Below are 106,992 nucleotides of genomic sequence, written 5' to 3'. Positions count from 1 at the left end.
CACTCTCCCACTCTCCCACTCTCCCACTCTCCCACTCTCCCCAGTCGCCGCAACCGACCAATTTATGCAGGCAGCAGCTTATGATAAATGAAGGGACAAATTCGATCGACCCATGTCTGGGAGAAACTTAAGGTGAATCACAAGCTGGCAAAAATTATCGGATTATTCTTCGCAGCCGCCACCGTCTTCGGATTCATGGGTTACACGCTTCAAAATGCCAATTCGGTCAGTAACAGTGCGATATCGTCGATGGGCTTTCCCAATCTTACCATCGCGGCCATTCGGGCGATCGACAACAAACGATCCCAAATCTATCTCAACGGAAAGTGGCAATTTGTCCCCGCAGTTGGCAACCTCCAAACCCCCCCCGCCTCCCCAAGCTGGGGATCCATCTGGGTGCCCGGAGACTGGCAAAAAGAAAACAAGCAATCCGTACCCGGAATTATCACTCGCGGCAGTGGCAAAGATTGGGAAAACTTCAACCGCGAACAACTATCAAAAGCTTGGTACCAACAAACAGCCAACATTCCCGACAACTGGAAAAACCGCCGAATTTTTATTGACTTAGCCAGAGTCAGCACCGATGCAGTAATCTTTGTCAACGGCATTAATTGCGGTCAAATCGAATGGCCTTACGGTACTGTTGAGATTACAAAAGCAGTCAAACCAGGTGACAACACCCTATCTATTTTAGTCGCGGCAGTCTCCGAAGAAAAAGACAAAGCCGTGATTATGAGTCCCACAGAAATCTATACAACAAAATCTAAGCTACAATCGCGGGGAATCATCGGCGAAGTGCGACTCCTCAGCGTTCCCCCAGGCCCGCTAGTCAGCGACGTATTCGTCCAAACATCCACCCGAAAAAAGCAAGTTAAATTAGATATAGAACTCAAAGATGTTTCCCAAAATGGGCAAGTTCAACTAATCGCCCAAATGCTCGATGAACAAGGCAAAGTAGAACAAAAATTTATAGGCAGCGCCACCGTCAAAGCCAAACCAATTCAAACAGTAAAAGTACAGTGGGACTGGCAAAATCCCCGTCTTTGGGATCTAGAAAAACCCAACCTTTACACCCTGCAATTAGAAGTAAAAGGCAGTGGCATCGACACCCAATACAACCAACCTTTCGGCTTCCGCGAATTTTGGATAGAAGGGCGCAAATTTTTCTTCAACGGCACAGAGTTTCGCCTCCGCCCAATCTTGCACTCAGACGGTTCTTGGGAAAGCGGCATAGTAGAAGTTGCTGACAAATTAATTGAAAGCTACATGAAAGCAGGTTTTAACATAGCAGAAACCTGGCCTTGGAATCACGACGAACGGGGTCGGTGGCACTTTCGAGAACTGTTATCAGAAAGAGCAGACCTCAAAGGTTTTCCCATTATGGTGCCGGCCTTAGACGTTAGTCCGATCGCTTGGAACGGCAAGTGGAAAAACCCCCTGTATAGAGACCGCTGGAAAGCGCGAATGATGACAGAAATGCGCCGTTACCGCAATCATCCATCAGTATTAATGTGGGCAACAAGTCCTAATTATTTTGGCAACAGTGAAGACCAAAATCCCCGCCAAATCGGAAAAAGCAAAATAGAAGGAGCTCTCAGGAAATGGGACAGAGATCCCATGCCAATCAAGACTCTCTTCGGCAATGATGCTTTAGCTGCTATTAAATCAGCCGACCCTACCAGACCCGTTATGGTACACCAAGGAGCAAACTTTGGCGATGTTTATGCACTGAATTCTTATTTAAATATGATTCCCCTGCAAGAGAGAGAAGAGTGGATTTCCGAATGGAGCAAAACCGGAGAAATGCCCTACATGGTAGTGGAATTTGGCACACCGTTGCACGTCACCATGATGCGAAATCGCCAAGGCTTTAGTCAGGCCATTCTCAGCGAACCTTGGATGACTGAGTTTGCCGCAATTTATTTGGGCAACCAGGCTTACGAGTTGGAAAGTACGGCTTATAAAGCTAAAATTACCGAGCAATTTGTCAAAGGTCAAAAGTATAAAAGCTGGCATTTTAACAATGATTTAGATTTTGCACCAGCTTTTCAAAAGTTGCAGGAGTTATTCAGCACAAATACTTGGCGGAGTTGGCGGACTTTTGGAATGTCTGGAGGGATGATTCCTTGGAATGACGGACACGGTTGGGAACTTTCTGATGCTGGCAGAAATAAGGTGGATATGGGGGCATTTCAAGCGGGGCAGCGAGGAGTTTATTTGAAGCAAGTCTCGAATAATTATTTGAATTACTTGCAGCCAGAAGCTTACACTATTCATCCGGGCGGCGAGGCAATTATGAATAACAATAGCTCGACTTTGGCTTGGATAGCTGGTGCTAATCCGGTATTTACTGCCAAAGACCATAACTTTTTTGTAGGCGGAAAACTTGCCAAGCAAGTAGTGTTAATTAACGATACCAGGACACCGCAAGAATTTGCATTTGATTGGCGGGTTTTGGTGGGAGGTAACGAAGTAAAAAAAGGCGAAAAGAAAGGAGTTATTCAGCCAGCAGCCACGCTATTCTTCCCAATAGATGTAAAATTGCCAAATACTGTTTACAGCAAGACTGACGGCGAAATTCGCTTGACTGCGCGAGTGGGCGATCGCCCGCATTCCGATAAATTCGCTTTCCGGGTGTTTACCAATGGAAGCAAAATCAAAGATGAGGTGGCAATTTTCGATCCAGTCGGCAAAACATCGGCAATGTTAAAACAGCTAGGTCATCAGCTTGTGCCGTGGAACGGTAATGCAGGGGCAACCACGGGGGGATTGCCCCTACTAATTATCGGTAGGGAAGCGTTTTCTAGCGGGGAAAAATTGCCTGGAAGTTTAGAAAATTTTGTACGCAATGGCGGCAAAGCAATTGTATTTCCCCAAGGGCCAGAATGGCTGGAAAACATGGGTTTTCGGGTTGCACCCCACGTCAGCCGCCGCGCTTATCCAGTTGATAGCAACCATCCCGCAGTTATCGGTTTAGACGGTGAAGATTTGCGCGATTGGACTGGGGAAAGCACGCTGCTTGAAGCCTATCCAGATATGATGGAAACAAGCGTAAAAATTAGTCCGGCACGTATGCCTTGGTACGGCTGGCATTGGGGAAATCGCGGCGGTGTCAGCAGCGCTGCTATTGAGAAGCCGCACCGCAGCGGTTGGCGGCCTATTTTGGAATCTGAGTTTGATTTAGCTTATTCGCCGCTGATGGAATTGGATTACGGTAAAGGGCGGTTGATTTTAAACGAGTTGGATTTGGAAGATCATTATTCTGTAGATGGTGGGGCGGCGCAGTTAGTGCAACAAATTATGAGTTACGGGATGACTTCTCCGGTGCTTGGAAAGCCGGATCAAGTTGTTTTAATTGGGGGAGACAAGGATGCCCAAAAGCTGGACAGTTTGGGGGTATTTTATCAGCGGGCTAATGCGCTTTCTCAGGATGTGGGTTTGGCAATTGTGGGGGCCGAAGCGAATATGAAAGATGCCGACTTGCGCGGTTATTTGAATGCTGGCGGGAAGGCGTTTTTCTTGCCGCGTCAAGTGCCTGTGGCGGCGTTGGGCGTGGGTTTGCAGCAGGCGAAGGATTTCGGTGGTTCGCTGGCGGTTCCGGGTTGGGATGAGGTGAAGGGGCTTAGCAGTTCAGATTTGCGATCGCGCTCTTTTTATGATACTTGGTTGATTAAGTCTGGGGGAGAAATCGGTGGTGACGGTTTGTTAAGTCGGGTACAAGTTGGTAAGGGTGTGGCGATTTTCTCTCAAATTGACCCGGACAGTTTGAATGCGGATGATAAGACTTATTTGCGTTTTACTCGCTGGCGGCAAACTCGGGCAAATGCTCAGATTTTGGCTAATTTAGGGGCTAGTTTTAAGGCGGATGGATCTGTGTTTAACGGGTCGAGTCGGGAGTTTTATCACTGGGATTATAAGGCGGATTTTGAGAATGGGGACGATCCTTATCGGTATTATAGATGGTAGGATTTTTTAACCGCAGAGGGCGCAGAGGACACAGAGAAAGAGAAGAGAGAATTGATCGCAGTAGGGAAACGGCACTGCCGTGTCCTCTATCTCTGCTAGTACCTACTTACCTGAAAAATGCTGTATCACAGGTCAAAGTGTCGCCGGAAGCGCGGGTCTAGTTTGTCGGTTTTCCTTTGGTTGCAGGGGCGGCAGAGGGTTTGCAGGTTGCTGATGTCGTTGCTGCCGCCGCGCCCTAGGGGGATGATATGATCGATCGTCAGTTCTGCTTCTAGTTTGGTTTGGCCGCAGCTTTGGCACTGATATTTGTTGCGAGTAAATACGTATTTTCTGACTTCGGGTGGAATGGGGATTCTTGGGGTTTTAGTCATGAATTGTGCGGTTGATTTTCCGAGTTTAGTAGTTGGCGGCGCAAATCGTCAAGGGGTGATTCTGGAGGGCTAATTTCTAATTGATTGTTTTCTGGTGTTTCTTCAACTTTTGGTTCATCTGGACAAAATTCTATAGTGACATTGAGTTTGAGCTTAATTTTTCCTTTCTTCCAGCCCTGAGCACCCACTCTGAGAATTTCACAATCTATACCTTCACCAAACCATTTTTCATAGAAATAACGTGTTAGGTCAGTAGTTAAACCGACATTAATATCTAGTTTCTGTTTGCTTAACGAACTATTTAGTGTCTGTCCCAACCCATTTTCAGGCAAAACTTCATTTACTGTTTCCTTGAGTTTTTCTACTTTAAGCATTGCGTTACCGAAAGATAAAGCATCCTCATTACCGCAGTTGTGAAAATCAAATTTATCTTCCATATTCTTGCCACCCTCGTGTAAGTCCTATTTAATCTACTATTTCTAATTCCAAAGCTACCATTAAACAGCGATTAACGTGGTTTATAGCCTCAGTTGAAAGAGAACCCAGTTGGCGAGTAATCATTGATTTATTTAGGGTAAAAATGGACTCGCATCTAACTACAGACTCCACTCTAATACCAGCTAATGCAATTTCATCTCCTGTTATCAAATATTGAGCCACCCTCAAAGGGCGAGTTGTCTTAGAGGTACAAGGTACAACCATCACATCGTCAAGAATTTGGTTGAGATTATCTGCCGAAATTATCACAGCCGGACGCAGTTTAAACTGTGTTAGCTGACTAGAAGGCATTGGCACTTGAGCCAACACTACATCACCGCGCCGTAAGTTCATCGGCAAATATTTCGTCATAAATGTCATTTTCCGCACTCAGCCAATCTTGATAAGCTTGAGATTCAAGCATCGGTTGAACAGATTCTTTCCCTCTTGTCAAAAACAGCGCGAGGTTGAGAAGTATTGCCAACTTATCATCTGGAAGTTGCTCGATTATTGTTAGAAGTTTTTGGCGAATGTTCATAGAATTAAAGTCGCTCTTTGCTGGCAATTATAGCACAATTAGTCAAAATCCACCGCAACGCTATTGTTTTCTACAATTACAGGCAACAAATGCTCGTGCAACTTCATCGCCCGCAAACAATCATTAATCCCAGAAACCGCCCGATCGTACTTTTCGATCTTTTCTTCATTCTCCCCTTGCAGCCGCAGATTCTTGGCAATTTTCTCCTCAGCTTCCTGTGCTAAAGTTTGTTCCAAATAATCGCGGGCTTGACTGTATTTCTGCAAAATATCATCAGCTTGCTGTTCCGCCATCGGTAACAAATGCTCTTTCAGCGTTTGGTTGACAGTTTGGCGGAAAGTTTGCCGAATAGTTCTAGATACTTTTGGCTCAAAATCTAGCCGCAACAATTGCCGAATAGCCGGTTGCGCGTCCACCATGTTTTCGCAATCGTAACCTTGAGATGTTTGCTGTAATGTTTCCCGGAATTGGTAAATCGAAAACGTTCCTTCGTCGTAAAAACGGGGACTTTCTCGTACGTAGCGATCGCACTCGACACCCGCTGCATTCACCAAAGCATTAGAAACCCGCTGCGATAACTCCTCTAACTGCTGTTCAATTCCCCCATCATTCCCCAACAACCGATAAAGCAATCGATAGTATTCCGACTTGCGAACGCTGTCTTTCAGATACTGGAAATAATTATCAATCAGTGACTTAGTAGCCTCTACTAAAATATCTTCCAACTGATTCGCTAAATAATAAAGCGCTTCCACTAAAACAGCAATTAAAGGTGCTGTAGCATTGCGGGGATGAGTCATCAAAGTGCGTCCGTAAGCCGCCTCTACCGAAAATCCGTCTAACAATTCATCCAAGCGGCGGATCATCCGAGATTGCAGTTGTCGAAAATCAATGTCAAAAATATCGCATTTATTCATAATCATTTCATTGATTTCTTTGGCGATATGTTCCCGAAAGTCTTGTCCTACTTGCTGCAATTCTTGATTTAAGCGCAAAAGTTCTTGGGCTTTCATCGCTTCAATTTCGCGGGGCTGGCTGTCCAAACTCCGCTGGATTGTTTGGTACTGTTTCCGCAGTTGAATGCACAAATCTTCTAAATCGTCAGCGAGATTTTTGAACAGTTGCGGGCGCTTTTCTTTGGTGAGATAATCAGTGATGGCTGTGCGAAAATCTTCGATACCGCTATCTTGAATTAATTGCTGGATTAACGGTTGACCTTGTTCTGCAAGAATCCGCACGTAGTTTTGATTTGGGGTTTCGTAGCTATTAACTGAAATCCGAAATCTGCTGGGAGATAGTTTACCAGAATTCGCACAGTAGCGGTTAAATTCGCTGACAAATTGCGGTGTGTCTTGACTATTTTCGCTGTTGTTACCCGAATTCGTGTCTGCATCAAGGCGATCGCGACTTTCGGCAAATATTGTATCCAAACCAAAGCGATCGCGCCCGGTTGTCCCTCTAATTAAACTCCCGTAAAATCCCAGCAATCCGCTGGTTTTATAGACTCTGGTAGTGTCGCGAAAGTCGGAATTAATCAGATTTTCTAAGCGCTGGATCAGTTGCGTGTTGTACCAAGTTTCGTCAATGCGGTTGAAAATGTAAAACAGCCGATCGCGAATTCCCGGATTCGATCGCGTTTTCTCCATCAACTCCGTCTCTTCCGTCGTCATTTCCCCAGACGACGCAGCCTTCAACACGCAAACAACCGCCGAAGTATCAGGGCTTTCAATCTTATCGTAGGTCAATTCCGCATCCTGTTTAACAGGCGCATCAATTCCCGGCGTATCGATAATAATATTACCATCTTTCAGCAGTGGATGGCAACAATAATATTCAACTCGTTTCAGCACAGCACTGTTGCTACCGCGCCGCGCATAACTAGCAGCTTCCTTGAGATTGGAAAAGTTAAACTGTTCCATAGAATAAGTAGCGTTATCGACAGTTTGGATGCGCTCGCGATTAGCTTCAAAACCTTCTAGCAACAGTATCAAAGCCTTAGCTTGTTTGGCTAGCTCCGATTTATTTTCTCCGCCTTCCTTTTCGATGATTATCAAACATCCCTGAGATAAAATCTTTACTACATCTATTTGATTAATATTGATTTCAGTAGTTAAATTCAACTGCTCGCACAGAGCATAAACTTGAGCGCGAATCTCAACTTCGCTCGAAAAAGTTAGAACAACGCGCTCTTTTTGGGCCGATTCAGCATAGGCGATGTAACACTCAGTACCAGTTGCGTGTCCTTCAGCACTGTAGAGCAATTCTCGCTCTAACAAAGCATTAATCAACATCGATTTTCCTGCACTAAAAGCGCCCGCAAACACAATTTCAAATTCAGGAGAAATTGCCTTTTTTAGAGACGCTTGTACCGCCGTAATATCTTGTTGTCGCAAAGACGGTTCTTGACGCAGCAGTTGCAGTAAAGTGTCAACTTGCTCTTGCAGATTATTGCATTGGGGCGGCATTTGAGTCATGGCGGCAGACTTCTCCTGATTGTCGAAAAATTACTTTAGTTAATCCTGGACGCACGGGGGTTCAGAAACCGGGTTTTTTGGTCAAATATTCAGTTTTAGCCGACAGATTGAGTAAAAATTCCGGTTTCTTGGTCGGAGTGGATATAGGATTACTTGTTGTTAATTTTCGGCTAATTCAGAAATAATTGCAACAGTAATTTTACTTAGGTTATCGAGGATTGCTCAATACAATTAGTAGTAAGGAACGAAAATTAAATAAGTTAAACATCTCGCACACTCCTCTGTTTCCCTAAGCAGCGAGGTCAAAAGAGGCTCTTCCTCGCCCCAGAAGCATTACCAGGCAGAGCCTGGTAACGAGTCCTTGTCATTTTTAAGGTACCCATTGCGCGCACTACAGAATTAAACCGACAAATCTTGACGCGGTTTAAAAGTTTCAATCTGCCGCAATTTTTCGTATAATTCCCGTTCTTCTTCACTAATTTCCTTGGGAATTAACACCTGAATTTCTACTAGCTGATCGCCCCGATCGCCATTTCCAGTCGGATAGCCTTTATTTGCCATCCGCAACCGCTTTCCAGAGGTGACTCCCGGCGGTAGTTTCATCTTCACCGGGCCATCCAGCGTCGGCACTTCCACATCTCCACCAAGCACCGCTTCGCAGGGTGTCAGCAGCAATTGGCAGCAAATATCCGACATTTCTAAGCTAAAAAATGGATGGGGAGAAACTGTGATTTTTAAGTACAAATCGCCGCCGCCAATACCTTGATTTCGCAGGCGAATTTGCTGGCCCGATACCATCGCTGCAGGCATATTTACCTCGATCCACCGCCCGTCATCCAAACGAATGCGCTCGGTACCGCCGGAATAAGCTCTTTCCAAAGGCAGAGTCAGCCTGGCCTCGATGTCTCTTCTGATTTCGCGATCTTCTATTTCTCTAGTTTCGCGTCGCATTTCGCGATCGTCAAAATCCCTTCTATCTTCCCGATAATTAGCAACATAACTTGTTTTCTTAGAAGCCGTACTCCAGGGTTCCGAGGCGGGAACTCGCGGTGCATCATTCGCCGTCGCCATCCTCACTTCCCGTCGCCTTCCAAGCACTTGATCGAGAAATTTATTAAAATCCGAGTAATCGCTAAAATCGATATCTTCGGCTGGTTTTTGGCGGCTAGCTTTGTTATTTCCCCAAGTTTTGAAGTTGGGAAGTTTTACGCCTTGTTTCCCTTGAAATCCTTTTTGTTTCCAGAATTTACTAAACTGATCGTATTGAGCTCGCTTTTCGATGTCGGAAAGAATATCGTAAGCTTCATTAATATCCTTAAAGTTATCTTCAGCAAATTTGTCACCCGGATTCACGTCTGGGTGTAACTGTCTCGCCAGTCGGCGATAGGCTTTTTTGATCTCATCAGCCGTAGCGTCTCTGGGAACTCCGAGTATTTGATAGTAATTACGAAAATTTTGCATAATTGAAGAAGGAAGAAGGAAGAGGGAAGAGGGAAGAAGGAAGAAGGAAGAGGGAAGAAGGAAGAGGGAAGAAGGAAGAGGGAAGAGGGAAGAGGGAAGAGGGCTATAACGGCTTCGCAAGCGGGTAAAAAGAGGGAAGAGGGAAGAAGGAAGAAGGAATAATTTTGGAGATGGAAGAGGGCTATAACGGCTTCGCGAGCGGGTGAAAAGAGGGAAGAAGGAAGAGGGAAGAATTAAAGAGGTCTTATTCGGATTGAAGTTTATTGATAGTGCTGACAATTAGTCGTGTGACTTCATCCACTTCTTTAACAACAGGTGATATTTGCTCGTGTGTTCCTAACCCCACTTTTTCATAAATCACTAAATGAGTATCCAGTTCTCGCAGTGAACCAAGAGCTATTTGTAAGAATCGAATATACTCTTTCGTGCTAACACGTCCATATCCCTCAGCAATATTAGCTGGTACTGATACAGATGCACGGCGAATTTGACTGGTAAGACCATATAGTTCAGATAGAAGAAAAGATTTGGTTAATTCGTAGCAAAGTTGACAAAGATAAATACCCCGCTGCCAAATGTATTGCTCTCTATGACTCATAAAATATACTTTTCTCCCTACCTGTGATAGTAACTCCAATTTAATTCAAAGAATCTTAGTCCTAGGTATAGGGAATAAAAAGCTTTGAGAAGTTGCAGGAAAAAAGCTGTCATATATTCTGAGAATTAAGACCTGCTCTTTTCCTTCTTCCTTCTTCCTTCTTCCTTCTTCCTTCTTCCTTCTTCCTTCAATTAGAGCCAATCGTCGTCATCATCCCAATCGTCGCTTTGATTTTGATAAGGGCGACTGGGGCGATTGGTGCTGCTTCTGCGATCGTATGAACGATCGCGATCGTCCGGGCGATCGTAGGAGCGATCGTAGGAGCGATCGTAGGAGCGATCGTAGGGGCGATCGGGAATTGGATCGACAGTCGATCGCCTGTACGGCTTAGCATTGGTATAATAGCTGCTGTCATCGCTGCGGCGCTTAGTACCGTCGCCCGTAAAAGTGCGCTTCACAGACTCAAAGAAATCATCATCATCGTCATCCATCGCAAACGCTGCAACTTCGCGGTTCAAATCGTAAAGAGCATCTTGCAAATCCGAACCAACTTGGTCAACTCCCCGCTCGTCGTTGCGTTCCAAACTGTCTCGCAACTCCCGAATTAAGGTTTCAATTCGCTGGCGGCTTCTTTGAGCAAACTGCATTCCGCGATCGAGCGCCACCTCTCGCAACTGTCGCTCAGCTTGATAAGCCAAAGCTTCAGCACGATTGCGTTTTTCGACTTTTTCCCGCTGCAATTTATCAGCTTGAGCAAACTGTTCCGCATCGCGAATCATTTGATTCACTTCCTGCTGAGAAAGCGTCGAAGCACCTTGCACAGTAATGCTTTGTTCCCTGCCGGTAGTTTTGTCCAAAGCAGTCACCAACAGCATCCCGTTAGCATCAATATCAAAAGCTACTTGTACCTGCGGAATCCCTCGCGGTGCCGGCGGAATTCCACTTAGTTTGAACCGTCCCAAAGACTTATTATCTCTACCTAATTCCCGTTCCCCTTGGATGATGTGAACTTCTACCACAGTTTGGTTATTTTCGGCCGTGGAAAAAACGTCCGATCGCCTAACAGGAATAGTAGTATTCCGAGGAATCAGTTTTTTCATCACCCCGCCGATAGTTTCCAAACCCAGAGAAAGCGGCGTCACGTCCAACAGCAGCACATCGCGGACATCCCCCGCCAAAATTCCCGCCTGAATTGCCGCACCCACCGCCACAACCTCATCGGGATTCACATTTTGATTCGGTTCGCGATCGATCAAACTGCGAACAATTTCCTGCACCAGAGGAATCCGAGTCGAACCGCCGACCAACACAATTTCATCAATCCGAGAAGGATTCAAATTTGCATCAGCCAAAGCTTGTTTCACCGGACGGCGCATCCGCTGCACCAAATCGCTGCACAGCCCTTCAAATTGACCGCGAGTCAGTCGCGTTTCCAAATGCAAAGGCCCATCTTCATTCGCATCGATAAACGGCAAATTAATCTCGGTAATTCCGACTCCCGAAAGCTCAATCTTAGCTTTTTCCGCCGCTTCGATCAACCGCTGCAAAGCTTGGCGGTTTTTTCGCAAATCCACGCCTTCTTTTTCTAAAAATTGTTCGGCCAACCAATCAACAATTTTGGAGTCAAAATCATTGCCGCCCAATTGAGTATCGCCGCTAGTTGCCTTGACTTCAAATACTCCGTCTCCCACGTCTAAGATAGATACATCAAAAGTACCGCCCCCCAAATCAAAAACTAAGATTGTTTGACTTTCTCTTCTTTCCAAACCGTAGGCCAAAGAAGCCGCCGTCGGTTCATTTAAAATCCGCTTCACATCAAGTCCGGCAATTCTGCCAGCATCCCGCGTCGCCTGTCGCTGGGAGTCGTTGAAATAAGCGGGAACAGTGATTACAGCCCCCGTGACTTCTTGTCCGAGATAGCGGCTGGCTTCGTCGGCCAACTTCCGCAACACCATCGCCGCAATTTCCTCTGGGGCAAAATCTTTTTTCAGGCGAGGGCATTTGATTTTGATGTTTCCGTTGTCGTCGCGGCGAGTTGTGTAAGGGACGCGCTTTGCTTCTGGAGTCAGTTCGGTATATTTGCGTCCGATGTACCGTTTGACAGCGTAAAAGGTGTTTTGCGGGTTGAGAACAGTTTGGCGTCTGGCCATCTGTCCGACAAGGCGTTCTCCTTCTTTTGTGAAAGCAACCACCGAAGGAGTTGTCCGCATCCCTTCTGCGTTGGCAATCACAACTGGTTTGCCGCCTTCCATGACGGCTACTACTGAGTTTGTCGTTCCGAGGTCAATGCCAACTACTTTTCCCATACGTCCGTTGTCTCCTGTGGCGTTGTGTCTAGCTTTTTAAATATAAGCGCAAGTACGATCGCATTTATTGTACCTTGTCGAGCCACGGGGCTGCGGGCGGTTCTCTCACTCGTGGCTGAAACGGTTCGTAGTAGGGACTTGAGTCCGTAACAGCCGGCGGACTGAAATCCGCACTACAAACGATCGCACAGGATATAACTCCCATTCTCTAGCAAAGCCATACAATGTAAGTAATTAGCAAACTTATTCATCAAGCGGGAGCCGAAAAATATGGCTGTCAACTCGGTTGAGAATTCAGAATTCACTACAACTCATTCTGTCATTGACTCGCAGGAAACAAGCTGCTGCATAGTAGGAGGCGGGCCCGCTGGCGCTGTTTTAGCACTGCTTTTAGCGCGGCAAAACATTCCGGTGATGCTGCTAGAAAAACACAAAGATTTCGATCGAGAATTTCGCGGCGATACCCTGCATCCGTCAGTAATGGAAATTATGGATCAATTGGGAATAGCCGACAAATTACTGGAACTGCCCCATACCAAAATGCGTCGCCTCACCATCCAAGCAGGTGAAAATACTGCCGCCCTCGTAGATTTGAGCAGTCTCAAAACCAAGTACCCTTACATTACAATTCTTCCCCAAGTCAAGTTTCTGGAATTCATCACCGCCGAAGCGCAGCGCTACCCCAATTTTCAGCTAATAATGGGAGCTAACGTCCAAGAAATAATTACAGAAAATGGCGCAGTGTGCGGAATTCGCTATCGCGGACATGGGGGATGTCATGCAGTGCGATCGGCACTGACTGTCGGTGCAGACGGTCGCTTTTCCCGCCTGCGCCAATTAGCAGGTTTTGAACCGATTAAAACTTCGCCGCCGATGGATGTTCTGTGGTTCCGTTTGCCGCGCAGTCCCCACGATGTCAAAGATTCCGGTGTGGGAGGGCGAGCTGCGGGAGGTCATTTATTAGTGGTTATTGACCGCCTGGATTACTGGCAAATAGGCTATGTAATTCTCAAAGGCAGCTATCAGAAATTGCGCGATTCAGGCATAGAAAATTTGCAAAAATCTGTGGCTGAACTAGCACCGGAATTTGCAGATAGAGTCGCTCAACTCAAAGATTGGTCGCAGATTTCATTTCTGTCAGTTGAATCGAGTCGCCTTCCCCGCTGGTATCGTCCCGGTTTGCTCTTAATTGGGGATGCCGCTCACGTCATGTCGCCCGTTGGCGGTGTGGGAATTAACTATGCGATTCAAGATGCTGTCGTCGCGGCTAATGTACTCAGCGCCTCCCTGAAAAACGATCGCGTGCATCTGTGGGATTTGGCAGAGGTGCAGCGACAGCGGGAGTTACCCACACGCCTCATTCAAGCATTTCAGTCCTTTATGCAGGAGCGAATTATTAAGGGGGCATTAAATAGCGATCGACAGTTTACACCGCCACCTTTGTTGCAGTTACCAATTTTGCGAAATATTCCGGCGCGATTAATTGGTTTTGGATTAACTCGGGTTCGCGTGCAAAATTAATCAGATACACCAATCCTAAATATAGAGGTAGAATGACGCACGGGTGGTCAGAAACCGGGTTTTTTGACGAAAATCTTTCGCACTCACCCACAGATTCGGTAAAAAACCCGGTTTCTTTGGCATAGATGCGTCTAGGACTGACAAGATTGAATTTCAGTACAAACTTAAGGAGACCAGAGTTATGCAAAGTATTAAAGTTCGATCGCGCGTCGGTTCGGACGGGATGTTGCATTTGCAAGTCCCCGTTGGGATTAAAGATACAGATTTGGAAGTTATTGTAGTTTTCCAGCGCATAGCACCGGCAACTGAGGCTAAAACACCGGAAGATTTAGGCTGGCCCCCCGGTTTTTTTGAGAGAACTTTAGGATGTTTTCGGGATGAACCTTTAGTGCGGGGAGAACAAGGGGAATATGAAGAACGAGAAGAATTGCTGTAATGCCAGCGAGTACGATTCTCAACTATACTTAAGTTATTGGGATGATGTGGAATCAAAGCTAGAGTGAGTAATTACACAGTTTACATATAAATCTGAATATTTAGAGAGATAGATTGCTCATTGAGAGGAAAACGATGATGGAAAAACTTACTCCCGAACCAGAAGCGTTAATTCCAGTTTATCTAGAAAAGTGGCGAAAAATTGCTCTTTCCACTGAGCCGCTCGACCGCGAAAAAGCGACAGAAGCAGTAAGAGGTGCTTATGATATGATGGGCATGATAAAATGGCCTGAAATCCTGTTCTTTGATAGTCCTTATGCAGTTTTTAGAGCAATAGAGTGGATAGAGATTATTTGTTACCGTCTAGTGTATGAAGAACTATATACAGAAGTAAGAGGTAAGCTGTCTGAGCAACGATCGGAGAAAGTATCGCATGAAATTCACGGTTGGCTGGATTGGGGACTCTATGAGTAACTTTACGGTCCACTGCTAAACCAACTCAATCAGTTATTTGAACCTGAACTGGAACCAGAGGGAATTGTTTATTCTGGCTGTGGCTTTGATTTTTATATTTCCGTGTTAAATTGCGATTACGATCCTAAAGAATGGGCAACAATTCAGAGTTTATTCAAAGAGTGTGGCTTTATTTTAGCTAACGAAGATGTTTGCCTGGTTTGCGATCGCCCCCGCATCCTCTCCTTCGACAGCCAACACCGCCTTCACGCCGAAGGTGCACCCGCCATTCAATTTGCCGACGGATACAGCGTCTACTCCTATCATGGCGTTACCTTACCCGAAAAATATGGAAAACTGCACCCGCACGAATGGCAACCTCAATGGCTTTTAGAAGAAAAAAATGCCGAACTGCGGCGAGTGCTAATTCAAGCAATTGGTTACGATCGCATTTGCGAACAATTAGCAGCCGTTGAATTAAATACTTGGCAAGAATACACTTTATTAAAAATTGATAAAAACGTTGACGTAGAGCCGATTTATCTGTTAAAAATGACTTGTCCCAGCACCGGATTTATTCACGCTTTGCGAGTGCCGCCTGATATTAACTCAGCACGAGAAGGGATTCGCTGGGTAAATTGGGGAGTCGATCCAGAGGATTTTTCAGTACAGACTTGAATGGCATTACAGTTTTATCAACAAAAGTGCTAAACTTATTTTCCCATAACTTACGCTCTCCATCGGCTTATGAACGAATATATTGAGCAAATAACAAGCAGTGGTTTTGCGCTCGCATCCAATATTATTGACACAGATACAATCGATCGAGTCAGCCAAGAATTGGAAGCAGTCAATGCTGCTGAACCAAAAATTAAGCACGGGCCAAGTGCGGGCGGAATTAGAAATATATTAGATCTTCTACCAAACATCCGAGGATTAGCTAATGACGATCGTCTGCGAAAATTAGTTGAACCAATTTTGGGCAAACAAGCAGTCATAATACGCGGCATCTTATTTGACAAAACATCGGCAGCAAATTGGAAAGTAGCATGGCATCAAGACTTAACAATTGCAGTGCGCGCACAAATTAACGTTCCTGGGTTTAATACTTGGTCTATAAAAGCAGGTATTGTTTGCGTTCAACCGCCAATCTTCGTAAGGGAAAATATTTTAACTTTGAGGCTGCATTTAGATGACGCAAATGAAACTAATGGAACGTTAAAAGTGCTACCTAGTTCTCACCTATACGGGCAAATGAGTGCTGAAGCAATACAAATCTGGAAACAAAATAGATTAGCTATTACTTGTAATGTTTCCAAAGGTGGCGTGTTGGTCATGCGACCATTATTATTGCACTCTTCATCGGCTGCAATCGCTCCGTCTCGGCGACGAGTTATACATTTGGAATATAGTTCGCTCGATTTGCCGGAAGGATTAGAATGGTAGGGAACTTAGGAATAATTGGTAAGAAGGGACGAATTTGTCGATTTTCTAATTAGTTAACTGTTCATTTCTTATTTAACCGAAGTACAACCGCGTATATGAGCGATCCCCTTCTAAGCCAGATTGCCAACATTCAACTCACCGAGGCGCTTCAAAATACTCAGCACACTGTACAAATCGTTCCCCGGATTGAAAAGGTAAAACTTCCGAGAAAAAGCGTACTGCGGTGTTTGTCGCTTAACTAATTTGACAAATAGAAAATCTGCCCCATTCATTAACAATCCGTAAGTAGGTCGATCGGCACTGAGATTAGCTAACATATAAGCTAGTAACTGCGGAATCCCGACCTCCAAAGAAAACGCAGCTTTCTTGGACTCGATCGCCACTACCCAAAACTCCTGAAACAAAGCCACAACATCCAACTGTCCCCTGACAATCATTCCTTCATCTTCGTCAATAATTTCTACAGATTTTTCTGAAGTAACATGAAAAGGAACAAGATAGAAATCAGCTAAATCCAAAAACGGAGACAGCACCACCATTTTCACTGTATTTTCGAGGAGTGGGGGATGTTCTAGCAAATTATTGTAGCTTGCTTTCACTCTATCCAGGCGCTGTTTTTCAGCATCAGTTATTTCTGGCAGATCGTCTTGCCACTCGCGAAAGAATTGGTCATCCTCAACCCACTCAATTTTGAATTGAGCTTCCAAATCATTTAGTGCAAAATTTCTAGCTTGAATTGTTTGTGCCATGAATTTAACTTTTTTAACCAATTGTTTTGATAATTTATGATAGCAAAACTTAATAAGAAGAGAAGAGGAGACGGCAGTGCTCGCCGTTGGTGGCCCAGAAACCGGGTTTTTTGCGAAGTTTGTGGGTGAAACCGAAAGATTGTCGGAAAAACCCGGTTTCTGATTCGTCGTTGGTGGCCCAGAAACCGGGTTTTTTGCCAAGTTTTTGGATGAAAGCGCAAGATTGTCGGAAAAACCCGGTTTCTGATTCGCCGTTGCGTGGCCGAGAAACCGGGTTTTTTGCCAAGTTTTTGGATGAAAGCGCAAGATTGTCGGAAAAACCCGGTTTCTGATTCATCGTTGCGTGGCATGGAAAATGTAACGAGTTGTAACGTATAATTAAGGCGAAGCGAACAGAGGGCAGTAGTATTAAATGCGAGTTGCGATCGCCGGAGCCGGCCTAGCAGGGTTATCCTGTGCAAAATATCTCACCGATGCGGGCCACACCCCCATCCTCCTAGAAAGTCGGGACGTACTCGGCGGCAAAGTAGCCGCTTGGAAAGATGCAGACGGCGACTGGTACGAAACCGGCCTCCACATATTTTTCGGTGCATACCCAAATATGCTCCAACTATTCAAAGAACTAGACATCGAAGACCGGCTGCAATGGAAAGAGCACTCGATGATTTTCAATCAGCCGGAAACACCCGGAACCTATTCGCGCTTTGACTTTCCGAATATTCCGGCTCCCTTCAACGGCCTTGTGGCTATCCTCAGAAACAACGATATGCTCACCTGGGCCGAAAAAATCAGTTTCGGCATCGGTTTGGTTCCGGCGATACTTCAGGGCCAGAAATACGTTGAAGAAATGGACAAATACTCCTTTTCCGAGTGGCTCAAAAAGCAAAACGTCCCCCCCAGAGTCGAGAAAGAAGTATTCATCGCCATGTCCAAGGCGCTGAATTTTATCGACCCCCACGAAATATCTGCAACCATTCTGCTGACAGCCCTCAACCGCTTCTTGCAAGAGACAAAAGGCTCGAAAATGGCTTTTTTAGACGGTTCCCCTACGGAGAGGTTGTGTCAGCCGATGGTAGACTACATAACTGAGCGCGGTGGCGAAGTCCGGTTGAATGCACCCATCGGGGAGTTTTTGCTCAATGATGACAACACGGTGCGCGGTTTCCAGATTCGGGGTGTCAAGGGGGCAGAGTCAGAAGTTCTGACGGCTGATATTTACGTTTCGGCGATGCCGGTTGACCCGCTGAAGTTGATGATGCCGAAACCTTGGGCCGAAATGGGTTATTTCAAAAAGCTCGAAGGTTTGGAGGGTGTACCGGTGATTAATGTACACTTGTGGTTCGATCGCAAGTTGACAGATATCGACCACTTGCTGTTCTCGCGATCGCCCTTGCTGAGCGTCTACGCCGACATGAGCAACACCTGCCGCGAATATGCCAACCCAGACAAATCCATGCTGGAACTGGTACTCGCACCTGCCAAAGACTGGATAGGCAAATCTGACGAAGATATCGTCGCAGCCACAATGGTCGAGTTAGAAAAACTCTTTCCCGACCAAATCCCAGAACCCGCCAAACTGCTCAAATATCACGTAGTCAAAACCCCACGTTCCGTCTACAAAGCCACTCCCGGCCGCCAAGAGTGCCGTCCCACCCAAACCACTCCCATTAGCAATTTCTATCTAACGGGGGATTATACAATGCAGCGTTATCTTGCGAGTATGGAAGGTGCTGTGCTTTCTGGTAAGCTGACAGCGCAGGCTATTTCAACGGCCAATAACCAATGAAAAATTAAGAATTTTTCATAAATACTGGGATTTGCGCGCGGGCGACGTGAAACCGGGTTTTTAGCCAAAATATTTGCTGAAAACCCTCAATCTCGGTTCAAAAACCAGGTTTCTCGGTTCGGATGCGTCATTCCTAAAGACGTAAAAGAATCTCCCGTTGTCTCAACGGGGGAATGTCAGTTCTAATCTTTAAATTTCTTATTCTCGGATGCTGCAACTGTCAAAACTCCAGTGCATGAGAACTCTGGCTTCTTTGGAAGAATCCTACGAATTGTGCCGCCAAGTCACAGCGAGTTATGCCAAAAATTTTTATTTAGGCACTCAACTCATGCCCGAAGCCAAGCGTCGGGCTATCTGGGCGATTTACGTTTGGTGCCGCCGCACCGACGAACTCGTAGACGGGCCAGGTTCTGAGGCGACAACCCCTGAAACTCTAAATCTGTGGGAAAAACGCCTAGAATCATTGTTTGCCGGCCATCCCCACGACGATTACGACGTGGCTTTGGTGGATACCTTGTCTCGTTTCCCGATCGACATTGGGCCGTTTAGAGAGATGATTGCGGGCCAGCAAATGGACTTGTACCGCAGCCGCTACGAAACTTTTGAAGAGCTCAATCTTTACTGTTATCGAGTAGCGGGTACTGTCGGGCTGATGTCGATGTCTGTAATGGGTGTAGACGAATCGAACCGGGCTGCCAACTGGAATTGGCACTGGGGAAATAAAATTCCCAAGGAAGAAGCAATCGCCCTCGGTATAGCCAAGCAGTTAACTAACATTCTGCGCGATGTCGGAGAAGACGCCCGTCGCGGCCGCATTTATCTGCCCTTAGAAGACTTAGCGCTGTTTAACTACACCGAAGAAGATTTATTCAACGGTGTGATTGACAACCGCTGGCGGGAGTTGATGAAGTTTCAAATCCAGCGAGCTCGCAAATTATACGCCAGCGCCGAGCCCGGAATCAAAGTTTTGAGTCCCGATATCCGCTGGACAGTTTGGGCTGCTACGATGTTGTACAGCAGAATCTTAAATGCGATCGAACGGAATCAGTACGATGTTTTCCAGAAGCGGGCTTATGTCAGCAATTCTCAGAAATTGCTGTGTCTCCCCGCCGCTTGGATAAAGTCAAAAGTGCTTTAGCCTCCGGCAATATTGCTTCGATATCAGTCCGCGCCGGCGGACTTTGTTATGGCGCATCAAAATTCTCTTCGGAGGGCTGATTTTTGCTTTCCAGCAATTGTTTTTCCTGCTGGAGTTTGGCTTCTAAATTTTGAATTTGTTCGCGGCGGGCTTCAAGTTCGATCGATCTGCGAGACAATTCTTGACTTTGCAAAGTGAGAGATTGGCGGCACTCTTCTGCTTTCTGGGCTTCTTGCTGCCAAAAATCGGGAGTAAAGCCTGTGGCTAAATACTTTTCAACTAATTCTAGCACCCAGTTTGTAGCTGTTTGAACCTGCAAAATGTTTCGATTTTCGCCAATATCTGCTAATACTAGCATTCCTTCATTTAACACATTTTGATTACAATTTGGCGGCACTCTCAAGACAGTTTGTTCGGGAAGAATAGCCCAAGTCTCATCAGCATTTTGACAAGCCAGTAATTGCAGACTTATTTCACCTAAAATATCCTTCTTTTGTACTTGGGCTAAATATAGCATAAAGGTTATTAGTTATTGGTTATTAGTTATTGGTTATTAGTTATTGGTTATTAGTTATTGGTTATTAGTTATTGGTTGTTTGTTATTGGTTGTTTGTTATTGGTTATTTGTTATTGGTTGTGGCCGAGACTCGATCCCCCTCGCATCCCCATTTTTAAGGGGGATTAGGGGGGATCGAGAGGATGGGGACTCAGATAGAAGACTGATACTACCTTGACTGTAGAATTTAGATGCGCCTCAACTTAGCTGTCAACTTTCAACTGTCAACAATCAACCGTTAACTATTAAAACAACTTTAGCCGATCGCGCAAAATCTCAGCTTGTTTTTCGGCTTCAGCCAAACCATCCCGCGCCACCTGAACAACTTGTGGATCGGCTTTTTCCACAAACTTCTGATTAGTCAAACGCGCCGCAGTATGCTTAATTTCCCCTTCTATCTTAGCCAACTTCTTCTCCAACTTACCGCGCAAAGCCGCCATATCAACCACCCCAGCCAGAGGAATCAATACTTGTACAGTACCGACAACCCCAGCAATTGACCCCCCCTGCCCCCCCTTGCCAAGGGGGGGATTAAGCGGAGACTCTGCATCCAAACTAGCAGTAACAGTCAGATTTTCCACCTTAGCCAAATCTTTGATGTAAACGCTTCCATCCGAGAGAATCTGGCGTTCCTTCTCGCTTTCGCTTTGCAAAATCGCCGTCACCTTCAGACTGGGTTTGATATCAGTATCAGCCCGCAAATTCCGAATAGTGCGAATTGTTCCAAATAACAACTCAAACTGCTGTTCCAACTCTGGATTTATCCTGGAGATATCCGTTTCAGGATAAGCTTGCAAAGCCAAACATTCATCTTCACCAGTTTGAGTCAAAGTGTGCCAAATTTCCTCAGTAATGTGAGGCATAAAAGGATGCAGCAATTTCAAAATTCCTTCCAACACAAAAGCAAAAGTTTGCTGCGCCACCTTCTTAGAATTCGGTTCAGCATCCGGCTGCAAGCGAGACTTGACTAACTCAATATACCAGTCACAGAAATCGCCCCAAATAAACTCGTAAAGATTCTTAGCCGCTTCTCCCAAACCGTAACTTTCCAAACAATTGCGGCTTTCTTGCACAACTTGATAATAGCGAGAAAGAATCCAGCGATCGCACAATTCCAAACTACCGCCTTCTCTCCCATCTTGAGAAAGCGAGTCTTCATCACTCCCCCCCTTAGCAAGGGAAGAGTTCTCACTCCCCCCCTCAGCAAGGGAAGAGTTCTCACTCCCCCCCTCAGCAAGGGAAGAGTTCTCACTCCCCCCCTTAGCAAGGGGGGGCTGGGGGGGGTAAGGACTTCCCAACTGCTGCGGAGTCTGTCCCTCCAGATTCATCATCACAAACCGGGCCGCATTCCACAGCTTATTTGTGAAATTCCGGGAAGCCTCGACTGATTTCGATTCATCAGTTTTGCGATCGTACTCCATGCGAATATTCTGCCCGGCCCCAATCACTTCCTTAACCAAAGTGTAGCGCAAAGCATCAGTCCCGTACTTCGCAATCAACAACAGCGGGTCAATACCATTGTTTTTACTCTTAGCCATTTTGTGGCCGTTTTCATCCAACACCAAACCGTGAATATAAACAGTCTCAAACGGCATCTTTCCCGTAAAATGTCCGGCCATCATCGTCATTCTAGCCACCCAGAAAAAGATGATATCAAAACCAGTCACCAGAGTAGTTGTCGGATAGTAAAAATCCAAATCCTTAGTTTCGTTTGGCCATCCCAAAGTTGAAAAAGGCCACAATCCCGACGAAAACCAAGTATCCAATACATCTGGATCTCTGACCAACTCAACATCTTGCCCAAATTTAGCCGCAGCTTTTTCCCTAGCCTCAGCTTCAGTTTTCGCCACCACAAAAGGAGTCGTGTCAGTAATTTCGCCGTGAGTTTCGCTAACAGCATACCAAGCCGGAATCTGGTGTCCCCACCACAATTGGCGGGAAATACACCAATCTTTCAATTTCACCAACCAATCGCGATAAACCTTTGTCCATCTGTCAGGAACAAATACAGGCGAATTACTTTTGTCCAATGCTTCTAGCGCGCGTTGAGAAAGCGGATCTATCTTCACAAACCATTGGGTTGATATCAACGGTTCGACCGGAACTTTGCCGCGTTCGCTGTACGGAACTGTATGTTTGTAATCTTCTATTTTAACCAAAAATCCGTCAGTTTCTAACCGCTTCACCACATTTTTGCGGGCAATAAATCGGTCTTGTCCTTGGAACTCTCCGGCATTTTCATTTAAAGTGCCGTCCTTGTTCATGATGTTAATAAACGGCAAATTGTGGCGCTTACCCATCTCGAAGTCATTCGGATCGTGGGCGGGAGTCACCTTGACACAGCCAGTTCCAAAAGTTGGATCGACTAATTCATCGGCAAAAATCGGAATTTCGCGATCGAGAATCGGTAAAGTGACTGTTTTACCGATAAGATGCTTGTAGCGATCGTCCTCTGGATTCACAGCAACGCCAGTATCGCCCAACATCGTCTCCGGCCGAGTCGTCGCCACCTCCAAATAACCGGAACCGTCCGTCAAAGGATAGCGGAAATGCCACAAATGCCCTTCAACTTCCTGCTGGTCAACTTCCAAATCCGACACAGCAGACTGACTCGCCGGACACCAATTCACCAAGTAATTACCGCGATAAATCAGCCCCTCATCGTACAGACGGACAAAAGCTTCTAAAACCGCAGCAGATAAGCCTTCATCCATCGTAAAGCGTTCCCGCGACCAATCGACAGACACGCCCAAACTGCGGAGTTGATTAGTAATAGTATTGCCAGATTCAGCTTTCCATTCCCAAGCCCGTTCTAAGAATTTTTCTCGCCCTAAATCGTGGCGAGTTTTGCCTTCTGCTTTGAGTTGTTTTTCGAGAATAGTTTGAACTGCGATGCTAGCATGATCCGTTCCCGGCAACCACAGGGTATTGCGTCCAGTCATGCGGTGATAGCGGACGAGGACATCAATCAGCGTCTCTTCAAAAGCGTGTCCCATGTGGAGGCTGCCCGTGACGTTGGGCGGCGGAATGACGACGCAGTAAGGTTCGCCGCCGGCTTCTGGGTCAGCTTTGAAGGTTTGATTGTCTTCCCAGTATTTTTGCCACTTGGTTTCGGTGGCTTTGGGGTCGTATTGGGGTGGTAGGTTTGCGGTCATGGTGGCTTGAGGGTTTTATCTTATTTATGATTGTGCCACAGCGGGGGGAGGGTGAGGGGTGTTTGGGGGAAAGTGCAATTTCTACTTAGTTTACTTTCTTCCCAGTAGAACATTATTTACTTCTTCCTTCTTCCTTCGTGTCCTTTGCGTCTTCGCGGTTCAATAATCCTAATTTTTGGGGTCTGAAAGTAATTGAACAAGCAAAGAAAGAGCGATCGCCCTTTTGGGGATTAAGGGCGATCGCTCTAATTCTAAACTTGTCTGAAGACTAGATTAGAGGATGATGAAATTCGCAGCCGTGAGAGAGTCTTTATGGACGATTGAAATCGTGTTCCCAGAACTGATGGTAATTCGAGAAAACTGTCCAATAACATTGCCGCTCTGATCGGTGTAATCCCCACCGAAGAAGGTTCCTGGACGCGGAACTAAAACATCGGCTCCACTGTTAAAACCAAGACCAGCAGCTATCTGTATCTTGTCATCAGCCACCACAAAATCATTGATTTGATCTTGGCCATTTGCTGCTCCAAAGAAAAACGTATCCTGACCCCCGCCACCAGAGAGCGTGTCATTGCCAGCACCTCCCGTCAGAATATCATTGCCACCTGAACCGCTGATGATGTCATTACCACCTAAACCGTTGAGAGTATCTGCCAAATCTGTGCCAATGACTTTATCGTCTCCCTCAGTTGCAGCAGTTGGCGTTGAATCTTGAACGGTAAATCCGTCAAATTTGTAGCCAACATCTGCCAAAATTGCCAAGTCAACCTTTGTGGGGATAAATGCAAATGCAGAACCACCACTTCCCATAAGGGATGATACGCCTGATGGTGTTGTGATATTGCTTAGATGAATTATGTTATTTGCACTGCTTACAGGAATTGGATTGCCTCCATTAACAATCTTGGCGTTCACACCATTAAAAGAAGTGCCATTAACTCGCGCACTGTAAATAGGTGACTGAGTAAACCCTAGTACATGAGCTATTTCATGGCTGGCAGTGATAAAAAGGCTAGCATCACTACCATTTTCACTGGCAGTATCACTATAGTCGAAGGGCGTTTTGTCAACACTATATGCAACATCAGAACCAAAGGAAATGCTTCCTAGATAAGGTTCATAATTGACTCCATTTACCCGATCGGGCAAAACATAGGAAAAACTCGTTTCATCTTTGTAGCCAGCACCAGAACTGTTTGTTACCCCAACAGCGAAGCTCCTGATAGGGCGAGCGCCGACAAATATCACCACATCGTCGATTTCCTTATCTAAAACGACCTTATCCAATTTTGAAGTTTGAGGATTTGGTACCCAAAGCTCGGTACCAGTGGCAATATTAGGAAATTCATCTTGGATGACGGATTCCCAGTAGTCTGCTGCTGCTTCCAAAGTAGCTTTGCGGTTGGGGTCATTGAAGAACCCATTAGTATCAAACCGATAGTCGAATGTAATGTTGAAAGTGCTTACCTGGGAAGGAGCGCTAGCTCGACCTTGAGCTTTACCCAAAGTCTCGTAGTGTTCCAAAGCACTTTTCACCTGACCCGTCAAAACGGCTTTGGCGACATCATAATTATTAACCAGGTAGAATTTTTCATCAAACGCTGTCGGTTTTACAGGTGTCGGAGTCGTCACAGGCGTCGGAGTCGTCACAGGAGTCGGAGTCGTCACCACAGGCGTCGGCGTTGTCACAGGCGTCGGAGTCGGTGCAGGTGTCGGAGTCGTCACCACAGGCGTCGGAGTCGGTGCAGGAGTCGGAGTCGGAGTCGTCACCACAGGCGTCGGAGTCGTCACCGCAGGCGTGGGAGTCGTCACCGCAGGCGTGGGAGTCGTCACCGCAGGCGTCGGAGTCGTCACCGCAGGAGTCGGAGTCGGTGCAGGTGTCGGAGTCGTCACCGCAGGAGTCGGAGTCGGTGCAGGTGTCGGAGTCGGAGTCGGTGCAGGTGTCGGAGTCGTTACAGATTCAGGCGTCGGAGTCGGCGTGATGGAAGGTGTCGGCGTCGAAGCGATCGAAGGTGTCGGCGTCGGAGTCGGTGCTGTTGGTAAAGGCTCGGGCTGCACGGTATTAACTCCGCTAGAATCAGCAATAGCGATACTATTCGTACCCTCCAAAACCGCTAAATATTCGTTTGTTAGCTTATCCTGAATAATCGTGTAGCCAGAATAAACGCCTTTACCCGCATAAATTTTCAGGTCATCAAACGACAGGTCGCTGTTTAACTTAATTACATCTTCACCGTCTGTATAATCAGTAATGAAGTCCGCATCCAACAACTGAGGGCCGCCGGTAGTTTTACCGATAAAGAAAGTATCATTACCATTCCCGCCAGTTAAGGTATCCGAACCCTTGTCGCCAGCAAGAAAGTCATCTCCCAAGTTGCCCAACAAGCTGTCATTACCTTTGCCGCCGTAAACTGTATCGTTGCCTTTACCACCGTTTATGGTGTCCACGCCGTCGTTTCCGTACAGCAAGTCGTCGTCAGAATCGCCAAATAGTCGATCGTCACCTTTGCCGGCATAAACAGTCTCATTACCCTTACCGCCGTACAAAGTATCATTCCCTTCATTCCCGTGCAGAGTATCAGCCCCCTGCTTCCCATAAATTAAGTCATTTCCATCGCGCCCAAACACCAAGTCAGAGCCTTGTTCCCCAAATATCACATCTGCATTAGAAGTGCCATTGAGAGTATCGTCAGCCAACGTTCCGTTAATGGTTGCCATTTTTAAGTCTCACTATTACAGCAGTCGAACAGCTAGAACCTGTCTGCTTATTTGTCAGACTCAAGCTCTTGTTTTTATGCGGAACGACGATTTTTGTAATAAAACTTCATAAAACAGGCGGCGGATTGTTCTGATATCGTGTCCGGTCAATTGACGGATCTAAAATGAATTCGTAGTGTGGAATGCGAGTCCGCAATCCCGGAGCTGACTCGCATTCCACACTACAAACTGAAGGTGTTTTATTATTTGACTTCCTTGTAATCCACGCCATAACTCGTATCTCTCCCCGACAAATACGTAGTTTTCCCGGTTAAAGCTTCCAAAGTTTCTCTGGTTTTAGCCGAAGTGATCGTATTCAGCGGCACTCCTAACTTGCTAGCCAAACCAGCGGCTACGCCCACACCTTGTCCTTGATAAATATTCACTGTCGCAATTCGCCCGACTGATACCGCCATACCGAAATAGCCCGACGATCGCCCGACGATCGCCAAATTATTCACTTTACTCGCCAAAGCGCTCTCTATTCCGAAATTATACACGGGCAGGGACGGAATTCTAGAATCCAAATTCTTGACTCCGCCCCGCAAGTCGAAATCATAGGAAAAACTGCCGATCGACTTGGAGGGTTCGGTTCCTCCTTTGATAATTTCTTTCCCCGTCAGCGGCGCTACCACATCGCGCACATTCAAAGTTTGTCTGATATAAATCTCATCCGGGATAAATAGTCTCACATCTTTACCCGACTTTTTTTGCAGCCATTCTTGCAGGTGTGACATTTCTTTAACCATTTCAGGAGTCGGTTTTCTGCCGTTAGCTTCCATCTTCATCAATTCGTCAACTTTGTATTTAAACAGAAACCCGTTCCACGACATCGAATTATTTTTATAAACGCAAATATTTGCCTTGTCAAAGAAGAATCCTTTTTCTTGAGTGAAGGGGAGATTTCTATCTACGTGATAGGCGGCTCCGATGGCTACACTTCTGATATTATATCCGTCTGCATAGGCTTGATAAATCGTACTCTCAAAGTTCTTCATCCAGAATTGTGTACTTGCAGGGTCTTTATATTTACTAATGCTAGTTTTAATCTTTTCTACTAAAGGAGTGTTGTAGAGAATGTTATCTTCTATTTTGCGTAAATCGGCGATGGTTAGCCCGGTAATTGTCGGAACTACAGATATAGCTAAGGATTCATTTTTGGATTTAATATTTTGCGATTCATATCCTGTATAATAAGATAAACCTGCTTTTCTAGCAAGTTCGGCATCTTGAGTTACATCAATAAAAGAATTAGCTTTAATTTTGACTTTAGTGTTTTTGACTTCGGCATATTCAATTTTATTATTGACTACGTGAGGAGTAAGAGTTGAGTTGGAAATAACTTTGACTCCGGCTTCTGCAAGCATCTCTTTGAGTGCTTTGTCGGCCTGTTTTGGCTCTAAGCAAGATTCGGGAACATTGGCTTTGTCTAAGAATTCCCGGAAGCATTGGGCGTAGGGTTGGCGATACCAATCGGGGATTTTATCTAAATCGACGTAACCTAAACCGCCACGGGTGAGTACGCCGCCCAAGGGATCGGTTGCGTAGTTCGATCGCACCACAGCAACTTTGCCTTTTTCACCTAAAGTTTTCTTGGCCCATATCGCGGCACATATTCCCGGTACTTCATCGCCATACACTACGATATCAAAGTTGCGATCGACTGATGTTAGAGGCGCTGCTGGGGGCTTGTTTGTGGCTGTTTGTCGCAGGTTTGGGGGGTCTAATGTGGCGCTTGCTTCGTTTCGGTGGGCGATCGAGCTTTTTGCTTCTTTGAAATAGGGGGAGTCAACTAAAACTTTTACGGCTACAAAAAAGATGGCAATGGCAGCTAATTTCTTGAAAGTAGGAGGCATTTAGTTGACTCGTTGATGAATTTGCATTACCTGAAAGTGCTGTTCAGGGTTGACGGAGTTGAATATAGCACGTTTAGGTAATTTCGACACAAGTTTAACTTTTCCGGGAAGGGTGGTAAACGAATCTTCTCAACCCAAACCTGGTGATGCTGTCCTTGGCAGCCAAAATGCTACAATTACATCGATCGCAAATTGAAATATAAAAAACATGACTTTTGAGGCGGTTTTAAATCTTGTCAAGCAGTTGTCTCTAGCCGAAAAGTTAGGGTTGATTAAGTCGATAGTTCCTGAAATAAAACGATAATTAGTTGTTGGGCCGACTCCCCGCAAATCATTGTGGGGTTTATGTGCTGACTTGGGAATTGCACCCTCTGCGGCTGATATAGATGAAGTTCGCAGGGAAGAATGGGCGAATTTCCCAAGGGAGGATTTCTAATGCTGCGTGCTCTAGCTGATACTCATGCTGTTATTTGGTATATCTATATAGCTGTGACTTCTGACTCGCACCAACAAACAGCAGTCGATCGCGATTGTTGAAAGTTACCAGAAGCTGTGCTTGATGAAGTTGTTAGGTTTTGGGAATATTTACCGTAGAAATCGCAGCTAGTAAAGTTCATGCTACTCATTCAAATTATCAATATAAAATTACTCATCAATAATCTGCCAGTTACTTCATGCTTTTGGTTCTAGCAATACTTCTTCCACACCATACTATTCATCAGCTATGTTAGGTTCAGGCTCGCTTACTCCAAATTTTTATGACTTTCTTTGAAACCATAGGTTTTTGGCTCTCTTGCATAAATAGAGAAAGTTCTTTGGAATGAAACTAAATTTTAAAATATCAAACAACAGGCATCTGAAATTGTATGAGTATTTGCCAAAGGATGATGAGGATAAATCTCCAGATTAGAATGTATCTAAATTTTTAGGTCATTACCTACAAAATAGAATTCACTAATATTACTTGCAGTGAAGTGGATCTCATCGTAAAATATTTTAACTAATACCATTTTTGAACATTTTTCATAATCTTAGCACTTGTTTAATAGAAGAGTTGGTGATTTTTTGAGAATAAAAGTCACTCGGTGATTCAAATCAGGGCAACCACGGGGAGATGGCCCCCTACATCACAAACTTTCGTCCGTCGGCGCGGACTGAAGAATGAAGGTTGTTCGTTTATCCACAAAAAAAAGAGGCGCAATTGCACCTCTCAAACCTTTCATATCAGGGTTCTAAACACTAACAGCCACTTTCGATTCCTTCGCAGTCAACTTCTCGTAAGTCGCCCGCATCTTCAATCCGACTAACACTTGGAACAAACCAGTTCCATTGTTGGAACCGGGATATTCGCGGTGCTGAAGCAACAGGTGAGTTAACTCGCCTTCATACTTCGCAGAAGTCTTGCTCAAATGGCTTTCGATGTAAATAACTTCTTCCAGATTCTCGAACTGACCGTCTACTTCCAAAATCGAGACTTCGTGGTCGTAGAAAGCGTCTGGCCCGTAGTACATCTTAATTCCGGGATAGGAACAAGTCAGTTTGCGGCCGCAAGGAACCCAGTTAATTGTTGAACCTTCGTCAAACAAATACGCTGGCTCAAAATTGGCGATGCCTTCGCGCTGGATCATCTGCACGCGCAGAACTTTCCGCTCTTTGTCATCTTTAATCAAGTTGGTCGGCAATACTTGAATTACCACATCAGCGTATTGCTTTTGGGGGTCGATGTAAGCGGTGAAATCGGGTTTGCGAGCGTTGATTGCAAACAGCACGTCTTCGTAACGGTGGCCCCGTTCCGCCATGTCGCGCTGAATTTTCCAAGCAATTTTAACTTCGTCGCTGATGTCGAGGTAGACGCTGAAGTCGATGAGATTTCTGACTCGTTCGTCGTAAAGGGGGTGCAGTCCCTCAATCACAATGATGTGATTTGGCTCTACCCGCTCGGGAGGATCGAGCAGACCGGTTTCGTGGTTGTAAATCGGTTTGTCGATCGCCTTACCTTCTTTGAGCGCTTTCATTTGCTCGGCCATCAGGTCGAAATTGTTAGCTCTGGGGTCTAGGGCGGTAATCCCTGTTTCCTTGCGCTGCTTGCGATCGAGACAATGATAGTCATCGAGGCAGATTACAGTCACGAAATCTTCCCCGAACAAATCTGTCAATCGGCGCAAAAAAGTAGATTTTCCGCACCCGGAGTCTCCGGCTACGCCAATTAAAACCACGCGATCCGGCTTACTTGTCATAGTTTCCCTCTAAAAAAATCACTGTTTACTAACTCAAGTCTAGATTCCACAAAATTTCAGGCCGCAGGTAGCGTGCCGGCTTTGTGCGATTTTGTTGCTACCCCGATCGGATCGAGCACTCACCAGCATACAGGAGTCAGTTGACTGCCTGCGAGGGAAGACCCAAGCAATCTTCAAGGCAATTGACATACTCCCGATCCCTCAAGGCATCGGGATTGTGGATTCAAACAGCTTCTGGCAAGCACAGCTTGTCCGATCTTGCCTCGCCTCTAGGTTGATGCCTCAACCTATTTGAGATTTTTTGGACTATGGAGTTGAGACGGGATTTTTACATCTGGCGAATCAACAATATATAGTTCCATCACGATTCCCGTCCGATCGGGCTTGCCCGCTCGCCTGCCTTATAGGACGGGATCGTACCCCAATTTTTTGGCTATTAATGCTAACTTTAGTGATTAATCTTACCAGAATGCGTCCGCCCACTACAAGCTCAACGTCATTTAATCAAATTGTGCTTTAATTTGTACTTCATTATTATAAGTTGTATATTTCCATGCCGTATTCCCTTTGATAAGTTAAATCCTCTCCCGATATCGGACTCTGCCTCTGCCGAATCTCCAAATCAGAAGGAGCGATCGGGGCCGATCCCGCGATCGGGTAAAATATTGGCAGTACGCAGACAACAATAGCTATAGGTCAACACCTGAACGCAGCCGGACTCTATAGCCGGCGTGATGTTCGGCTGATGGGGAACTGGAGGCGCGATCGACCAAAAAGGGACACGCCCGCCCGCAACGGCGAAGCCCAAAGATTGGCGCGGCCAATTAGTTCAGATGGCCTTAAGAAAAAAGTAAATTGAGTCTAACGTCACATTCTCTTTCTTTATAACTCTGTATCGTGAAGGACAAGCAACAAATGTACAGCCCAAGCATATCTGGTGTAGCGGCCAACTCAGAATCAGGCAGCCGCATCTTTGTATACGAAGTGGAGGGTATGCGTCAGAGCAAAGCAACTGACCAAACAAATCACCCGATTCGCCGTAGCGGTAGCGTGTTTATCTCCGTTCCCTACGATCGCATGAATCAGGAAATGCGGAGAATTGCTCGCATGGGTGGCAAAATCGTCAGCATCCGCCCATCAAACGGCGCTCCCGAAACTCATAGCAAAGTTGCACCAGAAGCAGGGCTACAGAGTCAGAAATCTGGAGAAAAAGCTAAGCCCATGACTCAAGCCAAGGAAAAAGTTCAGGTTCCTGTTAACCTCTACAAGCCGGCCAATCCCTATATTGGTAAGTGCATTTCTACAGAAGAATTGGTCAGAGAAGGCGGCGAAGGCACAGTCCGCCACGTCACCTTCGACATTTCTGGTGGCAAATTGCACTATCTCGAAGGTCAAAGTATCGGGATTATTCCCGATGGGACAGATAAAAACGGCAAACCTCACAAAATTCGGCTTTACTCGATCGCCTCTACCCGTCACGGCGACAACCTCGACGACAAAACAGTCTCCTTGTGCGTCCGTCGGCTAGAGTACAAACACCCAGAAACAGGCGAACAAGTGTTGGGCGTTTGTTCGACTTTTCTCACCGGTTTGGAAGCAGGGGATGATGTCAAAATCACCGGCCCAGTAGGCAAGGAAATGCTCTTGCCCGAAGACGAAGATGCCACCGTGATTATGATGGCTACTGGTACGGGTATTGCTCCTTTCCGCGCTTATTTGTGGCGGATGTTTAAAGAAAACAATCCCGATTACAAATTCAAAGGTTTAGCTTGGCTGTTCTTTGGAGTTGCTTACACTCCCAACATTCTTTATAAGGAAGAGTTGGAAGAATTGCAGCGCGAGTTCCCCGATAATTTCCGCTTGACTTATGCCATCAGCCGCGAGCAAAAAACTGCTGACGGCGGCAAGATGTACATTCAAAGCCGGATTAAAGAGAACGCAGACGAATTGTGGGAATTGGTTCAAAAGCCGAAAACTCACACTTACATCTGTGGTTTGAAGGGCATGGAAGGCGGAATTGACGAGGGAATGTCTGCTGCATCGAGCAAGCACGGCGTCGATTGGACAGCCTATCAGAAACAGTTGAAAAAACAGCATCGCTGGCACGTTGAAACATATTAATGTGTTGCCGGATTTAATCTGATTTGTAGGGCGGGCCTTGGCTCGCCCTACACTTTTTTTAACATTTTCACAGATGGCAAAAAACCGAATTTTTTGACGCATAAGGCTAGCCAGAAACCGGGTTTTTTACGACAATATTTTGCACTAACCCGCAGACTCGGTAAAAAACCCGGTTTCTTTGACTCCAATGCGTAATACCAATGAAATAAAGTAGCGCTAGATATTACCCCCCCAACCCCCCCCGATGCTTTGGGGGGCTAAGACTTCATCTACAGCGCATAGGTCAGAAAAATGGTATAAGTCATCAGGAAAAAAAACTGGCATTGCAGCAGTAGATTCGGCAAAAAACCAGTTTCTTTAATCTGCGTCCTGGACTGTAGGAGCTTGTTCACCCAATACAAGTGTAAAATAGACAGTAAGCTCACCGAAAAAGGGAGATAACTGACATGGTTATAACTTCTACACAAAAACTGACCTTTGAAGAATATCTGAACTATCAGGGAGAATCAGGTGTTTGTTATGAATTATATCGGGGAAATTTGATCGAAATTCCAACACCTACAGGAATTCACATTAAAATTTGTCAATTTTTTGTTTACCAGTTCCGGTGCTTCTTTGCAGCACACAACCTACCGCTAGTTGCAATTGTGACTACTGCAGTCCGAACTGAAGAAGACTCTTCCCGCATTCCTGATGTTGTGATTTGCACTCGGAGTTTGTGGGAACAAGTCTGCGCGCAACCTGGTTCTGCGGTACTGGACTTTGCAGAAAAACCGCTGTTAGTTATCGAAGTTACGAGTCAAAATTGGCGGGACGACTACATCCGCAAGCGGGCAGAATACGATCTAATTGACATCCCCGAATATTGGATTGTAGACCCAAATCGACCGAAAATACGAGTGTGCAGCCGCCCCGAAAATGAAAGCAGTTATTCTCACCAGGAATTTTTGCCGGGACAGCTTGTTCAGTCCGTACAGTTCGCTGAATTTATTTTATCGGTGGATGAAGTGCTGTGTCCGCCGCTAGTAGAAGATTTAATTCGAGAAGAGCAAGCACAGCGACAGCAGCTAGAACAGCACAATCAACAGCTAGAACAGCAAGTTAATTTAGAAAGGCAGCGTGCCCAAAGATTGGCGCAGAGGCTGCGAGAAATGGGAGCAGATATGGATGCAGAGCTTTAAATTGCTGTGTAAATTCTGGATTCATTAGTCATGCAGAGCCCCAGCTTCTTTAATAAGTCGGGGATCTCGCTATTCTGTGAATGCGCCGTTGTCATACAATGATTGTAGATTAAGTGAGTTTCAACGGGTCAAAGTCGTGGCTTTCAAAATTGGTTTGCTAGGTTTGGGTACGGTTGGCGCGGGAACTGCAGAGATTTTGCTCTCCCGAGACAGCCATCCGCTGTTGCAGGAATTGGAAATATATCGGGTGGGAGTGCGCGATATTTCTCGAACTCGGTCTTTACAATTGCCAGAAAATGTGCTGACAACTGACCTAGAGGATCTCGCCACTGACCCGGAAGTTGATATTGTAGTAGAACTGATTGGCGGATTGGAACCGGCGCGATCGCTCATTCTGAAAGCTATTGCTAGCGGCAAACACGTCGTCACCGCCAACAAAGCAGTTATCGCCCGCTACGGTAGTGAAATCTTCGACGCGGCTAACGAAAAAGGCGTTTACGTGATGTTAGAAGCTGCTGTGGGCGGCGGCATTCCAGTCATTCAAACCCTCAAACAATCTTTAGGTGCAAACCGCATCAAAACTGTCACGGGCATCGTTAACGGCACAACTAACTACATCCTGACGCGGATGCAGAGTGAAGGTGCAGACTTTGCCGAAGTGCTCGCGGACGCTCAGCAATTAGGTTATGCTGAAGCTGACCCTACAGCGGATGTGGATGGATTGGATGCGGCTGATAAAATTGCTATTTTAGCCTCGCTAGCTTTTGGCGGGCGCATCAAATTAGCAGATGTTCACTGCGAAGGTATCAGACAAGTTAGTGCGGCTGATATTGACTATGCTGACAAGCTGGGATTTACGATCAAGTTGTTGGCTATTGCTGAGGAAAAAAGCCAAAATAGAGAGCAAAATGGGGATGAAGAAGGCGAACTGCTTTCTATTCGGGTGCATCCTACTTTGGTGTCGAAGACTCATCCGCTGGCGAGTGTCAACGGTGTTTACAATGCAATTTTAATCGAGGGAGAGCCGATCGGGCAATTGATGCTGTACGGGCGCGGTGCGGGGGCGGGCCCCACAGCTAGCGCGGTGGTATCGGATATTTTGAATGTGGCGGCAATCCTGAAAACCGAAACTGTTCCGATTCCCCATCCTTTGCTGAGTTGCACTCATCAACATTACTGCAAAATTGCTCCAATGCAGGAACTTGTGACTCGGTTTTACGCCCGTTTTTTGACTCGCGACTCTCCGGGGGTAATTGGGAAACTCGGTACTTGTTTTGGCGATCGCAAAGTTAGCTTAGAATCCATCGTGCAAACTGGGATTCACGGCAATTTAGCAGAAATTGTGGTGGTGACTCACGATGTGAAGGAAGGTAATTTTCAGCAAGCGCTTGCTGAAATTCGCGCGATGGAAGCAGTCGATAGTATTGCGAGTACCTTGCGAGTTTTGTAAGAATTCCACAAGGTTAGTAGTCAGGACTAAATTCCTGACTACTAACCTTTTTTAGATTGTTTTTAGTTTAGTATGGATCAATACAATTGGATTTTGTCGATCGCCCTACAGGAAGGCACTTGCTAGATTCTATCTACGAAAAGTTTGCCAAACCCCAACTACACGATACTTTCAAACCCACCAATCCGTCAATTTATATTCGGCACGAGCTAGGGCAAGTTGTTGATGGAAATTATATCATAGAAAAAGTCTTTGAAGACTCTGGTACTGGTTTTTATGCAGAAAGTCGCCTTCCCATTTCTGGGAACAATCCGCCCGTGCTCGTGATTCGCGGCTACGGTTCTTGGTATCCTTTCGAGCGCGTTTTAGAAGATACGCCCGATGTATTTATGGCCAAAGTAGAACGCCAGTTAAAAGCGGCGGAAACTGTAGGCGCTGTTGATTGGATAAAACAGCAATTTCACAGCGGAAATCCGCCGGATGTCATCGGAGAAAGTTTGGGCGGCAAAGTTGCTCAGCAAATTGCAGCAAAATACCCGAATTATCTGCGATGTACTGTAAGTTTTAATTCTGTGGGCGTTTCGGAAAAGTTAGCTCAAACTTCCACCGCTAACAATGTTTTTCACTACTTTACTTTAGGCGAAAGGTATGCTTTCTGGGCAAATGAAGGCGATTACATACCGGGAACAATTTTTGTAATTTCCCAGAAAGGGGAAAACTGTTGTTATAAACTAGAAGAGGCGATCGTCCGAACGGCTCATTTTGAACGCAAGTTTTGCAAAAGACGAGTCCTGATGGTAATATTGGCTCAGTGGCTGTTGTTAAATCGGCATAATGCGATCGTCCTCAACAAGAAAAAGCCGGTAGTCGTTCAGATCGATCGCGCTCAATTACAAACTTTCCGAAAAAGTCGCTTTATTTAAACTCAGACCCAATTGCTTCAGGTAGCAGAGGGCTGATTTTCCCGCGCTGCGACTGCGAGTACCAGACAAAGTGCCGCTATCGCTTTTTCCCACTCTTCCTTAACGGCGATGGGTTCAACCTCATCAAAAGCGCTAACTAAGCGAGGGATCGATCTTTCTAATGCTTTGCTGGGAATCGATTTGTGCAATTCAACTAAACGAGTTAAACTTTCTTGATTTCTCAGAAAACCCACTACCCATTTGGTAGTATGATCTGGACTGTCCGGGACATTTTTAATTCCTAGTTCTGTTTGCAACCAGTCGTAAAAAGGCGGCAGCTTTTTGGCTAAAACAGCTCCAGCAGTGGGTAAAGTTTCTTTTAGCAAAGCAGTATCGAGACTCCCCAAAACTTGATTTAACTCTGGTGATTCCAGCAAGGTAGTTAAGGGAAGCGAAAGCATGGCTTCAGAATCATCGGGGGATACATTTAAAATCCGCGAAAATGTTTGCAGCATGGGAAAGTATTTGGTATGGATGACTTTTTCACTATAACAATAACACGCGGCACTGAATGTGAGCTACCTCATATTCAGAAATTTTGATGGAAAATAATTAAATTGATCTCATTTTTTGAGGCTAGCAATTCATTGACGGGCATACTAAAATTAAGCCAAACTATTTGAGTGCTGACAAGTTCACCCCTGGTAAATAAAAGTCTCTGCTGTTGAGTAATACCAATTTAAAAAAATCTTGCTCAAATATAACTTTTGGGCAGAGTGAAACAGAGAGTTGTTTGCTCAAATATTGTCGAGGAGGTGCGTCGCTTGGAGATTTTCGATTTTTTTGGGGGACGATCTATGGCGACTCGCCCTACAAACATTGTTGTAGAAATTTTAAAAATTGGTATATAGCGGTTCGATCGCGTGGTGAGGATAGCCCTATGCCCTATGCCCCATGCACGTCGGGTACGTCATATTTCTGAGAAAGGCTATATCTGCGTTCACCTGCAGTTAAGGATTTCGCATTAATCAATCTAAATAAATTCTCCTTTCGCCACCATCACCACCTTACCACCAACCAAAACCTCTATTTCTTCCTGATTTTTTTGAGCTTTCAATAGCAGCAGCGAAGGTCTGCCAATCTCATAACCTTGTTCGACTCTCACATCAATTTTGGCTTCCCCACAATAACCATATTCTACCAAATATCCAGCCAAACAGCCGTTAGCACTCCCCGTCGCCGGGTCTTCGGGAATTCCTAGGGAAGGGGCGAAAACTCGGACGCTTAAATCATTAATGTCGCTGTAGGTTTCCGGGCAGAAAATTAAAATTTCTTTGGCTTCTGTGGTATTAATCAGTTCAAAATATTGGTCTAAGTTAACTTGAGCTTGTTTGAGCGCTGCGAGGTTTTTTAACGGTACAATGATAAACGGCACTCCGGTGGAAACTTCTTGAATGGGGAATTTTGCATCAATTTCATCTACTTCTAAATTCAGGATGCTGGCGAGAGTTTCGGCTGATAAAACTTGACCGAATGTTGGCGGGTTTTGTCGCATCCATAAAATATCTGCTGATTCGTTGCGATAATTAAAGGTGACAGGAATTTGACCGACGGCTAGATTGAGAATTACTCGATCGACCTTTTCGCCAATTATCTCTTGCTGCAACACAAACGCAGTGCCCAACGTCGGATGACCGGCAAAGGGCAATTCCTTCTTGGGCGTGAATATCCGCACGTCGTAGCCGTTATTTCGCCGATCGGGCGATCGAATAAACGTAGTTTCGGAATAATTAATTTCCCTCGCTATCAGCAGCATTTCCGCCTCTGAGAGCTCGGCAACTCCAGCGCCGCAAAATACAGCTAGCTGATTGCCAGCATATTTTGACTCAGCAAATACATCAACTATATAAAAATTCATATTTCCCTCTTGCAACAGTAGTTTTTAGTCAGGAGTTTTCAGAAACCGGGTTTTTTACGACAATACTTAGTTTTTACCCTCAAATTATCTAAAAAACCCGGTTTCTTTGGTTGTACGCGCTCACAAAGCCTTCCTTTTTCCATCTTCCTGATGACGTTGTACGGAAAGCAGTTGCCAGTTGTCATATCGTTTCCGGTTGCATCGGAATGATTTAACCGCAGAGAACACAGAGGACACAGAGAGAGAGAATAGAGATATGAATACAGGACGATGCTACCGGATTTGATATCAGTTGTCAGTTGTCAGTTGCCAGTTGTCAGTTGTCAGTTGCCAGTTGCCAGTTGCCAGTTGCCAGTTGCCAGTTGTTACAAATAACAAATAACAAATAACAAATAACAAATAACAAATAACAAATAACTAATGACTAATGACTAATGACTTCTACTTACTTCAAACAGCGAATCGCCTGCAACATTCCCCTGGCTTTATTCAGAGTTTCTTCGTACTCCAGATCCGGGTTAGAATCTGCCACCAAACCAGCACCGGCTTGCACAGAAACCGAATGTTTATTTCCATCTAAAGAACGAACAACCATAGTCCGAATTGCGATCGCGCTATTCAACTGTCCTTCAAAATCATAATACCCGTAAACCCCAGAATAGGGGCCGCGACGGCAACCTTCTAACTCGTGCACAATTTCCATCGCGCGAATCTTCGGAGCACCGCTAACCGTACCCGCAGGAAAACTAGCTTTCAACAAATCCCAAGCTGTCTTGTCCTCGGCCAATTCTCCCACTACATTGCTCACAATGTGCATCACATGAGAATAACGCTCAATTCCCATTAATTCATCAACTTTGACAGTACCATTTCGGCAAACTCTACCTAAATCATTCCGGCCCAAATCTACTAACATGACGTGTTCCGCAATTTCCTTCGGATCTTGCAGCAATTCCGCAGCCAAAGCATCATCTAGTTCGGGAGTTTTTCCCCGGCGGCGCGTGCCGGCAATCGGCCGCAAAGTTGCAATCTTTTTGCCTTCGGCAGTATTTTCTGCCTTCACCATAATTTCGGGACTAGAACCGATAATCTGCCAATCTCTGAAATTAAAATAAGCCATGTACGGAGAAGGATTAATCAATCGCAAAGAGCGGTAAAGTGCAAAAGGATCGCCGCTATATTCAGCTTCCAACCGCTGCGAAATTACTACCTGAAAAATATCTCCGGCTTTGATATAATCCTTAGCTTTTAAGACATTTTCACAATACTTGTCGCGGGTGATATTGCTGGTGTAAGCTAATTCTGTATTTTCATTTGTGGAACCGACATCTTGCTCGTCCCTAGGCGGAGTCCATTCTATGAGAGTAGATTGCTGGGAAAGCGGGGATTGCAGCTTATTTACTAACTGAGAAACGCGATCGCACGCTTTGCCGTAAGCATCAGCCAAATCAACGCCAACCTCCCGCAAATCCGCATAGGCTACGGCCCAAATTTTCCGCTTCACCTGGTCAAAAATCAGCAAATTATCAACCTGCATCCACAACCCATCCGGCAAATCGTTTTCTGCAGCCGGATGCACGGGAACTCGCGGTTCTATCCACTTAATTAACTCGTAACCCCAAAAACCGAATAACCCGCCAATTCCCGGCGGTAATTGTGGCAATTTTACTGGTTTGTAGGGCTGCAAACACTCGTTTAATGCTGCAAACGGATCGCCGGCAAATACTTTTTGGGAACCGTCGCGGTAAACTTGAGTTGTGCGAGATCCCCTAGCCTCCAAAATCCACAGCGGATCGCACCCTAAGAAACTATAACGCCCGATTTTCTCCCCACCTTCTACGGACTCCAGCAGAAAACTGTAGGGTTGACCGGCACAAACCCGATACCACGCAGACACTGGCGTATCCAAATCAGCAACCCATTCTTGATACACGGGCACAAAATTGCCTTGTTTAGCCAGTTCTGAAAATTGTGAGAAGTCGGGAAACATCATAAAGTAAAAGGAAGAAGGAAGTTCGGCAACGAGCAATGTACGGGATGTAACGGATGTAACGGATGTCCGTCGGAAGATGGAAGAAGTCATTAGTCATTAGTCATCAGTAGTTATTTGTTATTTGTTATTTGTTATTTGTTATTGGTAACAACTGGCAACTGGCAACTGACAACTGACAAATAACTACTGATGACTGGCAACTGCTTTCCGTACAACGTTATCAAGAAGATGGAAGAAGAAGGAAAGATAGAAAGAAGAAAGAAGAAAGAAGAAATACACACTAACCTTTTGATCTATACATATTGTATGTTTAATTAAGTGGATTTACTTACAATCAATAAACAAAAGACGGAAACCAACATCCCTCCGGCGGCTGGTACTCGCCAACGGCCATCACCGCCATCGGTTTGACGGCGCGTAGCCCTTCTTTCAAGCACCAGCGAAACAAACTTGCATATCTCAGCGGCAAGTGGAAAGCTAGCACATCTTCGGAACTGTACGCAGCAGCCCCCAAGAGCAAAGCCTGCATATCTGCCTCGGTGTGGGCGACGCTGTGGCCCAAAGCTGATACCGCACAAGTATAAGCCACAATCCGACCTTGCTGGCAAGCAACGAAGGGGGAAAAGTGATTCAGGGCGTATTCTATCTCGGAAGTTCGATCGCACCCGCATACTTTTTCGCACAAAGCCTGACATTCGCCCACATCCTCAGCAGTCAGCGGCCGCACCTCAAACCCATACTGCGGCTGGCTGCGAAACTTCCCCTCCATTAGCACGAAAGGTTCTTTCACCTCAAAACCCAGAGAAGCGTACAGCGACAGCGCAGCCATGTTAAAAGATTCTTGCACCAAACGGATGCCCTCCGCGTCTTTTCCCCGTTCCAGCAAGGCTTTCATGATTTCTCGTCCCGCGCCGCGGCCTTGAAAAGCGCTTGCGACACTAACTGGCCCGATACCGCGAATCGGGTTGCGTTCGTCCATAAAACCGCAGCCGACAACCGCACCGGAACTCTCGGCTACGATGCCGAAATACGAGGGATTTTCAATCCAAAACCGAGTGATTTCGGCAGCCAACTCTACCGTCATAAAATCTGTGTGAGGGAAGAAATGGCGATCGGAAATATCTTTAAAAGCTTCATGATTAATGCGAGCGCAAACATCGATATCACTTGGTGTTGCTCGCCTGATTGCGACATTCATTTTTAATTAATGATTAAGTTTTAATTATATTGGAAATTGGCAGCAGTCGGGCGCGGCCCGTTGCTGTCAGATCAACCCTAAAGTTATTAAAAAATATTGCTTCGATCGGAGTCTCGATGGGAGTATCTCCTGCATTGGGAAAAAGCCTTTTTTTTATTATAATGCTGTCCCCGCTTGCTTGTAGAACCAAGCGATCGAGGACAGCACTACAAAGCAAAACTGAGACGATCCAGTCTCGATAGCCCTCAATTACCAAAAAAAATGGGGAGGAAAGAGAATACTCTTCTCCTTTTTGTTTGGGGGGCCTGCGGGCGATCGGTCTTAACTGAGCTTTTGGGGCCTTATTACCTTTTCAAGCTCAGCGATTAGCTCAAAACCTAAACTTCGTAGGTTTTCTTACCGGTGAACTTCACCTTAATCGGATTAGGGTTGCTGCCGATATTGCGGTCAATCTTACCGACGTAGGGACGACCTTCGTTCACCTTCTCGGGGAACACGCCATCCTTGGGATGCAGGTACTCATTAGAACCGTCGGGAAATACGCGGTAGATTTTGTAGTTCGAGATTTTGAATTTCGCCCGCAGTTGCTGGCCGCCCAAAGCGATGCACTGCTCCTTCCGGGGCAGATACAGCAAGTTGTCGCCTTGACGCATAATCGCAGCGCCACCTGTAGGCATTTCAAACACCTGCTCCTTGGGGCTAGTCCAAGTGATAGCATACTTCTCTTCAACTAGCGCCTTGGTCAGCAAGCCGCCGGTGCTGCCGCCGAAGATTGGGGGTTGTCCAGTCAGTTCTTCTGCCATAGATATATCCAAAGGATTTTACGGCATCCTATCATCCAGACTGCGCGCTGTTCTCAAAATTGTAAGGAAAGTTAACAGTTTTTGGGCGATCGATCTTTTCTGATAATTGCTAATTAGTATTTGATAATTGATAATTAGTAATTTTTGCCAAACTTAGAAAACATAATTATCAAATACAAATCCCCCAAATAATAGCTCAATAAAAATGCAATGCTTCGGGTGTTTGTAGCGCACCCAAAGCATCGCATATTCCCCCAGTTTTCTCTGTGCGGGCGATCGCACCATTTACTGCACCAAGCCTAAGTCAAGAACCAATGAGGGTCATAACCGCGCGGAATTTGACTCAAAGCAGTCCAAGTTTCTCGGTTGACAACCCCGTCGGCCTCAATCCCAAAGCTTTTTTGAAATGCGCGAACAGCGTTCTCTGTCAAAGTAGAAAATTGGCCGTCAATTTCACCACTGTAGTGCTGGGAAAGCCTCAAAACTTCCTGAACAGTAGCGACTGCTTCCCCAGAACTGCCGAATCTGAGTACCGGCATATTAACCGGAGATTGAGTATCAAGGGCCTGCCAAGTAAGCGGCCCGACAATACCGTCCGGCGGCAAGAAAACCCGAAACTGATACAGTTTCACAGCAAATTCCACTGCTTTGTCAAAAATTCCTTTTGCAGGCTGCCGGTAAACGCGCAGCTTGGTTAGCAGTTGTTCTAGTTCCAACACGGCTTTACCTTGAGAACCTAATTGCAGTTGCGGGTGGTTGGCGATAGCTTCGGTAGAATTCATCCGAGTTTTAAGTGACATAATAAATTTCGTAACCTTTAGGTTTGACTATTCTGTTTGTAAAAAAGTTTTTCCGGGCGAAACATTTGCATCCTCAAGTTTTGGCGAATCAATACTGGCGATGGCAGTGTCTCAACCGATTCGATCGACTTTTAGCATCTCATATCAAATCCTCTCTTCATCGGAATAGTAAATTCACTGTTGACTGTTGACTGTTTACAGTTAACAGTTAACATCATGAGGAGTGGAACCGGAATTGATATCACATCATGTCTGGTAGATTACCGCAACAAAAACGGTTTGTAGTACGCCCGCAATTCCCCACGCGCGATCGCATTTTATTGTGGTTGATCGAACAAACGCGATATCAAGATTTGTGCGCCTTCCAACTTCATTCTCGCCAGCATCGCTAGGGCCACACCCGAAATTTTGCCTAAACACCGGGTTTAACAAAGCCAGCGCGTCCTGAATCTGCTTCTATACTTTCGATCCTAAACATAAACACCGCGCCTGCGGCATCACCTGAAAGGTGTATTTCATAGGGTGAGGGTTGAGGGTGAGAAGGCTAGAGGAGGAGGCTGGTTCGGCGCTGAAAACTTTTTTGTGTTAAGCTGCATCGGGCGATCGATCGAGTTAGTCGATCGACACCTACGCACCTAAAACTGAGAAACCCAGTTTTTAAGCCAATCTGCTCAATCTTTGCCGCCGCATCCTACAAAAAGAGTTTTGATATAAGTAATTTCCGCAGCCGTCACTAAAAAACAACAGTTGACATCTCAGTAAATTCTCCAGCTTACAACCATCTATCAATCTGATTTTTTATGCAAGTAAAGCAGTCCCGCTCGACTTCGATAAAAACACAATCTTTCTGCGATTGCTTTTCTTTTCCTCGCGATCACAATCTATTTATTTACCCTATCGCTTTTATTATTAATTTTTAATAAACTTAATTTACAGCGATCGGCGCGATGTTGTAAGATTTAATGTAAAGCCTGCAACACTTACACAACAAAAATGAAAAATCAAAAGCGGCAATTTCCCGATCGCTCGATTTATTAGCAATCTCCAGAACCGCCTTTAAAGAACAGCCTCGAAGAGCCTGCTTTACAACCATTCTTGGAGAAGTCTATTTAAACAATCCCAGACGCACGCGGGGCCAAAAACCCGGTTTCTGTGTCAAGCATCTCTCGGAATTATCGACTATTTTTCGTAGAAATCGGTTTGTTTTACGTCCGGGAATATAAAAAAACACCTGTAAATACGTAAGTAATTTTTAAATTTGGCGATCGATATATCTTTCAAACCTGCTTGTTTGCGGCCAGGCGATCGCCCGCCGTTCATCTTGGATCGAGATGTCAAATTCTAGAATAAGAACTTAATTATAAACTGGGAAGGATCGACTATGCTGCCAGCTTCGGAAATTTCGGGTTACAACTTACAAGAACTCATTCACCAAGGAACTAACACAGTTATTTACCGAGCAGTATCGACAGACGAAAAACAGTTAGTTATTCTCAAAATTTTAAAAATTGACTATCCTACCCTCGAACAGATTGCCAGGTTCAAACACGAATATCATATCGCCAAACATCTCGATTCTCAGTATGTCATCAAAATTTATCGACTCGAAACGCATCAAAATTACTTAGTATTAGTATTAGAAGATATTGGAGGAATCTCCCTCAAACAATGGATAAACACCCTAGGCGATCGGCTAAAATGTGCCGCAGGGCAAACAAATAGTCCACCAGCGAGTGCCACCAATTACCAATTATCCCTTGTCGATTTTTTTAACACAGTCGTGCCCATCACCAAAGCTTTGATATTTCTGCATGAAAATCAAGTTATTCACAAAGACATTAAACCTGAGAACATTATCATCAATCCCCACACCAAGCAAATAAAAGTTGCTGATTTTAGCATCGCTTCGTGGTTAAGAAAAGAACAAACAGACTTAAAAAATCCCGATCGCCTAGAAGGAACCCTGGCCTATATGTCGCCAGAACAAACAGGGCGGATGAACCGCCCTCTAGACTACCGCAGCGATTTCTACTCTCTCGGTGTCACCTTTTACGAACTGCTGACAGGACAATTACCATTTACCAGTAGCGATCCATTAGAAATTCTACACTGTCACATTGCCAAACAACCCCTTCCCATACAACAATTCAACCCACAAATTCCCCCGGTTTTGACCCAAATTGTGGCAAAACTCATGGCAAAAAATGCTGAAGACAGGTATCAAACAGCTACAGGATTGTTAGCAGATTTAGAACGCTGCCAAAATCAAATCGAGAAGTCAGGAACAATTGTTAACTTTATTCCCGGACAAGTCGATACCCTCAGTCAGTTGTCAATCCCTCAGAAACTCTACGGACGAGAAACGCAAATGGCACAACTATTGCAAGTGTACAGTCGCGTCAGCAACGGCAGCAGTGAAATTGTCCTGGTAAGCGGCTACTCCGGCATCGGCAAATCTGCATTAGTCCATGAAATTATCCCCAATTTAACGCGGCAGCGTGCCTACTTCACCTCTAGTAAATTTGACCAATTCAAGCGAAATATTCCCTATGCTTGTCTCACTCAAGCTATGCGTAACTTAGTCAAGCAAATTTTGATGGAAAACCCAACTCAGTTAGCAGAATGGCGAAAAATTTTACTCAACGCTTTGCAAAAAAATGCCAAAGTTGCGATCGAGGCCGTCCCGGAATTACAACTGATTTTGGGCGAGCAACCAGACGTACCAAAACTTGGTTTAGTTGAATCTCAAAACCGCTTCTACCGAGTAATTCAGCAGTTATTTCAAGCAATTGCCACTGCGGAACATCCCTTAGTAATGTTTCTCGATGACTGTCAGTGGATGGATGCTGGAACAATCAATTTATACCAAAAAAATAGCTTTGGCAAAAACCCTTACTTTCTGCTAATTCTTGCTTATCGAGATAATGAAGTAAGCCCGACCCATCCGTTTATGCTGGCTACTGAAGTAATTCAGGAAACAGGAATTCCGACGACCAAGATTCGGCTGCAACCCTTAGCAATTGATGATGTAAACCGATTAATTTCGGAAACTTTAAAATGCGAATGCAAACAAACGGCAGATTTTGCAAAATTAATGCTAAAAAAAACTAATGGCAACCCATTTTTTGTAAAGCAATTATTGAAATCTTTGTATCATGAAAAACTGCTAGTATTTAACCCAACCTGCGGCGAATGGGAGTGGGATATTCAAAAAATTAAAGAGCAAAATATTTCTGAAAATGTAGTCAACTTAATGGTCAAAAAAATTCAAAATTTGTCAGAGCCAACTCAGAGGATTTTACAGTTGGCAGCTTGTACAGACAATGAATTTAGTTTAGATATATTGTCAGTATTGAGCGAACAATCTTTGACTCAAACAGCACAAGACTTGTGGGAAGCGTTGGAAGTAGGGTTGATTTTGCCTCTAGGTTGTGGCTATCGATTACCGCAAGTATTTGAGCAGCAGGAATTAAATGATTTGGAAAAAATAGCCGACAAAGCGCGCTATAAATTCTTACACGATCGGGTTCAACAAGCCGCTTACGTGATGATTCCTGACTCGCAAAAACAATCTGTGCACTGGAAGCTGGGACGTTTGTTGTTAACCTTAAGCAATGAAGCCCAACGCCAAAAACAGATTTTTTATATTGTCAATCATTTGAACTTGGCTCGCGGGTTGATTGTGGATGTTGAAGAATTTTATGAATTAGCAGCATTAAATTTACAAGCAGGGAAAACTGCCAAAGCTGCTTCGGCTTTTGAAGATGCACTTACTTTTTTTCAAGCTGGGTGCGACTGTTTGCCGGTGTCAAGTTGGCAAGATAATTATGCCTTGAGTTTGAGGCTAAATTTAGAACTGGGTAAGGCGGAATATTTGAATGGCAAAAATGATGCAGCTTTAGCTATTTTTGATAGGATTTTACCCCAATGTCAGACTTTGTTAGAACGGTGTTCGATCGCAGAATTAAAAATAATTTGTCTGCGGATGAAGAATGATTTATCTGCTGCTTATCAGTTAGGGATTGAAGCCTTAAATTCTTTGGGGATTGATATTGAGCCGTACCCGGATGATGATTTTCTAGCCAGTGAATTAGCCGATACGAAGAGGATGATTGGTGGCTCGATCGATAGATTGGCATATTTACCAGAACTTACCGATCCGCTAAAACTGGCAGCTCATCGGATTTTGAAAGAACTTTTCCCGATCGCCTATTTTACCAGTCCCAACGCTCAATATCTCTGCGCGATGAAGTTTGTGCAAACGAGCATACTGTACGGCAATTCTCAATTTTCCGCCTTTGCTTACACTTTGTACGCCTTTACTTTGGTCAACAAATATCGCGACATCAAGGCTGGTAGCAGCGCCGGAAAACTATCGCTCAACCTCTACGAACGCTGGGATAATAAAGAGTTAGGTGCTGGTATTTTCCATATGTGGGGAGCTTTAACTTTACATTACATGAAATATATTGATGAGTGCAAGCCTTTTATACTAAAAGCTTTCAGTAGCGGTTTAGAAACAGGTGCTTATCAGTGGTCGGGATACGCTTCGATTAATTATCTGTGGATCGGCTTTTTTGGCAACGAATCTTTGACTAAATCTACGGAAATTGCTGATAAATTTATTCCCGTACTCTCAAAGATCGATCGCAATATGTTAGCTTATCACTTGCTGACCAAAAATGCGATCGCCCAACTCACCACCCCAGAAGGAACCGCCCTAGAACCGGAAACCTTCATCGACGAACAGCAGCTTTTAGCATTCGCGAATTCCTCTGCCGATCTTACCACTGCTTTTGTAATTTATCTTTACAAACTCACCCTAGCTAATTGGTTTGGCGAGGTCGATCGGGCATTAGAATATGCTCTCGCAGGTGCAGAATTTTTGAAAGGTGGCGCAGGACATTTTGTCAATCCCGTTTTTTGCTTCCATCACGCGATCGCCCTAGCTGCTGCTTGCACAACAGCCAACGATATCGAGTCCAAGCTCTACCGAAAACAGCTCAAGATTAGTCGAGACCAATTTCGAGATTTTGCAGAGCATTCCCCTGCAAATTACCTGCACAAATATTCATTAATTCAGGCAGAAATCGCGAGGTTGTCAGGAGACAGCTACACAGCAGCACAACATTACGATCGGGCGATCGCCTCCGCGCTCAAACATGGCTTCGTCCAAAATGCTGCCCTAGCCAATGAATTAGCTTCCCGATTTTATCTAGCAGAAAATCGTTACAATCTCGCTAAAATATATCTCAATGACGCTCGCTTTTGCTATCTAGAGTGGGGTGCAACTGCCAAAGTCGATCGACTAGAAAAATTTTATCTCGATTGGTTTAACAAAATCAGCGATACTCCGACAACGATCGCTAGAACTGCAAGTACAGCCGCTGATGTCAATATTTTTGACTTAAAAACAGTAATTAAAGCCTCCCAGGCTATTTCTAGCGAAATTGTCCTAGAAAAATTGTTAAAAAAACTGCTGCATATTATTTTAGAAAATGCGGGAGCCCAAACCGGCTGCATTCTTTTAGAACGAGACGGATACTTGTTTGTTGAAGTGTCGGATAGCGATCGGCCCGATCATGCAATATTTGAAGAATTGCACCAAATCCAAAACAACTCCCAAGTTCCTATTTCCCTCATCAATTACGTCGCTAGAACTCAGGAACCGCTGGTGCTAATCGACGCAGCTAAAGAAACACTTTACCACTTTGATACCTACATTCAACATTATCAACCAAAGTCGGTTTTGTGCGCGCCAATAGTCTATCAAGGAAAGTCGATCGGTATAGTTTATTTAGAAAATAACTTCGTGCCCGGAGCCTTCACCCAAGAAGGGTTAAAACTTTTGGAAATGTTGACCGCACAAGCAGCAATTGCCATTGCAAATGCGCGCTTGTACGCTAGCGAACAAAATCAATCCCGCCAATTAGCTGAATCCCTAGAAAATTTACAACAATCCCAAGTCGAACTCGCCCAAAAAGAAGAAGAGTACCGCAGTATTTTTGAGAGTGTAGCAGACGGACTTACCTTAGTAGATTTGGAAACCGGAAAATTTGCGGCAGTAAACCCGATAGCGTGCGAAATGTACGGTTATTCTGGGGAGGAATTTTTGAGCTTGAGTCCCCTCGATGTCCAGCACCCAAATTACGTACATCTGTTCGATGAGTTTATCGCAACCATCATCTCGCGCCAAGAATTTTATTGTCAAACTGTGGTGCTGCGAAAAGACGGTACAGAATTCGATCTTGAGATTAGAGCCAAGTTTTTTGAATACAAAGGGAAACCCCATGCTTTGTCAATTGGTCGCGATATCAGTCACCGCAAGCAAGCGGAACAAGCTTTGCAAGCATCAGAAACTCAACTGAGAGAGAAAGCTGAAAATTTAGAAAACATATTGATGGAACTGCAAAAAACTCAGGCGCAATTAGTTCAAACTGAAAAAATCTCGCAACTCGGACAACTGGTTGCTGGAGTTGCTCACGAAGTGAACAATCCTATTGGCTTTATTTCTGGGAACTTGCACTACGTCCAAGAATATATTGCTGATTTAATTAATTTGGTGAATCTTTATCAAGAAAAATTTCCCGAACCGGGAACAGAAATTGAACAGGAAATTGAATCGATAGAGCTAGAGTATTTATTAGCTGATTTGCCCAAAACTGCGGAGTCAATGAAGATGGGAATCGATCGCATCCGCGACATTATGCAATCTCTACGCAACTATTCCCGCACCGACACTCTGCACAAAAGAGCAGTTGATATCCACGAAGGCCTGGAAACTACTTTAATGATTTTGTCTCACCGGCTCAAGGCGAAAAACAACAGACCGGCTATTAAAGTTATTAAACATTACGGTAATTTACCAAAATTAGAATGCCATCCCGGACAACTCAATCAAGTATTTATGAATTTGATTGCTAATGCGATAGATGCTTTTGAAGAAGCTAATGCGGGCAAAACTTACGCTGAAATTGAAGAAAATCCGAATACAATTCTAATTTCTACGGCGGTAGTTTGCGAGAAAGAAGCGGAAATAATTGACAAGATTGTGATTCGGATTGCTGACAACGGGCTGGGAATGCCGGAAGCTGTAAAAACAAAATTGTTTACGCCGTTTTTTACAACGAAAGTAGAAGGTAAAGGTACGGGATTGGGACTGTCTATTTGCTATCAGATAGTGACTGAAAAACATGGGGGAACTTTGGAATGTTTGTCTTCCTTAGAATGGGGGACAGAGTTTACGATTGGTATTCCGATGTAGGGGAGTCATTGTCAGTAGTCAGTAGTCATTAGTTGTTGGGAATTGGTTATTAGTTATTGGTTATTGGTTATTGGTTATTGGTTATTGGTTACTGGCTACGAATTTCCAATCCCTCCACAACGCTAGAGCTCAATTCTCAATTCCCAATAACAACTAACAAATAACAACTAACAGCTAACAGTAATTAGTCAGTAGTCATTAGTCATACCAATTTCAAACGAAATAACAGTATTCTTGTCCCCCCCCTTGCTAAGGGGGGGCTAGGGGGGGTCGGAGAGTATTGCATGATTTTAGAGAAATGGTATCAGTAGTCAGTAGTCAGTAGTCATTAGTCATATCAAATCCTCTCTTCATCGGAATAGTAAATTCACGGTTAACAGTTAACCGTTAACAGTTAACAGTTAACCGTTAACAGTCAACAGTTAACAGTTGACAGTTAACATCATGTCTGAGTGCAACCGGAATTGATATCATTAGTCATTTTCGTTGAATTACGCATTACAAAAACGGTTCGATCGTTCGGAATGCGAGTCCACGGAAATCAGAGGACTCGCATTCTGAAGGATTAAACCGTTTTTATTATGGTTTAATTTGTCAATTGATTCTAAACAATTGGAATAGTAAAGTGAAATTCGCTTCCTCGGTCTTTTCCTGGGGAATCTGCCCAAATTTTACCGCCCCAGCCGGCGACAATCTGCTTGCAAATTGCCAATCCCAAACCGGTACCGCCGGCGCTGCGCCGCAATGCTCCTTCTTCTTGATAAAATCGATCGAACACTACTTTCAAGCTATTCGCCTCGATTCCCCGCCCCGTATCGGCTACCAGCACTTCTACCATCGCAGAACCGTTGCATTTGGCTCTGATGGTGACGCTTCCCTCCGCTGTGGTGAATTTGCAGGCGTTGTCTAGGAGTTTGGACAGCACCTCCACTAACCACTCGCCGTCTGCTTGGACTAATGGCAATTCTGCGGATACTTCGGTGATAATTTCCGGTAACTGTCGATCGAGTCCGCCGCGCGATCGCACGCTGCTGAGGGCCAAATCCACGCATTCTTGCAGCGTCAGCGATTCTACATTCCATTTAACTTGTCCGCTTTCTAGGTTAGAAAGAGTTAAAAAATCTTGGACAAGTTTACGCATTCGATCGGCATCTCCGAGGGCTGTTTCTAACATAATTTTTCGCAATTCTTGGGGCATATCTGGCTCGGAGTTCAAACTTTCCAGACATACTTGAATTGTCGATAGCGGAGTGCGGAGTTCGTGTCCGGTGATGGCTATGAGATTGCTGCGAGTGCGGTCTAATGCTTCTAATTGTTGGTTGAGTTCTTCTAAATTAGCGTAGGTTTCTGCTTGAATTAAGGCTGCTCCGAGTTGGGTGGCGATCGCCTCTACTAGAGCAATTTCGTCTTCTTCCCAAGGCGAAGTCGATCGGCACTGGTGCATTTCCACCATGCCCAAAATCCGCCCCTGATAAAGCACCGGCACCATCAACCAAGAGACGATCTGCCAATTTTTGACAATTTTGCCCAAATATTTTGTATCGACAATCAGCGGGTGTTGTGCTGTGTCTTGGATGTAAACTCGCTCTTGCCGCGCTACCGCATCGCGGAATATGGGATTTTCCTGCAATGGCCAAGTCTGATTTAAGAGAGAACTAGCACCCAGGCGCAAAAACTCGCGATCGATTTTGACCGACACATCTGCGGCTTTGCAGCGATAAATCAAACAGCGGCTAGCTGACAAAGCTGTTCCCAGTTCTTGCACTGCGACTTCGACGATTTCTTGCGGGTTGAGAGACTGCCGCATTGCCGTTGTAATTAAGTTTATGAGGCGTTCTTTGCGTTCTTGGGCGGCGATCGCGCTGTAGGCTTTCAGCAGTTTGTGCTGGCCTGATTGCAAGTAGGTTACTAAGCGTTTGGTAAAAGCGTCGCTCAATTTGGGATTGGGAATTCTTGAGTTTTTTGGCGCGCTTTTTTCTGGTTTGGTGGCTTGGGAAGTCGCGGATTTCCTGGTTTTTTTGGTTTTTTTTCCCAGCTTGTAAGTTGTGCGCGCTCGATCGATCTTTTCAGCCAATTCCGGGCGATATTTGACAATGCGATCGAGCAACAATTCGGCAGCTTTGCAGCTTACCTCCCTGTCGAATGTCCAAACTCCCTCAAATCTGCGACCTTGATCCATCAACAGCGGGCCGCGATCGTCCTGATTCTCGATCGGCACAATTTTTTCTTGACAAATCAGACAAGTTGAGTAGTGTTGTCCCAGCACCACTAAGTGCCACTCCTGACTTAATGTGTCCTCCGGTGCAAACGCCACAGTTTCGTAATATTCCGAGGAATTTTTAAACTCAGTTTCCGGTGCTGCTAGCACGTATACCTGAGAAGATAGAGTGGCCATTCGCCGATAGCGGTGAGCTTCCTGCAGGTAGAAGCGTTCTCGCTGAAAACTAGCAATCACTAGCGGTTGGTCGTCGGAGCCAGCCAAAACCAAGTCTTCCATCGCGTGAGACAGCGCTGTCATGGAAGATTTGAAATAAATTTGTGCCCGCAGTGGGGGCAAAGCTTGCAGAAGTTCTGCCAGTAGCGAAATAGGGACGATCATCTAGCTTTAAACGTGCATTTTTGCCGTTGACAAAACTGGAAAGCGATCGACCGTAAGTTGAGATCGATATTTTTCCAGTATCTCTCAAAAGTCGCTACAAATTGGCCGTTAGCGAGAAACTAACGGCCAATTATTTTTTTCAGTACCAGCGACTCTGAGTATAAATGCTGCGACTGCGATTAAATTAGCGTCGTTCGCCCCCTTCGTCGCTGCCGCCGGGAGATGATTTGTAGAGAGCATCTAATTGTTCGCGGGCATCTTGGACAGTCAGCGAACGCATCACTAACAGCGGCTCGTTGACAACGTTTCCGTATTCGTCTAACAGTTCTGGATGGGGTACAGCTTGAGAGCGAGGATAGGATGCGGAGCCATGATTTGCCCTGAATTGTTGGGGGCGCTGGGACTCCATACCTACCGTGACTAGACTGCGGATTAAGTTACCGACTGCCAGAAAGGCCAGAACGGTGAAAGCTAAAATATAAAGCAGGTGTAACATGATATTTTCCTCCCGGCTAAACAGCCGCACAGCAGTTTACAAACGTGTTTCAGCAAGTAATAACTTATTAACTGGAAATCTGTTGGAACTTTTCAAATCGGCCGCGACATTTCCTCTTGTTTGGGATTTAACAACAAGTTTAACTTCAACTCGCTTCCTTATTTTTCACGGGGAGCTGACTGCGACGAACGAAAGCGAGCCGATACTTGCCAGCATTCGGCGAGCAGTCTGTGCCACGGCATCAGTGCTGCGGTTTCAATTGCAACTTGACCTCCGGTTGCTTGAAATAGAGCTTTAGCGGCGCCTACTTCTTGCTGAGCCTGTTTGACTCGCGCCAGCAAGTCGGATTGATCCTCGCCGCTCAGAAAAGGAATTTCCTCAGTTTCTAAGAGAGTGGTCGATCGCTCGAACCAGTATTTAAAATCCTCTAACAGCGGTTCCAGTAGGGATTTGAGCAACTCTGATTCCGGCAAATTGGAATTAAGCATGAATAAAAATTGGGTTATCTATTTATTCTAACCTTAAACGTGCTTTACAATCTGTAACATATTATTAACAATAATTCAAGGATTTAAAAAAACTAGCAGGTGGGCGTGAATAAACTTAACCATACGAGCGGCGATTTTTGAGTCAAAATCCTAAAATTATGCCAAATTAGTTGGCGATCGCACGGGTAGTTAGAAACCGGGTTTTTTCACGCAATATCTCGTTACAGCCGGGTGATTGGGTAAAAAACCCGGTTTCTGGCCTCGCATTGCGTGCCGGAGTTAGATTGTAGGGTGCGTCAGCGGGCTGAATGTGACTACCCCAGACTAAAGACTTTGCCCCGCTGACGCACCCTACGGTTAGTTGGCACTCCTGTAACAGTTCCCCAGCCGGAAGTCAGCGGTTGCAGTCCCATTCTGAGTAAGATAGAAGCAACTGCAACTCTCATTAATTGCTAAATTCAGCCGATGTCTAGCTCAGAATCCATGAACGCTCCAGAAGAGTCCGTTAAAATTCAGTTGCCCCGCACCAGCGAGTCGGAGCAACTAAAAAAAATTCGCCACACCACATCTCACGTTATGGCGATGGCGGTACAGAAGTTATTTCCCAAGGCTCAAGTAACAATCGGCCCTTGGATTGAAAACGGTTTCTATTACGATTTTGACAGCCCGGAACCTTTTACCGAAAAGGATCTCAAGGCAATTAAAAAAGAAATGATCAAAATCATCAACCGCAAATTGCCTGTAACTCGGGAAGAAGTCAGCCGCGAGGAAGCCCAACGCAGAATTAAGGAGATTAATGAACCTTACAAATTAGAAATTTTGGATGGTTTGATTGAACCGATTACTCTTTACCATTTGGGTGACGAATGGTGGGATTTGTGCGCCGGGCCCCATTTGGATAATACCAATGAAATCAACGGAAGGGCGATCGAGCTAGAAAGTCTCGCCGGAGCATACTGGCGCGGCGACGAAACCAAAGCTCAGTTGCAGCGAATTTACGGCACAGCTTGGGAAACACCCGAACAGCTAGAAGCCTACAAGCACCGCAAAGAAGAAGCCCTAAGACGAGATCACCGTAAATTAGGCAAAGAATTAGGCTTATTTATTTTTGCCGATGCGGTAGGCCCCGGTTTGCCTTTGTGGACACCCAAAGGCACTATTTTGAGAAGTATTCTAGAAGATTACTTGAAACAAGAACAAATCAAGCGCGGCTACTTGCAAGTTGTGACACCGCACATCGCCAGAGTCGATTTGTTCAAAATTTCTGGACATTGGCAGAAATACAAAGAAGATATGTTTCCGCTGATGGCTGAAGATGCAGAAGCGGCAGCCAACGAACAGGGTTTTGTCATGAAACCCATGAACTGCCCTTTTCACATTCAAATTTACAAAAGCGAACTGCGTTCCTATCGCGAATTGCCGATGCGCTTAGCCGAATTCGGCACAGTTTACCGCTACGAACAATCGGGAGAATTGGGCGGTTTAACCAGGGTACGCGGCTTTACGGTGGATGATTCCCACTTATTCGTGACACCGGAACAGTTGGATGCTGAATTTTTGAGCGTGGTGGATTTAATTCTATCAGTATTCAAGAGCCTGCAACTGAAGAATTTTAAAGCACGTTTGAGTTTCCGCGATCCAGAAAATTTAGAGAAATACATCGGTTCCGATGAAGCTTGGGAAAAGGCTCAAGGTGCAATCCGCCGCGCGGTGGAAACTTTGGGAATGAATTATTTTGAAGGAATCGGGGAAGCGGCTTTTTACGGCCCTAAACTCGATTTCATTTTCCAAGATGTGTTGGATAGAGAATGGCAATTGGGAACTGTTCAGGTAGATTACAATTTGCCTGAACGTTTTGATTTGGAATACGTTGCTGAAGACGGCACTCGCAAGCGTCCGGTGATGATTCACCGCGCTCCTTTCGGTTCTTTGGAGCGATTAATCGGGATTTTGATCGAACAGTATGCGGGGGATTTTCCGCTGTGGTTAGCACCAGTTCAGGTGCGGTTGTTGCCTGTGAGCGCGGAGTTTTTGCCGTTTGCGAAGGAAGTTGCGGCGAAGATGCAGGCGCTAAATATTCGCGCTGAAGCTGATGAGAATAGCGAGCGTTTGGGCAAGTTAATTCGCAATGCTGAGAAGGATAAAATTCCGGTGATGAGTGTTGTGGGTGCGAAGGAGGTTGAGTCTAATAGTTTGAATATTCGGACTCGGGCTTCTGGGGAGTTGGGGGCGATTTCGGTTGATGAAGTTATTGGGAGGTTGCAGAGGGCGATTAGCAGTTACGGCGATTTTTAGGGGAGTTTTTTAACCGCAGATGCACGGGGATTAACGCAGATGATAGTTTGATATTGTCTGCGTTTTTCTAATCTGTTTGCTAAAATGATAGTAATCAACGGGAGGTACGATTATGCCTAATCCTTTTCCGGGGATGAATCCCTATTTAGAAAGTCCTGATTTTTGGCGGGCGGTTCACAATCGGTTGATAGTAGCGATCGCAGATTTTTTGACTCCGCAACTGCTGCCTAAGTATTTAGTGGACATCGAACAAAGAATTTATAAAATCAGCGGGGAAGATGCTTTATTGGTCGGTATTCCCGATGTGGCCGTGCAACGAGCGCCAATTCCAGCAACTTCTAGCACTGGAAATATTGCTGTCATGTCGCCGCCTGTGACTGCTTTGAGAGTGAGAGTGCCTACAACGGTGGAAGTTAGAGAAAGTTATTTGCAGGTAATAGAACAGGAAACTAAGAAAGTAGTTACAGTAATAGAAGTGCTTTCGCCGACGAACAAGCGCGGCAAAGGGCGGGAGATGTATGAGGAAAAACGGTATAAGGTGTTCGGAAGTCGATCGCACTTAGTGGAAATTGACTTGCTGCGAAGTTACCAACCTTTGCCTGTTTTTGGGAATGATATTGAGGGAAGTTATCGGATTTTGGTGAGTCGGGGAGATTGTCGCCCCGTCGCTGATTTGTATTTGTTTAATCTACCGGATGCAATTCCGGCTTTTCCTTTGCCTTTGCGCGGAGGCGATGTGGAACCAATTGTAGATTTACAAGCGTTATTAAATGGGGTTTACGATCGCGCCGCCTATGATTTTAGAATCGATTATACCGCCGAACCCGTTCCTGCGCTGTCGGAAGCCGATACAGTTTGGGCTGATGGTTTGTTGCGGGAGACAGGCTTAAGGGGTTAATTATGTGGAAAATTTCAACAATATATTACTATGCCTAATCCATTTCCGGGGATGAATCCCTATTTAGAAAGTCCTGACTTTTGGCCCCAAGTACATCACTTGCTAATTAGTAGCATTTTTGAATCATTAGTGCCGCAGTTGCTGCCAAGATATATCGTTGATATTGAAAAAAGAGTTTATGAGATTAGCGGGGAAAATTCCCTATTAGTGGGGATTCCTGATGTCACCGTGCAGCGCTCTCCAATTCAAACAAACCCTACTTCTTCTAATATCGCAGTTGCCGCACCACCTGTAACAGCTTTGAAAGTAAGAGTGCCAGTACCTGTCGAATTTAGGGAAGCCTATCTAGAGGTGCGAGATACAGAAACTAGGGAAGTTGTGACAGTGATTGAAGTGCTGTCACCCGCCAACAAGCGTCCTGGGAAAGGGCGAGAAATGTATGAAGAAAAGCGAGAAAAGGTGTTTGGTAGTCGGAGTCACATGGTAGAGATTGACTTGCTACGAAGTTACCAACCTCTACCAGTTTTTGGTAACGATATTGAGGGAAGTTATCGGATTTTAGTGAGTCGGGCAAATCAAAGGCCTTTGGCAGATTTGTACCTTTTCAATTTACCGGATATGATTCCTCAGTTTCCCTTGCCTTTGCGCGCGGGCGATGTGGAACCAATTGTAGATTTGCAGGCGTTGTTGAATACAGTGTACGATCGCGCCGCCTATGATTTTAGAATAGATTACACCGCCGCAGCCCTTCCCGCACTGTCGGAAGCCGATGCTGCTTGGGCGGATGCTTTGTTGCGGGAAAGGGGATTGAAAGGGCGATCGCAAATAACAACTGATAGTTAAGCGCCTAACCGCTTTTTCAAAGCATCCAAAAAATGAACAGACCAATATTCAAGAAATCGGCTTTTTAGAGGTTTAATGAATTTATCCCAAGGATTGAGGTCAACAATATAATTGCCAATTTTGATGCCCACTGGCTCTAAATGTTTCCCTTCTATTTCCTGGCTCAATAATGGCAATTGTCTATCACTTAGCTGTTCTATCAGCCAAAGTACATCGCTGATTTTTTGTTGTTCTGGACTTTTGTTGATATCATTGGTAGAACCAGCAATATCATCTCGACCGAAAGAAATTATGGCTGTCAAATTAAACAGAGAGCTATTAGCAACAAAGCATTGAGTTTGTTCTCTGGTTGGCAACACTCCTAAGCGGAATTTGTCTAAAAATTGTGCTAGCGATCGCAGTGGAATAGCGCTCTCTGTATTGCTGATATCAGGAGCAAGTAATAAGGACGGCTGGCCTTTAATTGAAGGTCGGTCGATGCCCAGATTTTCGATTAACCTTTGAATCTGTTCGTAGTCAGGGCGATCGCAGAATTGATCCACAATATTTGGATACCGATCGTCGCTTAAAAATTCTAAAAGAGCAATGTACTTGCATCCCAGACTGTGACCTACCCAAAAATAACTCGATGGTTCTTGATAAATTTCGCTTTCATAGCCTAATCTTTGAGCAATCTCGGTCAGTTCTGTTCTCAGTATCTCCTGCTCTTTTAATAACCCAATAGCGATCGGCCAGTGACGAAAAGTAAATCTAAACGGCAAAGCAACTACGGTATAACCTTCTTCAAACAACTGCTGTAAAAAATATCGATAAAACAAAGTTGGCAAACTACCAAAAAAAGTTCCACCAATAAATTGAACAATACCTTTGGGCTGCGGGTGAACAGCTACCCAACTAAAAGAAATCGGCTGAAATTTAAATGAGTTCGACATTTTAATAAAGCTCAGTGAGTGTATAAGCGGGCTGAATTAAACGTAAGAAACTGTAGGATCGCATTACTCACCCTACAGTTTCTTAGCAACCGTTCTAGCTGCGAGACATTCTGACAGGAATGTCGAATTTATCCATCACTGTATTTAGCTCCTTCAAATTGACATCGTTGGTATCGATTTGAGCCAGCAGTTGCACTAGCATTTGAGCTTTTTCTGAATTGTCAGCGTCCAAACTAGGCAAGTCCAAAGTACCGTTGCGTAACTCTTCCAAAATCGGCGCAACAATTGGCAAATGGATGATGATTGGTTGTCCAGGTTCAGGAGGAATCTCGTTCAAGGCTTTTCCACTGGCGATCGCTAAAGTGTAACTAATTTGATCGAAGTCTGGTGAAGGATTAGGTACTGATGGGAAACCATTCGGCAAGAAAGTACCGCGAATTTCGGGATTCAATAATACCTTGACTGGTTTTTCGCTTTGCGGTACAGAGAACGGAAAGCTGCGGCGCGGCGGCAAAAACAAGGAGACATATCCGCGCACTTCTAACAAACCTGGGGTCAAACTTCCTGGCAGAATTGGCAACAATTCAACAGATGCAGTTTTGTGAGCGGGTATTGTGAAAAATCCTCGATATACCTTCGGTTTTCCCGGCTGCTGAGTCAGAGTTACAGGGGTGTTATTGCCTTCAACGTCAACAACTAAAATAGCGTTGTTGAGCAAGATTTTATTAGGATCTGCCGGCACGGGTAAGCTAACGGTAAACTCAATCCGATATCGCAAGTCGATCGCTTCGAGATTGGAGATAGTGAGAAAGTATCCCTGAACGACTCGGCGAGCAACTGGGATGAGTTCTGGAGGGATGCCAATCACAGGTGCGATCGGCTTTGTGAGGATTTCAAAGGTCGAAACTTCCATGTTTTTGTCAGAGTAATTTAAGTTTGTGGTTTGGTCTTTAGCCGGAAAATTTTGTTTGTGTTTTTCCGTGGCTATATCTATGAATAACTGCCGGTCGCGATTGGTTAACAGTCGCTTTTTCTGGTGACACTCGTGTGAGTTAACTCAAGTGAGTGTCGCTTGAAAAAGCGACTTGACAATTAAAAAATTTTTGTTAAACCGCTGAGGAACGCGGATCGGGAATTTAATTTATCCTCGTGTATCTCAAGAGGAAAATAAAATATCGAAGTGATAATCAGTCCGATCGCACATTAATCTGTTGGTATAATTCCCGTTAAATGGGCCTGCGGTACTCTGAAAACCTAAAAAATCCTACACAAAACGTTACATTTTTGTTACCATCGTGGCGAGTCTGTCTTCAGCAGCCCCTCTGTTAACCTTCTAAACTAACCGCTATGAGTCAACCTCCCTCCACAACTCCCGCTTCCGAAGAGCTCGCCGCCGAAACTCCGACAGCGCCGACAAACAATGCACCTCCACCGAGTTATGTCAAGCTGGCGATGCGGAATATGGTTCGCAAGCGCGCGACTTCTTTGTTTCATTTTGCTTTGACGGCGGCTGGACTTTTGGGCGTACTTGTCGGTTTGGCTTTTCTCGATCGCTATTTCAATTCTTAGAACACCGGGCGCTGGAAACCTCGTCGATACACACACTCACGCGCCTGTGCGGGTTCCATAGCGGGCCGTTTTGTCCGATCGCGCGATCGACCCGTTGCAATCTTCCACAGATTCCTGTAATCTGCCAGCTAAAAGCAAAAAGTCGATTAGCCTGCCCAATGTGAAATTGCCCAAAAATTGAATAAATTGCTTGACAAAAAATGCTGAAAATGCTAATTGAGGTGAACGTCGAAGACTGTTACGGGCTAGCCCGATCGTCCGCCGACGGTGCAAACCTCCCTGAAAGTGCAGCCAGCGGGGAAATTTCAACGGAAACTTGGGAAAATTGGTTTAGCGTTTGGCTGGAAAACCAAGAGGCGGATGTGCCATCCGCCCCAGGCTACGAAGTCAGCCTGCGTTTAACTGCCGATGCCGATATCCAAGCCCTCAACGCCCAGTACCGCCAGCTCGATCGACCGACGGATGTACTAGCTTTTGCAGCTTTAGAGGTAGACTGTCCTCAATTAGAGGAAATGCAGTCCTCTGAACCCTTATACTTGGGTGATATCGTAATCTCGATCGATACGGCTCAGCGACAAGCCCAGCAGCAAGGACATCCCCTGAAGACCGAACTAGCTTGGCTCGCAGCCCACGGTTTTCTACACCTTTTGGGCTGGGATCACCCGGATGAGGAGAGTCTGACTCAAATGCTAGACAGACAAGAAACACTGCTGCGGGCGATCGATATTGAGATCCAAACAGCATAGCTGAAGTTGATGGTTACTTAACCAATCACATCAAGCCCAACATAACTTTCTGAAATTACACCAAAACTTTAGTAAAAACTTAGGAAAGTTAACTAGACTTGATTAAGTAAATTTGAAAAGTCTAGCTTTCATTCATCTCTGTAACTTAAAGTTGGTTATTTATGACACTAGAGCGACCCTCTATTTCATCAAACATTGCACACATTGCGATCGTGCCTCAAGACTCTTCGAGTGTGACAGACAACGAACCGAAAAAAGCCTTGAAATACAAGCGAGAACTGTCCTGGAAAATTGCATCAAGCTTAGCTACGAGTTTTAGATACGCTTGGGGTGGGTTGAGTTATGCTTTTGAAACTCAGCGAAATTTTCGGATTCACACTTTTATAGGCACTTTGGCGATCGGACTAGGGCTATATTTGCAACTGAAACCTGTAGAAATATCTGTGATCGGCGTCACCATTGGTATAGTTTTAGCAATGGAACTTTTGAATACGGCGATCGAATCGGTGGTAGACTTAACGGTCGGGCAATCTTACCACGAACTCGCCAAAATTGCCAAAGACTGCGCGGCCGGAGCAGTTCTGGTATCGGCAATGGCTGCGGCAATTGTTGCTGCTGCACTCCTGCTTCCTCCGTTATGGGAAGTGCTTCAAATTGCGATCGTCCGTCAGTAACGCCATTTTCGATTTTCGCATTGAAGATTTTCAATGGGAAATGACTTATGACTATCATGTTTTGAAATTTGTCCGCAGTTGCATTCTATTTTGAAACTGGTATAACTTATTGAGCGATAAAAATTTGAGGTTTGGGATAACCAAATTGAAGTTTTTAGTTTGATTCGTACATATTGCAGCTATTTAAATCTTGGTTGTATCTCTAAAAATTTCTAACTATTGCATTCAAACCGCCAGTCATATCAAATCCGGTTGTATCAGAATGATAACTAATAGGTGGTAAGATCGAATGAACCGCGAGGCACGCGAACGCGAAGTCAGAGAAATCAGAAGATGTACGTCCTTTCTAACGCACTACAAGCGTCTTCGCGATTCGATTCTTCCTAGACTACCGAACAGGATTTGATATCAATCTCCAACCAAAAATCTCTAACCAAAAATCCCAATTAACCAGTGATTATAGTCATCGATAACTACGACAGTTTTACCTACAATTTGGTACAGTATCTAGGAGAACTAGGTGCCGAGTTGCCCGCAGCCAGCGAAGTTCAAGTCTATCGCAACGACCAAATCTCCTTAGCAGAAATTCGACAATTGCAGCCAGCAGCCGTAGTGATTTCTCCGGGGCCGGGGCGGCCGGAAGATGCGGGAATTTCTCTAGAATTAATCAAAGAATTGGGGCCGACTATGCCAATTTTGGGCGTGTGTCTCGGACATCAAAGTATCGGTCAAGTATTCGGCGGCAAAATTGTTTCTGCACCAGTGTTGATGCACGGCAAAACTTCTCAGGTAGAACACGCAGGAGTCGGAGTTTTTGTGGGAGTGGAATCGCCGATGATTGCAACTCGCTATCACAGTTTGGTAATTGAAAAGCAGAGTTTTCCAGAGGTTTTGGAAATTACGGCTTGGGTTGAAGATGGCACGATTATGGGCGTGCGGCACCGGGAATATCCGCACATTGAAGGGGTGCAGTTTCACCCGGAAAGTATTTTGACTGCTTCGGGAAAGCAGTTATTGCGAAATTTCTTAGAAAGACTGTAAGAAGCAAGTACGTCCGCTTCTTTTGTAACGGATGTAAGGGATGGGAGGAAGCAGGAAGAAATCGCTGCGGTTCGCGCGTGCGATCCATATTGTAGTGCTGTCAGGGCGATCGCACACAATATAAATCTCAAACCTAAAATCGAAAATCGAAAATCGACTTACTGTGTTTTGTGGTATAACAACAGACGACCAACACCCGACAACCGCAACCACAAGATGAAACGGCGACAATTAATACGTTACGCACAGACGGGTTTGCTAGCCGCTATAGCAACTGGTTTACCATCTGGATGGGAAAGCTATCAAGCTCAAACTGCTGATTCTTTATCGGTTCAGTGGTTGGGCCACACTTGCTTTTTGTTCGCCGGTGGCGGTGCGAGGGTGCTGGTGAATCCTTTTCGCCCCCTGGGCTGTACGGCTGGCTATCGCTCTCCCAAAGTACCCACTGATTTGATTCTGATTAGCAGCAGATTGCTTGATGAAGGGGCGGTGGACGGATTTTCGGGCAATCCCGGCCTTTTGTACGAGCCTGGGGCTTATCGGTTTAACGGGCTGAGGATTCAAGGGATTCGCACGGAAAAAGACCGGGAGGGCGGCAGGCGATTTGGGATCAATGTGGCTTGGCTGTGGCAGCAAGCGGGTATTAAGATTTTACACTTGGGTGGAGTTGCTGGCGCGATCGGCATTGAAGAACAAATCCTAATCGGGCGGCCGGATTTGGTGCTGATTCCCGTGGGCGGAGGGCCGAAATCTTACACTCCGGCGGAAGCAAAGCAAACTTTGCAAATTCTCAAACCAAAGATGGTGATTCCCACGCATTACAAAACCCAAGCCGCCGATGCAGCAGCGTGCGATTTAGTGCCGCTAGATGACTTTTTGGCGCTGATGGATGGTACGCCGGTGCGCCGATTGAATAATGACACGATTTCGATTAAACCTGCTGACTTACCCCAAACCGGTTCGGTGATTGAGGTTTTGAGTTACCGATTTAGCGGTTGACACTTTTTAGCTAAGTTTACGTTATATTAAGGGAGTTTTGGTGCGATCGAAAATCCCCGAAAATTTTCTCTATACGTTAGCCTTTGCAACCCAATCTTTTGTGGTAATTTGGCTAACACAAGTATTCATGTTCACTCTTTTATTCTCATAAGGAAATCTCAGCCCAATGAAAAATCAAAATGTACCTAGCTGGAGCAAAAAATTCACAGGTTTGGCAGGAGTAATCGGCGCTAGCGCGTTGATTGCTTTCCCGGCTTGGGCTCACATCAACTCTAATACAACTATTGCTAATGCAACTCAAACTCAACAAGTTGCAGGAAATGTGAAAACTGCAGCAGCACCGACACCAATGGCCGCCACTAAGGATATTGTCGCTATTGCATCTGGTGACGCTCAATTCAAGACATTGACAAAGGCTTTGGGAGCAGCAGGTTTGGTGACAACTCTCAAAGGAAAAGGCCCTTTCACTGTTTTTGCACCGACAGACGCGGCTTTTGCTGCTTTGCCAAAGGGAACTTTGGAAAATTTGCTGAAACCAGCTAACAAAGCCAAACTTACTAAGATTTTAACTTACCACGTTGTTTCTGGTGCGGTTTTATCTACTAGCCTGAAGTCCGGTGAGGTTAAAACTGTTGAAGGTATGCCTGTGAAAGTGGTAGTTGCTCCCGGCAAAGTTACTGTGGGCGGCGCTAATGTTGTGAAAGCTGATATCAAAGCTAGCAACGGCGTTATTCACGTAATTGACAAAGTTTTGATGCCCCCTGATTCCATGTAGGATTAGCCTTTTTTGCATCTACAGCAATTAACTGATATCGGGTGAAATACAGGTATTTTGTAGGGACACAGCAATGTTGTGTCCTTATTTTTATGGCACACAATGAACGCATTACCCCGGAAACGGCAGTGCCGTTTCCCTACAGCAATTAACTGATATCGGGTGAAATACAGGTATTTTGTAGGGATACAACATTGTTGTGTCCTTATTTTTAAGGCAGGCAATTCTGAATTGGTATAGATAAAGTTTTAGCTAGCTGCTGACACTGGCAAAAATGGCTGCCAACCTTTACCAAGATAGCCAAAATCGAAGATTTCGGGATGGATAATTTCTGCTAAAATTTCTAAGGAATCCACCAATCTCGGCCCTGGCCGGTTGAAGTAAGAATTGCCGTCAGTTATGTAAACTTTCCCGGTTTTGACTGCTTGCAAATCTTGCCATTCTGTGTATTGAGCTATCGGCATTGCTTCGGTGCGAGTGCGATTTAAATCAAAGCCGCAGGGCATGAAAATAATGATATCGGGATTAGCTTCAACTAGGGATTCCCATTTTAACCAGGGGGAATGTTGCCCGATTATTCCAAATAGCGAATTGCCTCCCGCCATTGCTACTAATTCGGGAATCCAATTTCCTGCAGCCATTAAAGGTTCAATCCATTCGATGCAGGCTACTGTGGGTTTAACGGTTAATGTTTCGGTTTTTAAGATAATAGCATCGATGCGGGATTGCAAAAGTGCGATCGTACTTTGAGCATCGACACCCAAAGCAGCAGCAACTCGCCCAATATCCGTCCAGATTTCTGCTAGCAAATTTGGCTGCAAAGAAATAATTTCCGGCTGGCTATTTACCAGCGTGCTGACTGCTTGTTCAACCTCTGTCAGAGAACAAGCACAGACTTCACATTGAGCTTGAGTAATGATGTGAGTTGGCTGCAATTTTTCTAAAGTATCTATTTCTACTTTATAGACGCTGAGCGCATTTTGCAACAATTCTGTGACGCGGTTGTGAATTTCGCTGCTAGTTCCTTCGGGATTGAATTTAGGCTGAGTGCAAACAGGTAAATTCTGGATTTCTGCGGGATAGTCGCATTCGTGGGAACGGCCGACAATGGCATCGGTTAATCCTAAAGCTGCTACAATTTCGGTGGCGCTGGGAATTAGAGAAACTATTCTTAGTTGATTCATGAGGAAGTTATTGGTTATTGGTTATTGGTTATTAGTTATTGGTTATTGGTTGTTGGTTATTGGTTGTTGGTTATTGGTTGTTGGTTATTGGTTATTGGTTATTGGTTATTGGTTGTTGGTTATTGGTTATTGGTTATTGGTTATTGGTTATTGGTTATTGGTTATTGGTTGTTGGTTATTGGTTATTGGTTGTTGGTTATTAGTTATTGGTTATTAGTTATTGGTTATTGGTCATATCGTTTCCGATAGCATCGGACTTATATAGCAATCCTAAATTATTTGTGAATTTCTTACTCCCTCCCCGAACTCGCGGGGAGGGTTGGGGTGGGGTAAAAATATTTACGACTCCTGCAAGGATTGCTATATATTTTAATCATTGATAGTGCGATCGTCCTCGCTCGCTATCGACTTCGCTCTTCGGGGACTCTCGTACTATATCATTCCAATGCTACCGGATTTGATGTCATTAGCAAGAAGGAAGAAGGAATTTAGTAGGGCGAAGTACACCGCACTTTGCTGCTATAAATAGCGCGTGAAACCACATTTTTGGTATTCCTAATAATTGTTAAATTTTCAACTGTTTGAGGAATTGCAAATCTTGCCACGCTTGGATGAGATTGCCTTGCATTAGAGCGGCTAAACCGTTTAAAACTCTAATTTCTGGTAGGTTGGGATTGAGGGCGAGAGCGGGTTTTAAGGCTTTTTGAGCGGCTTGGGGATGCCATCCGTAAAGCTGGACGAAGGCGAGATAAGCATAAGCATAAGGGTTTTGAGAATCGAGTTTGGTGACTTTTTCTAAGGCTGCGATCGCACTTTTGACATTTTGCTGCAATACCCGAGAAAATGCCAAAGCATAAGCGAATTCTAGATTGTTAGGTTCTTGCTTCAACCTATATTCTAGTGCTTGTTCCGCTTGCACTGTATAATCTTGAGTTGGATCGTACTGATTAATGCGTCCAATCTGCTCGAATATGGGTTCTAAACTGGTTAATCCTTTCGGTAAATTAACTGCCATCGCCCGCAATTGAGTCACTAAATCTAATTCCGGCTTGTCCTCGTTATCGGGAAGAGTCTGGACTATTTTCAACTTTTGATCGTTTTTGTTCCCCGGAATGGTTTGGGAAGGCATATTTATCGGTTCTGGATCGATTTGAATTGTTACCGATGGCACCTTGAGCGGATAAGTTTCGCCGGTTTTTCGGTTCAGATAAGTAGCTTGCAGGTTGTAACTTCCCGGTGCAATATTAGCAGGAGTTAGCATCGCCGTGCGATCGACAACTCGAAACCCGACTGCAAATTTATCTGCTTGCAGAATTCCCGGATGTAAAGTCCCTTGGGCGATCGCGCGATCGTGTAAAATCCTTAAAGCTTGTCCCGACTCTAGGATATCACTAGCTAGCCGATGTTTCCACGTTACCAACACTAAACCAGACTGCAACTGCTGCCAAGGCCCAGACCAAATATAAGTAACCGGCAGTGCGACTCCGGGAATCGCTTTTCCCGTAACAGTAACTTGCTCTAATTGTACTTGCGCTCGCGCTTCATTCAACGGCTGTATTTCAACAGGCTGCCGTCGCTTGCGGTAAAGATTTAGATTAGTATTGTCAGGCAAAAACCAAGCTTTTTCTAACTGAAAATCTTCCCCTTTTTCAATTGTATCTACCGCAGCATTTTGAGCTTTTTTAATTTTTTCCCGAATCGAACCTTGCGGGCCTGTTTTTGTGACAAACCAAGAAAGCGATCGCACATCTTGCGGCACTTCTTTTAAATTCGTTCCCACCTGCCGCCCGTACACCTGAAAATTCGCCAAAGCACCGTAATAATTCAAGTTATGCTGATTAATTTCCGGCGTGGAAGGCAACACGCCTAAAGTAGATTGCAAATAAGGTTCCGCAGCAAGAATTTCTGCAATAACCTCTCGGTGAGGCCACTCTTTCCCCAAGTAAGGATAGCTAGAATTACCGGGGCTAACAAGTTGAACTAAGCTATGTCCAACAGCACCGCCCACCGGCCACATATGCAGCAGCATCGTCAAAGTTGCTAAACCAATTGTTCCCCAGCGAATTTGTCGCCCCCAACGCGGAGGCCACAGTGTTAAACAGTAGGCTAAGAAAATAGATAATACTGGCAAATAAGGTATCACATATCTGTCGTCTTTGTTGATATTTAAAGAATTAATTAAATAAGCTCCTACCCAAAAAATAGCCAGCCACCGACAGGAGTTGAGATGAAATATTGACGAACTATTTTGCCTGCGGAGCCAATAAAATATCAATCCAACTAAGGGAATCAGTAACAAAAGCCAAGAAAGCTGTTCGGGTAAGTGCTGAATGTAGTAAATCCAAGCGTCGATCCTATTGAGGGCTGGATCTCCTTCGGCGATCGCAGAATCCAGCGTTGCCCGTTTTCCCCCGGTCAAAATTAACAGCCAATTGGTTTTTGCCCAGGGCCCAAACACTGCCACCGACAGCAACAAAGCACCAGCTAATTGACCTAATCTTCCCCAAGCTTTTTGCCGCAAAGCACCCGCGGCTAACCAGACTATCGGGGCAAACAGAAATAAGACTGTAGTGTGTTTAACTAATATTGATAAGCCGAGAGAAATTCCAAAGGCGATCGCCCAAAAGAAAGATAATCGACTCAGGTAAAACTTTTTACCCTTTTCCTGATTTCTTCTATCCGCTACATCCGCTACCAAATCCGCTGCCGAACCTTCCTGCTTCCACATTGTCAAACAATAGAAACAAAAAGTAATCGCAGCAGCGAGGGGATAGTCTAGCAAAAATTGCAAGCGGAACCGATAAAGTCCCGGTAACAAAACGCAAATTGCAGCGGCCCACAAACCGACTTGTCTGTTGAATAATTTGACGCCCAGACTGTAGACTGAGGCGAGGAGAATTGCACTAAATAGTAAATGAACGAGGGTTGCCCGATCGCCCCCAGCACCGAAAACATTAAAAAACGGTACCGTTAAGATATACGTCAAGGGTGGAATTTTTGTCGAAAGCAGCCAGAAGTTTGTCCACCAATCCCCCGAAAACCACTGAGGATGCTGCAGCGCCTGCCAGTAATTCAGCGTGCTCGTCAGGTATTCGGCCTGATCCCACGCGGGTACAGAGCGATCGAAGGCAAACCAGAGGCGATCGCTAATTGCCCCCAACAGCCAAATTGTCCCCAAGACAAGCAGACTGTTGCCCCCGCTAGCCCGATGTTGCTGTGCCATTGCGATTTTTGGATTTTAGGTTGCAGCTTTTAGCTTACAGGCGGGCGGTTCCGGGCGAGCTAAAAATTAGTTGAGAAAAGTGCTTGCTAAATTGTGTATGTGTCTGCTAGGATAGTAAAGCGCGAAAAAACAAGCCGGGATAGCTCAGTTGGTAGAGCAGTGGACTGAAAATCCACGTGTCACGAGTTCAAGTCTCGTTCCTGGCATAGCTTTATAAAACATACATTTACGGTATCTAGGATTTTAACTCAATCCTAGATTTGTTGTTTCCACTCATTTTTCGCTGAGCTCGTCTTCAGTGTAGCCAAAAAAAGAGGGAGCATCTGGGGCTTTGTAAAAAGCATTTTTTTATTTTAAATAAATTCATCTAACTAAACCTATGAGGGCGATCGATCAAAGGCTTGTTTTATATCTATTTTTGCTTCTTCCTCCTGCATCCTGCCTTCTTCCAAATGACCAATGACTAATGACTGTTGACTGTTAACTGTTGACTGTTGACTGTTGACTGTTAACTGTTGACTGTTGACTGTTGACCAATAACGAATAACAAATAACAAATAACAAATAACCAATAACCAATAACCAATAACAAATAAGAAATAACCAATAACCAATAACCAATAACCAATAACCAATAACTAATTGCAAAACCGATCGAAAACTTGGCTGTGATCCGGGAGATCAACAATATGCCGCTGATTGTGGCACTCTGGCAAGACAACAGCTAACCTATGGGATTTGAAATTTGGGGTTTTTGATTAAAAAATTGGGAATGACTGATTGTGTATGGGTTTGCAGCTTGCAAGCGAGTTGCATTATTTCTGGAAATTGGTATAGCCAGTGGCGCGACTGAGAAAAAAATTAGGACGAACACGCCAAAAAGCTCTATCTTAATAGTTATAACTTGGCTCTAGGAGGACTCGATCGGTGTACCGCCGCTCTTACAACTTCAGCTATGTCGCAGCTATAAGTATTGTTGTATCTCCCGCACTCAGCCTGCTGGCAATCTCAGACGCTGCGGCCTTTGCCCCTATTATAAATGCAAGGCTGGTTCAAAAAAGCGATCGCGCCCAGGTAACTGAACCCAAAACGCAAGCAGACACACTCTTTGAAACAGGAGTAAAACAGCACCGCGAGGGTTTGTTTATCGAAGCAATCCAGACTTTTGAACAAGTTTTGGCAATTCGCAAGCAACAAAATGACAAACCCGAAATCGGCAGAATCCTCAACCGCCTGGGAGAAGTTTACGGCGAAATGGGTTCAAAGTCGAAAGCTTTGGAAGTTCTGCGACAAGCTTTAGTCATTCACCGAGAAATAGGCGATGCGCGCCGCCTTGCTCAAACCCTCAATCTCATGGGTTTCATCAACCGGATTTCCGACAAATTTCCCGAAGCGCTGAAACAGCACGAAGAAGCGTTGGAACTTGCCAAAACTGTCAACGACGAAGTTGAAATCGGAGAAGCACTCCATAACATTGCGGCCGTGTACGCAGAACAGGCAGAATATGCTAAGGCGATCGAATTTTACCAGCAAGCGCGGGTCATTCGCACCCAACAGAGCGATCGACGAGATTTAGGCCGTACCCTCAACAATATGGGCGGCGTTTACTACAACATCGGCGATTTTGACAGAGCGATGGAATTTTACCACCAAGCTTTAGCAATTCGCCGGGAAATCGGAGATAGGGCTGGCGTGGGCCGCCTCCTCAACAACATGGCACTTACCTGTCGCAAACAGGGTAAAGATACTCAAGCGCTGATCTATTTTCAGCAAGCGATACCGATGTTGGAAGCAATCGGAGACAAGACAAGTATCGGAAGGTTGCTCAACAATATGGGCGAGATTTATGAAAGTCTCGGTCAATCTGCTAAAGCTCTCGAATCCTACGAACAAGCTTTGAAAATTGCCCGCGAAAAAAACGATAAATTTGGAGAAAGTGGGGCGATGGAGGGAATTAAGCGATTATCTTCCGGTCGGCTCGTACCGCAATAATGACCAAAAAAGGTTTCAGGAACGCTAGAATTTTGATTAATATCTGGCTCGAAAGATAGAAACAATTTTTCGATGGTTTCGTCGGTTTGCTCGATCGCCCACAATCAATCTCAGCTATGGATATCCGCCCCGAAAAACCGGAAAATGCGGCAGCTAGACTAATACCATTATCATAAATTTCCAGTGACCAGATACCAGCCCAACTCCCAACCTAGGATAGAAAATTCCCAAAGTCACGGCTTGCTAGCTGCGGATTTGATCCGAGTAGCTCGATCGGCCTATGGTATGTATCTGAAAGTGCATTCCGACCAGATGCAGCGTCCTGCAGGTGTAGTTGTGAGTCTAGGTAGCAATCGAGGTCAGCTAATTTTTGCTTCGCAGCCCGTCTTGTTGCCTGGTGAACTTTTTGTTACTTTTGACGAAATTGAATCTCAAATGTATTAGTTGTTGGTTATTAGTTATTGGTTATTGGTTATTGGTTATTGGTTATTGGTTATTGGTTATTGGTTATTGGTTGTTGGTTATTGGTTGTTGGTTATTAGTTGTTGGTTGGTGGTTGTTATTTGTTAGTTGTTAGTCATAGGTCATTAGTCATCAGTCATGCCAACTCGGATTTGGCTATTACCTTTATCTTCTGACTCTTCTCTTCGCGCTATAGCGATTAGGCGCGGCTTCGCCTAACGCATCTTCGCGGTTCAATCATCAAGGGGTAAATAATACGGATTTGGAATCGTTGGGAAATTGGTCATCAGTAATTAGTAAGTAGTTATTGCTATCTGCTACAAGTAACAAGTAACAAGTAACAACTAACAAGTAACAACTAACAAGTAACAACTAACAAGTAACAACTAACAACTAACAACTAAATGGAAATAATCTTTAATGTCCTTGTCACCGCGATCGTCTTTGTTGTCGGCTCGGCGATCGGCAGCTTCTTGAATGTGGTAGTTTATCGGTTGCCTGCGGGTTTGTCGGTGATACACCCTCCCTCTCGCTGTCCCAAATGTTTAAATCAACTCAGAACTTACGAAAATATACCCGTGTTCGGTTGGGTGTGGCTGCGGGGACGCTGCAATCACTGTCGCAGTCGGATTTCTGCCCGCTATCCGCTGGTAGAAGCAGCTACGGGTTTGCTGTTTTTGCTCATTTTTTGGCGGTTTGGGATAACAGTAAAAACTCTGGGGTTTTGGGCTTTTTTTAGCTGGCTATTGGCTTTGTCTTTGATTGACTGCGATACAATGACTTTGCCCAATTCTTTAACTCGATCGGGCTTGGTGCTCGGATTGGTTTTTCAAGTGGCGAAAGGTTGGTGGCCGACTTTTAGCCCGATCGGGCTATCGGTACACTATCTGGTACTCGACGGTATTCTGGGAGCAGTTGTCGGGTTGTGGCTGTTTGATGCGATCGGACTTGCAGGTTCGATCGGCTTCGGGCAGACTGCTATGGGGATGGGAGATACCAAATTGGCAGCTTTGATGGGAGCTTGGCTGGGCTGGAAATACTTGCTGTTAGCGGGATTTATAGCCTGTTTGGCTGGAGCTTTTGTCGGCGGCGGGGCGATCGCCCTCCGATTGCTCGATCGGCGTCAACCCATGCCTTTCGGCCCGTTTCTGGCCCTCGGTGCAGCAATTACTGCCCTGTGGGGCGAAGCGATCTTATCTACTTACTTGCAGTTATTTTTCCCGAATTTTGCTTTCTGATATGTCGGTACTCCGGCGCGATCGAACATAACATTGTCTCAATAATTGGTAAAATTGTTCCGTGTCTTGGATTACACTTACAACTACTAGCTTTCGCTGGGAAGCGGAATTAATGCAGCAGATCCTAGCTGCTCATCAAATCCCAGCTCGCATCGTTGACTTGGGCGTAGCATCTTATTTAGGAGCTGGAAGTGCTACAGCTTTGCAAGTTCTTCCAGAAGACCAGCGGACTGCATCGCTCCTCATCAGTCCTATTGAAGAGGAACCCGAATCTAACAGTCAACAGTCAACAGTCAACAATTAACAGTCAACAGTCAACAGTTAACAATTACCAAGTTTTAATGTCTCTATTTGATTGGTTTGCAAATCGAAGAAAATCTGTACCGAACTCTCAAGAACGGCCGGAACGGGAAATTGCCGACGGGCTTTGGAATAAGTGCGAGGCTTGCGACGCGCTGAGTTATACCAAAGACCTGCGAGCAAATCAAATGGTTTGCTTGGAATGCGGGCATCATATCAGAGTTTACAGCGACGAGCGCATTGAACAGTTGATCGACCCCAATACCTGGATGCCCCTTGACGAAGGTCTCCACGCCACCGATCCCCTAAAATTTCGCGATCGCAAAAAATATAGCGATCGGCTGCGAGAATTTCAAGAAAAAACAGGCCACCTAGACGCGGTACAAACAGGCATCGGTCAACTCGAAAATTTGCCCGTCGCCCTCGGAGTTATGGAATTTCAGTTCATCGGCGGCAGCATGGGCTCAGTGGTCGGAGAAAAACTGACCCGCCTCATCGAACACGCCACGCGGGAACGTTTACCCGCGATCGTGGTCTGCTCCTCTGGCGGCGCAAGAATGCAGGAAGGAATGCTCAGCCTGATGCAAATGGCCAAGATTTCCGGGGCTCTGGAGCGCCACCGGGAAGCGAGACTGCTTTACATCCCAATTTTGACCCACCCGACCACAGGCGGTGTCACAGCCAGTTTTGCCATGTTGGGAGACATTATAATTGCAGAGCCAAAAGCTACAGTAGCCTTTACGGGCGGTCGGGTAATCGAGCAAACTCTGCGGGAAAAGCTGCCGGAAAATTATCAAACTTCCGAATATTCCTTCGCCCACGGTTTTGTAGACTCGATCGTACCCCGGACTCAATTAAAAAAAACTCTCGCTCAACTGATTGCTCTCCACCAGCCCCAGCCGTTCTTGGCAAAATCGGAATTTCCAGCCCTCGATGTCGGCGAGGGCCACCACGCTTTACCCGCACCTACTCACGCTCTCAAGCTTTCTCCCTAAGCTCAGATGCAGCGCCCAATGACTTTTATCGTCAAGAGATCGAAATTTTAGAAAAGAGTTCAAGCCCCAGATTGCATCTGTGGAGTAAATCTCAAATCTCAAATCTCAAATCTCAAATCGACTGATTGTCTGTTGGTGAGCCAGCCCAAAACCAAAATCTCAGAGAAATTGCCAAAAAACCCTGGTTTATTGGCAAAACACCAAGTTTGGTGGCGAGAAATTCAGCCAAATACCGGGTTTTGAGCCCCGCGCGCTCAAGTCCTATTGATAATAAACACCCGGCAATGGGATGATATTAGTTGGAAGTTGATGGGCTATGAAGTTTGAGTGAGCAAAAATGCTTAGTGGTAGTTAGTGGTTAGTGAGCTGGCGATCGAACAAAATCTCAGAACAAACTAACAGATTGGGAGCTAACACCACTTTGTTAAATTGTCCAGCTTTCTGTCAATAGCCGTCAACTCAATTTTGACCAGTCAGCGACCTAAAAATTATGGGTTTTGCAGACCTATCTATCGCAGAAATAGCAGAGGACTTCGACGTCCCTGTTGAAGACGTGCTCCGCTTGTGCGACGAGTTGGAAATTGCCTACAAGCATCCTCAAACCCGTTTGGCTTTGGAAGATGTTAAGGCAATTATGTCCGCTCTCGAAAAAAGGCGCGACTCAAAAGGGATTCCAGATTAGATAGCAAAATTCCTCTACCTCGACGTTGGGGTACGGCTGCACAAATTGTTGCCAATTGTTGCAGCAGGAAGGAATTTTCAAGATCAATCTGTTGGCCGTCTACACTCTTTTAGCTTTCAATAATTTGTCGGATTTTTTTAAGGAGAACCATGCTTAAAAGATATTTCATTGCTCTGACCGCTGTATTCTTGACATTTCAGTTATTTGTCAGCAGCGCGATGGCTATCGAACTGAGTCCGGAACTTCGCACTGTGACTTTAGATGACAAGGGCGCTCCGGTGGTGCTGAGCCTCAAACAAGTTCAGCAAGGCAAACGCCTGTTTAACTCGGCCTGCGCTCAATGTCACGCTGGGGGAATGACAAAAACTGACCAGAACGTCAATTTGAGTCCCAAAACTCTGGCTTTGGCCAACCCACCCCGCAACAATATTGAGTCGCTGGTGGACTTTATGAAAAATCCCACCACTTATGACGGCTTTGAGGAGATTTCCGAGCTGCATCCGAGCATGAAGAGTGCGGATATTTTTGCAGAGATGAGAAATCTCTCAGAAGAGGATTTGTACGCGATTGCCGGTCACATTCTGTTGCAGCCCAAAATAATTGGCGAGCAGTGGGCTGGCGGTAAAGGCGCTCGTTAATTGATGTTAAATTTTAGATTTTGGATTTTGGATTGGGAGAGGGCTGGGATTTTGCAAGCATTGCTGGCCGGTCGTTTTTCGCTCTAAAATCCGAAATCTAAAATTTACTTGTTAATCATTGATATCGCAAAAGGTTGTAGTGCGTCATGCAGCGTCCTAGTGTTTTTGTCTGCTTTCTGTTGGGAATTTTAATTATTTTGCCGTTGGTGCTGCTGGCACCTCAACCAACCTTGGCTGCTTCTGATGCTTACGTGACTCGTTATTTGAAAGTCACCGAACCTGTGCCATTGGAATTGGACGCACAGGGAAACACTCGGTTATTTTCGGCTGAGGATTTGTCCTCCGGTAAGCGGTTGTTTGAGCAAAGCTGCCTCAACTGTCATGTTGGGGGAACAACTTTGCCCGATCCGACTGTATCTTTGTCATTGACTGCTCTGGAGGGGGCAACGCCTCCGCGCACCAGCATCAATAGTTTGGTGGCGTATCTGAGAGAGCCCATGACTTATGACGGTAGTGAGGAAACTTTTTGGTGCCGCCAAGTGCCGGAAAGCTGGATGCAGCAGGATGAGATTGAAAATTTGGCTGCTTTTGTGCTCCGGGCTGCTCAGAAGGCTCCGGGCTGGGGCGTGGATAATCTGGAGAGTTGAACGGCTTTTTGTCAAAAAGTGTAAATTACTAGAAAAATCCCGATCGCGACTGCGTGTTTGTGCCTGAATAAACAGGTAAAATAACTAAAGAATCACCTTCAAAGGTGTCCATTAGAGGAGAACTGTGTTGAAAAGACTCTTATCCATCGCCCTGTTAGCGATCGCAATTCTTACCGTCGGCTTCGGCCGCCCTGCTTTGGCCGGCGATGCTGCTAACGGAGCTAAACTCTTTAGCGCCAACTGTTCTGCTTGTCACATCGGTGGCGGCAACGTGGTTATGGCAATGAAAACCTTGAAAAAGGATGCTCTTGAGAAGTACGGCATGAATTCCATCGAAGCTATCACTACTCAGATAATTAAGGGCAAAAATGCTATGCCTGCTTTTGCCGGCCGCTTGAAGCCCGAACAAATCGACGATCTCGTAACCTACGTGCTCGAACAATCTGAAAAGAACTGGAAAGGCTAAACTGCCTCTTTGAATTCGGACAAGCTGGACTTGATTTAATTTAAAACTTGTCCTCCCGATCGCACCCTCTCTCTCTCTTTTGCGAATAAATATCGGTTTGCAGCAATCTTAACCTGTTTGGGAAAGCGCGCCACAAATCGGATTTTTATTTGCCCAAGCGCGAGGGAGGGAATTTAGATTTTAGATTGAAGATTTTAGATTTTAGATTGAAGATTTTAGATTTTGTATAAATTATCAAGCACCTTACATTAAGAATTATTATTGCTGGCGTATAAATAAAAAATCGGTGCTAAGATATAACGCTTTATTAGCTAAGCATTGAAATCACAAATAAAGTCGATCGCGAAAGTGGACTCTACATATATCATGAACGTAAAAACATCAGGCAAAGTTAAAACTCTCGGAGACGCAGCCTCTGGTGCGATCGAGAAATATTTTCGTAAAACAATAGCGCACGAGGCTGAAGTTATCAAAGGCAAAGATGCAGAAGAACTTCACCAAATGCGCGTAGGATTGCGGCGTTTGCGATCGGCTGTAACGGGTTTTGCTCCGGTTTTAGATTGGCCAAAAGAAGCTTCTGAACGCAAAATTGGTAAAGTGGGGCGGATTCTGGGAACTCTCAGGGACTTGGACGTAATGCTCGAAAGTCTCCAAAACCGCTATTACCTAAATTTGCCGCCCCAGGAACAGGAAGTTTTGGATGAGGCTGTATTGGATTTACTCAAACAGCGGCGCCGGGCTTTGAAAGAGGTGAGGGCTGTTTTGGAACGCAAAAGTTACCAATCGCTGAAAAAGTCGATCGAGGATTGGCTGGAAAAACCGCAGTTTCGGGCGATCGAACATTTGCCAATTGCTGAAGTTTTGCCAGATTTACTGCTACCTCAAGTCAGCGAATTTTTCCTGCATCCGGCTTGGCTGCTGAGCACAAAATATGAGGATGGCCAAGTTAAAGTTTGTGATGATTTGAATGAGTCGGCTGTGGAAGAGAAGTTAACAGCGGAGGGAAATATTCTGCACGATTTGCGGAAGCAAGCCAAGCGGGTTCGCTATTTGATGAATCTATTTGATAATTTTTACGGCGAGACTTATGAAGCTTATGTGGATGATTTGAAAGCTGTTCAGGAATGTTTGGGCGATATTCAAGATTGTGAAGTTTTAGGGGAGTTTCTGACAGATTTTGTCGATCGCGATTTGCAAAAAGAGTTGCCGCAACTGGCGGATTTATTGGCGAAAAAGCGCTACGAAGCTTGGCAAAAGTGGCAGGTTGTGCAGAATAAGTATTTGAGTTCGGAAGTTCGTCAAGGTTGGCGATCGACCTTAATTAGTCCTGTGATTAAAGATGCTACTAATGGCGATTCGCAGCCGGAAAGTTAGGTTTTTGGCGAGGAGAGAATGCGATCGACTGACGGGAGGGACTAAAAGATAGATATTTTTAGGGACACGTCATTGCAGTGTCCTTCATTGTGTAACTCAATAAAGGGCGATCGCACTTGGGGATGCGGTTAAAGAAAAAACCTTAACAATTACTCTTTCCAGTAACGAGTTAAAATCCGAATTACTTCACCAGTGTGAAGTAAAAAAGGGCGATCGCGTTTTTTACCATAGCAAATCACGATTGCAACCACTTCATAAACTTATTCGTTGCAGTACCAATAGACTCTCCGACTTGTTTCTTCAAACGCCACCGCTGAAACGCTTGTTCGTAATCTTCGCCTTCAGTTTGATAAACATTCCAAGCATTTAGTGACAATCCTAAGCCCCACGTTAGTAAAATGAAAAGCGACCAAGAAAGCTCGTGGGATCCAGCTAGATTAAACAAAACTAGAAAACCATTGATAATGCCGTACTTTGTCACATTTTTCTGCAATTTGCGACGACGGTAAGTGTTAAAAACCAGTTTTTCTTGAACTTCTCCTCTGGTGGCTAACCATTGCTGTTCCGCCGCCACGATATCCTGTTCGGAAATGCCCAATTCCGCTGCTATCTCGAACAACTGGACTCGGGAAAGTTCGCCTTCGTCTTGTCGGCGGGCGATCGCAAGCTGTAAAATACCTTGAGCATCCTCCGAACCGTAAATTTGATTTATTTGATTGTCATTGGTCGCCATATAACAAGTTTCCTATAATTTCTGACATCATTTCTATGATAGAGATAACCGCAGTTAAACGGCAGGTGGGGACATTGGCGGATTTCAACACCCGGACATTTGAGTTGACGCATTGGGCTAAGGGCATTGCTCATTGGTAGTAATGCCAACAACCAACAACCAACAACCAACAACCAATAACCAATAACCAATAACCAATAACCAACAACCAATAACCAATAACCAACAACCAATAACTATTGACTAACCTAAAGTATACATCCACCCGTCTCTCGCACAAATCCTGACAATTCCGTCCCAAACAACAGGCGTGGCCTCAAAGGATAAACCAGGTTTAAATCTCCCCGATTCTTTTACTTTCAAACGGTAAAACTCGCCTTTAGCATTTTTCAAAGCATTTTTATCTCCAGACTTCGCTCGTTCCCACTTCAATTCAAACAAATAAACACCGTTGTATCCAGCACTAATTAGTTTATTGCCATCGGTAAAAATCGGAGTTGAAATTGAAGAGCCAATCTCTTTTTTAAAGACTATTATCGGAGTATCATAAGACTGATTTCGCCAAGGCACAGCATTTTTTTTACCTGTAATCATATCTTGGGAACCGATGTACAAATTGCCGTCGATCGCATTTGTGGCAAACAGCGCTGGAAACCCCCCAGGATTGTACTCGTCGTTCAACGCCACCGAACCGATTATCCCGCCTTCCCAACTAGAAAGCCGGCGGTTTCCAGTAGGCAAAAACCATTCGACACTGGCATTCGGTTCCTTATTAGGATTGAGTTTGAGGACTCCGCCGTTACCCTGAATGTATTGTTTCTCAATCGCACAAAATAGTTTTCCAGATTTAGAAATTACAGCACTTCCATCCAAATCTGAACCTGTATAAAAATCCCACACAATCTTTTTTGTTTCAATGCTAATACCGTAAATATGACCGGAACCAGCAGCTATAAATATTCTATTTTTTAGCCTAGACGGTGATGATTCTGCTACCAAGTTGCCGCCGTGCTTGCTGATATCTGCTGCTGCATAAAGTTGTACTTCTGACAAGATTCTTGGTTGTTTAATTCCTTGTTTGAGCTTGGCATTGCTTGTGGAACTATCGATAAAATAGCCGATCGCATTTTCCCCCGCATTGAACAAAACGCCACCGCCGATATCCAAAGCACTGCTATCGTTATCTTGGCTGTAGCTGGGCGTTCTCCTGATGTCCAGTTTCCAAAGTTCCTTGCCGGTTCTAAAAGATATTGCCCTAAAACTCGGCACGACACTTTTGCCACCACCGCCGCTGCGGCTGCCTTGCAAAATCACAATTCTGTTTTCGGCGCTGGCTTTTTCATCGATATAAATTGTTGATGAACCTTTGATTATATCATCAAATTTATAGCGCCAAACTTCTTTATTGGTAGCCATATCTATTTTTCGCAAATTGTGGTCGAAAGAACCTATAATTAAATAACTTTTACCCCGGTCTCTGGTAATTGTTGGCTGTCCAGTCCAACCCGCGCCGCTCCAAGTTTGCGATCGCCTTCCCAGAAAAGTCCGTCCGCTTCCTAGCTCAAATTTGTCGATCAACTTCAAGCTTTTCGGAATACCTCTGCCGTAGAAACGGCGTTTGTCGTTACCTAAAAATGTCGGGACTAATAATTCTATTTCTGGGTCTGCTTTGGCCAGAGCATTGTTAAGATTAGTTTCTAATAAAGCTTGTTCCGAGGATGCAGTTTGGTACAGTTTGAGAACAGCAGGAGGAACAGCAGCACTCAGCAAAAATTGTCCTAGCTGTTGATTGAAGGTTCTGCGAGATGATAAACTCATGTTAGATAGAGATAATCAGCAATAATATTAAAACATAATTATCAGCAACAACTCAATTAAAACATCTCGCGCTAAACTGCTAGAGAAGTGACAAGCTTACTGAGTACGAGTTAAAGTATATTTGATTATGGTCAACCGTCTTGCTCAATCCCAAAGTCTTTACCTGCGGAAACACGCCGAAAATCCGATCGACTGGTGGCCCTGGTGCGACGAAGCCTTAGAAACGGCCCGGAGCGAAAATAAACCGATTTTCCTGTCAATTGGCTATTCTAGCTGCCACTGGTGCACGGTGATGGAAGGGGAAGCATTTTCCGATCGCGCGATCGCCCAATACATGAATTCGCAGTTTGTACCGATAAAAGTCGATCGCGAAGAACGCCCTGACATCGACAGCATATATATGCAAACCTTGCAAATGATGACCGGTCAAGGTGGTTGGCCGCTCAACGTTTTTCTCACTCCCGACGAGCGAATTCCCTTCTACGGCGGCACTTATTTCCCCGTAGAAGCCCGCTACGGGAGACCAGCATTTTTAGAAGTTTTGCAAGCAATTCGTCGCTTTTACGACACAGAAAAAGGCAAAGTAGAAGCCTTCAAAGCAGAGATTTTAGACAACCTCCAACAGTCGGCAGCGCTGTCAGCAGGAACGGCAGAACTAAATCGCGAAATCTTCCAAAAAGGTTGGGAACTCAACACCGGAATTATTGCCGGCAGCAATCCCGGGCCGAGTTTTCCAATGATGCCTTACGCTGAGCTAGCACTGCGGGGAACGCGCTTTAATTTTGATTCAAAATACGACAGCAAACAAGTCTGCACTCAGCGCGGATTAGACTTAGCATTGGGCGGCATTTACGACCACGTAGCCGGCGGATTTCACCGCTACACGGTTGATGCTACTTGGACTGTGCCGCACTTTGAAAAAATGCTCTATGACAACGGTCAAATTGTTGAGTATTTAGCAAATTTGTGGAGTGCGGGAATCCAAGAACCGGCTTTTGAAAGTGCGATCGCGCGGACAGTAGAATGGTTGAAGCGAGAAATGACCGCAACCGCAGGCTATTTTTACGCCGCACAGGATGCCGACAGTTTTACCCCCCCAACCCCCCCTTACCAAGGGGGGGCAGAAAACTTAACCCCCCCTTACCAAGGGGGGGCAGAAAATTTAACCCCTCCTTACCAAGGGGGGGCAGAAAATTTAACCCCTCCTTACGAAGAGGGGGCAGAAAATTTAACCCCTCCTTACCAAGGGGGGGCAACGGGGGGGTCAGAACCGGAAGAAGGAGCATTTTATGTTTGGAGTTACGCCGAACTAGAACAACTGTTAACTGCTGAGGAATTAGCGGAAATTCAAGCACAGTTTACTGTGACTCGCGGCGGCAATTTTGAAGGCAAAAATGTCTTGCAGCGCTACCAGCCGGGAAAACTCAGCGACACGGTAGAAACAGCTTTAGCTAAACTTTTTGCTGTTCGCTACGGCGGCAATCCCGATACTGTGAAAACCTTTCCCCCAGCCCGCAACAATCAAGAAGCTAAGAATGAAAGTTGGCCTGGTAGAATTCCGGCAGTTACTGACACGAAAATGATTGCTGCTTGGAATAGTTTAATGATTTCGGGTTTGGCGCGGGCGGCGGCTGTTTTTGGGAATTTGGACTATCTGGAATTGGCGGTGAATGCTGCTAATTTTATTTTAGACAATCAGTGGCAAAATGGGCGGTTTCAGCGGCTGAATTATGACGGACAATCGGCGGTGGCTGCACAGTCGGAAGATTATGCTTTGTTTGTGAAAGCTTTGTTGGATTTGCATCAAGCGAGTTTGATTTTAGGCAGCGGGGAAGAGGCAAAACAGTTGCCGAATTCTCAATTTTGGTTGGAGAAAGCTCTGCTGGTACAAGAAGAGTTTGATGAGTTTTTGTGGAGCGTAGAATTGGGAGGGTATTACAATACTGCTAAGGATGCCAGCGGAGATTTGTTGGTGCGGGAACGCAGTTATATAGACAATGCAACTCCGGCGGCGAATGGAATTGCGATCGCCTCTTTGGTTCGCTTGGCCTTGCTGGGCCCGAATTTAGAATATCTCGATCGCGCCGAACAAGCTTTGCAAGCTTTTAGCAGTATTGTCCGAGATGCTCCCCAAGCTTGTCCGAGTCTGCTTTCGGCGATCGACTGGTATCAAAATTCTACCCTGATTCGCACTTCGCCCGACCTGATTACTGGGTTAATTTCGCAGTATTATCCGACTGCTGTTTGTCAGATTGAGGCGGATTTGCCTGAAGGTGCGATCGGGTTAGTTTGCGAGTGTTTGACTTGCAAAGAACCTGCGAAAACTCAAGAGATGCTGTTAGCAGAAATTCAGCAAAGTCAAACGCGAGGATAAAACAAAAAGGACTGAATTCCTGACTGAGAAACTGTTTTACTCGTTGATTTGTTTTACTCGTTGACTCGTTACTAGGCAGAGCCTAGTAACGCAGCTCCAGAGGCTCTGCCTCCAATTTCCGAAGCGAGGCAGAGCCTCTGGATATAGGTTCCTTTCGCTGTAGCCTGGGAACCAGTTAAACCCCTCAATTCACCAATCCCTCAATCTAAAATCTAAAATCTAAAATTTCAACTCCTTACCTTTTTTAGAAAGGCTATATTCCGTGAAAGAGGTATCTAAAAATGAACTTCACCATCAAACTGCTTGATGTCGTTGCATTCGCACTAGAAGATTTACCAGAACAGAGCTTATATCGGGTTCGAGTGGGAACAGTAATTGATGAATATGATGCAGAATTTGTTGAAGTTGAGTTTAGCGATTTGCAAGGTTGTACCTACGCGCTAGAAGCTAGAAGCCCTTAGCAAGTCGCAGTTAATGATTTTGCATCACAGTCCGCTTGCAGAAACCAAATAGCTAAAAACTCAACCATTATTACAAAAACAAGTTTTAAATCCCTAATACTTCCATTTTTTACAAACAATACAGCGGTGGGCAATATCCGAACTTATACAGAGTAAGTTATGGCCAACTCTACAATCTAAACTCTACAATCTAAAATTGTATAATCCCCGTGCAGCTAACAGTTACCCCTCAGCCGCTAAAAACATAAGCTTTTTTTATATTGACTGAACCGAATTTATTAACTATAATTACCAGGCCAAAAATAACAAAAATCTTACGCCTAACAATTTTCTCAAATAACAGGTAAACTATTCTAACGTTTGCCCGTACCGAACGCTGCAGGCAAAACCTATATCTGTTAAGCATTCGTCCTAATTCTTAGGAGCAGGATTTTAAAATATGCATCTCAGCGAACTGACTCATCCAAATCAATTACACGGCCTCTCGATTCATCAACTCGAACAAATTGCCCGACAAATTCGAGAAAAGCATTTAGAAACAGTAGCTGCCAGCGGCGGACACCTAGGCCCCGGATTGGGTGTAGTCGAACTCACCTTAGCACTGTACCAAACCCTAGACCTCGATCGCGACAAAGTTACCTGGGATGTCGGCCACCAAGCTTATCCGCACAAATTGATCACCGGCCGCTACAACCAATTCCACACCCTGCGCCAAAAAGACGGCGTTGCAGGCTATCTCAAGCGCTGCGAGAGCAAATTTGACCACTTTGGGGCCGGCCACGCCTCCACGAGCATTTCCGCAGCCCTGGGAATGGCAATGGCGCGCGACCTCAAGGGCGAAAACTTTAAAACTGTAGCAGTCATCGGCGACGGTGCGCTGACGGGCGGCATGGCACTCGAAGCGATCAACCACGCGGGCCATATGCCGAAAACCAATTTGTTAGTTGTGCTCAACGACAATGAGATGTCAATCTCCCCCAACGTCGGCGCAATTACCCGCTATTTAAACAAAATGCGCTTGTCGCCACCGGTGCAGTTTCTCAAAGATAACTTAGAGGAACAATTCAAACAAATTCCCTTTGTTGGCGAAACTTTTACTCCAGAAATGGAACGCATCAAAGAAGGGATGAAACGCTTGGCTGTCTCAAAAGTTGGAGCTGTAATTGAAGAATTGGGCTTTACTTACATGGGCCCGGTAGATGGACACAATTTACAAGAGTTAATTACCACTTTCAAACAAGCTCATACTATCCAAGGCCCTGTGTTAGTTCACGTTGTGACGGTGAAGGGCAAAGGATATGCGATCGCCGAAAAAGACCAAGTAGGATATCACGCCCAAAATCCTTTTAACTTAGCCACCGGCAAAGGCATTCCCTCCACCAAGCCCAAACCTCCCGCCTACGCGAAAGTCTTTGCCCACGCCCTAGTCAAGCTAGCAGAAGATAATCCGAAAATTGTCGGCATTACTGCTGCAATGGCAACCGGCACCGGGTTAGACAAACTTCAGGAAAAACTGCCGAAACAGTACATTGATGTTGGTATTGCCGAACAGCACGCGGTGACTTTATCGGCTGGTTTAGCCTGCGAAGGAATGCGCCCGGTTGTAGCAATTTACTCGACCTTTTTGCAGCGCGCCTACGACCAAATAATTCACGATGTCTGCATCCAAAACTTGCCTGTTTTCTTCTGTTTGGATCGCGCCGGAATTGTCGGCGCAGACGGCCCCACCCACCAAGGAATGTACGATATTTCTTACTTGCGGTGTCTGCCAAACATGACAATTATGGCTCCCAAAGACGAGGCGGAATTGCAGCGGATGGTAGTCACGGGAATCAACCACACCAGCGGCCCGATCGCGATGCGTTACCCGCGCGGCAACGGTTACGGCGTACCTCTGATGGAAGAGGGTTGGGAAGAATTGGCGATCGGCAAAGCCGAAATTCTCCGCAACGGCGACGACTTGCTAATATTAGGTTACGGTTCGATGGTTTATCCGGCAATGCAAACCGCCGAGATTTTGAGCGAACACGGCATCGAAGCAACAGTCATCAACGCGCGTTTTGTCAAGCCTTTGGATACTGAATTAATCTTGCCTTTAGCACAGCGAATCGGCAAAGTTGTCACAATGGAAGAAGGTTGTTTGATGGGCGGCTTCGGTTCTGCAGTAGCCGAAGCTTTGCTAGACAATAATGTTCTTGTTCCAGTGATGCGCTTGGGTGTACCTGATACATTGGTAGACCACGCTACACCGGATCAGTCGATGGCAACATTGGGTTTGAATCCGTCGCAAATGTGCGATCGCATCTTAGCACAATTCAGCCGCAAACAATCACCAGTTAGCGTGTAATTAGCTAGAATTGTAGGGTGGGCGCTGCTCACCTTACTTTATTTCCTCGCATAAAAAGGAGAATCAACAATGACTAACGTGAAACCAAATCGTACAGTACGGCGCGGAAGATTGTTCCCCGAAATCCAGTGGTCAGAAGAAAAAAAAGCCCAGTGGCGCGCTGAAAGAGAAGCATTTTATCAGCGCTGCAAACCAACCTTCGATCGCCTAAAACCAGAATTGATTAAAACCCACTACAACTGGTACATGGCAGTTGAACCCGACAGCGGGGATTATTTTATCGACAACGATGATATGTTAGTTGCAAAGATAGCTCATGAAAAATACCCCAAAGCTAAATTGCACGTCTTTCGGATCAATGAAACCGGAGTTTGTGGCACGATATGATTGAAGGAATATTTGGTGAGGAGGATGAGCTATTTTTTGAAATTGAATTGATTGCTGATAACGGCTTAGAATTACCTGTTGACGCTCTCCTAGATACAGGATTTTCTGGCTGGCTAGCAATGGACATTCAGGATTTAGAGGGACTTGATTGGACATATCTGAAACAAGAAAAAATGCGAACAGCTAAGGGAGAATTCTATTTTGAACTTTATGCAGGAAAAGTACGCATAGATGAGCAAGAGTTTGACATTCCCGTTCATGTAGGCGCGGGAGTACCGGAAATTTTAATCGATCGCCAATAGCTAAAAAATCGGCGGTTAGTAGTTGATATGTCTGCGGGTATTTTGACATTGGAAGCGATTTAAAAGCAAAATGAACTTAAAAAATTTTGATATAGTAATAGTAGGAGCAGGCCCAGCAGGCGGTCACTGCGCCAGAATATTAGCAAAATCCGGCCGCAAAGTCTTGCTTGCCGAACAAAACGACAATTTTAATAAAAACGACTTTTCCAGCGCCGCCACGCCTTTAGAAACCCTCTCTCAATTCGATTTACCCGAATCAGTAATCGGCAGTTTTTGGCACAAACTGACTATTGAAACCAGCAAAGTCAGTCAAACTTGGGAGTCTCCCGAAAACTTGGGAGTTGTTCTCAATTTTGCTAAATTTAGAGCTTTTTTAGCCGAGGAAGTTGAGCGATTTGGCGGTGAAGTTTGGCTTGGTTGTCGCTACACCGGACATTCCCAAGCTAACGGTGAAACAATCGTAGAATTTAAACAGCTATCTGACGGTCAACTTATCAAAATTAGCACTAAAGTTTTGGTTGATGCTACGGGTTTTGCGAGGGCGATTATGTACGAAAAAGAAAAAGACAAGCCAGAGTTTTTATCGGGAACCGGCATCGAATATTTAATTGAAGTAGAACCGGAAATTTATCATAAATATGCCAAGGATTTAATCTTTTTTTTGGGCGATAAATGGATGCCGAAGGGTTATTCTTGGATATTTCCAATGGAACAAAACAGGCTGAAAGTTGGTGCGGGCCGCATTTTTTTAGATCCGAAAACTGTGAAAAATTTGGAACCTTTGAAAAAATATATCGATTTGCTGATTGATGAATATCTGAAGTCTAAAAATTATACAATTATTGACAAACACGGTTCTACTCTGAAGTACAGTCAGGGTTTGCAGGATATTTATTACAAGGAGAATATAATTGCGATCGGCGATACTGTCTCCACTGTAAATTTTTTGGGCGGCGAGGGTATCAGACACGGGATGGATGGTGCCGAAATTGCGGGGAAATACATTGAAAAATATTTGGACGGGAAAATCTCAGATTTTGGAGATTATGAAACCGAAATGCACCGCAAGTTCGATCAAAAATGGCATATTTCGGAAAGGTTGGCGGTGAGAAAGTATATCGATGATGTTAATGATGAGCTTACAGACAAGGTAATTTCTTACTTAAAGTACATGAAAACTGATGATGTGATGGATATTTTATTTTATTATAAGTTTGAGAAGATTTATAGAGGATTTGGCGGTTATTTGGGGCGGAAATTTCAGGGTTTGGTGCAGCGGCTGAAAAAAAGTTTCTAGCAATGATCTAAATCGTCATCAAGTTGGTTTGTAGTGAGTAATTTATTTCTTCCGAATGCGGACTAAATTCCTCACTGCGAACCTAATTTTAAGGGATTTTCCTTGGTGATTTGAATGCGGGGTAGCGACATTAAAGAATCGTCTAAGCTGCTAAAGTTTGACCTATACGATACACCAAAAGTATACCCGCTCGCCCCGATTAAATGTTCTACAATTTTATCGACATCTCCGTAAGGATAGGCAAAACATTTAACAGATTTTCCTAATCCCAGTTCCAAAATAGCACGGGATTTTACCCCCTCACGCACAATTTCTGTGGGCGACAAGGTGGTTAGAGGTTGATAAGTAGCAGACATCGAACCGAATTCAATTCCTGCATCCCGCAGTTGCAGAATTTCTGGCCATCCCATTAAGTTTACTTCTTCACCTTCGGCTTTTTCCCAACTATTTGTCTTTCCAATCGACTCGGCTACTAGAAAAACAGTTGCTGTAAAATCGTAGCGTTTTAGCAAGGGCCAAGCATATTGGAAAAAGTCGAGATAACCTCCGTCAAATGTCATCAATACGGCTTTACCGGGTAAAGGAGTTTTATCCCGTTTCGCATTTTGCCAATTTTCCCAACTCGCACTGTAATAACCTTTTTCTTGTAAATCCTGTAGTTGCTGTTCAAAAAAGTCGGGAGTAACTGCATTTAAACCATCGGGAGAAATGCGGCGGTAGGCGAGAATCGGCAGTTTTTCTGTGACGCTGTTATTGTTAAAATTTTGAGGTGGTGCTGGGTTAGCAACTTCTCGATAAGGCGATTTTTTCCCGATGATTTCTGGTGCATAAAATACTTGTTTTTGTAGCTCGTTTTCTTGGGGAATTTCCATTGTTGTTTCCCCAGCGATTGCTGCGGCTGATGCGATTTCTCGCAGCGCTGCGGCTGGGAGTGCGGCGCGGCGGTTGACACTTGTGCCGATCGCACCCGATCGCCTGCCGAACATCACTGCATTTGGCGGGTAAATGCCCCCAGCACCCGCTGCATTCAACCATTCGGGCTGATTCGACCTTTGCTGAGCAGCAGCGGCTAAGCGCGATCGCAGCGATTGCTTGCCGTCGAGCGGTTTTCCCAGCAAAGCTTCTCGCACGGCGGCGACGCACAACTCAAAACCGCTATTTCGAGTAATTGTCGATCGCAATTTTTGAGCAGAAACAAAATTATTTTCCACCGCAACCGTGACAATACCGACAGCAACACCGCCGACTTTCACCAGGACATCTATTTCAGAAAGCTCAACTTTTATCTTAGGCAATTCTTCACTAATTTCTACAGCAATTAAATCTTTTTCGAGCGTAATTGTTGGGACTTCTTCGGCTATTTCTGGCTTGTAGAAATCATCCAAATGCCAATGCGAACGCCCCCATAATTCTTGCAAAAATAGCGTCCAGTCATTTTTCTTGTGGAATGGTTGCAGCAAAGTTTCCCACAATCTATTGCCTTTTTCGCAGCGATTGCGTTGAAAGTAGCGATCGAGAATTTGCCAAGCAAACTGGGCTGCAACCGCATCCGCCAACACCGCACCCGCCACAATCCCGTCGCAGACTGGCAATTCCACAACACCGAGTTTAATGCCTTCTAATTGAATTGTACAGTGCAGGCGATCGTATATTTGCAAAGTGTAAATATCCGAAATTGGTTCGCTCACTTCTACTACGGCCAATTTCCACACAAATTCATCGTTAACGCGCTTAACTTTATCTAAAACATATTTAATTTCATTGAGGCTCAAAACTCTATGATATTTGTGAACATTATTACTTTTAATATCTCTCTCAATACCTTGGTGCCAAGGTAAACTCAGACTGAGATTCGCCGCTTTCTCTTTATAATTAACCAGCATTTTTTCATCATACGAAATCCCCATAAAATAACAAATATCTCCTAAAACTTGTGCTTTATTATTTAAAAGTTCCTCATATTTTACCAAGATGTGATGAGATTTATTAGCATATTTGTGGCTAGTTAATATCGCGTGTCTCCAGCGCTCGAAACAGTGGTCTAAATCCCAACCATCACCCCATAACTCGGTAGAATTCCTAGTGGCATCATACAAAGAAGCTATTGTATCCATACTGTTTCGCAAAATATGAATAAATTTTGCATCCGGCAATAAACGCTCTATATCTTGAATAAAATATATGTGCTCCGGCGTTTTTTCCAGCCAAATACTTTTGTTTTGTTCCGCAGCCAAACCATCCAAAACTCCGACAAACCAACGAGTTTTAGTTTCCACGGTTTGACTGTCATCAAAACCTTTTAAAAGTTCAGGACGCTTAATCTCATCCCTAAAAAAAGCTTCCATCCTACTTGGCAACTTTCCTGCAAACTGATCGTACAATAAATAGTGAAAAAATTTAGATTCAGGAAAAGAGATAACTTCTGGATGAGCCGCTAATAAACTTTGAAGGATGGTTGTACCGCTTCTCGGAGAGCCTATTAAAAATATCCGTTTCATTTTTATAGCTAATAAAGGGTTTGTGAATTAGATTTTTTTTTACGAACCGCAGAGAGCGCAGAGGGCACTGAGGAAGAGAAGAAAGAGGTATGATTGATGTTCATCTCTGGGATCTCTGCGGTTAAAAACTTGTTTCCTAATTCCAAGTAAAATCTTCTTTTAACAAATCCGAAAGTTCCTGATTGTAAGGTTTGAAATAATTGGTTAATTCTTGTTCAATTTCCGCAGGCATTTGGCTGTAATCTTCGACATGATTAATCTCATATTCTTTAATTGCGCTGGTGCCGACATTTAAGAAATTTAACACTTCGGAAAAAACTTTGCCTGTATTTGCGTAAAAATTTTCGCTTTTGAGAATTAGTAACTGTTCCCTGGGAAAATAATCGAGCCAATTTTTGATTTGTTCTACATAGATGCCGCGCGACAAGTAGGAATAATGTTGGTGGTTGAAACTGTAATAACTTTCATCGGCTTGGATTTTTTCAATTTCACCTTTTAGCCGATCGCCCTCAGAGGCGATCGCCTTTTCAAAATCCAGCTTTTCGCAGCCGAGCGCCACTTCTGAATGATAGTGCATCCACGCTCGTTTTACCGGGTTTCGCAGCATTACAATCAGCTTAATATCGGGGAAACACTTGTAAACTCGTTCGGCCACCAACGGATGATAAATATAGTAACTATTCCTCTCCCACAGCAACACCTTTTCATCAGTTACGCTGCGATTCAACTGCTTGCTATACCAATCAACGCCCCGCTCAAAATTCCCATCAAAAAACTGATTTTTTTTAGCACCTTCTGTAATAATTTGCAAGTGATTTTCCAGATAACCGCCCAAAGCTTTTGTGCCGCACTTTTGAGCGCCAATAATTAAAAAATTAGGTGATTGCTGATTTTTCAACTGAGTCGAAATCTGGGCATCTTCTGGATTATTTTGATTAAAATTGTGAACTCTATCGGCTGTTTCGGGCAAATTCAGCTCCTGCATTTTGCCGTCAAATTCCCAGTGGTAGGGCGGACAGAGAATGGTTTTTTGCTGTACAGCCGATCGCACGTACAGCGGATAAAGGTGCCAGTGATAGTCGTAAGCATAGGCCAAACTCTTCTCGTAAACCCCTGCATTGACGTAATATTGACCGTTTCCTAAATCCAGCCTGTCTGCGTGCAGCCGGATTGTGCCTTTACCTGCAGCCAGCGGAATCAACCGCCCCATTTGATTAGTATTAGTCTCAAAACAAATTTGACCGTCTTCCCGACTGATTGTCACCCCAAAAATAGCAGCGTCAATCGATTTAGGAGCCGTGTAACTAATTTCTATAGTAATAGGATCGCCGCTGTTTATTTCCTCAGCAGGAAACATTTTGACCTCAGTAATTTCTACTTCCAAAGAACCGAATCGATTATCATTAACTCGCTGTGGCGCTCCCTTACTTGTAAATTCAGGAAGACGCATGGGAGCTGGCTTTTGACTTTCCGATCGCATTTCCGACAAATACTGACCGACTATCACTTCCGTCTCCCCGTAAGCCACGATTTTACCTGCTTTCAGCCACAAAGCCCGATCGCACATTTTCTCAATTTGCGTTGCGTTATGAGAAATTAAAACAATCGCACATCCTTGATTCTTAAACTCCGTGATTCTGTTCAAACATTTAGTTTGAAAAGCCACATCACCAACCGACAAATGTTCATCAACTAACAGCACATCTGGATCGGTGTGCACCGCCACAGAAAAAGCCAGCCGCATTTGCATCCCCGTACTGTAAGTCCGTATCGGGCTATCAATAAACTTTTGCAATTCGGCAAATGCAACAATATCATCAAACCTGCGCGCCGTTTCCCGGCGAGTCAAACCGGCTACCACCGCACCCACAAACACATTTTCTCTGCCCGTTAAATCCGAGTGAAAACCCGCACCCAAATCCAACAAACCGCCAATTCTGCCATTAATTTCAATGGTTCCTTCTTCAGCGCGGCCAATCCCGCCGACAAGTTGCAGCAGCGTCGATTTTCCCGCGCCATTATGGCCAAGAATTCCCAGCATTTCCCCCGGAGCAACAGTAAAATTAATATCCCGTAGCGCCCAAAAACTAGCCTGCGGTTTCATTTGCTTCCAACCAGACAAAGCGGCCGCCATAATCGTATAAGGTCGATCGGCAGAGTAGCGGTTGAAACGTTTCCCCAAACCCTTGACAACAATAGCTTGACGCATTTACAATTCCTCCACAAAAGTAGTGCTTTGCCTTCTAAAAATTCCGAGTCCTATCGGCAAAAGAGCAGCCACAACCAAACTAACAATTAACAGCGCCAGCCAATCCGGCTGCGTACCTTTTAGCAGTATGGCGCGGTAAGCTCCCAGCAGTGGCACCATTGGATTTAACTGATAAAAAGGCTGAAACTGTTTCGGGACGCTATTGATGTCGTAGAAAATCGGAGTCAGGTAAAAAACCATCTGCAAAACTACGCCCAAAGTGTACTGAGTATCGCGAAAAGTGACATTCAAAGCGGCGAGGGGATAAGCCAAACTGATTGTCAAAAAAAACTGAATAAGCATCACCAGCGGCAACAACAACAGCACTAAACCAGGCTGAACGCCATCAATTGCCAGAAAGAGAATTAACACCGGCAAAGCTAACATAAAGTGAATTAGCCCCGTCATTGTCGTGACTACCGGCAAAATTGCCGTGGGGAAATTCGGCTGTCTGATTAGCGCTTTATTATTGGTAATCAATCCCGTTGCTTGAAATAATGCGGTTTGAGACCAACTCCAGATTAACAAACCGCTGAAAGCAAAGGAAGAAAACTTCGGAATATTCATCGGAATTACCGATCGAAATACAAAGGAAAAAACAGCCAACTGCAACAGCGGATTGATCAAAGTCCAAGCAATCCCCAGAGTCGATCGCTTGTAAAGCAATTTCAGATCGCGATTGACCAACTCCCACAGCAAATCGAAAAAATGAGCAATTTTGCGCCCGTCCATTAGTTTAACTGGATTTCTCACTGCACACCCCCAGCAATCACGGGTTGTTCAACTTCCTGCAATTGGGGGCCCGCCAGAGCCGCCAAGCGTTGAGCTTGCAACTGCGCTTTCCTGTAAGTAAAAGGACTTTGCAGGGCTCCCAGCAACTCGCTGACAACCAACTTGCGGGGAAACCGCTGGGGAAGGATCAATCGACGCAGCATCCAGTGGCCGAGCCACTCAGACACCGCCAACTGCAAAATTGCAAGGCGGCTGACTGTGCGGTTGCGATCGCACGTCAGCAAATAAGCCCCAAAACTGCGCCCGTTATCCCTTAACTGCTTGCTCAAAGCCTCGCCACTGCGTCGGTGCAAGTGCCAAACAAAAGCTCTCGGCTCGTAAAAAGTCGAGTATCCCTTCGCCAAAATCCGGTGAAACATCTCAATATCCCCAGCCCCCCGAGTCGGAGTCCCCACATCCAAAGCCGGGTCAAAAGTCCCAACATCCGCGAACACCTGCCGTCGAAAAGCCATATTAGCCCCAACCCCGTAAGCCGTAGCCCACAGCAACTCCCGCACCGAGAGCTTGCTACCATCAACTTTAAAACGGTGGAGAGCTTGCAGCATTCCCCCGTAGCCGAATTCAAATTGAATTTGAGCCTCTGTTTCCAGTTCCGCCGGCGCGACTAAACCGCTGACTGCCATAATTTCCGGGTCAGCAAAACCAGCAGCCATCCCCCGCAGCCAACCTGCATCAGGCCGCACGTCGTCGTCAGTAAAAGCCACAATCTCGTGGGCCGCTTCAGCGATGCCCCGATTGCGCGCCCAGTCCAATCCTGGCCGTTCTTCCTTGACGTAGCGTACAGGGAATCGCGCGACCAATTCAGCGGTGCTGGTGTTGGCAGGAGCGTTGTCTATCACGATAATTTCGCGATCGGGATAGTCGATCGCCATAATTGCTTCCAGAGCGCCTTTGAGCAAGTCCGTGCGATCGCGCGTGCAGATCACCACACTAATCGGCGGCAGCGGATGATTTGGCTCTGTTTGTAGCCCCAACTGCTCTGCCAGAATTGCTTTAGTCAATTTTTTGCCGATTTGCGCGACAATTGTCGATCGCACCCGATCTGCCGGAATAATTGCCAGCCAAGGATCGTTAGATATTTCTACCCATTCTAGAGGTACTCCCCGGTAGCGCACCAAAATCCGAATTTTTTCGTATTTATCAAGTCCTCTAATTGGATTTATCGGTTCGGAAAATTCGATTTCCACCAGTTTTATTGCCATAAATTACTCCTAAAAATAGTGTCATTGGTTATTGGTTGTTGGTTATTGGTTGTTGGTTGTTGGTTGTGGGTTGTTGGTTATTGGTTGTGGGTTGTTGGTTGTTGGTTGTTGGTTGTTGGTTGTTGGTTGTTGGTTGTTGGTTATTCGTCATTAGTCATCAGTAAAAACGAGTGAAAAATCATTTAACTACTAGCTCATAATTATTATTTTCCAAAGTAATTAGAGAGTTTTTGAGATCCGTTCCGGCACTTTTGGGCATACCGTTAACCGCGATCGCAGCTAGCAACTGTTCCGACACGGAATTTGCCAGAATCCAACGCAGGTGGACACCCCGCAGGCGCTCCCGACCGACTTCGGGAGTGACGTGACCGACCGGCAGTTCGCCGTAACGGAGATAAATGCCATCGGGCCGCGCAGCATCGATCGCTCGTTCTGCAGCTTCCCAACCTTGCTGCAAATCAATTTCAATTTCGCGATCGCTCAAATCAGCGCGGGCCGCGCCGGATTGCATAAAACTCGAAATTCCCGATCGACTTTTCAACTCATCCATCACACCCCGGAAGTACCAATAACCCAGCAAGTTTCCCCGCAGCCACCGCCAAGTTCCCCGCATCCGCAAGCTTTCAAGCAAATCCAGCGATTTCCTCAGCCCCAGGGCCAGCAAATCCACAGCTTGCACCCAGAAAAACGCGATCGCCACCAAAATCTTGCCGGCCAAAGAATCAGGAACTTCGTAATATTTTATCTTCAATATCGGTCTCATTTCCGGGTGTCTCTGACCGATCAAAACATCCGATCGCCCTTCCTGACGAGCGCGGCCAAAAGAGCGATCGAGATTGTTAGTTTCATGTTCGTAATGATAGCCCACTGCATCAGCCGCGATCGCAAAAGATACATCAGCTTTCAGCAACCGCACCCCAAACTCGTAATCTTCCCCGCCGCAGTTCCCAAAAGCCGAATCAAAGCCATCGAGACTAGCAAACAACTCTGCATCCAGAGAAAGATTGCCGCTGAGCAAATCTTGGTATCCAAAACGGCGATCCGGGCGGCCCATCTGGTAAAACTTTTCCTCCCACCAAGCCCGCACTTCCACATCAAAAAACCTAGTTCCTCCCTGCAACTTTGGCGGATAAGGGCCCATGACAGCACAGCCCGGACGTTCTTGGTGAGTGCGAACGTGGCTTTCCACCAAAAGCGGCAGCGCTTCAATATCATCGTCCAAAAACAGCAGCAACTGCCCGATCGCCGAAGCCGCTCCCGTATTGCGAGCGATCGAAGCACTCCGGCAATTTACCTCAACAACCTGCAATTTAAACGGAGCTTTGTAGTCTTGCAGCATTGCCAAAGTATCGTCAATGCAGCTATCTGCAACTACAATAACTTCCATGAGGTCGATCGGATAAGTCTGCGAGTGCAAAGCATCCAGAGCCCGCCGCAGCGAAAAACTGCGATTGTGACTGGGAATAATTACGCTAACAGTTGGATTTTCTCTATTCATATTGGGAATTGGGAATTGGGAATTGGCAATTAGTTGTGAGTTGTGAGTTGTGAGTTGTGAGTTGTGAGTTGTGAGTTGTTATAGCAATCCTAAATCATTGTTGAATTTCTTACTCCCTCCCCTTGGCAAGGGGAGGGTTGGGGTGGGGTAAAAAGTTTACGACTCCTGCAAGGATTGTTTTAGTTGTTGGTTGTTATTCATAACGAATCAGAAAGAAGAAAGAGGAAAAAACTGTTTTCCGTGTATGCTTGACTTCCGTGTTATGAATAAAGATAAATGGCAATTGCTAATTTTAAACACTCTTCCCTCCGACTTCTTCCCTCCGGCTAATGACTAATGACTAATGACTAATGACTTCTTCCCTCCGGCTAATGACTAATGACTACTAACTAATGACTACTGACTTCTTCCTTAAAAGCTTGCAACCACTTCCTAGAAGCAAAATAAGCCATCGGCCCCCTGACACAGCCCCGCAGTTGAGCTAACAGCAAATCCTTCGGAATCGCATCCGGTTGCTGCCGCAAAGAAGCAACTAATTCAGGAATTTGTTTGTACCGCAGCCATCCCCAAGCTAACAGAGGCACGCTGAATTCTTTGTCAACCACAAACATCCGCGTCCAGAAAGCATAGACTCCGATGCCGTAGCCGTGCAGCGTTTTTTGCAATTCTTCCCAAGTGCGCCGGTGGCGGTGCCAGCTCAAAGCTCTCGGCTCGTAGACGATGCAGTAGCCCGATCGCAAGATCCGCGCAAACAGTTCGCAGTCTTCGCCGCCTACTGTTGGGGTTCCCGCCCCCAGAACTTCGTCAAACAATCCAATAAAGTCGATCGAGCTTTTGCGTAAAGCCATACTCGCCGAAACACCCACCGGAGAGACTATCAGCGGGTTGCAGTGCGCCCCGTCAAAAATTCGGCGATCGAAGCCCCGCCCGTGGGGGCTGTAGCGCTCGAACCATTCTTGCGCTTCGGTTTCCAGTTCCAAGGGCATGATTAGCCCCGTAACGCACATCACTCGCCGATCGCTAAAATTCCCCAAGAGCGATCGCAGCCAGTTCGGATCTGGCACTGCATCGTCATCTGTAAATGCTACGAATTCGTGTTTAGCTTCGCGTAAAGCTCGGTTGCGGGCAGCGCTGGAACCCGGTACGTCCTCGCGTACATAGCGGACTGTTGGGTAATTTTTGACCAATTCCTCAGTAGCGTCCGTGGCGGGACAATTGTCAATTACCAAGTATTCCTGACCGTCGTCTGGGAGCTGCATGAACGCTTGCAAACAGCGCTGCAAATCTTCCGGTCGATCGCGCGTGCAAACCGCTACAGTGGCGATCGGCAATGCCTCCATCGGCCCCCGCTCATCCCATTCTAGAGTGTCGTAGAGCCAGTTTTTCCAAAGGTTATCCCCCGCAGCATCCATCAGTGTTTCCCGCAATTGAGAGCCCTCAATGCGACCTCCGACTACCGAAAGTTGAGCGCTCGCGATCGGCTTTCCGTGCAGTCTAATTAAAACCAAGGCTTTGCTGTAACGCTCCTCAACCGCAATTTCTGGCGGGAGTTTGGAGATTTCTAGGTCGAGAATAGCTGTTGCCATTTTAGATTTTAGATTTTAGATTTTAGATTGCCAAAAAATCATAGAGTCTCCGTATTTTACCGGATGTATTTTAGCCAAAATTGTTGTAGGGGATAGCAACTTATCAATGCCATACTTGCCGATCGCCGATGCGCGAATCAAACATAAAGCCTCATATTTATGATTGCTGTTATTTATTTTTACTTTCGATTACCCGCTGATGTCAAGTTTTTTGTCTAAATAATTTTTGTCGCCGACAGCGATTGCTCGTCGAACACGATCTTAATGGCGAGTGTCATTGGCGGCCAGGGCTACCAAATTTTGCAATTAATGCCAAATCAAAAAAACCCGATTTTTTATTAAGAAAACCGAGTTTTGGCGATCGATCCTGATTTCAGCGTTAATTGCGATCGGCTACTATTCTCAAAAAAATATCAAACAATCAAACACCCTCGCAATTCAAACTTTCGCGAGTAGTAGTTCTAGTCAAAGAATTCCAACTATCCAACTGGGCCGAACTCCGGTGACAAAGCATCGCCCTCACCCCTTCGTCAAGTCCGCGAACCCCAGTAAAATCCGCACCTTCAATGCTAGTAACATGATCGAAACTAGCATTAGTCAAATCAGCAGCTCGAAAATCAACACCCTGCAATTCCGCACCATTTAACCGCGCATCCCGCAAGCAAGCACCAGTCAAAAAAGCCCTCCGCAAATTAGCGCCGCTCAAACCCGCACCTTGCAGATTAGCACCAGTCAAATCAGCCCCGCTTAAATAAGCGCCCAACAAATTAGCACCCCTCAAATCCACAAACCGCAAATTAGCTGTATTTAAAAAAGCCCCAGTCAAAATAGCTCCAGGCCCCACAGCGCCGCAATTTTTGAATCTAAAACCCGACGGCCAAACTGTCAGCGAATCGTAGATAGCAACTTGCAATTTCGAGCCGCTCAAATCAGCCTCGCTCAGATTAGCATTCTGCAAAGAAGCCCTGCACAAACAACTGTTTTGCAAAGCAGCCGACTGCAAAATCGCCCCCTGCAAATTAGCACCCCGCAAATCCGCCTCAACCAGATTAGCACCGCTCAAATCTGCACCGCACAGGTTAACACCAATCAAACTAGCACCCGCGAGGTTAGCACCGTTAAGCTTAGCACCGCTCAAATCGCGATCGTACAAATCAACCCCGCTCAAATCAACCCCCGCCAAACTCTGTCCCGACTTCACAGCAGCCAGTAAACTCTCCGAATCAAAATTTGTGCGATCGATCGTTAAATTAACCATTTCTTTAAAAAAAAATACCTCAATCCAACTGATTATACCTTGACCAGAACCCCTCCCGACATCCCTCCCGCCATTTTCGATTTTTGATTTTTAATTTTCAATTGCGAATCATTTACCGAATGTCGGTTATCAGCACAAGCCAGCAGTTATCTTCTTTTTGGCTGCTGGAATTACTAAACTTTACAATCAAACATTCTCAAATTTAGTAAAATCGAGAAAACCGCATTGCCAAAAAATCAGCCGAGGTCACAAACACCATGAAAATCAAACCGCCAATGACAATGATGGACTTCTTTCGCAAAAGCGAAGGAACCTGGTTTTCGCAGCGTTCAGTCCATCACTTCGACGCAGCCGCAGACGAGTCAGGCGAATCAAATCTCATCATTCAAATCATGGAAAAAGACCACCCCAAAATTCAAGAAATTTGCGAAAACCAAGCAGTAAATCCAGCACTAGCCGTCGGTGGAGCTATATTCATGTGGCAGACAACCCTCGATGCCAAAGACAAAGAACCCAACCCAAATTACGCAGCCATTCTAGTAGATATTCCCGATCAAAACAATCCCCAATCAGGAAAATTTCTCCGCAACCAAGGCTATGTAGAAGGAATCCCAGTTATCGGGAGATACAATTTTGCAACCGATGGAGTATTGACAATCGACACCGAATATGAAAAAAATCAAGGTCAAGAACGCTGCTGGTTTATCACCGACGATTTTCGCGTCCGCGTCAGCACAGTACGCATGATGAACGGCATCAATCTTATGACTTACAGTTCAGAACGCCGCTGCGTCGCACCAGCAGATTTGCAGCAAATCATTCAACAACAGCAACAACTCATCACTCATTAATCAGCAGTCGCATCTTGTCCGACTGAATAATTCTTACATATTCAAAGATTTGTAGTATTTGTAAGGTGCGTCGCCCTCAAAAATCCGTACATCCAATTAACAATCTCAGGGCGACGCACCTTATATCGTTTCCGGTTGCATCGGAATGATTTAACCGCAGAGAACACAGAGGACACAGAGAGAGAGAATAGAGATATGAATACAGGACGATGCTACCGGATTTGATATTACATCATATTTGAGAAAACAAGCCCAAAAATTATCCAATTGCAACCGCCGATTTTTATTTAACAGCGTTCATCAAATTTAGTATAAAAACTACCGTATTTAATCCAGTATTGCTTGAGTTCGTGCTGAGGAGCGTGCAAACTCGCCTTAGCTTGATATAGAATAACTTTTCGGTGATTGCCAATCCAAACCTTATTAATCGGATGAACGCAAATAAAAGTTCCGCCCAAACTCTCAATGCACTCCCCAAAACTTTCAATAGTAGGATATTCTAGAGTTTCAAATATAAAAAAATTTCCCGAACAAATCAGATGCCGGCTCCGAATCCAGCACTCCATCTTTTTTCTAGCTAAGGGCGGTAGCATAATATTTTAAACATTCAAATTTCCTCATATTACTAAGGAGACTGCAGGCACTTCACTGGCAAAACTTTCGACTTTATCAAACAGCAAAGGCCCTTCAGTCGAACCCCAAATTTGCTCGCCAGTATTAACATCCATCCCTCGGTCTAAACTTGTCCAAGTATGCTCTGTCAATTCCACATCACTGACTAAATAAGTCTCGCATCCCTTGCGATTAATCAAACACTTCTGCCCTGGCTCCACACTTCCTCGAAACATTTCGCCATCTCTCTTAAATACCATCGAACAGTGATAGCGGCGTTCAATACTATCCGGCGCAATCGTCCTCAGAATATCTAATTCTCGTCCTGCACCTGCATAAAGCATACCATCTTTTAGGCCGTAATTTTCTATATAAATTTGATTTTCTTGTTCGACAAGTCGGTGAATGCCTTGACGGTAAGGATTCCACACATCGTAGTCATAAACTTGTTCGGAATAAAAACCAATGCCGCCAAAAAACTCAAAGGGTAAAGGCCGAAACAAAACCCGAATGTGAGCGTAATTTTGCGGATTTGCAATTGATTGCTTTTGGTTGCTGAAATGCCCGGCCATCAAGTTAGCTAGGGCGATAAGTTCACTTGTCATTGGGGAATTGGGAATTGGGAATTGGGAATTGGGAATTGTTGACTGTTAGCTGTTAGCTGTTAGTTGTTATTTGTTATTTGTTAGTTGTTATTGGGAATTGAGAATTGGGCTCTAGCGTTGCGGAGGGATTGGGAATTCGTAGCAAGTAACCAATAAGCTGTCGGACATTTAAATTGTATGTTCAGGGCGGGCAGGATGCCCACCCCACAAGAAGGGGATTTTTTTTGACATTCAATTTAAATGCCGCAACAGCTTAACCAATAACCAATAACCAATAACTAATAACTAATAACCAACTCCCAACAACTACTGACTAATGACTGATGACTGATGACTAATGACTAATGACTAATGACTAATGACTGATGACTAATGACTAATTAGCGGACAAACAGCGGATTTCTGATGAAAAAGAAGCGGTGGTAACGCCTGCGCCGTCGCTTGTTTTGATTAGGGAGACGCGGAAGCGCAAATTGGGAGTGCCGAACCAGATGCGCTCTTCGGCAGCGGCTCGATCGTACTCTGTAATTAAAATAAAAGTTCCGTCTTCTGTCAACTGGTAGCGGCCGACAGCAGGCACTGTCTCAGCATACCCGCGATCGCGCAGCAGTTTCCCCTCGGACGGATTTTCGGGATTTGGTACCGGTACGAGCACGCAACTGCCTTCTAGTACCTCTTTTTCGTCCCAATCCGACTCGCCCTCCCAACTCATCCGAAAAGGATGAGCAGCAGTAGCAGGATCGATATTGTACGATCGACAAAGCTCAACTACTTCTGCATCGTCGGCATTCAGCGCTACAATGTCAATTCTAGAACGAACTTCCTCAAAGTGACTGAATGCTAAATGGTGAGCGCTGCGCTGCGAGCGCCATTTGCCAATTGAACGATCGATAAATTCACTTAACTGCATCTGCTAATTAGTAATTAGTAATTTGTAATTGGTAATTAAGCTGTTCTACATTTAAACTGTATGTCAAAAAACAATAAAACTATTGTGGGGAGTAGGGGTTGGGCACGAGAGCCCGCCCTAAACATACAATTTAAATGTCCGACAGCTTAGTAATTTTAAATTAGTTATTGGTTGTTGGTTATTTGTAATCGGTTATCAGTAATTAGCTATGAGTTATTGAACACAACCAACAACCAACAACCAACAACCAACAACCAACAACCAACAACCAATAACCAATAACTACTGACCAACTATCCCTCTAAGCAACCTCAGTAATGCTGAGGATTTTGCCCCCACTTTTATTGATGTACTGAATGTTCTCAGACAACTGGCTGTAACCCACTTCATAAGTTACATTGCTCACCCTTCTCCGAGAGCCGCTACCCTTGACAGCCGAGATCCGAAAACGCTTGCCAGTATTGCTGTAAGCACCAAAACCGCTAGCAGGAGCTTTGATTTTTGTGCCGAGATTAGCAGCTACATCGGTAATCAATTTTGCCTGATTGCTGGCATCGCTGGTAGCATCGCCGCGGTACAAAGCAAACATCCGATTGAAACCAACATTTTTCTTGCCAACTTGGCTGCGAGTGCTGCGGGCATAGGGAACAGTATTTTCGCCAAAACTTGAATTGTACTCGTTGCTATCGAGATAAGAGTCTATTTCAGCGTCGTATCCTTGCTCGTTATAAGTGATAACGTGTTCGGAAATTTCCGATTGATCTGCTGGTGCGCGGCCCAACAAATGCTTATAATTGAGTTCGATAAACCGATAGGGGGAACTCGATTCAAAAAATAGCGATCGGTACAAATCCGATTTTGCGACCAAGTTCACAAAACCCTTAACGGTGATATCGCCATTTCGCAACAGCGATTCTGCACTCGTTAGTCGATCGCACTCCATCAAGTGTGCGTTACCCAAGACTTGTTTGTAAACAGCCCGAATCACTGTTTGCAAATCATCTTCTGTAGCATTTGCTCGCAGTTCCACCGGTGTCGATTCCACAGCCCATAAAGACATTTGATTTTCTCCTAATTTTCAATTGCTTTGCTAGTTGTAATTAGTTCGACCGTTCGCAATGCCAGTCGTCCGATCTTGAAAACTTGCATTCCGAGCGATCGAACCGTTTTGATTGCGATGGAGCGGCAACGACATAACTGGTAATTGGTAACTTGCAACTAATCAAAAGTTGCGCGCTTCGACGGGTAATTACTCTTTTTCATTTTTAATTTATCAAGTTTGAATTCATGATTCATCCTTTTTCTTTACCCTTCGCAATTACCAATTATTCATTACCAATTACCCAATTTCAGTGATGCTGACAATTCTGCCGCTCGTGCGATTAATCCGCTGAATTTGCGGTGTCATTCTGTTACCGGGAACAATATATTCCACAGTGCTGCGACGGCGTGGTTGGTTGTACTTAGCACCTTGCACCACAATCTTAAACATTTTTTCAGTCGCGTCGGCATAACCGCTACGGCCTCCAGACATCGGAGGTACAATCTTGCTGGTGCTGTTAGTTGCCACAGCATAAGTTAGCTGAGAGTCCTTATTTGTGTCTGTTTCTGCTGGGCCGCGGAACAGAGCAAACATCCGGTTGTAGCCGACTTGTTTTTGACCGACTTGGCTGACAGCAGCGCGGTAGAAAGGTACGGTATTTTCGCCGAAGTTTTGTTGATACTCTTGAGAGTCAAGATAAGAATCAATTTCTGCTTCGTAACCCTGCTCGTTGTACAGGCGAACGTGCTCGGAAATCTCCGCTTGGTCTTGAGGTGCTCGACCTAACAAATGTTTGAAATTGAGCTCGACAAATCGGTAAGGAGAAGCTGTTTCAAAAAAACGGGCGCGGTACATTTCTGATTTGGCGATCGCCCGCACGAAGTCGCGCACCGAAATGCTACCATCGCACAACTGAGATTCTGCACTCGTCAAACGCTCGCTCTCCATCACATAAGCGTTGCCCAAAACCTGCCGGTAGGCTGCTCGGATCGCGACTTGCAACTCTTCCAAACCGCTCGTCGGCCACAGTTCAACTGGTGCGCCCGAAAAAGCCTCAATTCCGAATTTTACTGCTGGTGCTGTACTGACCATTGTTATTTTTCCCCTTCCCTATTCCGTTGATAAAAACCTTTCAAAATCAGCCTTTCTACTGAATCTAATTTCTTAGTAGATTCTATTGGCAATAAATCCAGGGTACGCAGCGCGTACCTTACCTCTGTAGGGTACGCACTGCGTACCTTACGCAGACATTTTGCCGTTATACCATTTCCCAAAAAGCATGAAACTGCAAGCTAGTTCCAAACTCTTAGCTCATGAGTGATTCCGCAATCGAAAATCCCCCGTGCCACAATCGAAAATGGTATTGCTTAGCTCACCGGTGTGATGCTGGCAATCACGCCGCCCATTTGGTGAATCCGCTGGTACTCTTGCGATAATTTGTCAAAAGGCACCAGATAGACTTGGTTGCTGCGGCGGAATTTCGAGACGCGGTTGACCACATTCGATCGATAAGCCGTAACTTCGATCCGGTAAACTTTGCCTTCCTCGCCAGCCCCAGCTCCGTGACGAGTCCGAGCGCCGACGGGCGAGTCTTGGAACGCCCAGCCGTCGGAACCGCCCGAAGGAGGGATTACAGCTAGGGGCGTTTCCTGAATCACGTGCTTGTACAGTTTGGGACTGTTGCCAGCCAAACTGCCCTTCAGGTCGCTGCTGGAAGCACCGCGCAGCAGTTGGAACATATAGGTAAAACCAACCATGTTCTTGCCCGTTTGGGTTTTGTAGCCGCGGTAATACGGTACTGTGTCTTCCCCGTAAGCATTTTGGTATTCGTCGCTGTCGATGTAGGAATCGATATCAGCTTCAAAGCCGCTTGCATCGAGGATATTGCTGTGATGCTTCGTTTCTTCGTAGCCCTCTGGCGCTCTACCTAACAGGTGCTTAAAAGTCAGCTCCGTATAGCGGTAGCGCGGACAAACGTCAAAAAAGCGCGATCGGTAAAGTTCCGATTTCGCAACTTGGCGCACGAACTCGCGGACGCTGATTTCGCCGCGTTTGAACTGCGATTCGGGAACAGAAAGCCGTTCGCTCTCCATTACGTAAGCATTGCCCAAAACTTGTCGGTACACTGCTTGAATTACGGTGGCGGCTTCCTCATCCGAGCGTCCGGGCCACAACTGAACAGGGTCTGTGTCTTCAAATAGGGCGACGCCCAATTGAGATGCAGGTCCAAAAGTCATTTAAACTCTCTCCTGGATAGCCACAAGGTTTGCTGAGAAAAATGTATCAAAACTTTTACAAAGAAACCGATCGAACTCATAAACTCCCTCTCTGCCCTGACAGCAGCAGTTAGCTAGCGCGAATCTGGTTCTCCAAGTTTTTCTTATTGGACTATACACCGCCCTCAAAACCCTAGAGATGAAGAATTGTAAAGTTTTGTCAACATCTTTGGGCTGCTGAATTAAAATCTTCTCATAAAAAAGATTCGCTTTTAGTAGGCGCAAATTGTGAAAAAAGATTTAAAACTCAGAATACGAGATCGAGTTCGCTGCTATTACAAGGTGCAATAAAATGTAACTTTCGCTCGCGGAACCAGTAGCATTAAGTTTGTAGAAGGGTCAAGGCCCAAGGGTCGCTGCCTTCGGAAAATCGCTTTCTTGGCGCTGCATCAACTCTTAAAGTTCTATTACTTTCCTTGCACAGGAGCCAGAGCCTTCGAGCCCAGATTAAACTCTAGGATCTTCGCCGACAACGCAGGAGCGACCGTTTTGTTTGTCGGGAGCCGTGGCGGCAACAAAGTCTTTTAGTTTGTCAAAGCCGATCAATCGCGCGTCGGTAACTGAACTCGATCGAAATAAATGCAGTCGCAGCCCATATTTTAGATCTCGCGATACTGCAAATTGCGCGCAAAACAGGGGACTAAACCCAGTGATGGATCTCGATTGTTTACCTTACGGCGCAGGCCACGCACAGGAAGGCGTCTGTTTGCTAGTCCGCATGGGGCCGCACCGCATTTTACTTGACTGCGGTGTCGAGGATGTCTCGCCCCTGTCAGCGAAACTAGATCGATCGCTCCCAGCCGATTTTGTGGTGTGCACCCACGCCCACTCCGACCACGCCAGAGGTTTGCTAGCACTTCACCAGTCTTTCCCGCACTTGCCAATTTACGCCAGCGAAGTCACAGCGCGACTGCTACCGCTCAACTGGCCGGAACAATCTCAGCAGCCGGAGTCCCGTTTCTGTCAGGGACTGCCCTGGCAGTCGTCGATCGAACTGCGGCCTGGGCTGACCGTGCAGTTGTTCCCGTCGGGCCATTTGCCCGGAGCGGCCACTGTACTGCTGACCTATACAGCCCCCCACCGCACCTACACCCTCGTTTACACGGGCGACTTTTTCCTGTCCAATTCTCGTTTGGTGGAAGGTTTGCCGCTGGGAGAACTCCGAGGCATGAAGCCGGACGTGTTAATTTTGGAAGGCAGTTACGGCACGGCGCGTCACCCTCACCGCCGACAACTGGAAAATCAATTAGCCGATCGCATCCACCGGGCGATCGGCGACGGGTACTCGGTACTCCTGCCCTCACCGGCGATCGGTTTGGGCCAAGAACTGCTGATGCTGCTCCGCAGCCACCACTATTTCACAGGCCGCGACTTGGATATTTGGGTAGACGGCACCGTCGCCGACGGCTGCGACACTTATCTGGAACTGCTGCCCCAATTTCCCACGGCTGTCCAAAATTTTGCCCTGCACCAACCTTTGTTTTGGGACGAAAGGGTGAAACCCCGCGTCCGCCGACTGTCGGCCGAAGGGCGCGCCGGATTGGGTTCTACACCTTGTATTGTGATTACTGACCGCATTGCCCATTTGAATTTGTATGTTGCCGATCGGACAAATCCTTGGATTTTGCTCGCACCTCAAAAACCCGGATATCCGCTCCGGGACTGGCTGCCCAACTCGGCCGAATCAGGAGTCAGAAGCCTGGAAACTTATTTGCTAGCCGAACACTGCGACGGCCCGGGGACTACCCAACTCATCCACAACTTGCGTCCCCAGCACGTAATTTTTGTGCATGGTTCCCCCGCCTATTTGGCTGATTTGGCTAACTTAGACGAGCTCCGCAACCGCTATCAGTTGCACACTCCGGCGACGGGTACGATCGTTGAATTGCCGATCGGGGAAATGTTTTTGCAGCCCGCGATCCCCGAAACTAACTATGAAGGAGAACTCAGCGAATTAGGCACAGAGGTAGCAATTAGCTTGCCGAGTCCGATAACAGCCGATCCTCGGTGGGCAAACTTTGCCGATACCGGTTTAGTAGAAGCCCGCTGGCAAGGCGAAGAACTTGTACTGCGCGGCATTTCCCAGCGGGAACTGCTTTTTCAAGGCAGCCCCGTTGCCACCAACCTCGAATGCTGCGGCAATTGCCAGCACTACCGCGGCCAGCGCTGTTGGAACCAGTCCAGTCCTTTGTTTGGCTTTAAAGTTACTCCCGACGGTTACTGTCCGGTGTTTGAATCGATATCGGAGTCAGAACTTTTCCTAGATGCGGAAACAGAAGGTGATTAAACTGTCGGGCACATTAAAACCAGCCCGCACCAAGACAAACAAAGGAGAGCTTCTCTGTTTTGCATTAATCAAGATACTTGAGTTGCAAGCTCTAGCTAAGCTGTTGTGCATCCCAATTGTCTGTGGTGATTGAGGGGGAGAG

Annotated in this window: 86 protein-coding genes, 1 tRNA gene and 1 pseudogene; 44 read left to right on the top strand and 44 right to left on the bottom strand. The window is 45.4% G+C overall.

The genetic code is table 11. The features are described 5' to 3' along the window. The first annotated feature begins 87 nt into the window (after positions 1 to 87). Positions 88 to 3,966, top strand: coding sequence for a glycoside hydrolase family 2 protein (locus AACV78_RS08460; protein ID WP_228042122.1), 3,879 nt, complete (start codon positions 88 to 90; stop codon positions 3,964 to 3,966). A 125-nt stretch (positions 3,967 to 4,091) separates the two neighbouring features. On the opposite strand, the gene AACV78_RS08455 is transcribed toward AACV78_RS08460, so the two are convergent. The 6 genes from AACV78_RS08455 to AACV78_RS08430 all read right to left on the bottom strand — a co-directional run bounded on the left by AACV78_RS08455 (position 4,092) and on the right by AACV78_RS08430 (position 9,287). Beyond that, a complete protein-coding gene (locus tag AACV78_RS08455; RefSeq protein WP_194011628.1) occupies positions 4,092 to 4,337 on the bottom strand; it encodes an HNH endonuclease in 246 nt (81 codons plus the stop codon). Further along, positions 4,334 to 4,774, bottom strand: a complete 441-nt coding sequence (locus AACV78_RS08450; protein ID WP_194011629.1) for a KGK domain-containing protein — start codon at positions 4,772 to 4,774, stop codon at positions 4,334 to 4,336. Before AACV78_RS08450 ends, AACV78_RS08455 begins: the two co-directional genes overlap by 4 nt. Positions 4,775 to 4,802: 28 nt before the next feature. Then, positions 4,803 to 5,186, bottom strand: coding sequence for a type II toxin-antitoxin system PemK/MazF family toxin (locus AACV78_RS08445; protein ID WP_228042121.1), 384 nt, complete (start codon positions 5,184 to 5,186; stop codon positions 4,803 to 4,805). Beyond that, entirely contained in the window at positions 5,149 to 5,352 is a 204-nt protein-coding gene (locus AACV78_RS08440; RefSeq protein ID WP_193972758.1) for a hypothetical protein, read from the bottom strand. Before AACV78_RS08440 ends, AACV78_RS08445 begins: the two co-directional genes overlap by 38 nt. A gap of 38 nt (positions 5,353 to 5,390) precedes the next feature. Continuing rightward, on the bottom strand, positions 5,391 to 7,826 hold the full coding sequence (locus AACV78_RS08435; RefSeq protein WP_194011630.1) for a dynamin-like GTPase family protein: 2,436 nt from the start codon (positions 7,824 to 7,826) through the stop codon (positions 5,391 to 5,393). A gap of 399 nt (positions 7,827 to 8,225) precedes the next feature. After that, positions 8,226 to 9,287, bottom strand: coding sequence for a DnaJ C-terminal domain-containing protein (locus AACV78_RS08430; RefSeq protein ID WP_194011631.1), 1,062 nt, complete (start codon positions 9,285 to 9,287; stop codon positions 8,226 to 8,228). A 2-nt stretch (positions 9,288 to 9,289) separates the two neighbouring features. Between AACV78_RS08430 and AACV78_RS08425 the strand changes: the two genes are divergently transcribed. Then, positions 9,290 to 9,415 carry a hypothetical protein gene (locus tag AACV78_RS08425; RefSeq protein ID WP_255513006.1) on the top strand — a complete coding sequence of 42 codons (126 nt, stop codon included), beginning with the start codon at positions 9,290 to 9,292 and terminating at the stop codon, positions 9,413 to 9,415. Between the two features lie 116 nt (positions 9,416 to 9,531). Here AACV78_RS08425 and AACV78_RS08420 read toward each other — a convergent pair whose 3' ends face one another. From AACV78_RS08420 to dnaK, 3 genes are read right to left on the bottom strand one after another with little or no spacing between them, the layout of a single operon-like run. Continuing rightward, complete coding sequence (locus tag AACV78_RS08420) at positions 9,532 to 9,885, bottom strand: four helix bundle protein (RefSeq protein WP_194011632.1); 354 nt, start codon at positions 9,883 to 9,885, stop codon at positions 9,532 to 9,534. A 45-nt stretch (positions 9,886 to 9,930) separates the two neighbouring features. Beyond that, positions 9,931 to 10,086 (bottom strand): hypothetical protein, encoded by a 156-nt coding sequence (locus tag AACV78_RS08415; RefSeq protein WP_194011633.1) that lies wholly within the window; start codon positions 10,084 to 10,086, stop codon positions 9,931 to 9,933. After that, positions 10,077 to 12,191 carry a molecular chaperone DnaK gene (gene dnaK, locus AACV78_RS08410; protein ID WP_194011634.1) on the bottom strand — a complete coding sequence of 705 codons (2,115 nt, stop codon included), beginning with the start codon at positions 12,189 to 12,191 and terminating at the stop codon, positions 10,077 to 10,079. The genes AACV78_RS08415 and dnaK overlap by 10 nt, the downstream gene beginning before the upstream one ends. 270 nt (positions 12,192 to 12,461) lie before the next feature. Between dnaK and AACV78_RS08405 the strand changes: the two genes are divergently transcribed. The 4 genes and pseudogenes from AACV78_RS08405 (at position 12,462) to AACV78_RS08385 (ending at position 16,046) form a co-directional block, all read left to right on the top strand. Beyond that, positions 12,462 to 13,712 (top strand): FAD-dependent oxidoreductase, encoded by a 1,251-nt coding sequence (locus AACV78_RS08405; protein ID WP_194011635.1) that lies wholly within the window; start codon positions 12,462 to 12,464, stop codon positions 13,710 to 13,712. 181 nt (positions 13,713 to 13,893) lie between these two features. Then, positions 13,894 to 14,148 carry a hypothetical protein gene (locus AACV78_RS08400; protein WP_194011636.1) on the top strand — a complete coding sequence of 85 codons (255 nt, stop codon included), beginning with the start codon at positions 13,894 to 13,896 and terminating at the stop codon, positions 14,146 to 14,148. Positions 14,149 to 14,282: 134 nt separating this feature from the next. Continuing rightward, a pseudogene (locus AACV78_RS28690) lies at positions 14,283 to 15,278 on the top strand (DUF6745 domain-containing protein). A gap of 69 nt (positions 15,279 to 15,347) precedes the next feature. Continuing rightward, on the top strand, positions 15,348 to 16,046 hold the full coding sequence (locus tag AACV78_RS08385; protein WP_194011637.1) for a phytanoyl-CoA dioxygenase family protein: 699 nt from the start codon (positions 15,348 to 15,350) through the stop codon (positions 16,044 to 16,046). Between the two features lie 110 nt (positions 16,047 to 16,156). On the opposite strand, the gene AACV78_RS08380 is transcribed toward AACV78_RS08385, so the two are convergent. Then, positions 16,157 to 16,795: a restriction endonuclease subunit R gene (locus tag AACV78_RS08380; RefSeq protein WP_194011638.1), complete on the bottom strand. Its 639-nt coding sequence runs from the start codon at positions 16,793 to 16,795 to the stop codon at positions 16,157 to 16,159. A 412-nt stretch (positions 16,796 to 17,207) separates the two neighbouring features. On the opposite strand from AACV78_RS08380, the gene pds reads away from it, so the two are divergent. Both pds and crtB read left to right on the top strand, forming a co-directional pair. Then, positions 17,208 to 18,581, top strand: a complete 1,374-nt coding sequence (gene pds / locus AACV78_RS08375; RefSeq protein WP_194011639.1) for a 15-cis-phytoene desaturase — start codon at positions 17,208 to 17,210, stop codon at positions 18,579 to 18,581. Between the two features lie 208 nt (positions 18,582 to 18,789). Further along, positions 18,790 to 19,719 (top strand): 15-cis-phytoene synthase CrtB, encoded by a 930-nt coding sequence (gene crtB, locus AACV78_RS08370; RefSeq protein ID WP_194011640.1) that lies wholly within the window; start codon positions 18,790 to 18,792, stop codon positions 19,717 to 19,719. Positions 19,720 to 19,765: 46 nt separating this feature from the next. Here the strand turns inward: crtB and AACV78_RS08365 are convergent, their stop codons facing one another. The 5 genes from AACV78_RS08365 to AACV78_RS08345 form a co-directional block, all read right to left on the bottom strand. Next, a complete protein-coding gene (locus AACV78_RS08365) occupies positions 19,766 to 20,236 on the bottom strand; it encodes a hypothetical protein (protein WP_194011641.1) in 471 nt (156 codons plus the stop codon). Positions 20,237 to 20,520: 284 nt separating this feature from the next. Further along, entirely contained in the window at positions 20,521 to 23,430 is a 2,910-nt protein-coding gene (locus tag AACV78_RS08360) for a valine--tRNA ligase (RefSeq protein ID WP_194074279.1), read from the bottom strand. Positions 23,431 to 23,703: 273 nt separating this feature from the next. After that, the gene (locus tag AACV78_RS08355) at positions 23,704 to 26,148 is read right to left on the bottom strand and encodes a calcium-binding protein (RefSeq protein WP_194012729.1); all 2,445 of its coding nucleotides are present in this window, start codon (positions 26,146 to 26,148) and stop codon (positions 23,704 to 23,706) included. Between the two features lie 242 nt (positions 26,149 to 26,390). Beyond that, a complete protein-coding gene (locus AACV78_RS08350; protein WP_194012730.1) occupies positions 26,391 to 28,043 on the bottom strand; it encodes an FAD-dependent oxidoreductase in 1,653 nt (550 codons plus the stop codon). A gap of 1,232 nt (positions 28,044 to 29,275) precedes the next feature. Next, positions 29,276 to 30,280: a phosphoribulokinase gene (locus tag AACV78_RS08345; protein ID WP_194012731.1), complete on the bottom strand. Its 1,005-nt coding sequence runs from the start codon at positions 30,278 to 30,280 to the stop codon at positions 29,276 to 29,278. Positions 30,281 to 31,195: 915 nt separating this feature from the next. Between AACV78_RS08345 and petH the strand changes: the two genes are divergently transcribed. The 4 genes from petH (at position 31,196) to AACV78_RS08325 (ending at position 35,955) form a co-directional block, all read left to right on the top strand. Then, the gene (gene petH, locus AACV78_RS08340) at positions 31,196 to 32,401 is read left to right on the top strand and encodes a bifunctional rod-capping linker CpcD/ferredoxin--NADP reductase PetH (protein WP_194012732.1); all 1,206 of its coding nucleotides are present in this window, start codon (positions 31,196 to 31,198) and stop codon (positions 32,399 to 32,401) included. 446 nt (positions 32,402 to 32,847) lie between these two features. Continuing rightward, positions 32,848 to 33,582: a Uma2 family endonuclease gene (locus AACV78_RS08335; RefSeq protein ID WP_194012025.1), complete on the top strand. Its 735-nt coding sequence runs from the start codon at positions 32,848 to 32,850 to the stop codon at positions 33,580 to 33,582. Between the two features lie 136 nt (positions 33,583 to 33,718). Then, a complete protein-coding gene (locus AACV78_RS08330) occupies positions 33,719 to 35,032 on the top strand; it encodes a homoserine dehydrogenase (RefSeq protein WP_194012026.1) in 1,314 nt (437 codons plus the stop codon). Between the two features lie 86 nt (positions 35,033 to 35,118). Then, positions 35,119 to 35,955, top strand: coding sequence for an alpha/beta hydrolase (locus AACV78_RS08325; RefSeq protein ID WP_228042116.1), 837 nt, complete (start codon positions 35,119 to 35,121; stop codon positions 35,953 to 35,955). A 17-nt stretch (positions 35,956 to 35,972) separates the two neighbouring features. Here the strand turns inward: AACV78_RS08325 and AACV78_RS08320 are convergent, their stop codons facing one another. From AACV78_RS08320 to AACV78_RS08295, 6 genes are all read right to left on the bottom strand, one after another. After that, positions 35,973 to 36,449, bottom strand: coding sequence for a hypothetical protein (locus tag AACV78_RS08320; RefSeq protein WP_194012027.1), 477 nt, complete (start codon positions 36,447 to 36,449; stop codon positions 35,973 to 35,975). A gap of 518 nt (positions 36,450 to 36,967) precedes the next feature. Continuing rightward, positions 36,968 to 37,852: a PhzF family phenazine biosynthesis protein gene (locus tag AACV78_RS08315; protein ID WP_194012028.1), complete on the bottom strand. Its 885-nt coding sequence runs from the start codon at positions 37,850 to 37,852 to the stop codon at positions 36,968 to 36,970. A gap of 445 nt (positions 37,853 to 38,297) precedes the next feature. Then, positions 38,298 to 39,845: an anthranilate synthase component I gene (trpE, locus tag AACV78_RS08310; RefSeq protein ID WP_194012035.1), complete on the bottom strand. Its 1,548-nt coding sequence runs from the start codon at positions 39,843 to 39,845 to the stop codon at positions 38,298 to 38,300. A 334-nt stretch (positions 39,846 to 40,179) separates the two neighbouring features. Beyond that, a complete protein-coding gene (locus tag AACV78_RS08305; RefSeq protein ID WP_194012029.1) occupies positions 40,180 to 41,043 on the bottom strand; it encodes a GNAT family N-acetyltransferase in 864 nt (287 codons plus the stop codon). A 377-nt stretch (positions 41,044 to 41,420) separates the two neighbouring features. Continuing rightward, positions 41,421 to 41,846: a photosystem I reaction center subunit II PsaD gene (locus AACV78_RS08300; RefSeq protein ID WP_194012030.1), complete on the bottom strand. Its 426-nt coding sequence runs from the start codon at positions 41,844 to 41,846 to the stop codon at positions 41,421 to 41,423. Positions 41,847 to 42,145: 299 nt separating this feature from the next. Then, positions 42,146 to 42,646 (bottom strand): peptidoglycan-binding domain-containing protein, encoded by a 501-nt coding sequence (locus tag AACV78_RS08295; protein ID WP_194012031.1) that lies wholly within the window; start codon positions 42,644 to 42,646, stop codon positions 42,146 to 42,148. Between the two features lie 248 nt (positions 42,647 to 42,894). Here AACV78_RS08295 and AACV78_RS08290 point away from each other — a divergent pair, with 248 nt between their 5' ends. Both AACV78_RS08290 and AACV78_RS08285 read left to right on the top strand, forming a co-directional pair. After that, positions 42,895 to 43,038 carry a hypothetical protein gene (locus tag AACV78_RS08290; RefSeq protein ID WP_194012032.1) on the top strand — a complete coding sequence of 48 codons (144 nt, stop codon included), beginning with the start codon at positions 42,895 to 42,897 and terminating at the stop codon, positions 43,036 to 43,038. Between the two features lie 989 nt (positions 43,039 to 44,027). Continuing rightward, the gene (locus tag AACV78_RS08285; protein WP_194012033.1) at positions 44,028 to 49,910 is read left to right on the top strand and encodes a protein kinase domain-containing protein; all 5,883 of its coding nucleotides are present in this window, start codon (positions 44,028 to 44,030) and stop codon (positions 49,908 to 49,910) included. Between the two features lie 604 nt (positions 49,911 to 50,514). Here the strand turns inward: AACV78_RS08285 and AACV78_RS08280 are convergent. The 3 genes from AACV78_RS08280 to AACV78_RS08270 all read right to left on the bottom strand — a co-directional run bounded on the left by AACV78_RS08280 (position 50,515) and on the right by AACV78_RS08270 (position 53,493). Continuing rightward, positions 50,515 to 52,509 carry a DICT sensory domain-containing protein gene (locus AACV78_RS08280; RefSeq protein ID WP_194012205.1) on the bottom strand — a complete coding sequence of 665 codons (1,995 nt, stop codon included), beginning with the start codon at positions 52,507 to 52,509 and terminating at the stop codon, positions 50,515 to 50,517. 184 nt (positions 52,510 to 52,693) lie between these two features. Next, positions 52,694 to 53,005, bottom strand: a complete 312-nt coding sequence (locus tag AACV78_RS08275) for a DUF2973 domain-containing protein (protein WP_194012206.1) — start codon at positions 53,003 to 53,005, stop codon at positions 52,694 to 52,696. Between the two features lie 158 nt (positions 53,006 to 53,163). Continuing rightward, positions 53,164 to 53,493 carry a DUF2605 domain-containing protein gene (locus AACV78_RS08270; protein WP_194012207.1) on the bottom strand — a complete coding sequence of 110 codons (330 nt, stop codon included), beginning with the start codon at positions 53,491 to 53,493 and terminating at the stop codon, positions 53,164 to 53,166. Between the two features lie 465 nt (positions 53,494 to 53,958). Here AACV78_RS08270 and thrS point away from each other — a divergent pair, with 465 nt between their 5' ends. The 3 genes from thrS to AACV78_RS08255 all read left to right on the top strand — a co-directional run bounded on the left by thrS (position 53,959) and on the right by AACV78_RS08255 (position 57,529). Next, entirely contained in the window at positions 53,959 to 55,788 is a 1,830-nt protein-coding gene (gene thrS, locus AACV78_RS08265; protein ID WP_194012208.1) for a threonine--tRNA ligase, read from the top strand. 112 nt (positions 55,789 to 55,900) lie between these two features. Next, positions 55,901 to 56,686, top strand: coding sequence for a DUF4058 family protein (locus AACV78_RS08260; RefSeq protein ID WP_194012209.1), 786 nt, complete (start codon positions 55,901 to 55,903; stop codon positions 56,684 to 56,686). A gap of 30 nt (positions 56,687 to 56,716) precedes the next feature. Next, positions 56,717 to 57,529, top strand: a complete 813-nt coding sequence (locus tag AACV78_RS08255; RefSeq protein ID WP_194012210.1) for a DUF4058 family protein — start codon at positions 56,717 to 56,719, stop codon at positions 57,527 to 57,529. Here the strand turns inward: AACV78_RS08255 and AACV78_RS08250 are convergent. Both AACV78_RS08250 and AACV78_RS08245 read right to left on the bottom strand, forming a co-directional pair. Next, the gene (locus AACV78_RS08250; RefSeq protein WP_194012211.1) at positions 57,526 to 58,461 is read right to left on the bottom strand and encodes a DUF1350 family protein; all 936 of its coding nucleotides are present in this window, start codon (positions 58,459 to 58,461) and stop codon (positions 57,526 to 57,528) included. The genes AACV78_RS08255 and AACV78_RS08250 overlap by 4 nt on opposite strands. 94 nt (positions 58,462 to 58,555) lie before the next feature. After that, entirely contained in the window at positions 58,556 to 59,374 is an 819-nt protein-coding gene (locus AACV78_RS08245) for a hypothetical protein (protein ID WP_194012212.1), read from the bottom strand. A gap of 434 nt (positions 59,375 to 59,808) precedes the next feature. Between AACV78_RS08245 and AACV78_RS08240 the strand changes: the two genes are divergently transcribed. From AACV78_RS08240 to AACV78_RS08215, 6 genes are all read left to right on the top strand, one after another. Beyond that, complete coding sequence (locus AACV78_RS08240) at positions 59,809 to 60,030, top strand: DUF3285 domain-containing protein (protein WP_194012213.1); 222 nt, start codon at positions 59,809 to 59,811, stop codon at positions 60,028 to 60,030. Between the two features lie 209 nt (positions 60,031 to 60,239). Next, a complete protein-coding gene (gene ybeY, locus AACV78_RS08235; protein WP_194012220.1) occupies positions 60,240 to 60,776 on the top strand; it encodes an rRNA maturation RNase YbeY in 537 nt (178 codons plus the stop codon). A 161-nt stretch (positions 60,777 to 60,937) separates the two neighbouring features. Continuing rightward, positions 60,938 to 61,450, top strand: a complete 513-nt coding sequence (locus tag AACV78_RS08230; RefSeq protein WP_194012215.1) for a diacylglycerol kinase family protein — start codon at positions 60,938 to 60,940, stop codon at positions 61,448 to 61,450. Between the two features lie 453 nt (positions 61,451 to 61,903). After that, entirely contained in the window at positions 61,904 to 62,491 is a 588-nt protein-coding gene (locus tag AACV78_RS08225; protein ID WP_194012216.1) for a glutamine amidotransferase-related protein, read from the top strand. A 216-nt stretch (positions 62,492 to 62,707) separates the two neighbouring features. Then, complete coding sequence (locus AACV78_RS08220; RefSeq protein WP_194012217.1) at positions 62,708 to 63,490, top strand: MBL fold metallo-hydrolase; 783 nt, start codon at positions 62,708 to 62,710, stop codon at positions 63,488 to 63,490. 166 nt (positions 63,491 to 63,656) lie between these two features. Then, on the top strand, positions 63,657 to 64,265 hold the full coding sequence (locus AACV78_RS08215; RefSeq protein WP_194012218.1) for a fasciclin domain-containing protein: 609 nt from the start codon (positions 63,657 to 63,659) through the stop codon (positions 64,263 to 64,265). 248 nt (positions 64,266 to 64,513) lie between these two features. Here the strand turns inward: AACV78_RS08215 and AACV78_RS08210 are convergent, their stop codons facing one another. After that, complete coding sequence (locus AACV78_RS08210; RefSeq protein WP_194012219.1) at positions 64,514 to 65,449, bottom strand: cobalamin-binding protein; 936 nt, start codon at positions 65,447 to 65,449, stop codon at positions 64,514 to 64,516. A 10-nt stretch (positions 65,450 to 65,459) separates the two neighbouring features. Here AACV78_RS08210 and AACV78_RS08205 point away from each other — a divergent pair, with 10 nt between their 5' ends. Beyond that, entirely contained in the window at positions 65,460 to 65,666 is a 207-nt protein-coding gene (locus AACV78_RS08205) for a hypothetical protein (protein ID WP_228042115.1), read from the top strand. A gap of 140 nt (positions 65,667 to 65,806) precedes the next feature. Beyond that, on the top strand, positions 65,807 to 65,941 hold the full coding sequence (locus tag AACV78_RS08200; protein ID WP_255513009.1) for a hypothetical protein: 135 nt from the start codon (positions 65,807 to 65,809) through the stop codon (positions 65,939 to 65,941). Between the two features lie 73 nt (positions 65,942 to 66,014). Here the strand turns inward: AACV78_RS08200 and AACV78_RS08195 are convergent, their stop codons facing one another. Beyond that, positions 66,015 to 68,672: a phospholipid carrier-dependent glycosyltransferase gene (locus AACV78_RS08195; protein WP_194011663.1), complete on the bottom strand. Its 2,658-nt coding sequence runs from the start codon at positions 68,670 to 68,672 to the stop codon at positions 66,015 to 66,017. Positions 68,673 to 68,805: 133 nt separating this feature from the next. Between AACV78_RS08195 and AACV78_RS08190 the strand changes: the two genes are divergently transcribed. Beyond that, positions 68,806 to 68,878 (top strand) — tRNA-Phe (locus AACV78_RS08190). 171 nt (positions 68,879 to 69,049) lie between these two features. Here AACV78_RS08190 and AACV78_RS08185 read toward each other — a convergent pair. Next, the gene (locus AACV78_RS08185) at positions 69,050 to 69,229 is read right to left on the bottom strand and encodes a hypothetical protein (protein ID WP_194011664.1); all 180 of its coding nucleotides are present in this window, start codon (positions 69,227 to 69,229) and stop codon (positions 69,050 to 69,052) included. A gap of 370 nt (positions 69,230 to 69,599) precedes the next feature. Between AACV78_RS08185 and AACV78_RS08180 the strand changes: the two genes are divergently transcribed. The 10 genes from AACV78_RS08180 (at position 69,600) to AACV78_RS08135 (ending at position 77,466) form a co-directional block, all read left to right on the top strand. Further along, the gene (locus AACV78_RS08180; RefSeq protein ID WP_194011665.1) at positions 69,600 to 70,664 is read left to right on the top strand and encodes a tetratricopeptide repeat protein; all 1,065 of its coding nucleotides are present in this window, start codon (positions 69,600 to 69,602) and stop codon (positions 70,662 to 70,664) included. A gap of 183 nt (positions 70,665 to 70,847) precedes the next feature. After that, complete coding sequence (locus AACV78_RS08175; RefSeq protein ID WP_194011666.1) at positions 70,848 to 71,108, top strand: hypothetical protein; 261 nt, start codon at positions 70,848 to 70,850, stop codon at positions 71,106 to 71,108. 422 nt (positions 71,109 to 71,530) lie between these two features. Beyond that, a complete protein-coding gene (locus tag AACV78_RS08170) occupies positions 71,531 to 72,364 on the top strand; it encodes a prepilin peptidase (protein ID WP_194011667.1) in 834 nt (277 codons plus the stop codon). 61 nt (positions 72,365 to 72,425) lie between these two features. Continuing rightward, positions 72,426 to 72,668: a hypothetical protein gene (locus AACV78_RS08165; RefSeq protein WP_194011668.1), complete on the top strand. Its 243-nt coding sequence runs from the start codon at positions 72,426 to 72,428 to the stop codon at positions 72,666 to 72,668. Between the two features lie 37 nt (positions 72,669 to 72,705). Beyond that, a complete protein-coding gene (gene accD, locus AACV78_RS08160) occupies positions 72,706 to 73,659 on the top strand; it encodes an acetyl-CoA carboxylase, carboxyltransferase subunit beta (RefSeq protein ID WP_194011669.1) in 954 nt (317 codons plus the stop codon). A gap of 490 nt (positions 73,660 to 74,149) precedes the next feature. Beyond that, entirely contained in the window at positions 74,150 to 74,341 is a 192-nt protein-coding gene (locus tag AACV78_RS08155) for a translation initiation factor IF-2 (RefSeq protein WP_194011670.1), read from the top strand. Positions 74,342 to 74,490: 149 nt separating this feature from the next. Beyond that, positions 74,491 to 74,979, top strand: a complete 489-nt coding sequence (gene psbV / locus AACV78_RS08150; protein WP_194011671.1) for a photosystem II cytochrome c-550 — start codon at positions 74,491 to 74,493, stop codon at positions 74,977 to 74,979. A gap of 146 nt (positions 74,980 to 75,125) precedes the next feature. After that, on the top strand, positions 75,126 to 75,626 hold the full coding sequence (gene psbV2 / locus AACV78_RS08145) for a photosystem II cytochrome PsbV2 (RefSeq protein WP_194011672.1): 501 nt from the start codon (positions 75,126 to 75,128) through the stop codon (positions 75,624 to 75,626). Between the two features lie 127 nt (positions 75,627 to 75,753). Continuing rightward, entirely contained in the window at positions 75,754 to 76,092 is a 339-nt protein-coding gene (petJ, locus tag AACV78_RS08140; RefSeq protein ID WP_194011673.1) for a cytochrome c6 PetJ, read from the top strand. A 366-nt stretch (positions 76,093 to 76,458) separates the two neighbouring features. Further along, positions 76,459 to 77,466 (top strand): CHAD domain-containing protein, encoded by a 1,008-nt coding sequence (locus AACV78_RS08135; protein ID WP_194011674.1) that lies wholly within the window; start codon positions 76,459 to 76,461, stop codon positions 77,464 to 77,466. Between the two features lie 235 nt (positions 77,467 to 77,701). Here the strand turns inward: AACV78_RS08135 and AACV78_RS08130 are convergent, their stop codons facing one another. Together AACV78_RS08130 and AACV78_RS08125 are read right to left on the bottom strand one after the other, a co-directional pair. Then, complete coding sequence (locus tag AACV78_RS08130; RefSeq protein ID WP_194011675.1) at positions 77,702 to 78,199, bottom strand: 2TM domain-containing protein; 498 nt, start codon at positions 78,197 to 78,199, stop codon at positions 77,702 to 77,704. Positions 78,200 to 78,442: 243 nt separating this feature from the next. After that, positions 78,443 to 80,017 carry an outer membrane protein assembly factor BamB family protein gene (locus tag AACV78_RS08125; protein ID WP_194011676.1) on the bottom strand — a complete coding sequence of 525 codons (1,575 nt, stop codon included), beginning with the start codon at positions 80,015 to 80,017 and terminating at the stop codon, positions 78,443 to 78,445. 127 nt (positions 80,018 to 80,144) lie between these two features. Here AACV78_RS08125 and AACV78_RS08120 point away from each other — a divergent pair, with 127 nt between their 5' ends. From AACV78_RS08120 to AACV78_RS08095, 6 genes are all read left to right on the top strand, one after another. Next, positions 80,145 to 82,391 (top strand): thioredoxin domain-containing protein, encoded by a 2,247-nt coding sequence (locus AACV78_RS08120; RefSeq protein ID WP_228042114.1) that lies wholly within the window; start codon positions 80,145 to 80,147, stop codon positions 82,389 to 82,391. Between the two features lie 281 nt (positions 82,392 to 82,672). Beyond that, positions 82,673 to 82,852, top strand: coding sequence for a DUF4926 domain-containing protein (locus AACV78_RS08115; protein ID WP_228042112.1), 180 nt, complete (start codon positions 82,673 to 82,675; stop codon positions 82,850 to 82,852). A 439-nt stretch (positions 82,853 to 83,291) separates the two neighbouring features. After that, positions 83,292 to 85,199 (top strand): 1-deoxy-D-xylulose-5-phosphate synthase, encoded by a 1,908-nt coding sequence (dxs, locus tag AACV78_RS08110; protein WP_194012378.1) that lies wholly within the window; start codon positions 83,292 to 83,294, stop codon positions 85,197 to 85,199. Positions 85,200 to 85,268: 69 nt separating this feature from the next. Next, a complete protein-coding gene (locus AACV78_RS08105) occupies positions 85,269 to 85,586 on the top strand; it encodes a hypothetical protein (RefSeq protein WP_194012377.1) in 318 nt (105 codons plus the stop codon). After that, entirely contained in the window at positions 85,583 to 85,888 is a 306-nt protein-coding gene (locus AACV78_RS08100) for an aspartyl protease (protein ID WP_194012376.1), read from the top strand. The genes AACV78_RS08105 and AACV78_RS08100 overlap by 4 nt, the downstream gene beginning before the upstream one ends. Positions 85,889 to 85,958: 70 nt before the next feature. After that, positions 85,959 to 87,185: an NAD(P)/FAD-dependent oxidoreductase gene (locus AACV78_RS08095; RefSeq protein WP_194012375.1), complete on the top strand. Its 1,227-nt coding sequence runs from the start codon at positions 85,959 to 85,961 to the stop codon at positions 87,183 to 87,185. Between the two features lie 71 nt (positions 87,186 to 87,256). Here the strand turns inward: AACV78_RS08095 and AACV78_RS08090 are convergent, their stop codons facing one another. From AACV78_RS08090 to AACV78_RS08060, 7 genes are all read right to left on the bottom strand, one after another. Continuing rightward, complete coding sequence (locus AACV78_RS08090; RefSeq protein WP_194012374.1) at positions 87,257 to 89,683, bottom strand: sulfotransferase; 2,427 nt, start codon at positions 89,681 to 89,683, stop codon at positions 87,257 to 87,259. Positions 89,684 to 89,819: 136 nt separating this feature from the next. Then, a complete protein-coding gene (locus tag AACV78_RS08085) occupies positions 89,820 to 91,892 on the bottom strand; it encodes a Wzt carbohydrate-binding domain-containing protein (protein ID WP_194012373.1) in 2,073 nt (690 codons plus the stop codon). Then, positions 91,893 to 92,684 (bottom strand): ABC transporter permease, encoded by a 792-nt coding sequence (locus AACV78_RS08080; protein ID WP_194012372.1) that lies wholly within the window; start codon positions 92,682 to 92,684, stop codon positions 91,893 to 91,895. Continuing rightward, entirely contained in the window at positions 92,681 to 93,925 is a 1,245-nt protein-coding gene (locus AACV78_RS08075) for a glycosyltransferase family 2 protein (RefSeq protein ID WP_194012371.1), read from the bottom strand. The genes AACV78_RS08080 and AACV78_RS08075 overlap by 4 nt, the downstream gene beginning before the upstream one ends. A 178-nt stretch (positions 93,926 to 94,103) precedes the next feature. Then, positions 94,104 to 95,423, bottom strand: a complete 1,320-nt coding sequence (locus AACV78_RS08070) for a glycosyltransferase family 2 protein (protein ID WP_194012370.1) — start codon at positions 95,421 to 95,423, stop codon at positions 94,104 to 94,106. Positions 95,424 to 95,812: 389 nt separating this feature from the next. Then, on the bottom strand, positions 95,813 to 97,009 hold the full coding sequence (locus AACV78_RS08065; protein ID WP_194012560.1) for a glycosyltransferase family 2 protein: 1,197 nt from the start codon (positions 97,007 to 97,009) through the stop codon (positions 95,813 to 95,815). A 421-nt stretch (positions 97,010 to 97,430) separates the two neighbouring features. Beyond that, on the bottom strand, positions 97,431 to 98,267 hold the full coding sequence (locus AACV78_RS08060) for a pentapeptide repeat-containing protein (protein WP_194012561.1): 837 nt from the start codon (positions 98,265 to 98,267) through the stop codon (positions 97,431 to 97,433). 257 nt (positions 98,268 to 98,524) lie between these two features. Between AACV78_RS08060 and AACV78_RS08055 the strand changes: the two genes are divergently transcribed. Next, complete coding sequence (locus tag AACV78_RS08055) at positions 98,525 to 99,118, top strand: phycobiliprotein lyase (protein WP_194012562.1); 594 nt, start codon at positions 98,525 to 98,527, stop codon at positions 99,116 to 99,118. A 287-nt stretch (positions 99,119 to 99,405) separates the two neighbouring features. On the opposite strand, the gene AACV78_RS08050 is transcribed toward AACV78_RS08055, so the two are convergent. The 6 genes from AACV78_RS08050 to AACV78_RS08025 form a co-directional block, all read right to left on the bottom strand. Next, positions 99,406 to 99,711 (bottom strand): CpeR family transcriptional regulator, encoded by a 306-nt coding sequence (locus AACV78_RS08050; RefSeq protein WP_194012563.1) that lies wholly within the window; start codon positions 99,709 to 99,711, stop codon positions 99,406 to 99,408. Positions 99,712 to 99,735: 24 nt separating this feature from the next. Then, entirely contained in the window at positions 99,736 to 100,335 is a 600-nt protein-coding gene (locus AACV78_RS08045; RefSeq protein WP_194012564.1) for a chromophore lyase CpcT/CpeT, read from the bottom strand. 376 nt (positions 100,336 to 100,711) lie between these two features. Further along, positions 100,712 to 101,245 (bottom strand): phycobiliprotein lyase, encoded by a 534-nt coding sequence (locus tag AACV78_RS08040; RefSeq protein WP_194012565.1) that lies wholly within the window; start codon positions 101,243 to 101,245, stop codon positions 100,712 to 100,714. A 301-nt stretch (positions 101,246 to 101,546) separates the two neighbouring features. After that, positions 101,547 to 102,305 carry a phycobilisome rod-core linker polypeptide gene (locus AACV78_RS08035; RefSeq protein WP_194012566.1) on the bottom strand — a complete coding sequence of 253 codons (759 nt, stop codon included), beginning with the start codon at positions 102,303 to 102,305 and terminating at the stop codon, positions 101,547 to 101,549. A gap of 279 nt (positions 102,306 to 102,584) precedes the next feature. Further along, positions 102,585 to 103,379 (bottom strand): phycobilisome rod-core linker polypeptide, encoded by a 795-nt coding sequence (locus AACV78_RS08030; RefSeq protein WP_194012567.1) that lies wholly within the window; start codon positions 103,377 to 103,379, stop codon positions 102,585 to 102,587. 275 nt (positions 103,380 to 103,654) lie between these two features. Then, positions 103,655 to 104,524 (bottom strand): phycobilisome linker polypeptide, encoded by an 870-nt coding sequence (locus AACV78_RS08025; RefSeq protein WP_194012568.1) that lies wholly within the window; start codon positions 104,522 to 104,524, stop codon positions 103,655 to 103,657. Between the two features lie 691 nt (positions 104,525 to 105,215). On the opposite strand from AACV78_RS08025, the gene AACV78_RS08020 reads away from it, so the two are divergent. Next, complete coding sequence (locus tag AACV78_RS08020; protein ID WP_194012569.1) at positions 105,216 to 106,850, top strand: MBL fold metallo-hydrolase; 1,635 nt, start codon at positions 105,216 to 105,218, stop codon at positions 106,848 to 106,850. The last annotated feature ends 142 nt before the right edge of the window (positions 106,851 to 106,992 follow it).

This window comes from Tychonema sp. LEGE 07196 (genome assembly GCF_963890365.1).
Classification (GTDB): domain Bacteria; phylum Cyanobacteriota; class Cyanobacteriia; order Cyanobacteriales; family Microcoleaceae; genus Microcoleus.
Note: the sequence above shows the minus strand (reverse complement) of the source record. Positions and strands in the feature narration are given on the sequence as shown.

What these genes read in the sequence shown, in the direction of transcription:
- AACV78_RS08460 (WP_228042122.1), top strand. Translation starts at nt 88, where the DNA reads ATGAAGGGACAAATTCGATCGACCCATGTCTGGGAGAAACTTAAGGTG.
- AACV78_RS08455 (WP_194011628.1), bottom strand. Translation starts at nt 4,337, where the DNA reads ATGACTAAAACCCCAAGAATCCCCATTCCACCCGAAGTCAGAAAATAC.
- AACV78_RS08450 (WP_194011629.1), bottom strand. Translation starts at nt 4,774, where the DNA reads ATGGAAGATAAATTTGATTTTCACAACTGCGGTAATGAGGATGCTTTA.
- AACV78_RS08445 (WP_228042121.1), bottom strand. Translation starts at nt 5,186, where the DNA reads ATGACGAAATATTTGCCGATGAACTTACGGCGCGGTGATGTAGTGTTG.
- AACV78_RS08440 (WP_193972758.1), bottom strand. Translation starts at nt 5,352, where the DNA reads ATGAACATTCGCCAAAAACTTCTAACAATAATCGAGCAACTTCCAGAT.
- AACV78_RS08435 (WP_194011630.1), bottom strand. Translation starts at nt 7,826, where the DNA reads ATGACTCAAATGCCGCCCCAATGCAATAATCTGCAAGAGCAAGTTGAC.
- AACV78_RS08430 (WP_194011631.1), bottom strand. Translation starts at nt 9,287, where the DNA reads ATGCAAAATTTTCGTAATTACTATCAAATACTCGGAGTTCCCAGAGAC.
- AACV78_RS08420 (WP_194011632.1), bottom strand. Translation starts at nt 9,885, where the DNA reads ATGAGTCATAGAGAGCAATACATTTGGCAGCGGGGTATTTATCTTTGT.
- dnaK (WP_194011634.1), bottom strand. Translation starts at nt 12,191, where the DNA reads ATGGGAAAAGTAGTTGGCATTGACCTCGGAACGACAAACTCAGTAGTA.
- AACV78_RS08405 (WP_194011635.1), top strand. Translation starts at nt 12,462, where the DNA reads ATGGCTGTCAACTCGGTTGAGAATTCAGAATTCACTACAACTCATTCT.
- AACV78_RS08400 (WP_194011636.1), top strand. Translation starts at nt 13,894, where the DNA reads ATGCAAAGTATTAAAGTTCGATCGCGCGTCGGTTCGGACGGGATGTTG.
- AACV78_RS08385 (WP_194011637.1), top strand. Translation starts at nt 15,348, where the DNA reads ATGAACGAATATATTGAGCAAATAACAAGCAGTGGTTTTGCGCTCGCA.
- AACV78_RS08380 (WP_194011638.1), bottom strand. Translation starts at nt 16,795, where the DNA reads ATGGCACAAACAATTCAAGCTAGAAATTTTGCACTAAATGATTTGGAA.
- pds (WP_194011639.1), top strand. Translation starts at nt 17,208, where the DNA reads ATGCGAGTTGCGATCGCCGGAGCCGGCCTAGCAGGGTTATCCTGTGCA.
- crtB (WP_194011640.1), top strand. Translation starts at nt 18,790, where the DNA reads ATGCTGCAACTGTCAAAACTCCAGTGCATGAGAACTCTGGCTTCTTTG.
- AACV78_RS08365 (WP_194011641.1), bottom strand. Translation starts at nt 20,236, where the DNA reads ATGCTATATTTAGCCCAAGTACAAAAGAAGGATATTTTAGGTGAAATA.
- AACV78_RS08360 (WP_194074279.1), bottom strand. Translation starts at nt 23,430, where the DNA reads ATGACCGCAAACCTACCACCCCAATACGACCCCAAAGCCACCGAAACC.
- AACV78_RS08355 (WP_194012729.1), bottom strand. Translation starts at nt 26,148, where the DNA reads ATGGCAACCATTAACGGAACGTTGGCTGACGATACTCTCAATGGCACT.
- AACV78_RS08350 (WP_194012730.1), bottom strand. Translation starts at nt 28,043, where the DNA reads ATGCCTCCTACTTTCAAGAAATTAGCTGCCATTGCCATCTTTTTTGTA.
- AACV78_RS08345 (WP_194012731.1), bottom strand. Translation starts at nt 30,280, where the DNA reads ATGACAAGTAAGCCGGATCGCGTGGTTTTAATTGGCGTAGCCGGAGAC.
- petH (WP_194012732.1), top strand. Translation starts at nt 31,196, where the DNA reads ATGTACAGCCCAAGCATATCTGGTGTAGCGGCCAACTCAGAATCAGGC.
- AACV78_RS08335 (WP_194012025.1), top strand. Translation starts at nt 32,848, where the DNA reads ATGGTTATAACTTCTACACAAAAACTGACCTTTGAAGAATATCTGAAC.
- AACV78_RS08320 (WP_194012027.1), bottom strand. Translation starts at nt 36,449, where the DNA reads ATGCTGCAAACATTTTCGCGGATTTTAAATGTATCCCCCGATGATTCT.
- AACV78_RS08315 (WP_194012028.1), bottom strand. Translation starts at nt 37,852, where the DNA reads ATGAATTTTTATATAGTTGATGTATTTGCTGAGTCAAAATATGCTGGC.
- trpE (WP_194012035.1), bottom strand. Translation starts at nt 39,845, where the DNA reads ATGATGTTTCCCGACTTCTCACAATTTTCAGAACTGGCTAAACAAGGC.
- AACV78_RS08305 (WP_194012029.1), bottom strand. Translation starts at nt 41,043, where the DNA reads ATGAATGTCGCAATCAGGCGAGCAACACCAAGTGATATCGATGTTTGC.
- AACV78_RS08300 (WP_194012030.1), bottom strand. Translation starts at nt 41,846, where the DNA reads ATGGCAGAAGAACTGACTGGACAACCCCCAATCTTCGGCGGCAGCACC.
- AACV78_RS08295 (WP_194012031.1), bottom strand. Translation starts at nt 42,646, where the DNA reads ATGTCACTTAAAACTCGGATGAATTCTACCGAAGCTATCGCCAACCAC.
- AACV78_RS08290 (WP_194012032.1), top strand. Translation starts at nt 42,895, where the DNA reads ATGTCTGGTAGATTACCGCAACAAAAACGGTTTGTAGTACGCCCGCAA.
- AACV78_RS08285 (WP_194012033.1), top strand. Translation starts at nt 44,028, where the DNA reads ATGCTGCCAGCTTCGGAAATTTCGGGTTACAACTTACAAGAACTCATT.
- AACV78_RS08280 (WP_194012205.1), bottom strand. Translation starts at nt 52,509, where the DNA reads ATGATCGTCCCTATTTCGCTACTGGCAGAACTTCTGCAAGCTTTGCCC.
- AACV78_RS08275 (WP_194012206.1), bottom strand. Translation starts at nt 53,005, where the DNA reads ATGTTACACCTGCTTTATATTTTAGCTTTCACCGTTCTGGCCTTTCTG.
- AACV78_RS08270 (WP_194012207.1), bottom strand. Translation starts at nt 53,493, where the DNA reads ATGCTTAATTCCAATTTGCCGGAATCAGAGTTGCTCAAATCCCTACTG.
- thrS (WP_194012208.1), top strand. Translation starts at nt 53,959, where the DNA reads ATGTCTAGCTCAGAATCCATGAACGCTCCAGAAGAGTCCGTTAAAATT.
- AACV78_RS08260 (WP_194012209.1), top strand. Translation starts at nt 55,901, where the DNA reads ATGCCTAATCCTTTTCCGGGGATGAATCCCTATTTAGAAAGTCCTGAT.
- AACV78_RS08255 (WP_194012210.1), top strand. Translation starts at nt 56,717, where the DNA reads ATGCCTAATCCATTTCCGGGGATGAATCCCTATTTAGAAAGTCCTGAC.
- AACV78_RS08250 (WP_194012211.1), bottom strand. Translation starts at nt 58,461, where the DNA reads ATGTCGAACTCATTTAAATTTCAGCCGATTTCTTTTAGTTGGGTAGCT.
- AACV78_RS08245 (WP_194012212.1), bottom strand. Translation starts at nt 59,374, where the DNA reads ATGGAAGTTTCGACCTTTGAAATCCTCACAAAGCCGATCGCACCTGTG.
- AACV78_RS08240 (WP_194012213.1), top strand. Translation starts at nt 59,809, where the DNA reads ATGAGTCAACCTCCCTCCACAACTCCCGCTTCCGAAGAGCTCGCCGCC.
- ybeY (WP_194012220.1), top strand. Translation starts at nt 60,240, where the DNA reads ATGCTAATTGAGGTGAACGTCGAAGACTGTTACGGGCTAGCCCGATCG.
- AACV78_RS08230 (WP_194012215.1), top strand. Translation starts at nt 60,938, where the DNA reads ATGACACTAGAGCGACCCTCTATTTCATCAAACATTGCACACATTGCG.
- AACV78_RS08220 (WP_194012217.1), top strand. Translation starts at nt 62,708, where the DNA reads ATGAAACGGCGACAATTAATACGTTACGCACAGACGGGTTTGCTAGCC.
- AACV78_RS08215 (WP_194012218.1), top strand. Translation starts at nt 63,657, where the DNA reads ATGAAAAATCAAAATGTACCTAGCTGGAGCAAAAAATTCACAGGTTTG.
- AACV78_RS08210 (WP_194012219.1), bottom strand. Translation starts at nt 65,449, where the DNA reads ATGAATCAACTAAGAATAGTTTCTCTAATTCCCAGCGCCACCGAAATT.
- AACV78_RS08195 (WP_194011663.1), bottom strand. Translation starts at nt 68,672, where the DNA reads ATGGCACAGCAACATCGGGCTAGCGGGGGCAACAGTCTGCTTGTCTTG.
- AACV78_RS08170 (WP_194011667.1), top strand. Translation starts at nt 71,531, where the DNA reads ATGGAAATAATCTTTAATGTCCTTGTCACCGCGATCGTCTTTGTTGTC.
- accD (WP_194011669.1), top strand. Translation starts at nt 72,706, where the DNA reads ATGTCTCTATTTGATTGGTTTGCAAATCGAAGAAAATCTGTACCGAAC.
- AACV78_RS08155 (WP_194011670.1), top strand. Translation starts at nt 74,150, where the DNA reads ATGGGTTTTGCAGACCTATCTATCGCAGAAATAGCAGAGGACTTCGAC.
- psbV (WP_194011671.1), top strand. Translation starts at nt 74,491, where the DNA reads ATGCTTAAAAGATATTTCATTGCTCTGACCGCTGTATTCTTGACATTT.
- psbV2 (WP_194011672.1), top strand. Translation starts at nt 75,126, where the DNA reads ATGCAGCGTCCTAGTGTTTTTGTCTGCTTTCTGTTGGGAATTTTAATT.
- AACV78_RS08135 (WP_194011674.1), top strand. Translation starts at nt 76,459, where the DNA reads ATGAACGTAAAAACATCAGGCAAAGTTAAAACTCTCGGAGACGCAGCC.
- AACV78_RS08130 (WP_194011675.1), bottom strand. Translation starts at nt 78,199, where the DNA reads ATGGCGACCAATGACAATCAAATAAATCAAATTTACGGTTCGGAGGAT.
- AACV78_RS08125 (WP_194011676.1), bottom strand. Translation starts at nt 80,017, where the DNA reads ATGAGTTTATCATCTCGCAGAACCTTCAATCAACAGCTAGGACAATTT.
- AACV78_RS08120 (WP_228042114.1), top strand. Translation starts at nt 80,145, where the DNA reads ATGGTCAACCGTCTTGCTCAATCCCAAAGTCTTTACCTGCGGAAACAC.
- AACV78_RS08115 (WP_228042112.1), top strand. Translation starts at nt 82,673, where the DNA reads ATGAACTTCACCATCAAACTGCTTGATGTCGTTGCATTCGCACTAGAA.
- dxs (WP_194012378.1), top strand. Translation starts at nt 83,292, where the DNA reads ATGCATCTCAGCGAACTGACTCATCCAAATCAATTACACGGCCTCTCG.
- AACV78_RS08105 (WP_194012377.1), top strand. Translation starts at nt 85,269, where the DNA reads ATGACTAACGTGAAACCAAATCGTACAGTACGGCGCGGAAGATTGTTC.
- AACV78_RS08100 (WP_194012376.1), top strand. Translation starts at nt 85,583, where the DNA reads ATGATTGAAGGAATATTTGGTGAGGAGGATGAGCTATTTTTTGAAATT.
- AACV78_RS08095 (WP_194012375.1), top strand. Translation starts at nt 85,959, where the DNA reads ATGAACTTAAAAAATTTTGATATAGTAATAGTAGGAGCAGGCCCAGCA.
- AACV78_RS08090 (WP_194012374.1), bottom strand. Translation starts at nt 89,683, where the DNA reads ATGAAACGGATATTTTTAATAGGCTCTCCGAGAAGCGGTACAACCATC.
- AACV78_RS08085 (WP_194012373.1), bottom strand. Translation starts at nt 91,892, where the DNA reads ATGCGTCAAGCTATTGTTGTCAAGGGTTTGGGGAAACGTTTCAACCGC.
- AACV78_RS08075 (WP_194012371.1), bottom strand. Translation starts at nt 93,925, where the DNA reads ATGGCAATAAAACTGGTGGAAATCGAATTTTCCGAACCGATAAATCCA.
- AACV78_RS08070 (WP_194012370.1), bottom strand. Translation starts at nt 95,423, where the DNA reads ATGAATAGAGAAAATCCAACTGTTAGCGTAATTATTCCCAGTCACAAT.
- AACV78_RS08065 (WP_194012560.1), bottom strand. Translation starts at nt 97,009, where the DNA reads ATGGCAACAGCTATTCTCGACCTAGAAATCTCCAAACTCCCGCCAGAA.
- AACV78_RS08060 (WP_194012561.1), bottom strand. Translation starts at nt 98,267, where the DNA reads ATGGTTAATTTAACGATCGATCGCACAAATTTTGATTCGGAGAGTTTA.
- AACV78_RS08055 (WP_194012562.1), top strand. Translation starts at nt 98,525, where the DNA reads ATGAAAATCAAACCGCCAATGACAATGATGGACTTCTTTCGCAAAAGC.
- AACV78_RS08050 (WP_194012563.1), bottom strand. Translation starts at nt 99,711, where the DNA reads ATGCTACCGCCCTTAGCTAGAAAAAAGATGGAGTGCTGGATTCGGAGC.
- AACV78_RS08045 (WP_194012564.1), bottom strand. Translation starts at nt 100,335, where the DNA reads ATGACAAGTGAACTTATCGCCCTAGCTAACTTGATGGCCGGGCATTTC.
- AACV78_RS08040 (WP_194012565.1), bottom strand. Translation starts at nt 101,245, where the DNA reads ATGCAGTTAAGTGAATTTATCGATCGTTCAATTGGCAAATGGCGCTCG.
- AACV78_RS08035 (WP_194012566.1), bottom strand. Translation starts at nt 102,305, where the DNA reads ATGTCTTTATGGGCTGTGGAATCGACACCGGTGGAACTGCGAGCAAAT.
- AACV78_RS08030 (WP_194012567.1), bottom strand. Translation starts at nt 103,379, where the DNA reads ATGGTCAGTACAGCACCAGCAGTAAAATTCGGAATTGAGGCTTTTTCG.
- AACV78_RS08025 (WP_194012568.1), bottom strand. Translation starts at nt 104,524, where the DNA reads ATGACTTTTGGACCTGCATCTCAATTGGGCGTCGCCCTATTTGAAGAC.
- AACV78_RS08020 (WP_194012569.1), top strand. Translation starts at nt 105,216, where the DNA reads ATGGATCTCGATTGTTTACCTTACGGCGCAGGCCACGCACAGGAAGGC.